The sequence below is a fragment of the Streptomyces fructofermentans genome, assembly GCF_014651055.1.
Classification (GTDB): domain Bacteria; phylum Actinomycetota; class Actinomycetes; order Streptomycetales; family Streptomycetaceae; genus Streptomyces; species Streptomyces fructofermentans.
The window spans coordinates 1-113907 of the sequence record NZ_BMWD01000024.1; the positions used below are offsets into that span (position 1 = coordinate 1).

Sequence of the window (113907 nt, forward strand, 5' to 3'; positions counted from 1 at the left end):
TAGACCTCCTTGATCTGCTCCTTGAGCCCCTCGTCCCGCACGGACCGGGGTGAGGGCGCCACCCGGCGTTTCTTGCAGGCGTAGTAGGTGGAAGGAGCGATCTTGCAGCCGTGCTGGGTGAGCACGCGGCAGATCGGCTCGACAACGCCGAAGCGGTCCCGGTGCTCGTCGATGAACGCTACGAGCGCGTGTGTGGCCGGTCGAGCTCGGCCGCGAAGAAACTCGCCGCCGCCTTCAAGATCTCGTTCGCCCGCCTGAGTTCGGCAATCTCCTTCTTCATCGCCTTGACCTGCGCGGACTCTTCTGTCGTCGTCCCCGCCCGGGCTCCGTTGTCGATCTGGTCCTGGCGAACCCACTTGCGCAGCGTCTCGGTCGTCCCGATCCCCAGCTTGGCGGCGACCGCCTTCATCGCGGACCACTCGGTGTCGTACTCCGGCCGCACCTCGGCGACCATGCGGACCGCACACTTGCGCAGCTCAAGGGGGTAAGGGCAATGCCGCGTAGTTAGCGTGTGACGCGATCTGTCAAATCGTCTGTGGGGGCGGCGTGTTGTGGAGGTATGGAGACGGGACCTCGGGTATGGCAGGTAGTCGACCAAGATCTATCTGCTGTGCGAGGTCCCGTTGCGAGAGCAGTCTGCCATCGTTCTACCCTCCTCTGCTCAAGTCCCGAGAGGCGTTTTCGCGCCGGGGCATCTGGGAGAGCTGGGCCGCTACCTTCCCGTCGAGCTCGTGGACGAGGTCCTGGCCGAGAGCCGGACCGTCCAGCGGCGGCTGCGTCTGCTGCCCTCGCGTGTCGGGGTCTACTTCCTGCTCGCCCTGTCCCTGTTTCCGTCACTCGGGTATGCGCGAGTATGGGACAAGCTGACCGCCGGGCTGCCGGACGGCGGTCATGCACGCCCCAGCGAGAAGGCCCTGCGGGATCTGCGCCGACGGGTGGGGCCGGCTCCTCTCAAGACGCTGTTCGAGATCGTGGCTGGCCCGTTGGGACAGCCACGGACGCCCGGTGTGTGCTACCGCCGGTGGCGGACAGTCGCCTTCGACGGGTGTTCCTCGGTCAAAGCGCCTGACCAGGAGCGGAACCTCAACTGGCTCGGCAAGTCCCGCACCCGGCTGGGCTGGGCCGGCTACCCGATGATCCGCCTGATGGCGCTGTGCGAGACGGGCACTCGCGGCCTGTTGGGGGCCGTGTTCGGCCCCGCCGAACACGGGGAGGGTTTCTACGCACGGCAGCTTCTCCACCTCCTGTCGCCGCGGACACTGCTGCTGGCCGACCGGGGATTCGACGCGAACGACTTCCTCCAGGCGGTGGCCCACACTGGCTCCCAACTGCTCATCCGCCTCAACCCCCGCCGACGGCCCGCCGTTCTCGCGGCTCTGCCCGACGGCTCCTACCTGACGCTCATCGGCCCGCTGAAGATCCGCATCATCGACGCCGAGATCAGCATGACAACCAGCGACGGACGACACGTGTCCGATCACTACCGGCTGGCGACCACCCTGCTGGACCACCGGTCCGACCCCGCAGCGACCCTGGTCCGGCTCTATCACGAACGCTGGGAAATCGAATCGGCCTTCTACGCGCTGCGGCACACACTCGCCGACGGGCAAATACTGCGCTCAGCAGACCCCACCGGTCTCGAACAGGAAGTATGGGCACAGCTCACGCTCTACCAAGTGCTGCGGACCGCCATGGTGGACGCGGTGGAGTCCGTCGCCGGAACCGACCCGGACCGCGCCAGTTTCACCATCGCTCTGGAAGCCGCCCGCGACCATGTCGTCCGCGGCCCCGATCCTCTCCGGGAGGGCGCCATCGGCACCGTGGGCCGGATCGGCCGCGCCGTCCTTGCGGGACTCCTGCCCAAACGGCGCCCGCGCACCTGTAATCGCAAGGTCAAAGCGCCGATGTCCCGTTACTACTCCCGCCTCACCGACCCCCGGCCTCGCAGCAGCTCCACCATCGAGGCCCTTGACTGCAAGATTCACCAGGCGCCGAGCGCACAGCCTCCACCGAAGACCACCGCGCCGGGAGACGGCCGCCGGGCGGGACGCGGACCCGGCCGGACCGGTGAAGGGCAGAGGAACCGCACGCTCCAGCTCATGCGCACCGCCCCCCAAGCGACCTGGAAGTCCTGTGACCTCGCACGATCACTCGGCTACAGCAATATCCATAGCTTCCGGGCATCGATGACGCGCTGGACGGCCGAGGGGCTGATCCGCAAGGTCGGTAGAGGCACGTACATGCTCGAAGAAGGCTGGACCTCCCCCAATTTGACAGATCGCGTCACACGCTAACTACGCGGCATTGGGGTAAGGGGAAGGGCGTGCCATGACTCGATCCTCTCAAATGATCGAGTCCCTATCGAACCCGGAACGGTTCAGACTGCGAATCTTGCGTTCACGAACACGGTTCGAGGATCGCATTCGGAAGCGCATGCAGATGATTTCTTGAACGAACTTGGAATCGATCCGGGATCGGTCAGAGCCATCTATTCGGAGCGGAACTTCTGCACAACGCCACGGCATGACTGCGCGGGCAGGATGAGCAGATTCACCAACGCGTCCCTCTCTTGGAGCTTTGAGAAGGGCCAGAACGCTTGGGCTACAATCATGCGCGTAGCGTACGGAGGCTGATCGGTGATCAGTATGAGTCGATTATGGAGACGAGTTGAACCTTGCTGAGGCACGTGCAGAGATCCTGAGGATCCTCGCTGCTGACCTTGGTGAGCTGATCGAGGGGGAGTCGCCTACAGCGGCTCCCCCGATCGCGCTGACCAGCTGGGAGATTCCTGAAGGCGACAGGGAGGCCCTCGGGGCCTATGGTCTGCCTGGGCAGCGAAGCGATGAGCTAATGGGAGTTGTCGGGGAATTTCAAGATGGGGCAGCGCCCGCCTTGGGGCATGCAACGACGCGCTTCTACCGAATTGGAAGCTTCGGGTCTGCGACCCTTGGCAGTATGACGGGTCGCGGCTCTGTTTTTACCATGCCCACGAAGGCTCCAAGTCACCCTCAACTTGCACATCTCAATGCGAGTGATCAAAAAGAAGCTCTTGTCAATTCAAGTCTTTCAATTTTCGTGGATTGTGCTTGGAGGTGGCATCGGCTTGTGGGCGTGCTCGCCGAGCAGGAGGTAGCAGCCGGGCAGGCTGAGGTGGCGGCGTGGCGGGCTGCGAAGGATGAGTCGGAACGTGTAGCGATTCCAGATTTCCGTGGCGCACGCCTGGAGCTATCTCGAATGGTCCATAAGGATTTTGTACGACGGGACCCAGGGGCAATTTCTCCGGACGATTCGTTCTGGTCAGAGGTAATCCTCGACGTCTCGTAGCCGATCCGGGCCGTGACCTGGCGTGCGCACCGTGTTGCTGATGTGCCCAGAGGTGCACCCCCCTTGCCGTCAGCGTTGCCGTCAAGCCAGAGGGGTGCTTGTAGGGTTCCTACAAGCCTTGTGAGCTGGGCGGTGTAGCGCTGCGGTCGGTCGGGCGTCCGGAGGACCAATCACACCGGCCCGCCGTGCCCAGGCAGAGCGACACGGACCCTGGACGAACCCACACGACCACGGGCGACTCCGCGTCGCCGAGTTGACTGCTCACGGGGTTCCGCCTTCCCCTCCACACGCCGCAGGTGCACAGCGTGTTCGTCAGGCGCTGTAACGACTCCACGTGCCGCACCACCGCGTCCACAGCCCTGAGGTCCCGTCTCAGCAACCGCTACGGCAGCCTCAAGCGCCGGCGCTTCGGCAGTCCGCGACTCAGGCCTTTTCCGCGACGCTGATCGAATTCCGGTCGAAGATCGACGGGGATGTCAATCCCATGAGACGTCACGGAGACTTCACGGTCCGGTCAATGAGCTGGCTGAGCATCGGAGCCTGACCGGCTTCGTTCACCACGGGCGATAAATCGTCCGGACCTTCTGAGAGCCCGCCGGCACTCCACAAGCGCTTCGGGAACCGCCGGGTTCTGATCCAGTACATGGCGGGCAAATATGAAGTCGAACTGGCCGCCCTTGAAGGGAATCCGGTGTATGCCGCCGCGCACCACCGGGATCCCTCGCGCCGCGACGCTCGCCACGGCCGCTTCGGAGATGTCGAGTCCGAGTGTTCGCCTCACCCCGAGCGGGCTCACGAGTCGCGCGAGGAAGGAACCTCTACCGCACCCGATGTCCAGTACAAAATCCGCGACCCGCGGAAGATCGTGCGTTCTGCATTTACCCCGCTACATGGAATTATGACAGATGGTGACTCGGCATAGGCCACGCGGCTCATTCCTGCAGCGCAAGCCATTCGTCAAAGGTAGTGGGAGCGATGCGCGCATCTTCCCCCGGAAGAAGTACGTTTCCTGCCATCTCCACGCCGAGCACAGATGACCACGTAGGCAGCAACCGTATTGACCGGCCCCGAGCGGCGTTAGTGCGCCGTGCCATGTCAACAAGGTCTTGCGGCTCCGGTCCCGCGAGGTCGCGATAGAGTCCCTGCGGCGTCCCCGTAGCAAGTTCGGCGAGAACATCGGCTACGTCCTGAGGGGCGATCGGTTGCACGAGCAGCGGCGGAATAGCCGCGACACCATCCTGCTCGCTCCAATCCACCATCGTCGCAGCAAAATCATGAAACTGGGTGGCGCGAAGAATGGTCCAAGGAACTTGGCCTTTATTGACGATGTCTTCTTGCATCCGCTTGCCGTAGTAGTGGGCGTTACCCTTTACCCTGTCCACCCCTACAATGGAAAGTAGGATGTGATGACGGACGCCAGCTCGATTCTCTGCGGCAAGAAGATTTTCCGTGGCTGTACCAAAGTACTTCTCAGCAGCCTCTCGATCTGCTCCCTCGTAGCTCATGGTGTCGATGACCGCATTCACACCTTCCAGGGCGGCATCCAGGCCATCCGCGGTCACTAGGTCCACGCCGCGTGAACGGCTAATCTCTACGACCTCGTGCTGAACCCGGAGAGCTGCAGCAGCAAGCCTGCCTATGTTCCCTGTCGCGCCTGCCACTGCAACGCGCATAGTCAATGCCCTCTCTCCTTTTCGCTACTGATTGCGCTAGCGAAAGCGGAGTGCAGTACGTTGACATGATACGACCGGCGTCTTCCCCTTACCACAGCGTCAGAACCCGGTGACGCGAGGGACTGCGACGACCAGGAACCATGCGGTCACAACTCTGCCGGTTCATGGCGAACCTTCGGGTGCGTCCGCTCCCCGATCGACCACAGCTCGCGATGACGGTCGGGCTCCCGGTGCGCCAGGGTGCGGTCACCCCGCGGCGGAGGCGGTGGGGTTCGACTCGTCTGTGGCCCGCAACAGCCGCAGGAACGCCTTCACACCGGCGATGATCTCCTGATTGTCCGTCAGTTTGTGCACGGTGGACTCGAACTCCCGCGCCAGCACCGCCACCCTACGGTCCGTCTCGTCGGCCCGTTCGCAGACGCTCATCGCCAACCCGTCGACAGTACGCCGTAGTTCACCGAGGGCCCTGTACTGCTCCTCCGCCTTGTCCTCCAGGACCCGTGCCCCCGTCTCGACGCGGCTCAGCCGGGCCCTGATTTCGACGACGTCGTCCCGCGGGTGTGTGACGTCCTTGAGAAGTCGTCCCAACCGGCGCTGGAGCTGGCCGAAGTAGGCACCTGCCGGCCGGAAGAACGTGCTGAGCAGGCAGAACGCAGCGAACCAGTAGCCCGTGAAGCCTTCCGTCGACCAAGTGACCGCGAAGACGACCGCCGCCGTCAGGAGGTGCCCCGCAACCGCCGTGCAGAGCATCGCCCGGGCGATGCGCGCGGTTTCCGCGTCCCGGACGGAGGAAACCTCGATGCCCTTCTCGCGGCTGACCGCGATCTCGGCAAGCACGGTGTGCGCCCGGAAGTACAGGTTCCAGGGCAGCGTCAGCAGCAACGTCAGCCACAGCAGGCTGAGGACACCTGCCCCGACCGCCAGCACCACGTGGGGTGGCGCCCCCGCCGCGTACGCCACGACGAGCGCCCCGGCAGCAGCAAGAACAGCCAACAGCACACCCAGGACCTTGCCCATGATCGCCCCCCGATCCACGCCCGAGTACCGAGCAAGACCATCGTCCCTGTCGCGGGCCCGCGAAGCATGAGTAGGCATACTCAGCATCAGTCCCGCGCAGGGGGCGCGGTACCGTCGACAGGAAGGGAGCCGATGACGTGACTCGTCTCGGTACCGCAGCCGCTTGGAACTCCTGACGCAACGAGGGAGCGAAGCCACGCGCGGCGCAGCACCGAATTCGGCTCCGGTCTCGGCACTCAATGCTGGGTCTTCGAGCGTGCTTTCGCCCACCTGCACTGGTTTCGCCGCCTGCGGATCTGCTGGGAGATCCGCGACGACAGCCATGAAGCCCTCCACACCCTGCGATGCGCACTCATCTTCTGGCGAGGCCTGTCACAGCCGGCCCGGACCCTCGCCCTCTCGTAGTAGCCATTCCCGGACCGAAGGAGCCCGGTCAAGGAGCAGCCTGACCTGCATCCCCTGCTCGCGTGAGGTCACCTTCGGCAGTGGGGTGAAGTCGTCGGGAATCACAACAAGCAGGCTCAGCACACGGTTCCCCGTACGCAAAGTGATCAGCAGTTCCCATCGCACGTGACGTGGAACGTCGCGGCGGTGGGACAGGTTGTGCCACATGATCGGCCACAGATAGTGGGTGCCGTCGGACGCCGCATTCGCTCGCACCCACGTCGGGTCCAACCGCTGGCTCAGACCGAGGTCACACGCCCGCGCCTCCAACCTGATCAACGAGGCCGAATCGATGGCCTTCACCTCGCGCGGCAGCGGCAGTGCAGACTCCATCGCCCCATGCTGCCCGACAGCACCCCACGCCGGGCAGCCGACCCCAACGTGTCATTCCATCGGGAGAACTTGGCGGGAGCGGTCGTGCGCGAGTGATCAGAGGGCCTGGCTCAGGATGACTTCTGCTCAGGCCGGGGCCAGTGGGCGCCGTTGAGGTCGCGGCCGTCCGCGAACGGGTGGCAGTACTCGTATTCGATCGTGCCGGTGCCGATCGCCCGACTGTTGTCGAGCGTGGTGTCACTTCACCCTTCGGCCCATCCCCTTCCTCGGACTTGCTGCCCGCCGGGTGGGCCGACAGGTCGGGCCTTCCTACCGCTGCAGGCGCTGGAGGCGGTTCGGTGGCCGGGTCAGGCGAGCAGCAGTCGGCACCAGCCGTCGGCCAGCCACCGCTCGAAGCGCTCGGGCGGCCAGCTGCGGTCCTCGACCAGGAGGCAGTAGAACTCCGGTGAGTTGGTGGCCCACATGACGTCGGCCACCTCCTCCAGGTCCAGCCCATCCCGCAACTGCCCTGTCGCGGCCAGGTCCGCGGCGAGCAGCCGCATGTTGCCCGCACGGCGCCGGGCGATGCTCTGCCAGACCTCCGCGACCTCCGGCGGTCCCGCGCGGGCGACGAGCAGCAGGGGTGCCAGTCGGGCATGCATCTCCCGGACGGCCCGCGCGTACCGGCGCAGTTTGCGGGCCGCGTCCGGTTCGGCGCGCATCTCGCGTACGTAGTCGCGCTCGGCTGCCGGAACGGCGTCGTCGGTGCCGGAGATGGCAGACTCCACCAGTTGCAAGAACAGTGCCGGTTTACGGCCCGCCACCGTGTAGACCGTGTCGACTGCGACGCCCGCGCGCTCGGCGAGCTCCGCCATCGTGGTGGCCGCGTAGCCGCGTTCGATGAACAGTCGCCTCGCGGCGTCCAGAATCGCCTGCCGGGTCGCCTGCGCGGCCGCGCGCCGGCGGCTCGTGTCGTACTGCCTCTTGACCTGTCTCTCCACGCGGTCGATGCTAGCCATATTCATCCGAAATGGCTTCGGTTGAATATGAGGGATGTGGTCCCGTGACGTACGCGTTCACCTTCGAGGTGCCGATCGACCCGGCCACCTACGCACGCATCAAGGAAGCACTTGGACCGGAGAAGCCTCCGGGGCTCGTGGCTCATCTCGTCCACCGCACACCCGGCGGGCTGCGGTACACCGACGTCTGGGAGTCCGAGGCCGACTGGAAGAGGTTCGTCGAGGAGCGTCTGCACCCGGTCGTGGACCGGGTGGTCACCGCTTCGCTGGGTTTCCGTCCGCCGGAGCCCGAAGTCGAGCACCTGGAGATGGTCGACGCCTGGATCGGCGACTGATGGACAATTGCGGCCACCGCCGCACCCGTAGCGACATGTGACACTGCTGCGCGAAGCGGTTGTGCGCCTGTCCGGGCGAGGAACTGCCCGCAACGGAAAGGGCACTTGCAGTGCTCCCTACGACACCGTGCGCGCGAAATCGGGTGCTCCCGCGCGCACGGGGTTCAAGGGTTCCTGTCCTTCTCGGACAGCGGCGTTGAAAGCGCGTAGCACGATGTTGGTGAGCGCCCTGACAGGGCGGACTCGAGCCCACTGCAATGCCGCCACCAGATGCCTGCGCCCCCCACCACGCCTCTGATCACCTCGCTGCGGGCGGCTTGGCGACCTTCCTCCTCCGGCCGGGCGTACCGCGACGGCGTCTCACACGGCGGCGGAGCCGGTATGTGCGGGCCGGGCCTCCCACACGCGTTCTGAACCGGCGTCCCGGGTACGCAAGGCGTGCGGCACCTTGCCCGCTCCCGCCGGCCCCTCAGCCGGCGCCTCCGGCACGCCCGGCCCCGGCACCCCGGCCGCCTCCAGCAGCACCCGCGCCCCACGGTCCGGCGCAACATCCAACCGCATCAGAACCGGCGGCGCGGCGATCGACGGCAGCAAATGCTGCAACAACACCGAGACCCGACGCTCCACGTCACCCAGACCCGTCTCCAACTGGGCATACAACTGAACCCCGTTGAACGAGCTGACCACCATCTCCGCCACCTCGCCCGGCACCACATGCGCCAGCGTCTCACCCCGCTGATGCGCCTCCGTCAGGATCTGCGTCACCATCCCCACCCACAACGGCCACGCACTGCCGTAATGCCGACGACCGATCGGATCCGCCGACAACCGCGCACCCGCCCGCAACAACGGCTCATGCACCAACCGATGCGCCACCGCCATCGCCAGATCCACCATCTCCTGGAGCTTGATCGCCTGCGCCGGCAGCAACTGGTCCGTCTGACGATCCAGCACCCCTCTGGCGAGCGCCTCCTTGGAATCGAAGTGGAAGTACAACGCCCCCTTCGTCACCCCGGCCGTCTTCAGGATGTCAGCGACTGTCGCCGCCGTGTAACCGTGCTCCGCGAAGACCACCGCAGCGGCCTCCAACACAGCACGACGGGTCCTGGCCGCACGCTCCTGCTGAACCATCGGACCTCCCTTTCACTGAACCAGACCGGAACCACACACGTGAGTAAAGAGCCGCCCCGTACAACCCCAATAACAAACCGTCCAGGAGGTACCTTATTCGATGCCTCCCCAAAAGGCAGCGCCACGACCCGATCTGCACAACCACCCCACGCCCGCGACCACCGGCCACCTCGGACATCGGGACACCCGGAGCGGCGGCGTGCCGGTCACGAAGCCCGCGGCGACAACCCAACCGCCTTCCCCGCCAATGGCCTTACCGGCCGCCCCGCTGGCGACGACCAGGCGTCCGCAACCCCAGGGCCGGCAGCACGACCCGACACCGCCGTCACGCGGAGCCGTCCGCGCGCCCCGTGCCGGAGGCCGGGCCGCTTGCGGTAGGGGCCGAAGGCCACAGAGTGCCCGAAGCGGCCTCGGCATCGACCGTGCGCAGCAGACGGTCGTCGATCGCCCCCAGCGAATCGACCACGTGCCGCACACCCGCGTCCCGCATGAACTCGCGCTGGAAACCACGGCCCGGATGCCCCACGAACGCTGCCCCCAGCTCACGCGCCCGCTCCGCGACCCGTGCCACGTCGTCGATGAACAGCACCCGCTCCGCAGCCAGACCGAAGACGTCCTCGGCGATCTCCCTCACACCGGGACGGAACCCATCCGTGCAGACATAGCGCGGCCCGTCGAAGTACGACGCCCACGAGCCCAGATGCTCCTCGAAGTGTCGATACTCCAACCCCCCATAACACACCAACTGCACGCCCGTGGCCCGCAATCGCTCCAGCAACGCGAGCGCACCCGGGACGACACGGACCGGCTGTTCCTTCACATACGCGGCGCGCTCCTCGAAGTACGCCGCCACCACTTCCTTCGGCGATCCCGCCACCCCCAATCCCACCAGCACCCCAGCCGCCTCCACCTGCGGCTGGGACAACACCGCGCGCTCCAACGCGGCCGTATAGACCACTCCCCGACGCTCCACGAACCGCCGAATCACCGGAGTGAACGAGTCCTCCAGCAGCACCCCATCAATATTCACCGCAACCAGCCGCAACCAACCCACACCCACCACACCCCTTCATAGCCACCAACACCCGGCAACGGGAAACCAGTTCCCTGTATCCCGCCGGATCGACGGCGGGTTGCAGGGCGGGTCAACTCACCGGAGAATAAACCGGTCATGCGGTTTCCTCAAGGCGCAATCGCACCGCACCAACCCCACTCGGCACCAACCCCGTCACCGCCCCTCCGGGCCGAGGGGCGCCCTTCACGCCCCGCCACGGGAACCCGCGCACCGCACCCTTCAGGACGGCGGATGACACGACGAAGCGGAACCGGAAGCTGCCGCCCCTCAAAGGGCTCCGGACAGGCACACCCGTAAGGACACGGCCACGGAAACGAACACCGACCGAACGCCCGACCTCTCCGGAGCCGTGCCGTCCTCCGGACGCGCCGCCGCCGCGGTCGCCGCGGCCCAGTCGGCCGTCGGCAAGCCGTACGTGTGGGGTGCCAACGGGCCCCCACCGAGGCCATCTCGGAGTACGTACGCGGGATCGTCCGTGCCACCTTCCCCGACGTGGACGCGGACGCCCTGTCGACCACGGTGTGGGCCCTGGTCCACGGCCTGGCGTTCCTGCACCTCGACGGCAAGCTCGACACCTCCACGCCTGAGGTGGTCGCCGCCCAGGTCCGCTCAGCCGTCCAGGCGCTGTTCGACGCCTCCCCCTCAATGTCCCGGACGCCTGCCGCCCCGCCTGCGCGGACGACCGACTAGGCCTTCATCCGATCTCAATGATTCCCAATGACTCCTGTCAACTCAGTGAGCCGTTAGGTGCGGCCCATGGAATCGTTGATGGCCGCCGTCCGCGAGCGGGACGAAGCTGCCCGTTTTCTCGCTTGGCCGGGTGACTTCGACCTCGACCGAGGCGACCATGTCGAGGAAGTCCACCTCGCTTCGGGCGCTGCTCTTGAGGGCTTCGCCGGCGACGGCGCCGGGGGCACGTACTTCTTCTGCGGTGAAGGCGGCGAGGAACGTCCAATCCTCTATGCCGACTCCGAAGGAGGTGCGGCTCTGGTTGCGATTGGCCTGCGCGAGCTCCTGCGGCTGCTGCTGGTCGCCCCGTGGTGGCGTGACTGCCAAGCGTTCACGGAAGAGGAAAGTCTCAAGCGCGCAGCCGAGTACCTGGCAGACATGCCAGACCTCGTGGCCCGACGAGACCGCGCCGCTGCAGCCCTCGGTCTCGACCTTCCGGATCACATGGAGGTCTTGGGCCGCCTGCAGGAGGTCGCTGTCGGGGAGGGAGGGAACTTCGTCCTCATCCTCACGCCGGAGGGTTACCCCTATGAGCCTCTCATCAGCAGCTGAAACGCGTCGCGGCAGCGGGTGCCATGTCGTCGTGGGGCGCGCTGGACGGCCAATCAGTCAAGTCATGGCGCCGGTTGGTCAGGATCTCGGTCGACTTCATCGAGTGCGAGAAGCTGCCGGGAATGTGTCGGTCGTCGTGCTGAACGGCCGGCAGTCCCGTCCTGCGCAAGGTGCCGGGTCGCGGAGTGCGTACCGCCCGGGAGGAGCAAACGCCCAAGTAGCGGCTGCATGAGCCTGCACGGCTTGAACGATCACCATCGGTGGCCTGCTCTTTGACGCGATGGCTGCCAGGCTCCCGTAAGGGCTCGCGTTGATGGACGGCTACGCGATCCAGGCTCATCGCATCGCGCCGCCCGTTGCGCTAGTCGAACGTGACCTCGAAGGTGGACGTGCTGCCGTCCGCAGCGGTCAGGGTGACCGGCCCGAACGTGATGATCGCGACGGAGTTGCCACCCGGGCCCCGATAGAAGCCGGTCGCCCTGGTGATCCGCACGGCCAGAGCCGCGAGGGTTGCCGCCGCCTGCTCGTCGGCATCGACCTTCGGTTGGGCCAGGGCGTGGTGGCCATGGGCTTCTGCCCAGTCCCGCACGCTCCGAGCGTCGCGGCTCATCTCCGGAAGGATGCTCTCGTTTGCCCAGGCCCACAGCCACGAGCCCGACGAAGGGCTGAAGCTGCCCAGAATCTGCGCGGGCGCCGTCGCGGACTTGTCGGGGAAGGTCCACGTGATGATGCCGGTCTTCTGGTCCAGGCCCCAGCGGTCCGCCGAGCCCAGCCCCCAGGACATGTGCGCACGAGCCAACTGGTCGATGCTGTCCTCGCCCTGCAGCAGCAGCGTGCCCAGATCCGTCGGATCCACCCCCTGAGCAGGGCTTTCCGGCTTGCCGGCCCGTTTGAACAATCCCATGGCGCGCAGTCTGCCAGAAGCCGCCGCGCAGCCGACCGCCCCCTCTGCCCGGATGCGGAGCCGGCCGACCGGGTGGGGAATTTCGGGCTCGGGCGAACATCTTGTGGTCGGGCCGCCACTGCCCCCGGCCGATGGGCCGCCGCGGCCTCGGGCATCATGATCGGATGCCGGACACCGCAGCGCGGGCTGCCCTTCTCGACCACCTCCGTCGAAATCTCCCGGGTCGCGTCATCGATGAGGTCCCGGGTGTGGACGGGCCCATCGAGGATCGCGTACCCGGATTCCGCGTGTTCCGGATTCATCCCGCGTATCCAGGTGACTGGTGGCTGTATGTGACCTCGGGCTGCTGGGAGGCAACTCAGCACGACGGCCATGGCACGGAGTTCTTTCTCGCGGCGCCGCGAGACGAATGGATCAACCTGGAGAGCGTCACCGTCAACGCGTACTACCACTGCGGACCGGCGCACCAGCGACTCGACGTCGGGCACACCGTCCCCATCGGCAGACCGTGGCTCGACGAGTCCGACTGCGACCACTACCTGGTGAGCCTGCCGTATCCCTTCGGCCCCGACTTCGAGGTCTGCGAGTGGGAGGGAGGAGCCCATGCCCGGATCCTGTGGCTGTTGCCGATCACCTCAGCGGAGAAGGACTTCCGTCGGGAAATGGGACTCGAAGCACTTGAAGTCCGTTTCGATGAACATGAGATCGACCCTGTCGACCCGAGACGGGCCTCCGTGGTCTGAACGGGCTCGCGGCATCACTCACCCCTGAACCGGCCGGGCCGGTCCGTCCATCCCCTTGGCGACCTCTTACCTTGGTGCCATGGGAGAGACGAACGCGAGGGTGCGGGTCGAGTCGACGCACGAGGACGTCCACGTCGGTGAGCACTGCACCCGCGCGCACTGCACCCGCGCGCGGTGTCTGCCCGAGCCGTGGATGTGCGATGTCTTCCATCTCGACGGCAGCCTGAGGGACGTTCGGGTCCTCGACACGACCCGCGTCGAGTGGATCGCGGTCCTCGAACGCCTGCGTGCCGCAGCCGACGAGACCGAGGTGGAGCACCCCTACCCCCAGCTCGATCCCGCGCATCCCGCCGTCACCGACCTCTTCCGCATCTGGGCAGACGACCCGGAGGGCGAGGGAACGACCTTCTCCTTCCGGGCCCGCTTCGGCACCGTGTGGTTCTTCGCCCTGCCCTACGACGAGGAGGAGATCGAGTTCTCCGTCTGGCCCGAGGACGTCCTCGACGGGGCGGGGGTGGACGCCGTGCTGCGGTTCCTGGTCGAGATCGCGACGGCCAGCCGACGGCGGGCCCTGCTGACCGGCGAGGTCGTCCGCTACGACCCGGGGTTGCCGACGCTGATCTCCCACGACCCCGCCACGGGACTCACTTCCCACATCTGAGTGGCGTTGTCGACGTTCGTATCGTCCGCCGCCTCACGTCAGCCTGGCCTCGGGCGCTCAGTGCGGCAAGGAGTCCTTGGCCTTCTCTTTCGCGCCTCGCATCCTGCCGCGCGCCTCGAGGGCGGCGCCCTTTGCCGCGAGGGTTTCCTTGTGGAGCGCGTGAGCCGTCTTCCGCACGGCCCTTCCCGCAACCTGTTCGGCCTTCGCCTTGGCCTTCTCTCCGGCACTCATCTCAGCACCTCCGCGTAGTCCCACTGCCTGAGTGCCCTGGAGGCGGACGCGCAACCGCGGGAAGGCCACTTCGTCGGGCGCCCGAGCAAGGGTCTGCGCCTCGGGACGGGGCAGCCGTCCGGGCCGTGTGCATCCACATCGCACCGCAGGGCGAGCGCCTTCCCTGTGGCCGACACGCTCGTGCCGCCGAGTGAAGAAGCGCAGGGCAGCAGTGAGCTGCGCTCCAGTCGCCGACGCGGGAGCGATCCGTCGATCCCGGGCGCGGCCGGGCAGCGAGGGTCGACGAGGGGGCCACAAGCGCTCCCCACCGCACCGACAGCGGCGTCGACACTCGCGTCCGCCGCGCCGTGCCTCGTCACGGCATCCCGCGGGACAGCTGCCGCGACCTGCGGTTTCTCCCGGACACCCCGCATAAATCGTCACCTCCTTGACAGGTGACGACAGCTCTGCCACGATACAGTCACCGCTTGAAGAGGTGACGCCCAAGGCGATCCCCCCGCGGAGAGTTCATCGACGCACGGACACCCGTGCACGTCCCATCACGAAGAGGAATCGACATGCCGCACAGCTACACCGCCCACGTGAAGGTCACCGGCGAGGGCCGCAACGGGGGCCGTGCCCAGTCCGACGACGGCCTCCTGGCCACCGACCTCGCCCTGCCCAAGGAACTCGGCGGCGCCGGCACCGCCACCAACCCCGAGCAGCTCTTCGCCGCAGGCTGGGCCGCCTGCTTCCTGGGCGCCGTCCGCATAGCCGCCGGCGAGCGGAAGATCCGACTCACCAGCACCGAGATCGACGTCGACATGGCACTGAAGGGCACAGACGACGGCTTCTCCCTGGCCGCCGTCCTCAACCTCCAGGTCGGCGGCGTCACCCAGGACCAGGCAACCGAGCTCGCCACCGCGGCCCACCAGATCTGCCCGTACTCCAAGGCCGTACGCGGCAACATCCCCGTCACCATCAACGCCGTCGCCGCCTGAACCACACCCGAACCGAACCCGGCCCCTCCCACGGTCACGGGTCCGCGCACGCACCTCCCGCACGGGGATCGTGCGCAGACTCCCGCCCACTCCGGGCCGAAGCGGCCACCGCACGTACCCGACGACCACCACAGACACGACCGCGACAGAAGGGCAGCAGTGAAGATCATGAGTGAGACCGAGCAGAGGGCCTGGCTTGCCGGCGGTTGCTTCTGGGGCATGCAGGATCTGATCCGGAAGCTGCCCGGTGTCCTGAGCACCCGGGTCGGCTACAGCGGTGGCGGCACCCCGCACCCGACCTACGGCGACCACGGCAGTCACGCGGAGGCGATCGAGATCGTCTTCGATCCCGCCGCCACCGACTACCGCACCCTCCTCGAGTACTTCTTCCAGATCCACAACCCCACCACGAAGCACCGGCAGGGCAACGACATCGGCGCCAGCTACCGTTCCGCGATCTTCCACCTGGACGACGAGCAGCGGCGCATCGCCCAGGAGACGATCGCCGACGTCGACGCGTCCGGTCTGTGGCCGGGCAAGGTCGTGACGGAAGTCGTGCCGGCCGACGAGTTCTGGGAGGCCGAGCCGGAGCATCAGGACTACCTCGAGCGCTACCCCGGCGGCTACACCTGCCACTTCCCTCGCTCGGACTGGAAGCTGCCCGCGAGGGCGGGGGCGTAGACGCCTCCGAGCCCCCGTTGCCGGGCGCCTCTCCGCCTCTCCTCCATCGGGCGGAGAGGCGCGCTTCCGCCGCCTGGCAGGGCGGCACCCTGCCAGGCGCCGCAGAGGCGAGGGCGGGGAGTCGCCCGCCCTTACCGGCGCCGGGATCGACCGCATTCCGGGAGGGGCGGCCGGTGATCATCGGCGTCCGGGCCCCCGGGCCTCTCGGGACCGGCCCGGACCCAGCCCGCACCTCGCAGGAGCACATGCTCGGTACGGAGTTCCCGGCCGCCCCCGAACGGCTGAGCAATGCCGCCGCCGGACCACTACGCGGCGTCCGTCCCAGCTCAGTCGTACGGCGGCCCGCCCGTCCCCGCATCCCTCGTAAGGCATCCCCCGCACCAGCACCCCGTCCGTCGACGGGCAGGTGCGGTACCCCGCGGCCACACTGGCCACGTACCTCATCGCAAGGAGCCACGCCATGACCGTCGTGAAAGCCGCCGCGGTACAGATCAGCCCGGTGCTCTACAGCCGCGCCGGCACCGTCGAGAAGGTCGTGAGGAAGATCGACGAACTGGGGAGCATGGGAGTCGAGTTCGCCGTCTTCCCCGAGACCGTCGTGCCCTACTACCCCTACTTCTCCTTCGTGCAGCCGCCCTACCAGCTGGCCACCGAGCATCTGCGCCTGCTGGAGGAGTCGGTGACCGTGCCCTCCGACGAGACGGACGCAATCGGTGAGGCCGCCCGCAGGGCCCACATGGTCGTCTCGATCGGCGTCAACGAACGGGACGGCGGCACCCTCTACAACACCCAGCTCCTGTTCGACGCCGACGGGACCCTCGTCCAGCGCCGCCGCAAGATCACACCGACGTACCACGAGCGGATGATCTGGGGCCAGGGAGACGGATCGGGGCTGCGCGCCGTCGACAGCGCCGTCGGCCGCATCGGCCAACTGGCCTGCTGGGAGCACTACCAGCCGCTCGCCCGCTACGCCCTGATCGCCGACGGCGAGCAGATCCACGCCGCCATGTATCCCGGAGCGTTCGGCGGCGATCTGTTCACCGAGCAGATCGAGGTCAACGTACGCCAGCACGCGCTGGAGTCGGCCAGCTTCGTCGTCAGCGCCACCGCCTGGCTCGACGCCGACCAGCAGGCCCGAATCGCGAAGGACACCGGCGGGCCCGTACAGGCGATCTCCGGCGGCTTCTTCACCGCCGTCATCGACCCCGAGGGCCGCATCATCGGCGAACCGGTCACTTCCGGCGAGGGCCACGCCATCGCCGACCTGGACCTCTCGCTCATCGACCGGCGCAAGCGCCTGATGGATGCCAGCGGCCACTACAGCCGCCCCGAACTGCTCAGCCTGCAGATCGACCGCACGCCGGCACCCGCAGTCCACGACCGTTCCCGCCAGGGGACCGCGGCCCGGAGCATGGACAAGAGTCGCGCGGCCGACGGCAGTTGACACCGCCTCCCGTGCCGGTGGGACTGAGCGGGCACGGTGTCACGACACGGGGTGCGTGCCTGTCGGCCCTGCAAGAAGATGAGGGGCCGCAGGGCCATGGACGCATGGCGTCACTGTCCGCTCTGCTGGTGGCGTCGCCACTCGCGTCCGGCATCGCGCGAGATCCACAGGCCTTCGCCCTTCACCAGGTCGTAGGCCGGCGTCGTCGCATCCGCAATGCCGTAGAGCGTGGTGCCGTCGACGGTGAGCGACGTGAATCTCGCCGGCGTCCTCAGCTCGTGGAAGCGGCTGTTGGTGCGGTCGTCGGCGACCCAGTACCGGCCGCCCTCCTCGCCGACGAGCAGCCGTCCGTCCGTGAACACCTGGATGACGAGCCATTCCGGGCCGCGCTTCAGGGCGCTGAAGGGGATTCCGCCGCCCAGAACCGTCTTCCAGTGCCCGCCGCCGTCCGTCGTCACCAGCAGGCCGCGCGTGCTGTGGCCCACGGTGAGGGACAACGCCGCCGTGCCGCCCCCCGCAGCGAGGGTGCCTCCCCTGTACGGCTTCGGCACCACCGTGCGGCCGAGCGTGCGACCGCCGCGCTGCCGTACGACGCTGAAGGGTTCTTCGGCGACGGGCTGCTCCAGGCTCCAGACCGTGCCCCGCTCGTCGACGGCGAGCCGGATGGCGTTCTCCCAGGCTCCAACCGGTGGCGCCACGGTGCGGGTGGCGGGGCGGTAGATGAGGATCGGCTCCGGCGCGACGAGCAGGGTGTCGCCGGGGCGGGTGCGCAACGCGGCTTCCGTGACCACGACCTTGAGCCGCTTGCCGTGTATGTCGAGGGCTGTCCCTTCCCTGGCTCCCGCCTCGGACGGCACCTGCAGGAAGCCACCGCCTATTCCCTTGTACGCGGCGGGCCCCGCCTCCGCGTCCGCGTGTTCCGCGTGCTCGCTGACCGTGCGGCCGTCGGGATCCACGATGCGCCAGGCGGCGGCTGCCGGGCCTTCGTCGTCCTCGACGTTGCCGATGTAGTACGTCAGGAGCAGCGATCCGTCGTCTGCGCGGCTCACGCCACTGGGTGCGCCGGCCGCCTCGATGACGTCGGCCGGACCCGGGTGAGGGTCCTCGATGACGCGTTTGTACTCTGCCTCGCGACTCCCGGAGTTCTCGTCGCCGGAACCGCTGCAGGCGGTCAGTGCCAGCGCCGCACTCGCTGCCGCCACGAGCCTGACCGGCCGCCTCCCGCACTCCCTCAACCACGTCACGATCGCATCATCACACGGGGTGGCCGTACCTCAGCGCCGGGCACGGAAAGGTCCCCCTTCACGAAGGCTCTTGGCCAGACCGCCGTCGTGGGGGCCGGTCGTTCTGCGGGCTCCTCCTCACCCGTGCGGCGCAGCGATACGGCCGCCCCCGGGTGGGCCGGCTGCGGCCCCGGCAGCCGCTGAGAGCCTTCCCGGCCTCGGGCGTCTCACCTGCGAGCACGGGCCCGGGCCGGCCGTCGGCCGTTCTGCCTTCGGGCCGGCACCGGCACCCGACATGCCGGTTACCCGGTGTGAGGTTACGTTCACGGTGCGAAAGGAGCACTACATGAACCGGTCTTCTGACGAGCCGCCTTCCACGGACGGCTCGGACCCGGGCGCGTCCGAGAACAACGGCCGCAAGCCCACCCGGCGCACCCTCATAGCCGGCTTCGTCGCCACGGCCACGGCCGCCGCGCTGGTCGGCGGATGGGCGCTGTTCTCCGGCGGAGCGCCCTCGGGCCTCGGCGCGTCCGGGCTGGGCGGAGGCCCGCCCGCCGTCCCGAGCGCCGACACCACGTCGTCGGTGTCGAAGTCGGGGCAGTTCGGTTCGGTGACGACGTCCCCCGGCCTCTCGGCGGAGTTCAGGAAGACGTTCACCGACCACTACATCGAGGCGAACGGCCTGCGCCAGCACGCGGTGATCGGTGGCGAGGGCCCGCCCCTCCTGCTCGTGCACGGCTGGCCGGAGAACTGGTACGCGTGGCGGCTGATCATGCCCGCCCTCGCCCGCCATCACACCGTCATCGCGGTGGACCAGCGCGGCATCGGCCTGACCGAGAAGCCCCGCAGCGGGTACGACACCGGCACGATGGCCAAGGACCTGGCCGCGCTGATGGACAAGCTCGGCCACAAGAGGTTCTCCCTGGTCGGGCACGACACCGGAATGATCGTCAGCTACGCGCTCGCCGCCGACTACCAGGACAGGGTCGAGCGGGTGGCGCTGGCCGAGGTCCCCGGCCCGCCCGGAGTGGTCCCCTCGCCGCCCCTGTTCGTGCCCGAGCCGCTCAACAACAGGCTGTGGCACATCCCCTTCAACCGGGCCGACCCCACGCTGGTCGAGGAACTCGTCGCGGACCGGGAAGACTCCTTCTACGGGTACGAGTTCAAGGTGCAGGGCGGCGGAGTACCCCAGGCGGCCATCGACTACTACGTCCGCCTCCTGTCCAACCCCCAGAGCCTGAGCGGCAGTTTCGGCTTCTACCGGGCCTGGGACGCCACCCTCGCACAGAACGAGAAGCGGGCGAAGACGAAGCTGAGGATGCCCGTGCTCGGGATCGGCGGCCAGGACAGCTGGGGCAAGGCCGTCGGCGACGCCATGAAGGGGGCCGCGGTGAACGTCCAGACCGCTGTCATCCCCAACACCGGACACTGGATCGCCGAGCAGTCCCCGGACCAGACGACCGCGGTCCTCACCAAGTTCCTGAACTCCGGCAGCGGCGCGGCAGACCGAACCGCCACGTCACCCACCACCGCTGGGAAGTGACGCGCCGGCCGCGTGCAACCCCCGACAGCCGCCTTCCCCAGGGAGGCGGCTGTCGCATGCGGTCCCCCAGGGAGACCGGGCGCCGTCGACCGGCGCCGCCGACCGTGCGACCCCCGTCCCGGGCCCGCGCGCCGGATCGGGCCGCCGCTCCGCTGGTGCGCAATGGGAGCGCGGAGCACGTCTCGCCGTGCGCCCCCGGACCCGCGCAACTATCGTGGTGTCCCGACTGCCGGAAGCGGGCTTCGAGCTCGCGGCGCGCTGAGGCACCCCGAGTGATGGCGACGGCCGGACGACTGCCGGCGGTGTGCCCGACCGACCTGGCCGGGTCGGGTGCGGATGTGCACCAGTGTGGTGCTGCCGAGCCGACCGCACATGCTTGCCGCAGAGGTTGGAGTCCACATGTCCCATCACCTCGATTCCCCCGCGGCCAGGGCTGATGCTCGGCTGAACATCTCCGACCTCTACGTTTTCCGAGGCGAGCGCGGCACGGTCTTCGTGATGGACGTGTGCTCCGACTCTGCGGGCACGGACGCGCCGAAGGGATTTCATCCTGACGCGCGGTACGAGTTCAAGATCGACAGCACGGGAGACGCCACTGAGGACCTTGCCTACCGCTTCACCTTCGGCGCTCCGGATCCGGACGGTGCGCAGCCACTGGAGCTGCGCAGGCTCGTCGGCGCAGATGCGGCCGACGACGCGAAGGAAGGCGTGGTGCTGCTCACCGGCACGACAGGGCGTGCACTCAGCGGCGCCGACCAGGACCTGCGGGTGTGGACCGGTCGCGCCGGCGACCCGTTCTGGATGAACCCGGGCGTGGTGGAGGCGGTCGGCCAGGCGTTCCAGCATGGGACCGACGTCGACGTACCGGCTCAGGACGGGGCACCGGTGAAGAGTCTCTTCTCGGGGCAGAAGGTGCGCTCGATCGTACTGGAGGTGTCGGACGCGGACCTGATGTCCGCAACCGGGACCAGGGACATTGGCGTTTGGGGGGTCACCGCGCTGGCCACCGACGCGGGTGGCTGGCACCGCATCAACAGGTGCGGACTCCCGATGATCTCGCCGATCTTCGCGCAGTTCGACGAGGAACTCGCCGAACTGCTGAACCAGACCCCTCCTGCCGCCGACATCGACACATTCACCGACGAGATCAGCAAGCGAGTCGCCGCGGTCGTAGGCGTCCGCAACACCGCATCCGATCCACACGCGTACGGTCAGGAGGTCGCCGACCGCGTTCTCCCGAACATCCTGCCTTACACCATCGGTACGTCCGCGGTGTTCGGCTTCGCGGAGTTCAACGGCCGCTCGCTGAACGACAACGCAGGCGAGGTCATGTTCTCCCTCGCAACGGACAGTGCGCTGAGCATCGATCTGACCAAGGACGCCGTCGACGCCCCTGCGACCTCGTCCTTCCCGTACGTGGCGCCCGCCGTCTGACGAAGTGTCCCGGACACCGATCGCGCGGCACGCCGGAGCAGGGGGCGCCGGAGCAGGGGTGCGCCGGGCGCCCAATCCCCAACCACGTTCGCCTCTGGTGCACTTGGGGCCCTGCGCCGGTGCGCTGCGGAACGTCCGCCGCCGCCGTAGCGGGTGTCGTGAGCGACCGAACCCCAGCGGTCGGCCGACCGCATGCCGCCCGGCAGGCACCCGAATCACGAGCCACTGGCCGAACGCGGTCCTTCGTCGGTTGCCCGCGGCCGGGCGCCGATCTCGTGAACACCTCTCCGGCAAGGGCAGCGCCTCCGAAGCACATGCGCCCGACCGAGCATCCATTTAGCCTAAAGAGGGACAAATCACCCAAATGGCTTGAATGGACCGGAGGCGTGAGTGATGGCGAAGATCCTTTTCATTGTGAGCGGAGCGACGTACTGGGTGCTCAAGGACGGCACGAGGTACGCAACCGGCTACTGGGCGGAGGAGTTTGCGAACCCGTACAAGACACTCACGGACGCCGGACACGAAGTTGTGGTCGCGACTCCGGGCGGAGCGATACCGAACGTCGACATGATGAGTTTGCGCCCGTCGATGGCGGGCGGTGAGCAGGGGGCTCTTGATCTGGAGGCGGTCATCCGCGACGCCGAGGTGATGCGGCGGCCGCTCGAGTTGTCGGACGTCCGGCTCGAGGACTACGACGCGGTGTACCTGCCGGGCGGTCACGGTCCCATGTCCGACCTGGCGTACGACGCCGACGCCGGACGGTTGCTGACGGCGCAACTGGCTTCCGGCAACCCTCTCTTCATCGTGTGCCACGCCCCTGCCGCGCTGCTGGCCACGAGGATCCACGGCGTGTCGCCGTTCAAGGGATACAAGGTCACGGGCTTCACCAACGAGGAGGAGGAGGGCGTGGGGCTGGCCTCCAGGGCGACTTGGCTGCTGGAAACCGACCTGAAGGAGAAGGTCGGCGTCGAGTACAGCCGCGGTCCGATCTGGGAGCCGTACATGGTCGAGGACCGAAACCTGGTCACCGGCCAGAACCCGCACTCTGCCGCGGTGCTGGCCGATCGGATGCTGAAGATTCTCGCCTGAAGGCCGGCCGGACGGGCCTTGGCACACTCCCTTCCGGCGGCCCCGCGTGTCTTGACCGGCTCGGCGGGGACCCCACGCAACGTGGGCGTTCCGATCATGAGCAGACAGAGTCGCAGACCGGCATCACACGCCGGTTTCCTGGCCCGCTCGGCCTTTCAAGTCTTCCAGGGCGACTGCACCGGAAGCCTCGGGATCCAGGATGGCGATCCCGTACAGGGTCCCGAGGCGCCGCATGATCGAAAGGACCAGCATGGAAGCCCTGCCCGACGCACTGGTCGTACCGCCCGGCGAGGCGGCCATGACGTCGCTCTCGGACGGCGCGTTCGAACTGCTCGCCGACGGGGGCGCGGTCAGTGCCAGCCGGCTCACCCTCGATACCGGAGTCGACGGAGCGCCCCCGCACCACCACAAGCGCTCCCACGAGGTCTTCTACATCCTGGGCGGGACAATGCTCTTCCGCCTCGGCAACACACTCACCACGCTGGGGAAGGGCGGGTTCGTCATCATCCCGCCCGGCCTGCCGCACGTCTTCGGGGCAGCGGAGGGCGAGGTCGCCGACGTGTACGTCGTACTCAGTCCCGGCCTCGAACGGTTCGGCTACTTCGAACGACTGGCTGCCATCAGTCGGGGCGAAGCGGAGTTCGAGTCGCTCATCCCCCAGCAGGACCTGTACGACGTGCACTTCGAGGACATTCCCGACTGGCGGGTGGCCCCATGAAGGGTTGCCGGCGCGGGTGCGAACCATCCTTCGGGAGCTCAAAGCCGGGTGACGACGCGGCGGGGTCGGCCGTATGACCAACCCCTTTGAGCCGGACACCGTCGACAGCCGCGATGGCGGGGCACCCGGCCCCTGCGACTCGGCTCGTTGATCGACCCTTCCTCCATCGCCCCGGTGGAGTCGCAAACAGTCACAGCTGCTGAAGGGCGGTGCCATGGACACCGATTCCCGGACCAGGGCCATGATCGAGGATCATTGGCGCGCCTCGGAGCGCGGGAACAGCGAGACCGAACACGCCATCTACGCCCCGGACGCGATCCTCGATTACCCGCAGTCGGGTGAGCGGTTCCGGGGTCGAGCGGCAATCTCGGCGCAGCGCGGTGGGCACCCGGCCGACAGGCATTTCACCGTACAGCGCATCACGGGACACATGAACCTGTGGGTGAGCGAATGTCTCATCACCTACGACGGCGTGCCTTCGCATTCGGTGAGCATCATGGAATTCGTGGACGAGAAGGTGACTCACGAGACGCAATACTTCGCGGACCCCTTCGGTGCGCCCGCCTGGCGGGCCGCACTCGCGGAGCCGATGCCGGGACGGAACGTCGCCGGAGCCTGATCCTGACGCGTGACCGACCGCGGTTCGACATGCACTCGGGCCTTCGTCCGGTCGCGGCCGGGGTGACCAGGTGGCGCATAGGGGCCCTTCTTGCCGGTGGGGGCATCGCAGTCCGCGTCGGACCCAGCGTTCGCAGAATCAAGATCATCAGACGCGGACCCGCGCCGGTCGGATCTCCGTCGGCAGAGAACTCAGCCGTCCCTGCCATCGACGACCACGAGCGAGTCGAGGGGAGGGGTCCTGGCACGGAGGCCGTTGAGCAGGAGGTCCGTCATGCGCAGTGCGCGTGCCCGGTCTTCGGCGATCAGGGTGATTCCGCCCAGGGTCATGAGGACGTCGTAGGGATCCGGTCCGGAGCTGACCAGACCCTCCCTGATGCCTGCGTCCATCAGAGTGGCGAGCGCATCACACAGCAGGGCACGTGTCCGCAGCCGGTCGTCCTCGGAGGTCAGGACGCCGCGAAGCGTGTCCTTCATGCCGTGCTTGGCATGCATGAAGTCGACGAACCGTTCCATCCACGCGCTCAGCGCATCCAGCGGCGCCGCCTCGCCGATCAGCTCGTCGGCGGCCCTGCACAGCCCTGCCACCTCGTTCCGATAGACGGCCTCCACGAGGGACTCCCTGGACGGGAACCGGCGATACAGGGTGCCGATGCCAACCCCGGCCTCCTGCGCAATGGCCCTCAGTGACGCCGCGGCCCCGTCGCGGGCGAATGCCTGCGCGGCGACCGTCAGCAACCGGTCGTGGTTGGACTGGGCATCGGCGCGCAACGGCCTGCCCTCCGGCGCCTCGTCAGACATCGGTGATCACATCCCTTCCTTTACAAGCGGAGCGCGCTCCGCTTAGTATTCGTATTAGCGGAGCGTGCTCCGCTTACATGCTACGTTGCCGAAAGGAACCATCGTGAGCGACCTGGCGGACGACATCCCCTTCGGCGCCACCTCGACCGCCGCAGAGGTCATTGCCGGTACCGATCTGCGAGGCCGGAGGGCCGTCGTCACGGGGGGAGCTTCCGGAATCGGCGCCGAGACCGCACGCGCGCTCGCCGGCGCCGGAGCGGAGGTGACCCTTGCCGTCCGCGACACAGAAGCAGGAGCGCGCTTCGCCAAGACCGTCGTCACACCGCCCGACAGCCGGCCCGTGAGCGTTGCAGCCCTCGATCTCGCCGATCAGGCGTCCGTCGCCGCCTTCGTCGACCTGTGGACCGGGCCGTTGCACATCCTCGTGAACAACGCCGGCGTCATGGCGCCGCCCGAGACCCGGACCGCACAAGGCTGGGAGTTGCAGTTCGCCACCAACCACCTCGGGCACTTCGCTCTGAGCACTGGCCTGCACCCGGCACTGAAGGAAGCACGAGGAGCCCGCGTCGTAGCCGTGAGTTCGGTGGGGCACGTGAACAGTGACATCGCCTTCGACGACATCCACTTCGAGCGCAGGCCTTACGACAAGTGGCTCGCGTACGGGCAGTCCAAGACCGCGAACATCCTCTTCGCGGTGGAAGGCGCGAAGCGCTGGGCCGCGGACCGGATCTCGGTGAACGCCCTCAACCCGGGGAGGATCACGGGGACCAACCTCTCCCGGTACATCGGCGACGTCTCCGCGGCGCCTGCCTCGTTCGACCCCACCAGTACCGATGTGTCCTGGAAGAACGCGGAACAGGGTGCGGCCACCTCGGTCCTGCTCGCCGGATCACCGCTGGTCGCCGGGGTCACCGGCCGCTACTTCGAAGACTGCCACGTGGCGCCGCCGTACGTGCCGGGCGTGCGCCGCGGCGTCGCGGACTACGCGCTCGACAGGGACAACGCAGCCCGCTTGTGGCACGTGTCCCTCGACATGCTCGGTCGGGACGACACGGCAATCGCTTGACCTCAAATACGGCCCGGGCCCGGAGCACCTCGAGGAACGCTCCTGGACCATCGGCTGACAACACCGCGTCACCCTGGCCCGCGCCGCCCACGGCGCCCTCACCGAACAGCGCCTGCCCCAGAGGCCGACGCAGCGAGCCCACCCCTCGCCCGACCCTCGACACCCTCCAGGACCTCCTGGCCTCGGTGCGGTGGTGTGCAGTGGACCGATCCGGCGGTGCATCGCCTCAGCGATTGCGGTCAAGTACGACCACGTCGTTCCCCATGCCGATGACGAGGCCTTCACCGACGGCAGTGACGCACTGGGCCCGCGTCGGCAGCGCGACCGTCTCCCGGAGCCGGGCCTGCGCGAGATCCCAGACGTGGACCGTACCGCTGCCGTCCAGGGTGATGGCGTCCGTACGTTCGTCCCGCGTGATGCAGGCCACCCCCAGAACTCCGGACGAATGTCCCGCAAGGGTGGAGCGCTGGGCGCCGTCCGTCAGGTCCCACACCTGGACCGCGGTGTCGTTCGCCCCCACAGTCAGCGCGTGCGGACGGCCGTCCAGGACGGTGCCGGCGAGTGCCGCTATCCAGTGGTGCCCTGTCTGGACGGTTGCCGTGACGCGTCGGCCCTTCCCTGTGAGCCTCCACAGCCGCAGTGCGGCGTCATCACTGCCCGTGAGGAGGTGAGGGCGGCCGTCGACGGTGACGGGCTCCATGGCCCGCACCGCCGACCGGGTGCGGTCGACGAGGAGCGGGTCCTCCACGTCCTCGTCCGGATCCCACACGCGTATGGTGCGGTCCTGGTCGGAAGTGACCACGTGCAGACGCCCGTTGACGTCCGCCCACGACACGGCCTCCACCCTGTGGTCGGGGCCCGGAAGGTCGCGGGGCCCGCTCCCTGCGGCGAGGTCCCAGACCCGGGCGACGCCGCAGCAGCCTCCGACGGCAACGTGGGGGCTGCCGTGGACCGTTGTGCACGCCAGCGCCTCGACCCGGTGCCCGTGCGACAGGGTGCGCCTTTCCGTCCCGTCGGCCAGGTCCCAGACTCGTACCGTGGTGTCGCCTCCGGTGACGGCGTGCGGACGCCCGTCGATCTCCACGGCGTCCACGGCCTGCACGGTCCCGGTGTGGCCCTTGTGTGCCACGGGCGGGAGGGCGTCGCCCAGGTCCCATACGCGCGGGGGCGCGGAATGGCCGCCGCTCACGGCGTACGGGCGCCCGTCGACCTCCGTGCAGGCCAGCGCGTCCACATGGCCCTGGTGTCCGGTCAGGACAGCGCGCTGCGTGTCCTCGGTCAGGTCCCACACGTGGACCGTGCAGTCACCACCGGCGGTCAGCACGTGCGGACGTCCGTCGAGGTCGACACAGCCCACGGCGGACACCCACGAGGTGTGCCCGCCCAGCACCGCGCGCTGCGAGCCGTCGGTCAGGCACCAGACCCGTGCCGTGCGCTCCCCGCCGCCCCCGGTGACGGCGTGGGGGATGCCGTCGATCACCGTGCAGGCCACCGAGTACACGGCCGAGGTGTGGCCGGTGAGCACGTACTGTTCGACACCGTCCTCCAGGTCCCACACCCTCACCGTGTTGTCGTCGCCCCCCGTCACGGCCACCGGGCGGCCGGAGACCTCGGCGAACGCCACCGCTCGTACCTCTTCGGTGTGGCCGGGCATCCGCGCACGTTCCGAACCGTCGACCAGGTCCCACAGTCGGACGAGGCGGTCCTCTCCGACCGTCACCGCGTGCGGCCGGCCCTCGACGACCGTGCAGCCGACCGCGCGTATCCAGCCCTTGTGGCCTCCGAGGGCGAGCCGCTCGGCCCCGCTCCCCAGATCCCACACCCGTAGCCCGCCCGAGCAGGTCCCGGTGACGACATGCGGGCGCCCGTCGATCTCGACGCAGTCCAGTGCGTAGACCCCGTCGTCCTCGGTGATGACAAGGCGCTCGGTACCGTCGACCAGGTCCCACACGCGGACGTTCGAGTCGTAGCAGCCGGTCACCGCGTGCGGCCGGCCGTCGATGACGGTGCACGCGACAGCATCCACGCCCAGTCCCGTCCGGGTGAGGCGCAGCGCCGGATGAACCATCGTCCCGGTCGCCCAGCGCGGCCGCCAAGGACGGTCACGGGACAACTCCCGGGCGAGGCCGGTCTCACCGTGGCGCGCGGCGTCGACGGCCAGGATGTCCCGCCTTTCGGACAGGCTCGCGGTGGCGTGGACGTGCGCGGATGCACGGTAGATACTCCGCCGCAACGCCCCTTGGGACGAGCCGGGGACGTTGAGCGCGCGAAGCAGCCCCTGCGGGGCCGCGTGCACCAGGTACTCGGAGTCCTGGAGTACCTCGTCCAAGGCGCCGGCCGCGACGGCGTGGGCGGCGAGATGGTCGACGATGTACGGGGCGGCGGCCGGCCAGTCGCGACGCCCGTCTTCCCTGTCGAGGGGAACCTCGGCCAACAACGCGCTCGTGATCGCCCGTTGCGTCTGCCGCTCGTCCGACCGGGCTCCCCGGCCACGCAGCCGGTACGCCGCACCCTCCGATGTCCGCGTCTCGACCAGGAGTTCGCCCGCCCGGTCCCGGAAGGCGCTCACCTCCTGATCCGTCCACGCGTGACCCGACAGGGCACGTGCCAGGACCACCCACAGGGCCAGGGGCAGGCCCGCGCCTTCGGCGAACGCCAACGGCCGCAGCAGCACGGCTTCGTCGCCGGAATCCGGCGTCGGACCGACGGCCCTGTTCCCCTTCGCCATCCCCACACACTCCTCGCAGCCCGGTCACGCCCCGTCCCTCCTCACTGCGGGCGGACGGGTCACCAACTGCCACGGATGCTACAGACGGCCACTGACAGCGACGGCGTGCTCCGGGTCGAGGGGGGCCGGGGGGAGAGCCCGTCGCGCCGTCGTGTACCACCGGCGCACTCGGCGCGGGCTTCAGGAGCGGCACGTCGGCCCGGGCCTCGTGGGTAGGGAGGCGGAGAACTGTCCGGGTGTCTGTCCGTCCGGCACGACATCCGGTGCGCGTCGATGCACTCCGGCGACGTCTGCGGCATCTTCCGCGACCGCTGCCCGCTGCTGCAGCATCCGAAGGGGGTTCTTCCCGATACGAGATGGAAAGCGTCGTACCCGCAGCGTCCGCGACCACGAGCACGAGCACGACCGGAACGAGGTCCTGCACGAAATGGAGCACATCCACGTCCCCGCATCCCACCCGAGAAACGCCGTCGCCGTCCTCCGCACGCCCACCCGCGGCCCGTCGTATCGGGCACTGAACCCGCCCACCTCGGGAGGCGCCCGGTGAAGAGGTTCTTCGGACCGGTGAGGATGGCCGAACCCAAGGTCTCCGATGCCGAACAGGAGCTGTTCGGCGGACCGCTGCGCTACGACATGGGCTGGTCCCTCCACGAGCACGCGGGCCTGGACCTGACCATGATGTCGGCGCTGCGGTCCATGCCGGCCCTCGTCGGCGCCGCCCTGCGCATGGCCTGGAGCGCGGACCGGCGGGCGCTCCTCGCCGTGACGGTCAGCGAGATCGGTCAGGGCATCGCCGCGGCCGTGGGCCTGTTCGCCATCAACGCCGTCATGCACGCCCTGCTCGCCGGGAGCGGCGACGCGGCCCAGCGGCTGCACGCGCTGCTGCCCGGCCTGTTGGCCATCGCCGCCGTCGGCGTGGTCAACTCCGCCCTCTCCGCGTGGTCGACCTCTCGTGCCGGGCGCCTGGAGCCGATGGTCGAGCGGATCGCGACCACTCAGTACCTGGCCGCCGCCGCAAGGGTCGAGTTGGAAGCCATCGACGACCCCGACTTCCGGCGGCTCGTCGACGTCGCCCAGCACGGTCCGGGCGCCGCCCGCCGCATGATCGGTGCCTGCGTCGCCGCGCTCAACGGCCTCATCTCGCTGATCACCACCGCCGGCGTCCTCGCCGTCCTCCACCCGGTCCTGCTGCCCATGCTGATCCTCATCGCCGCCCCGCGGGGCTGGGGCGCCATGCGCGTCGCGCAGGAGCGGTACGTGTCGGTGATGAGCTGGATCGAGCATGTGCGGGCCAGCCGGCTCATCGGCAACCTGCTCACCGAGCGCAGTGCCGCCCAGGAGGTCCGGATCCACGCCGTGGGCGCGTTCCTCCTCAGCCGGTACCAGCGCATGGCCGAGAGCGCCGAGGCCGAACAGGAACGCCTCGCCTCCAGCAAGGCCCTGACCGAGTGGGTCGCCTCCGCGCTGTCCGGCGTGGCCATGGCCGCGACGTACGGGGCCATGTTCTGGCTGATCCTGGCAGGTCACATGAGCCTCGCCATCGCCGGTACCGCGGTGATCGCGGTGCGGACGGGATCGGCGAGCCTGGGCGCTCTGGTCATGAACATCAACCAGTTGCACGAGGAGTCCCTGTACGTCCGCGACCACGGTCGGTTCCTGGCCCAGGCGGCACAGCGCACCATCCCCGAGGGCGGCGGTCCGGTCCCCGAGGAGATCGAGGAGATCGTCCTCGACCGCGTCACCTACCGCTACCCGGACCGTGACACGGCTGCCCTGGACCGGGTGTCGCTCACCCTGCCGATGGGCTCGGTCACCGCCGTGGTGGGCGAGAACGGCTCCGGCAAGAGCACACTGATGAAGATCCTGTCGGGCCTGCTGCTGCCCCAGCACGGCTCCCTGCGCTGGGGCGAGGCGGACATCAGCGACCTGGACCGCTCCCAGGTCTTCGAGCGCGTCTCCCTGCTCACCCAGGACTTCCAGCGCTGGCCCTTGACCGCCGCCCTGAACATCCGCCTCGGGCGCCCCGCCCACGCCGCCGCCCCCCAGGACCTGCTGCCCTCCGTCGACTATGCCGGAGCGGGCCCGGTCATCGCCAAACTCCCCAACGGCCTGCGGAGTCTGCTGGCCCGCATGTTCCGCGGCGCCATCGAACTGTCGGGCGGGGAATGGCAGAAGGTGGGTCTTGCCCGGACGCACTGGCGCAGCTCGACATCGCAGGCGGACAGCCTCCTCATCGTGGACGAACCCACCTCCGCCCTGGACCCCGAAGCCGAGATCGAGGCCTTCGACCGTCTCCGGCGGCTCGCCGCTCCGAACAGGGCCGTCGTCCTGGTCACTCACCGCATGTCCGGAGTCCGCCACGCCGATCGCATCTACGTTCTCACTCACGGTCGCCTCGCCGAACACGGCACCCACGAAGAACTCGTCGCCGCGCAGGGGCGGTACGCCGCCATGTTCGACGCGCAGGCGGCCCAGTACGCCCCCGGCGCCGGCATCCCGAAACCCACCTCGCCGACCGCGCCCAGCGCGCCCACCGTCGCGGATCCCGCATGACTCGCCCCGTCGAAAGGCCCGCCGTGCGCGAACCGGAGCGTGCAACGAATGCCGCTGGTGGTCGCTGGATCGCTGCCCGAGCCCGTCGCGGAGTACGTACGCGTCGCGCGGCAGGCCGTCCCCGGCAGCGCGCTCCGTGCCTTCACGGGCCGACCCCGCCATGTCGCACGCGGCCGACCGGCCGGGCGGCCGCCTCGGACTCCACTGCCCCGCAGTCGCCGTACGACCAATGAGAAGGGCGTGCCTCCGCACATGTTCACCTCGCAGGACGAATGGGACCGCGGCTACACCGAAGGCCACCGCTACCGGCCGCTCACCGACGTCGAACGCTCGCTGCTCGCCGCGCATCTGCCGCCGGGCGTCGGCGGACGGGCCCTTGATGTCGGTTGCGGGACCGGCGAACTCGCCGCGCACCTGTCCTCATCCGGCTACGCCGTGGACGCCGTCGACTGGTCCGAGGCCGCGCTCGCCCAGGCATGCACCCACCATGGGCGGGCCGCCCGCTGGCTCCGCATCGACATCGAGCAGGACGCCGGAGCGTCGCTCGACGCCGACGGCTATGACCTGATCACCCTGAGGTTCGTCGCCCCGTTCCTCAGCGCCCGTGACCGCACCCTGGACGCGCTGAGCCGCCGGCTACGCCCGGGCGGTGCCCTCGTCATCATCACACCGCTCGCCGCCGACACCCCGGCCGACCGGCGCGGGATCGCTCTCGACGAGGACGAACTCGCGCGTCTGCAGAGTCGGTGGGCGGTACCTGAGCGCCATGACGCCGACGGGCTGGTCCTCCTCGTCCTGCGCGGGCCGTGCCAGGACAGGGCCGCACCGCACGTCGCAGCACAGCGCACGCCGTCGGGCGGCCATACCGACGAAGAAGGCGGCCTTCCGCGCAGGCATCACTTCCGTCTCTCGGGGCGCCACTACTCGCAGGTGGAGTCGGGCCGCAGGACGATCGAGGTCCGCGTCGCCACCCCCGAGAAGGCGGCCGTCGGCGTCGGGGACGTCATCGTGTTCCACGACCGGGGCGGCAACCGGGAACTCGACATCGTCGTGCGGCGGGTCACCGCATACGCCTCGTTCGAGGACCTGCTCGAAGCGGAGGACCCCGCCCGCATAGACCCGGACGGACCGCTCGAGGAACTGCTGGTAGACCTCCACCACCTCTACCCGCCGGACCGGGAGGCGCTCGGCGTCCTCGCCTTCGAGTTCGACCACAGGCCCGCGTTGCCCGGACGCCCCATGCCGATGACAGCCTCTCAATACGCGCAGACCGTTCCCCACCACACGGTGTACGGCTGCCTGTACGTCCGTGACGAGCACGATCGGCCGGTGCAACTGCGATCGGTCTACGGATCGCGGCTCTGGCAGTTCCCGGGCGGCAACCTCGACACGCAAGGGGAAGGCCCGCTCGACACCGCCCGCCGCGAGGCGATCGAGGAGACCGGACTCGAACTCGGCCTGGGCGCCCCGAGGTTGCTCCTGACGCATTTCCTGCACGCCGGGCCCCGGATGCCTCTGAACAAGGTGGGCCTCATCTTCGACGGAGGCCGGCTCACCGCCGAACAGCTCCGCCGGATCCGCCTCGATCCCGCCGAGCACGACATGTGGGCCGTCCACGACCTGGCCGAGTGGCGGAAGTTGATGGCGCCGCGCGACTTCGCCCGACTCGACGCAGTCGAACGATCCCGGTACGACGAAGGCCCCGCCTACCTCACCACGCACACCTGATCGGCATCACGCCACCCACCGAGGAGACCTCATGCCCGCCGAGGACACCAACACCCGATCCTGGACCCTCTACGGTCGCCGCCAGCTGGCCCACGCCTATGTGCCACCCATCCCCGACCGCCTGTCCTGGACGCCCTGGGAGGGGGTCGGACCAGGTGCTGAAGTTCTCGGCGACGTCACTGGTCGGCGCGTCCTGGACATCGGCTCCGGCGCCGGCCACCACGCCGTGCATCTCGTCCTGGCCCACGGCGCGCACGTCACCGGGATCGAGCTGTCCGCGACCCAGTACGAACGCGCAGCCTCCACCCACGTGGACGTTCCGGGCGTCAGCTTCGCGCAGGGTGATGTCGTCGAATACCTCGCCAAGGCGGAGCCGTTCGATGCCGCGTACGCCATCGGCACCCTGGCCTTCGTCGACCCCCATCGCGTGCTGCCCTCCCTCCGCGACGGTCTGCGTCCCGGCGCACCGCTGGTGCTCTCGCTCCTGCACACCGACCTGCACGGCCGCGGCCCGTCCACGGACGTGGCACCGCGCGAGCAGATGATCCTGCTGCGCGACGACCCGCCCTTGCCGGTCCACATGTGGGTACTTGCACCGCAGTTGTGGGAGGACCTGCTCACCGGGTACGGCTTCCGCGTCGAGGCCGTCGACCTGCTGCACCAACCCGAGGGGAACACTCCTGTCATCCTGCAACTCGTCCGCGCCCGCCGTTGAGCCGACCGGCCGGCACTCATGGCAATCCGAGCCCGCGGCGCCCGGCCGTCGCCGGCGGCGCACGCCGCAGATCGCTGACGGCTGCTGATGCGGTCGGCTTGGCGACCAGTGGCTATCCCACGGCAGTTCGGGCTGCGTCGAGGAACGCCAGTCGGTTGTCCTCGAGGTAGTCGCGGACACTCTCGCCGTCGGGCAGGCCTTCCCACACCGTCCGGTTGAGGTCGAGAAAGTACGCGCGTGCCGCGTCATGCACGGGCAGGGGGAACTGAACACGGATGAGCCGCTCGGCGACCCACAGTCGGTTCATGACGTCCTGGGCCTGCACATGCCAGGGGTGGGTGTCGTCGAACTCGGAGGGCCGACTGAACGCGGAACGTTCGGCCTCGGCCGTCACCTCGATGAACCTCTCCAGCAGCGCCAGCCGTTCAGCGCGCCTCGCCTCCGACAGGGCGCTCCGCTGCCGAGCCTGTTCGGCGCGCTCCGCCGACAGTTGAGTCCTGTGCTGGACGAGGTAGGACAGCGTGCCGCCGAGGACGACACCGCCCAACGATATGAGTGACACCCAGACCTGACCCGACATGGCGGTCATGGTGCCAGAGCACCGCGCGTCCACGGGCACGAGGATGGGCATCGGGTGCGCACGGCCGACCCGGGCGCCGGGCGCTCAGCAACAGGCACCCTCCTCGTCCCCGCGTACTGGCGGACGAACCCTCACGCCCGAGTACCTCTTTCCGGCCACACCTTGGCCTGACGAACCCCGGTCCGATTCCCAACTCGCCTTTATCCGTTGACAGTTGCATGTCATCTTGATCAACTGCTGCTGCTCTTGATCAGTTTGACGTCGGGTCGGTATCGCAGCGCTCGAAGCCGTGGTCATACGGCGTCGTTCGCGTACTCAGAAACTGAGGATTCATGAAGAATCATGTGTTCGCGCCACGATGGCGCGAACAGGCCTGGTTCGGGAGACCCAGCCGGCACGTGGCCGGCTGTGTCGCGCTCGCCCTGGCCGTCACGCTCCTGGACGGGACCGGTTCCGCGTTCGCGGCCGCCGGCCGGAGCGACAAGCCCGCGCCGAAGAAGTACGCGACCCGGGCGGCGGACATCCCGTCGGCCCGGGTCGCCGCCCGGCTCTCGGGCAAGCGTGTCGAAGCGCTGTCGGAGCGGACCGAGACCTCCACCACCTGGGTCAACAGGAACGGCTCGCTCACCAGCGAGATCACCGCTGGGCCGATCCGCTTCAGGGACGAGAGGACAGGCGACTGGCGCTCCGTCGACCTGGACCTGACCACCGACGACTCGGGCACGGTCGTCCCCAAGGCACACCCCCGCGGTCTGCGGATCTCCGGCAAGTCCGGAACCCGCGCGACGTCCCTCCGGACGGCCCAGGACGCCAAGGCCGTCGACCTGGTCACCCTCGGCGACGGCGACAACGGGATCACCCTCCAGTGGAAGGGCGGTCTGCCCAAGCCGAAGCTCGACGGCACCCGGGCCGAGTACAAGGAGGCCGTGCCCGGCGCCGATGTCGTGGTGGAGGCGACCCGTACCGGCTTCGAGCAGTTCGTGGAGATCAAGGAGAGGCCCGACGACGGCGGGTTCTCCTACACGCTGCCACTCAAGGCCAAGGGCCTCAAGGCCAAAGTGCAGGCCGACGGCAGCGTGCTGTTCACCGGCAAGAAGAACAAGAAGACCGCGGTGATGCCTGCCCCGGTCATGTGGGACGCCACCGTGGACCGCGTCTCCGGCGAGCACACCCGCCGCATCGAGGTCGCTATGAAGGTGGTCCGCAAGGGCGGCACGATCGACCTGGTCGTCACCCCGGACGCGAAGTTCCTGGCCGACCCGAAGACCACATACCCCGTGACAGTGGACCCGTCGACGTCCACGCTGTCCAACGTGTTCGACACGTACGTGCAGCAGGGCGAGACGGTCGACTGGTCCTCCGACGTCGAATTGGACGCGGGCAACCCCGGCACGAAGAACGCCGACGGCACGTTCCGTACCGCGCGCTCCTTCATCTCGTGGAACACCGCGCCAATCTCCGACGCCCTGGTCAACAGCGCCACCCTGTCGCTGTGGAACTTCCACTCGGGCAACACCGACTGCAGCGCCTACCCGTGGGAGGTGTGGTCCACCGGCGCCGCGTCGACCTCCTCGCGCTGGGGCTCTCAGCCGGCCTGGACGGAGAAGAAGGCCACCTCCACCGAGACCAAGGGCAACCCGGGCTGCGCCTCGGCCCCCGACGGCTGGGTGAACGCGAACGTGGCCACCCTGGTGCAGGAGTGGGCGTCCGCCAAGACCACCCGCGGCCACATGGGTCTGCGCGCCACCGACGAGTCGGCGAGCCTGCCGTGGAAGCGGTTCAACTCCGGCAACGCCGCGTCGAATCCGCCGAAGCTGACGGTCAACTACAACTACCGTCCGCGCACCGGCACCGACCAGCAGGCCGGCCCGCCGTTCTTCAAGGACACCGCCGGCACGTGGTTCGTCAACACCACGACGCCGACCCTGCAGGACACCTTCGTCGACCCCAACAACGACAAGGTCGACGGAACCTTCCAGATCTTCGACAACACCACCGGCACGCAGGTCGGGGACGTCCTCGTCTCGCCCTTCGTCGCCTCGGGGCAGCCGGCCTCGGTGAAGGTCCCGTCGGGGCTGCTGACGAACGGCAGGACGTACAAGTTCCGCACGTCGCCCTACGACGGCCAGCACTACAACAACGGCTGGTCCGCGTACGCCAACTTCACCGTCGACACCAGCGCCCCCTCCGCGCCGAGTTCGGTGACCTCGACCGACTACCCGACGAACGCCTGGGTCAAGGGCGTGGGCCAGAACGGCGACTTCACCGTCACCCCGCCCTCCGGTGACCAGAACGGCGTCGAGTGGTCGCTGGACGGCGCGATCTGGGAGAAGGTCCCGACCAGCGGCACCACTCCCGTGAAGATCACCATCGCGCCCGAGAAGGCCGGGACCAACGTCCTCCAGGTCCGGGCGACGGACAAGGCGGAGAACAAGTCCGACGCAGTCTCGTACACCTTCCACGTCGGCCCCGGCGGTGTCACGCTGCCCGACGACGGAACCCGTACCGCGGCCCGCGTGCCGCTGGCCGCGGAGGCCGAGTCCCCGAAGTTCAACGCCGTGACGTTCCAGTGGCGCCGCGGCGACGCCGACGCCTGGACGAACATCCCCGCCGGCGACGTCACGTCCGGTGGCGACCCGGTGGCCTCCTGGCCGCTGGCCCTGTCCTCGGGCAGGACTCCGCAGCTCACCTGGAACGCCACCAAAACCGTCGACCCGGACGGCGTGGTCCAGATCCGCGCCGACCTCTCCGGCTCCGGCGGGGCCTCCGGCGCGTCCGACCCGGTCGGCGTGGTCGTGGACCGCAACGCCGACGGCGCGGCCAACGAGAGCATCGGCCCCGGCTCGGTCAACCTGCTGACCGGCGACTACACGCTCTCCGGCGGCGACGCCTCGTTCTTCGGCATGAGCGTCACGCGCAGCGCCTCCTCCCGCTCCCCCGGAGCCGGCGCGGCCGACGAGCAGGCACCGATCTTCGGCAAGGAGTGGCTGTACAGCGCCGCGGCGGACCAGGTGTCCACCCCGTTCGCCTACCTCCACAAGACCTCGGCGACATCGCTGAGCGTCGGCCTCGCCGGAGACGACAGCCAGATCCACTTCACCGCCAACGCGGCACGCACCGGCTGGATCGCTGAACCCGGCTCCGAGGACTACACACTGACGGGCACCTTCAGCGGCAACTTCACCCTGAAGAGCACCGAGGGCGGCACCACGACGTTCGTCCCCGTCGAGGACGGCGGCACCACGTGGCGGGCCGGCACGACCTGGATCGAGGGCGTGGACAACTCCACGACCACCACGGTCTCGGAGACCATCACGGTCGGTGAGACCAAGATCGCCCGACCCAGGAAGATCGTCGCCGGCAACTCGGCGGCGACCAACTCGGCCTGCGCCGCCGACTCCGCCGTCAAGGGCTGCCGTGTGCTGGAGTTCGTCTACGCGACCTCCACCACCGCCACGTCCTCGGCGCTCGGCGACGTGAAGGACCAGGTGTCCTCGGTCAGGCTGTGGGCGACCGCGCCCGGCGGTACGGCGTCCACCGCGACCACCGTCGCGCGCTACACCTACGACGGCGACGGCCGGCTCCGCGAGACCTGGGACCCGCGGATCTCTCCGGCGCTCAAGACCGCGTACGACTACGACTCGGCGGGTCGGGTGATCTCGCTCAAGCCCGCGGGCCAGCTGGCCTGGTCGTTCACCTACGGCGAGGCGGGCTCCAGCCCGGCGTCCGGTCCCGGGATGCTGCTCAAGGTCTCCCGGGCGACGCTCACACCGGGCAGCGCCGACCAGACCAACGGCACCGCGGCCACCAACGTCGTCTACGGAGTGCCGCTGACCGGCACCGCCGCCCCGGAGAACCTGGGCGCCGCCGCCACCGCCTCCTGGGGCCAGTCGGACACCCCGTCCGACGCCACGGCGATCTTCCCCTCCGATCAGGTGCCCTCGTCGAACGACGGTTCCGCGCTCTCCGCGAACGACTACGGACGCGCGGGCATCCACTACCTGGACGCCAGTGGCCGCTCGGTCAACGTGGTCGAACCGGGCCACCGCCTGTCGGTCACCGAGTACGACCGCTTCGGCAACGTGGTCCGCGGCCTGTCCGCCGCCAACCGCGAACTCGCACTCGGTGCCACCGACGCACTCAAGAACGAACTGACGGACCTGGGCATCAGGTCCCTGGCCTCCGCCGAGCGCGCCCAACTGCTGTCCAACACCTCCGTGTTCGACGCAGACGGCGAGCGGGAGACCGACACCTACGGGCCGCTGCACCGCGTCGCGCTGGCGGCGAACCTGACGAGCGGGTCCACCACCCTGGCGGCTGCGGGCACACAGTTGATGGCGCGTCAGCACACGGTCAGGGAGTTCGACTCGGGACGTCCCAGCGACGGCACCGCCGTCGTCCGTGACCAGGTCACCAAGGTCACGGTGGGCGCGCAGCCCCGGTCCTGGCCCACCCTGACGGCGGACCCGCGGGTCACCACGACGACCTACGACTGGGTCAAGGGCCAGCAGACGAGTTCCACCGTCGACCCGGGCGGTCTGGCCATCACCACGTCCGCAGGCTACGACTCCCAGGGACGGGTGAACCGCGAGTCCCAGCCCGCGTCCAGCGGCTCCGACGCGGGTACGACACTCGTCACGTACTACACCGCCGACGGCACCGGAACCTGCGGCGGCAAGCCGGAATGGGCGGACCAGATCTGCCGCCTCGCCCCGGCGGCCGACGTCGCCGGCGGCGGCTCCAACCCGGCGCAACTGCCCACCAAGGTGCTGGAGTACGGGCTGTTCGGCCAGGCCACCAAGATCATCGAGACGGCCAACGGCGTCACCCGCACCACCACGACGGGCTACGACGCGGCCGGCCGCGTCACGACCCTCACCATCTCCGGTGGAGTCGGCACCGCCGTGCCCTCGGGCACCACGGCCTTCGACGACGCCACCGGCCTCCCGGTCAGCCACACCTCGTCGACCGGCGGCACCATCAGCCGGACGTACGACAAGCTCGGCCGGCAGATGACCTACACCGACGCGGACGGAGGCGCCACCACCACCAGGTACGACGCGCTCGACCGGCCGACCACCGTCACCGACAACGTCCCGTCGACCACCACCTACACCTATGACACCGCCGTCGACCCCCTCGGCCGCCTCACCTCCGTGACCGACTCCGTGGCCGGCACGTTCACCGCCCGCTACGACGAGGACGGAGAACTGGCCACCCAAGGACTGCCCGGCGGCTACACCACGAAGGACACCGTCGACCCCGCGGGCACGACCACCAGCCGGATGGTCACCCGCAACAGCGACGACTCCGTGGTGATCGCCGACAGCGTCACCGAGACAGTGCACGGACAGACCGCCACCCACGCCGGAACCCCCGGCGTCACCGCCTCCCAGGCCTACGCCTACGACAAGGCGGGCCGGCTGACGCAGGCGCAGGACACCGCCACCGACGCGATCTGCACCACCCGCGCCTACACCTTCGACAAGAACTCCAACCGCAAGACGCTGGCCACCGCGACAGCCGCGGTGAACGCCGACTGCACCACCTCCGGCGCCACCACGACGTCGTACACCTACGACACCGGTGACCGGCAGACCGGCACCGGCTACGTCTACGACGCGCTGGGCCGCACCACCGCCAAGCCGGGCACCATGCTGGCGTACCACGTCAACGACCTGGTGCAGCAGCAGACGGCGGGCACCGAGCGCCAGACGTGGACTCTGGACTCGGCCCTGCGCCTCCGCTCCACCACCACGGAGTCCAACACCTCCGGCACCTGGACCCAGACCGCGTCCAGGCTCAACCACTACGACTCCGACGGGGACAGCCCCCGCTGGATCGTGGAGAACGCGGGCGGCAGCGCGGTCACCCGCAACGTGCTCGGCCCCGACAGCAAGTTGGCGGCGACCACCACCAAGACCGGTGGCACGGTGCTCCAACTCGCCAACCTGCACGGCGACATCACGCTGCAACTGCCAGCCGACGCCGCCGTCGCCCCGGTGGTGCTGGACGCCGACGAGTTCGGCAACCCCCGCACGGGGCAGTCCGCCGCACGCTACGACTGGCTCGGCGCGCACCAGCGCTCGTCCGAGACCGTCACCGGGCTGACGCTCATGGGCGCTCGCCTGTACGACCCGGCCACCGGGCGCTTCCTTTCCCTCGACCCGGTCCGGGGCGGCAGCGCCAACGCCTACGACTACGCCAACGCCGACCCGGTCAACCAGTTCGACCTGGACGGCCGTGCCTCGGCCTGGCGCAAGAAGTACGAGGAGGCCAAGGCCTGCAACAGCCTGGGGCACGGGGGCTGCGCGTTCGCGATATCCCTGTCGGGCATCCTGCTGTGGAAACTCCCCGGCAGCAAGTCCCGGAACAACGCCCTGCGGCACTTCATCTGGCAGGCCGCGCTGACCTACTTCTTCGGCTGGCGTGCCGCCAAGCGGCTCGGCGACGCCCACGAGTACGGGCAGACGAGCAAGGACAGCCGAAAGGACCAACGCAACAACGCGGTGGCACGCGCCTTCGCCACCCACAGCTATTACCGGTACTGGATGCGCTACTACGCCAACCGCGGCTATCTGTTCCAGTACCTGTACGCCGCCGGCAGCTGGTACTACAGCCACGGGTACCTGGCCAGGTGATCCGGGTCCGGCCGTGGGACGCTTCCGTCCGATGACCGGATGACATCGCAATCCGTGTGCCGGGGTCGGTCCTCAACGGGACCGGCCCCGGCACCGCCGCCTCACCTCTGCCGACTCCCCCACCGCACTGTGCAGCCCGCCCGCCCCACGCACCTCGGGAGACCCCATGCCGCCCCGGACGCACCTCACCCGGTCGACCGCCCTGCCCACCACGCTCCTGGTGGCCACCGCACTGCTCACCGCGGGCCTGACCGGCTGCTCCGCTCTCTCCCCGTTCAACACCTGCGAAGACACCGCGGAACGGGTGAAGCAACTGCGCTCCCAGCCCATCCTGAAGTCCGTCCCGAAGGGGGCCATCGCCCCGAAGGACCCCACCTTGGTGGAATCCGGCTGCATCGACGACAGTGGCGACGCCTGGCTGTACGCCGACCGGATCTACGCGTTCCCCGGCTCCCGGCAGCAGGTCGTCGACCACTACCTCGGCGCCGCGGAGGCGGACGGCTGGCGCCTGCGGCCCGACCCGGTCGATCCGGACATCGCCGACAGCGTGGGCGGACTGTGCTTCACCAAGGGTGGGGACGGTCACGCCCTGCTGCTGACCGTGCAGTTCACCACGGCAGGTCAGCTGAAGGTCGAGCACGAGTACGACGCGGGGCCGGAGTTCGACTCGGGTTCGGGATTCGAGATAGAGGTCGGCTCCGAGACCGACGGGGCGACGACGGGCTGCTTCGACTGAGCCTCCCCGCCCGGTTCCACGTGGCTACGGGCGGGAGCCGAGCGGCGGTCGTGACTACGGGGCCGCGTCACCGCAACGGCCGGTGGGCCCGGACCGTATACCGCGGTCCGGGCCCACCGGCCTCTGTGCAGACGTGACTTCGTCAGGCGGTGGGGAACCCGGCGGGGCTCCGGACCTCGGACAGCGCCTTCTTGATGGTCACCTTGGCGAAGTAGCCGAAGCCGAAGAGGATGCACTGGACGACGTACCAGAACTTCTCGGCCGAGGTCATCTCGACCAGCCCGTACTCGCTCAGCGCCTTCTTGACCGGCACCTTCTGGAAGTAGGCGGCACCGAGGTAGATGCAGCCGAGGATGTACCAGAACTTCTCCCAGGACGTGGTGGTGCCCTGACCGAGGTGCTGTCGTTCTGCCATGACGTTCACTGCCTTCCGATGAGCATGAGGATCCGGGGAACGCGCCGATCCGGACCCTTGCGGGCAGCCTCGGGGCAACAGGTCCTCACGCAGGCGCGGAACGCCTGGCGGCATGCTGAAGCACGAGGTGAGATGGCGTGGGTGATGAGCACGTCTACGGTGCTGGTCGTCACGACGACCAGCCGCCCCCCGATGTGTGCAAGCCGCAGCATAGGGCAAGAGGCCTTGATCGTCACCTCGGATATGTCGAGGTCAGGAGCACTGCGCGGCGCAGGGCCGGCATACGCGGCCCGGGCGCATCGGGACGGCATCCGACTCGCAGCTCGGTTCGCGGCTTCCCACGCGTCGACGGTCATGGGTCCGGCGTCCGGGCGGTGTCGTCGCAACTCGCCGGGCATGCACTCGCCCGCCATGCGGGAGCCCCTTCTTGGACTGCCGAACTCCCATGACGCCAGGACGAGTTCGAGCGCCGCGCCCCTTCGGAGTCACCGTCCGCCCCAGGCGGGTAGGGCGCGGCCATCCGGAGCCCACGGCTCCGACCGGTCTCCTCCAGGCGCGAGTTGCCGCGTCCCGTCAGGCCGTTGTCATTCCCCGATCGGCACGGCGTTGCCTGTGACGCGCACCCGCGCGTCGTCAGGATCCACCTGGACGAGCAGATCGCTCGGCCGTCCCATGTCCTCGCCCTGCCGGATGGCGATCGCGCCGGAAGCGGCCGACGTACCCAGCGTGCGCAGGTATCCGCCGAAGGCCGCCGCCGCCGCTCCGGTGGCCGGGTCCTCGACGACTCCGCCGACCGGGAAGGGGTCCCGCGCGTGGAAGCGCTCTTCGCTCTCGCGCCAGAACAAATGCACCGTCGTCCAGCCGTACCGGCGCATGACGGCGGCCAGAGCCTCGAAGTCGTAGTCCAGGTCGGCCAGTCGGGCTCGGGAGCCGGCCGCGAGCACGAGATGCTCGTTCCCGGCGAAGGCCACGTGCGGCGGCAGCGCCGGGTCGAGGTCGTCCGCCGCCCACCGCAGGGCCTCGAGCGCTTCCGCCACCTCGTCGGCCCGGGCCGGACGGGACCGCGTGGGGACGCTGGTCAACGTCGCCCGCACCCCGCCTCGGTCGTCCCTCACGGTCTCGATCCCGATCTCACCGGCGGCGGTGTCGAAGACGAGTCCGCCGGGGCCCATGCGCTCGGCGAGCGCCACCGACCCCGCGACGGTGGCATGCCCGCAGAAGGCGACCTCGGCGAGAGGGCTGAAGTAGCGCACCGAGAACCGGCGCCGCTCCTCGTCCCGGGCTGTGACGAACATGGTCTCCGAATAGCCGACCTCGGCGGCGATCGCGAGCATCTCGCGCTCGTCGAGTCGTGTGGCGTCGAGGACGACGCCTGCCGGATTTCCGCCGTCGGGGTGCGAGGTGAACGCCGCGTAGCGCAGGACATCGGTGGCCGTCGAGAAGGTCATGCCCTCAGCCTCGCACTTCCTCTTCATTACTTCCAACGATTGCTTTTCATAGAACCCATCGAGCCATTCGATGACTTGTTAGGGTTCCGCCATGGACACACGGCTGCTGCAGACCTTCACCGCCCTCGCCAGGACGGGAAGCTTCACCGCCACCGCCGTCGAGCTCCGGCTGGCGCAATCCACGGTCACCGTCCAGATCAAGACCCTGGAAAAGGCGTTGGGCACCCGGCTCTTCGACCGCCTGTCCAGGGGTGCCCTGCTCACCGAGGCCGGACGCCGGCTGCTCACCCTGGCCGAGGACGTCCTGGAGTCCGAGTCACGGTTGTTCGCGGCCGCCACCGAGGGCGGCCCGGTCGCCGGGACGGTGGTGGTGGGAGCGGGCGAGACCCTCTGCTCGGCGCACATGCCGGCCGTGATCGTCGCACTGCGCAGCCTCCACCCCGAGGTGGAAGTACGCCTGGAGCCGGGCGGCACCGCCGCGGTCGTGGACGGGCTCCAGACCGGCAGGCTCGACTGCGCGCTCCTGCTTGAGGAGCGGGTCGAGTTCCCGGACGTCACGGCTCAGCGCGTCACCGAACTGCCGTTGGTCCTGTTGTGTGCCCCCACCCACCGCCTGGCGGGCCGGGACCGGCCGGCGACCTGGCAGGAACTGGCCGAAGAGGACTTCTTCCTCCACGAACAAGGCTGCTCCTACAGCGACCGGCTGGCCGAACACCTCCTGTCGGTTCCCGGCGCCCGCCCCCGACTCACGCGGTTCGGCAGCATCGAGGCAACCCGCTCCTGCGTCGCGGCCGGACTCGGCCTCACCGTCCTCCCCCACACCAACGTGGCGGAGTCGCTGCGCACGGGCCACCTCAACGCCGTACCCGGTCCCTCACTTCCCGGTGTCTCCGTCCACCTGGCCCGCCACAGCCGGCGCCTGCCCTCCCGCGCGGCACGCGCCGTCGCCGACCAAGTGCTCAGCCACTTCCACACGTGACCGGGTCGAGTGGACCTCCCCCTTCCCGTCCACCGGCCCGCGTCGATTCAGCGGGTGAATCCCGGGCCGGAAGGTTCCACGATCACGGTCCTACGCTGGCGACATGACGGCATATCCAGGCTTCGGCGTACTGCTGGCAAAGTTGTCCGTTCACAGGAAGCTGGACTCGTCGGCCCTGGCCCGGCAGTCCGGAGTCCCCGAGCCGGAGCTCCGCGGGGTGCTCGACGGCGCCGCGCCGAGCCCGTCCCTGCTCCGACAACTCGCCCCCGCACTGGACCTCCACGCCGCGGACGTGTTCGTGATCGCGGGGGCGGCGGTTCCTGACGACCTGGCTCCGCTGGACCCCGAGGCCGGGCCGTGGGTGCCGGGCGTCGTGCGGTGCGCCGGGCGACTGACGCCGGAGAAGAGGGGCGAACTGCGCCACCTCGTCCATTCGTTGCCGCAGGAGAAGCCCTCGCAGAGGCCCCCGCAGGAGCCGTCGTTCCGGCGCCTCGAAGGCACGCCCCCCGGGACGCCCGGAGCCACCCTCGACCGCATGCTCATCCTCCGGAACCTGCATTGGACGGGCATGGCCAAGACCTTCCTCGTCCTGACCGGCCGGTACTGGGCCGCGTCCACGTACGGAATGGTGGGCGCCGGCCGCAAGGAGCTGACACCCGACCTGGTGGCCGACTTCGGGACCGTACTCGACGTCCCCGCCGGCGACCTCGCCACTCTGACCGGCATCGCCCTGCCGGAGATCCTCCAGGCGCGAAGGCCTGCTACGACCGGTATGGCCGAGCTGATCTGGGACCTGCGGCGCCTGACCGCCGACCAGGTACGGCACATCGGCGAAGTGGCCGCGTCCATGGGGCCGGCGTGAGCAAACCCCACGCGTCGATGGTGGGTTGAGGGCGAAGGACACCTCGGAGTGGCTCGCAGTCCGCGGTCCGGTCGACCACCACCGGGATACCGCTGGTGGCCGAGCGGACCGCGGCGCGTCGGTCACTTGCGCCAGAACAGGTGGTGGGTCACCCCGCTCGGACTGGGCACGACATCGAGGTGGAACCGGTCGAGCAGCTCGTCCGGGGACTCCCAGAGCCGTACTCCGGACCCGAGCTTCACGGGCGAGACCGCCACGTGCAGGGTGTCGACGAGGTCGGCGTCGAGGAACTCCCTGATCGTGGTCGTCCCGCCACCGAGCCGGACGTCCTTGCCCTGCGCGGCGTCCCGCGCCTGTTCGAGGACCTTCGCCGGGTCCGCGTCGACGAAGTGGAACGTGGTGTCGGAGAGCGTGAACGAGGGACGGGTGTGGTGGGTCATGACGAACACCGGCGTGTGGAACGGGGGTTCGTCGCCCCACCAGCCCTGCCACTCGTGGTCCTGCCAGGGCCCGCGCTGGGGACCGAACTTGTTGCGCCCCATGATCTCGGCGCCGATGTTGCGCGCGTAGTCCCGCGTGAGGTAGTCGTCCAGGCCCCGACTCCCTCCGGGGTCGGTACGCCTGGGCCAACTCGCCGTGGCGCCGGCCCACGCGAAGAGCCTCTCGGGTTCGACGTGACCGAACGGCCTCTCCAAAGTCTGGTCCTCACCGGCGCCGATCCCGTCACTCGAGACATTGAAGTTCTGGACTCTCAGCAGCTGGGCCACGTGCTCCTCCTGTGTTGTCGACAGCGGTGGTGAGACCTGTCGGACGGTCGAAACTCATCGCCGAGTCCGCGACCGGTTCGCGACTCGGGCCGCGCTCGCCCGCGGGACCTCTCCCCACCTGTTTGATCACGCGAAAGGCTTGAACGACGATTCCGGTCGGAGGAGTGCCGGATGGGGCGGAACGTCGTCTGCCTGCTCAGGAGAGTTCGAACAGCGCTGCCACGCCGGGATTCCGCTCCAGCCAGATCACCGCATCGCGGTTCTCCTTCAGCCAACGGACGCAGACCGCCCACGCGATGTGCTCGCTGGCCGCATCGCGCAGGACGACGTCCGCCACCAGCGGCGTACACCCGGCAGCGGTACCGTGCGCGCTGCACTCCTTCTTGGCGTTGGCGTGCGGCGCTATGCAGACGATCTTCGACAGCGTGACCGGCTCGGCTCCGGTGTGGACGCGGTCGAACCACTCGATGAACTGGTGGACCGTGCCGATCTTGGCGACGCGGTCGTGCAGCGCCTTCTGCTCGTGGCCGGTGAGGAACCAGCCGAGCGTGACGGGGACTCCGCAACCGCAGCCGCACTCACGCGCGGCGTGCGGGGAATCGAAGTAGGTCACCGGGTTGCGGGTCGGCTCGACCGGCTGCGGCTTGCCGACGTACGCGTCGTACACCGGGTGCCCGGCCGACAGGTAGCGCCCCGCCATCGCCCGACGCCCGCCCGACACCGGAAGCAGGCTGTCGATCTCGATCGCCTGACGCACGGTTCCCTGCGCCGACAGCAGGGCGTACTGCTCCCGGTCCGCCCGCTCCCCCAGGACCCAGCAGCCGCGGTTCGCCCGGAACAGCGCCTCGTCATCCATGTTCGCGTCCCAACCGACATGGTCGCGGCCCAGTTGGTCGACTTCGGGGTCGACATACCGCATCGCCCCGAGAGTGATGTGAATCATCAGGTCCCCCATCGACGCCGGAGGTCAGGCTCATCGCCTGCGGCTCCGCACAGCCTCCCGCATCGCATGGATAGTTGCTACCCCTAGGGGCCTATAAGTATCTTCCAGGCGGAGCCGCTACCGGTGGTCCCACACCCCCGGTCCGCCGCCGCGCCACTCGATCCAGTTCGCGGTCCTGACGTCACACGCCTCCACGTCGTCCATCCCCGCCCGCTGAAGGAACTCCGCGACGTCGACCAGCGTGTACGCCATGCCGACGAAACCCTCCGCGACACGGACCCTTCGGCCACCGTCTGCGGCAGGCGCATACACGACCACGGACGCGTCACCGGCCATGCCTTCAGAATGCGGGCACCGTCCACCGCACGCACCCCAGGAAGCCGCCGGCGGCACAGGGGCCGCACGACCAGGGCCAGGAACGTACCGCCGGTCCTCGGCACCGGCGGCCGGAGCGCGGAATAACCGCTGCGCCTACGCCGCGACCGGCAGGAGAGCCGCCTACAGTCCGGACCATGACCACTCACCCGCAGCGCTTCACCGTCCTGCTGGTCCCCGAGCACTTCGAGGACCCCCAACCCGCCACCGTGGAGGCCGGAGCCGTGCGCTCCGCCCTCGTCGAGGCAACCGGCGAGCAGGGCGAGACCGGCTACCCGCGATACGCCGGAGAAGGCGTGATCGCCGACATCGATCCCCGTACGCGCACGGTCGAGGCCGTGCTGGTCGACGGTGCGGAACTCGACTACGGGTTCCAGGCCAAGATCGCCCCCTGACCGAACCCTCGTCCGTGACCTCCTCCGGCGGGAACGCCCCGGCCCTGGAACTGGCCGACCGACCGGCCTGGCCGGCACCCGCCGCCGCGTCCCGGCGACGAATCGGCCTGCTCCTCGCCATGAGCCACGGCTGGGGAACCTGCCGCCGGTCGGGTCGCCGCCTCCTTCTCGCGGGCGTATGGTTCCCGCCGACGCATCCGGGAGGGCGCCCCTCGGGGCCGGCCGCGTCGCGCCACATCCGCAGGTCGTGAGCGGAATGGCGGCCGTACAGACCATGTGCGGCGCCGGGACGTTCGGTCCCGGACCCTCCGGGTGCCACGGGCGCGGAGGCGATTGGCCCAGCGACACCACCCGGCCGGGCGACGGTGCGGCAAGGGTCCGCGAGCACTTCCTACGCTCGCCCCCGAACCCACCGCTCTTGTCGAAAGGGACACCCTGTGATCCGCACCGTCGCCTCCACCACCGCCCTGCTCGCCGCCGCCCTCGTCGGCCTGCCGGGTGCCACGGCCGCCGCAGTCGGCAACGGCGATGGCCCCAGGATCGTCATCACCAGCGTCAACCAGTACGCGGGTGACGACATCTTCACCGCCGGCCGCGACAACACCGTGGGCTCCCACAACGGCAACGATTCCCAGACGCCCGTGACCAGCCTTCCGGGGACCGGTACCGGCGCGGGGGTCCTGCGCATCGTCACCGGACCGTCCCTGCCCTTCTCCGGAGTCCCCCGTGTCTCCCAGGAGGGCAGCGCCGACTTCCCCCGCACACTGCTCCCCAACTACAGCTTCAACGTCCCGGTCGACGCTCCTTCCTCCGCCCTGTACAGCACCGAGGGGGACCAGGGCCGGCTTCGTATCACCGCCGCCGTCGACGCAAGTGGCAACGTCACCCCCGGCTGCTCGACCGAGGGCAACCTGACCTGCGAGGTCCAGCAGGACGCCCAGGGCTCCTTCCTCAAGATCGAAAGCCGCCGCTGAACGGCGCCAGCGACCGGTCGGTGTCCGGGCGCCCGCAGCCCGGACACCGGCCGGTGCCGTGCGGGCCGCCCGCGCGACCCGGGCGCCACTCGGCGCGGTACGGGCGCGTCGGCCCGGGAAGACCAGGGGCCGTACGCTCCCACCGTGCCTGGCGATCGCCTCGCGCGGCTGTCGCGTCGAAGGGCGACGCCACGGCACTCCGGGTTCAGCGGTCGCCGTAGTAGCTGTCGTAGAAGGCAGAGTGCTCCCGAACCGAGAAGTCCTCGAACTCGCCGTCCCGTTCGAGTTCGCGCAGCCGGTGCAGCGCTGCCGCCGCGGAGGGCGCGGAACGGGTCGCGAGGTGAGCCTTCACGGCTTCGAGCCCGCGGCCCAGCAGGAGTTGGATGTCGATGGAGCACGCCGCGTCGAAGCCGGCACTCTTCGCGTCCCATACGAGCAACGCGTCCTCCAGGTCGCCGCAGTTGAACAGTTGCACGCAGAAGAGCTTCATGAGCTCCGTGTCGCCATCGCCCTGGGCGCGTCGCTCGCTCGCCGTCTCCCGCCGGAGCAGCTCCCGGATCTCGTCGAGGTCCGCCGCGGCAGGGTGCAGCCCGTAGCGGCGCAGGGCCTCCTCGTCGTCCAACTGCCGTCCTCTCCATTGCTGTGCGCGGGTCACAGGTTACGGGCAGTGCGTCGTGGACATCCCGGCCGCCCGCTGGATGGCAGGACACTGTCGGCCGACTGACTTCCTACCGGTGCGACAGCCGACGGAACGCTAATTTGAGGGCATGCCAAGAGCAGAGGAGAGCCCCGTGGGCAAGGTGGTCCTGTACGCCTCGGTGTCGGTGGACGGCTTCATCGCGGACGAGAACGACCAGCCCGGACCGCTGTTCGACTGGCTGTCCAGCGGTGACGTCCCGTTGGACGAGAGCGGCGTGGTGAAGGTGTCCCGGACGTCCTTCGACTACATCCGGCCCTACTGGGACCAGATCGGGGCGACGATCGTCGGCCGCCACGTCTTCGACATGACGGACGGCTGGGACGGGACGCCGCCCAGCGGCATCGACCACGTGGTGGTCGTGACGCACCGGCCGGAGCCCGAGGGCTGGAACCCGGAAGCGCCGTTCCACTTCGTCGACAGTGTCGAGGCGGCCGTGGCCAAGGCGCAGGAGCTCGCGGGTGACCGCCTGGTCGAGGTGGCCGCCGGCGATGTCGGCGGCCAGGTGCTTGCCGCGGGCCTGGTCGACGAGGTGCGTATGGACGTCGTGCCCGTCGTGTTCGGAACCGGCAAGCGCTATTTCGGGTCGGTCCACGCGCAGCACCTGCTGGAGGATCCTGACGTGGTGATCCAGGGCAACCGGGTGCTTCACCTGCGCCACCGGGTGCGCCGCTGACCTGTCCGAGCCGTCGAGGGCCCGGCTGCCGTGGCCCCGACGCGCGCCCGGTCCGCAGACCCGCAGTTCACAGGGGGAACCGCGACCCCGGGCGTGCTCGTGTCCTGGTGTGGGCCCAGCACGTCGATCGGGCGATCTCCGCGGGGGAGCCATGCAGATCATAGAAGTGACCGGCTATGCCGTCCGATCCGCTGTGATCACCATGAAGCGGCGTGAGACACCAATGGAGTTCGTGATCTTCCCGATGCTCCATGTGGCTTCGCCGTCGTTCTACGCCGAGGTCCGCAGGCGGCTCGCCGCCTGCGACATCGTCGTCATCGAGGGGGTACGCGGGAAGTCGGCCGCGCTGAGTGCCCTCACCCTCGCCTACCGGTTCACACCGCGTCGGCGGCGCAACGGCCTTCAGGAACAGCGCCAGGAACTGCTGATCCCCGAGGACGCCCAGATCGTCAACCCGGACGTCACCGCGGCGGAGGCCGTCAGCGACCTGAAGTCGCTGCCGCGCTGGCAGTACCTGCTCCTGATAGCCGTCGCTCCCGTCATGGGCCTGGTGTTCGCGCTGCGTGGTCCGAGCGCATTCCTCGACGAGGACCTGGAGGTGGAGGATCTGCCGTCGACGCTGCGGGCCGAGATGCTGGCCGACGACCCCGTCCACTACGCGCTGACCGACCGGCGGGACAAGCTCCTGCTCGACGCGCTCAGCGACATCCACACGGAACGCGGCGGCGAGGCGATCCGGGTGGCCGTCGTCTACGGTGCGGGTCACGTACCGGCCGTCGTGACGGGGCTCGGCCAACGTCATGGGTATCGGCCCCGCGAGGCGGAGTGGCTCACGGTCCTGATCCCGGCCTGACGCCCGCCCTGACGCCTGTCGTCGGCGGGACGGCTCAGGTGATGAGGCGGCCCGTGTGGGAGAGACGTCGGGCCGCGGCCAGCAGGGCGTGGATCTGCGGACCGACGTGGTCGACGTGGCTCACGGGCTTGTGGAAGGGCAGCCGGATGTCCTGGTGGGAACGCGCGTGTTCCAGGCGCAGGGTCAAGCCGTAGCGGTCGATCCCGAGGGGAAGGGCGCGCTGCACGTCGCCGTCGGGGTGTGGGCGGGCCAAGCGCAGGAGCAGCGGGACCAGTTCGGGGTGGTCGTCCACGAGATGGGTCAGCATGCCCGCCTCACACGTCGCCAGCGGGTCGGGCTCGGCCGCCTCCAGTTCCTGGAGGGTCACATGGGAGCGTCCGTTGTCGTCCTCCAGCACGCACTGCCCGATCTCCATGCAGGTGCTCTCGGTGGACTCGGGGTCGTAGGGCGCTGCCAGCAGCCCGGTCAGCGTGACTCGGGCGCGCAGACGGTCGCGTACGGGCGTGGGCGCGACATCGGTGAGTTCCAGCCTGACCGGCACGCGTCCGCCCGGTGGGGTGCCGGATCCTTCGAACGGAGCGTGCAGATGGACCTGGCCCATGACTCCGGCGCCGTCGAGACGCCGCACCTCGCTGTGCCGGCCTTCGCTCACCACGGTCATCGAATGGGCGACGCCCACGATGGAACGGGCGCGCTCGGCGGCTGTCGGCGCGGGGGCGCTCAGTGGAATGCGACGCATCCGGATCTCCCAGAGGTCCAGTGAATTAGGTAAGGCTAACCTAACTTAAGACCCCTTTCGTTGTCAGGCCGCGAGCCGATTCGCGGGCCGCCCGGCGGTGATCCGGTGGCTGGGTGGGACCGGACGGGCCCCGTCCCCTGCCCGACGACCCGCGGCCGGTGGCCCCGGCAGAGGTCACATCGGGGCGGCTGGGGAGACGCGTCTGACGCACCGCCGTGGCCGGCGCCTTCCCGCGGTTCGGAGCGCACGGTCGGACGGCTGGCGCGGCCCTACAGGTCGGCCACGAGAAGCCGGTAGCCGGCATCGAGGGCTTCGCGGTCGAGCAGGTCGGCATGGCGTCGGTGCCACCGGCCGGACGACAGGTCGTCCGACAGCCGGGCCAGGCCCGGCCGGAGGACTTCTTCGCCGGTCTGGGCGAACAGGGAGATGCCTGCTCGCACTTCCGGGTCGAGGTACGCCTCGGGTCGGCGCCAGAAGGCGGCGAGGAATCCGTCGGTGCAGTCGTGCGGGACGGTCACGGTTTCGATGCGGGCGCCTCCCAGCAGCCCGGCCAAGCGGTCGACCGCGACGGCTCGTTCGTCGCCGAACGCGGCTGCCTCGGGCAGGTACTCCTCCAGCAGCCAGAACTTGTGGTTGATGTCGGGGTCGAAGGTGAGGACGACGATCCGCCGCCGGGCGATGCGCAGGAGTTCGCCGATGCCGGCTTCCAGGTCGCTCCAGTGGTGCACGGTGAGGAGGGCCATCACCGCATCGGCGGAGTCGTCGGCGAGAGGGATCGACTCCGCGAAGGCCTCCAGGGCCGGCGCGGATCCCGCCGGGCGCTGGGCGATCATCACTGAGCTGGGTTCAACGGCCGACAGCGTGTGGGGCGGTTCGTAGGAGCCTGTGCCGGCTCCTACATTGATCACGGTGGCGGCATCGCCGAGGGCTTGATGGATCCTGGCGGCGATTCGCGGGTCCGGCCGCCGGGTGCCGGCGTAGGTCGCTCCGATGCTGTCGTAGATCGCCACACCGCACAGTATGCGCTTCCCGCCAACACCGCGCGGTGGTCGCAGCGTTGTCAGTTCTCATCGAGATCCCGGAGCTGTCCGATCACCGGGTCCCGTCCCGTTGGCGCGGCCGACGCGCCCGGTGTCCGCCCCGCCCTGTCGGTCCGGGACCGAGCAGTCCAGGATCCGCCCGTCCACCGTCCCCACGACCAGGCGCTGCTGGTCGGCCCGGTACGCGGCGGACACCGGCGTGACCGGGTGCCCGTGGGCGCGCAGGGTGTGCCGGGCCCGCACCTCACCCGTCGCCGTGTCCAAGGTCTCCACCTCGCCGGTGAGGTACACGACGTACAACTTCCCCTCGTCGCCGTCGAGGTCGGCGAGCGGCTTGTCGGTGCGGTGCACCCAGCGCGCCTCTCCGCCCGGAAGCCGACGGCTCACGACATACGTGCCCTCGCGCGCTTTCGCGTAGGTGGCGCCCCGCTCGTACGACCGGCCCGCGTGGACGAGGGTGTCCGCCAGCTCGACCGCGGGGCCGTACCAGGGTTGCAGAGCGGACTCAGGGTCCCACCGGAGAGGAAAGAGAGCGCGAACCGTGGCGGGGCCGTGGGCGCCCGGAGGATCGATCGCGTTGACCCACGGAGAGTCGCCGTCCGGGCCGGGGCCGTCCACGTACAGGAGACGGGTGCTGCGTCTGACGCGCAGAGCAGGGGAGTTGGAGCGGCTGGGCGCGAGGTCGAGGTGACCCGCCGGCTGGTGCGTGGGGGCGAGCAGCAGCGCGGCGTGGGCGTCGCGGCCTCGCGGGCGCAGCGCGAGCCAGCCCTCGTCCGTGGCGCACAGTGCGGGCGGTGACGGCATGTCGACGCTGTCCATCGCGCCGCCGTCCGCGGTCGAGATCCGCCGGACCGTGGTCGCGCGGTCGACCTGACGTCCTGTCGCATCGTCCCGCCGGTAGCCCCGGTACGTCACCCACGCCGACTCGCCGTCGGGGGCCGCCTCGACCTGGACGCTCCCCTCTCCGACCCCCGGTAGAGCCCAGCTCAACCCGCCGGACGGGGACCAGCGTTCGAGGTCCGTGTGGCGGCCGGTGGCGAGCACACTTCCGTCGGCCAGCACCGCCAGGTCCCGCACCTCCGCCCGCCGCCGCCATCGACCGTCCGTCAACCGCGCGAGGGTGTCCTCCACCTGCGGGTCGTAGAGGAGTCCGCTCTCCACCATCGGATGGCGTACGGCGTCGGGGTCGACCAGACCGGCCGGAGCGGACAGCCAGTCCTCCACTCCTACGGCCAGCTCGAAACCCTTGCCGAAGCCGCCGTCCTTGTCCTCCGGTGACAGCAGCATCGCGAGCCTGCCGTCCTCCAGCCAGCGCAGATGGCGTACTTGGCGACTCTTGCTGAGCAGATTCGTCACGCGCCCGGTGTCCAGGTGCAGCAGCAGCAGTTGCCCCTGGAAGTCCCACGAGCCGTCGTAGCGGCCGGTGCCGACGGCGACGAGCGGCAGCTCGGGATGGGGCTCGATGGCACACACGGGGTAGCGCGAGGCGACGACGTGGCGGGGGCGGAGGGTGCCCGCCTCGTACACGCCGATCCGGTGGGCGAGCCAGTGGCCGCTGCCGCGCCACATGACGTGCCCGAGGTCGCCGGCGGCGATGACGCAGCCGTGGCGCTCGTCGGTCACCGCCCATACGGGCCGGCCGATCTCGGCGAACGGCTGGTCACCGAGTATCCGGCGGACGGTCAGCTCTTGCGGCACGACTTGTCTCCCCCCAGGGTGGCGCACAGTCTGCCAGGCGGACCCCGATCCTGTGGAGGCGTCGACCGTCTCCTCGCCGCACGGCTGGGCCCGACGGCGGACCCGGCGACGCCGGCCGGCCGCGGCATCGCGGTTCGTCAGAGGGCTTCCACGGCCCGCAGGACGAGTACGGCGATGTCGTCGGTGGGGTGGCCGCGGGGCCAGGAGTGGTGGACGAGGTCGTCGATGAGGCGGTCCGGCTCCGGTTCGCCCGCGAGGTACTGGGCGAGTTCGCCCGCCACCCTGTCGATGTCGGAGCCGGGGATCTCGACGAGTCCGTCGGTGTAGAGGGCGAGGGTCGTCCCCAGGGGCATCGGGGCCGTGGTGATCGGGTACGGCAGGTCGACGCCGACGCCGAGCAGCGGGCCCGGCTCGATGTCGAGCACGGTGGGCGGCCGTCCGGGATGGTGCAGCAGCGGGGCGACGTGGCCCGCGCTGGCCAGGCTGACCTGCCGGCGTGCCAGGTCGACGTGGGCGTACAGGCAGGAGACGAGGAGGTCGGGTTCCAGGTCGGCGAGGACGCGGTTGGTACGGGCCAGGACCTCGTCCGGCCGGGAGCCCGCCGTGGCGTGGACGGCGGTGCGGACCTGTCCCATGAGGGCGGCGGCCGCGACGTTGTGGCCCTGGACGTCACCGATGACGGCGGCCGCCGTGTCCTCGTCGAGGCGGATCAAGTCGTAGAAGTCGCCGCCGATGTCCATGCCGTGCCCGGCCGGGAGGTAGCGCGCGGCCACTTCCAGGCCGGGGAGGGCGGGCAGGCTGCGCGGGAGGAGTGCCTGCTGGAGGGTGTGGGCGAGTCCGTGCTTGGCGTCGTAGAGCCTCGCCCGGTCCAGGGCCTGGGCGATGAGGCCGGCGAGTGAGGTGAGGACGGCCCGTTCGTCGGCCGTGAACGTATGGGGTCGCTGATAGGTCAGGATGCAGCAGCCGACGGGACGGCCGCTGCTGACGAGCGGGAGGAAGGCCCATGCCTGCTTGCCGCTGATCCGGGGCGCGTCCGGGTAGTGGCGGGCGAGTTCGCCGGGGTCGGCGAAGAACGAGGGGGTGCCGCTGACCAGTGCCTCGCCGGCCGGGGTGAGGCGGGTGTCCAGGCGAAGGCCGTCGAGGCGTTCGATGGTCCGCTGGTCGTAGCCGTAGTGGCCGGTGATCTTGAGGCGGCCGGCGTCGGCGGCCGACAGGACCATGCTGTCGGCTCCGAACGCGGGGAGGATCTGGACGGCGATCAGGTCGACGACGTCCTGCACGCCGACGACCTCCGTGAGGGCGGCGGCCAGGTGCACCAGTTGGTACAGCCGGCCGACGGATGCCGCGGGCACCGACGGAGCGGCCGTGGCCCGCGTCGACTCCGCCTGGGGGCTGCGAGGTGTGATCCGGACGCTGATGCCGCTGGAATCGGGGTGGAGTTCCACGTCGAGCCAGTTGGCGGGGGGCCGCAGGACGGGGAAGGAGACGACCTCTCGGCTGATGACCGCGGCGCGGTAGTGGTCCTCCACCTGGATCTGGTCCATCCAGGGCAGGGACTGCCACGGCTGCGTGCCCAGGAGCCGGTCCGGATCGAGGCCGAGCATGTCCGCGGCCCTGCTGGTGAGAAAGGTGATGCGGCCCTGCAGGTCCAGCGCCACGAAGCCCTCCGGCAGCCGTTCCGCGCAGTCCACGGCGGCCTGCGCCGCGGTTGCGCGCCGCTCGGAGGCGGCCGACACCGGAATGACGCGGGGCTGGTCCGGCGGCACGACCGTTCCGCCCGCGTCCTCGATCACCCTCGCCACACGCCGGCCGAGCGAGACGAAGTGCCCTCGCTCGCGTGGCGACACCCGCCCGGAGTGGTTGGCGGGCCAGACCAGGAACAGCACGCCCCAGTTGCGGTTCCTGCCGGCGAGGGGTACCGCGGCGAACGCGAACCGGTAGGGCATCGCCGCCGCGGTGTGCGGATACGAGCGGGCCATCTCCTCCGGCGAGCCCACCCACACGAGACGGTCCTCGCGGAACGCCTCGCCGATCGGGACGGGGGAGGTCACGGCCACGCGCCGCCAGGACACCGCCACGTCGACGGGCAACCCGCAGGCCACCGTCAGGCACAGCAGCCGCCTGGTCTCGTCCAGCAGGAAGATCCCGCCGGCCGACGCACCGGTGCGTCGCACGGCGCCCACGAGTGCCTCGTCCAGCGGCTCCGTGTCACCGGGTGCCCCGGAGCCTTCCGTCACGGGACCGTTCGGATCGGCCGGCATAGCCGTTGAGCCCCTTTCGGCCGGATCACCCCACAGCCCAGACCACGCGCACGCATATCATGACAATACGCCGCGAAAACGATCCTGCTGAGCCGCGGTGCGGTGCTGGAGCCCGGCGTGCGGCTTCGCAGCCGCCCTCCCCGCTGCTCCTCCCCCATCGTCGGCGGCCACCGCCACCCGGTGACCTCGGCGAGCCCCGGCGACCTCGGCCGCCCCTGGCCCTGCCGGGCTGCCGGACCGCCGGGCCACCGGACTGCCGAACCGTTCGGTCGCCGGGCGCGGGCCGCCGGACCGATGGGCTGCTCGGTCGCCGGGCGCGGGCCGCCGGGCCGGCGCTGCGCCTCTACGTCAGCGAGCCGCCGACCCGGAGCCTCGCCCGCCCCCGGCGACGGCGCCGCCTCGCACCCAGGCGCGAAGTGTGCCGCCCATCGCACACATGACCGCCGCGAGGCGGGAAAACCGGACAGGTGATGACCCTGGCATCCGGCCCAGGGGCCCCGGGAGGAGATCGGGCTCGTGGAGAGGTCACCGCTGTCGGAGAACGAGCGCCGAGTGCTCGCACAGATGGAACACGCGCTGCGGCAGGACAGGCACTTCGCCCTGCGGATGGGCGACCAGGTCCCCGTCCAGCGGCCTCGCCGCCGGGGTCTTCCGGAGGCCATGGGTTCGGGGCGCGGCCTGGTCCTGCTCTGCCTGCTGTCACTCGCGCTGATGATCACGGGAATCGCCACCGCCCACACACCGGTCACCGTCGCGTTCGCCGCGGTCTGGACCGCGACCCTGGCGCTGGCGGCCGTGTGGCTGTTCGCCCGCTCCGCGCGACGTCGCCGCCGGTGACCGGCGGCCCGCCGTTCCGCCGGCTCCGGGAGAGCCGTCTCGCTCCGGTGCCGTTCGCCCGGTCCGGACCGCTGAAGACGTAACACCAACGCGCCTCCGCGTTTGACGGTCGCCGTGCCCCCGGCGACCGTGGGAGGAGGAACCGCACGGCGAAGGGACCCCCGCGCCACGTGCCTGCGAGCGGTCTCGGCAGGCCCGACGGTCTCGTCGGCGGTCGGCGGTGCGTGGGATCGCCGCACGGCCTCCCCGCCGCCCCGCGACATGACTTCCCTCCCCCAGTGCAAGGGAGCACAGCCCATGACCGACGCTCGGCCCGAGCACACCGGAGCGGACCGGACTTCCACCGCCGGCCCGTCGGCCCTCCCCCCGCACCGTCTGGACGGCCGCGTGGCCGCGCTCCCCGGCCCGGTCACGGACCTCCGGCGGGTGGGCATCTCCCCGGACCACTGGTACCCGGTGGCGACCTCCCGGAAGGTGCGCCGGAACCGGACCTTCGCTGCGGTGTTCGCAGGCGAGCGGATCGCCCTCTACAGGGGGCGCAGCGGCACGGTCCACGCCCTCGAGGACCGCTGCGCGCACCGTCAGGTACCGCTGAGCATGGGCGTGGTGGAGGGCGACATCCTGCGCTGCTGCTACCACGCGTGGGCCTATCGCGGTGACGGCCGCATCTCGCAGATCCCCTATCTCCCGAAGGGGTGCGAACGCCCGCCGCGCGGTGTGCGCTCCTTCCCGGTCCGCGAGGCTTACGGGCTGGTGTTCGTCTTCCCCGGCGATCCCGCCCTGGCCGAAGAGGCGCCGTTCCCGTTCCTGCCGGAGTACGAGTCGGCGGCCCACCGCACGATGACCTTCTCGCGCACGGTGCGCTGCCACTACTCGTTCATGCACGAGAACCTGCTCGACATGAACCACCAGTTCCTGCACCGGAGCGTGCTCGGCAGGATCAAGCCCGAACTGCTCGGTTACGAGTCCGGCCCGAGGCATGTCGAGGCGCGATACCTGTTCGTGCCGGCGGGAGGCCGCAAGGACCGCGGCGCGGGTCTGCTCTCCGCGGAGGGTGTCGGCGGCCGGGACAGGCCGGACGTCATCACCATCCGTACCGAGTACCCGTACCAGACGCTGCGCGGTGTCCCCGAGGGCAACGACCTGCCGGCGTTCTCGCTCTGGGCCGCCTATGTGCCGGAGGACGCCGAGCAGCGCGTCTGCCATGCCTACGGTCTGCTGACGATCGCGAAGCCGTCCGTGCCCGGGGCGCTGGAGCTCGCGTGGCCGCTGATCCGTCGCTTCACCGAGCGCGTGTTCGCCCAGGACCGGATGGCGGTCGAGGCCGAGCAGCGTGCCTGGGACGAGCAGGACGAGGACCGCAACCACGAGGTGTTCCCGCTGATTCTCGACGTCCGTGACGTCCTGCGCGCCAACGGGGTGCCGTTGCGGGCGGAGCCGTCGCCCGGATGCGGTCCGTGCGGTCTCGCCGGACCGCAGCGTGCCGAGGTCCCCGACCGGGTCGGGGCGGTGCGGTCCTCGGACCTGGCAACGGAGGGCGCCGCCGAGGCCGAGTAGGCGCCTCGTCGCGCGTGTCGGACGCCTCGGCCCGTCGGACACGGCCGAACCGGCGCCCGAGGATGCGACGCCGGATCCGCCGGCCCGGCGGCGCGTCGCCCCGCAACTGACGTGGTCCATGGGTCCGCCCGGCCCATGTGAGCCACGTGATCGAGCGGCGTTCCGGCCCGAACCCGCCGTCCCGTCGACGCCTCACCTGCCGACGGCACATGTCCGGACGTGCTCGGGCGCAATGCCGACAGTGTCCGGACCGGCGCCGACTCGGCATGGCAGGGCCACGGTTGCAGCATGACGACGGGCGCGGCCGGCAACGCGAGGGCGGCTGCGCGGGGTTGGCGGGCGGAGCCCTGTGGTGCAGTTCCGGCCGCGCCTGTTCGCCGGGGGGCTCGACCGGCTACGCTCGCCTCGGCATGAGCGGGCGACCAGGGAGATCCATCGGTGACGGACGCGTATGAGCCCTCACTCGCCGAGACGCTGCGCCGCATCGCCGAGGCCGCCGACCACGTGCCCGGTCCTGTCACCGACCCGCTCGACGGGTGCGGACACCTGCGCGGAGCGGGCGTTTCGCGCGACGAGGCGACGACCGTGCCTGCCGATGCCGGAGGGCCCCGGACGGACCGCCCGGCAACGCCCGCCCGCCGCGCGCGGCACACCACCGGGATCACTTGCCCGCTCGCGCACCCGGTGCCGCAGGCCCCCCGGGCCGGGGGGTCGAGGCGAAGAGGACCAGGTGGCAGGGATCGGGTGGCGGTCACAGCTCGTAACGACGTCCCGCAGGGAGCATGGTGAGTAGGGGCACGACGCACAAGGCGATGCGCCGGCTCGCGGAGAGTTTCACCGCGAGCCTCGACACCCTGGACCTGCAACGACCCGTCGACCCCGAGATCCTGCTCGACGAGCTGGTACGGATCGCCGCCGCCAAGCGCGGTCGCAACGTGGTGCTGCGCCGCGAGATCTTCCCCCCGGACACCGCCACGGGCCTGTGGATGGAGCTGGAGGAGTTCGACATCATCGCCGTCGACCGGCGGGCCGCGGTCTGGCACCAGGTCGTCATCGTCGGCCACGAGATCTGGCACATGCTCAAGGGCAACTGCGGCGTCCATCTCGGTGAACAGGGCCAGGCCGCACGCCTGTTGAGTCCGGACGGCGATCTCGGCGACGCGGTGGCCCTCGCCACCCGCACGACGTTCCACGAGGAGGCCGAGCGGGAGGCCGAGAAGTTCGGGCTGCTGCTGAGCCGAACGCTGACTTCGTGGATGGAGGCATCGCAGGAGGTGGGCACGAGCAGTCTCGCCGACCGTATCGGGGCCTCGCTGGGACACCGTGGCCGCTAGCGTCCTCCGAGCCCGACCACCGCAATCCGCTCGGGCCCGCCGACCGGCAGGCCCGGTCCCCCGCGCACCCGGACCGCACCCCACAGCCCCGGCGTCCGGCGCCGCGTCCGAGCATCCTTCGCTCCCCCACGGCCAGAAGGAGTCCCCGCGCGTGAAGCCCACGTCCATGTACCTGGCTCCGGTTCTCCTCCTGTGCCTCGCCTTCGTCGTCCACCTGCCCGGACGCAGGAAGTGGCGCATCCCGGTGGTGCGTTCCGGATACGCGGTGCTGCTCATCGGAGCCGTGACCCTCTTCCACGCGCAGCCTCCCGTCATCGCGGAGGTGAACGCGTTCACCGGCACAGCCAACTTCTCCGCCCCGCTGGTCTACGCCCTCAACACGGCGTTCTCCGGAGCAGTTCTGGGCCTGGTCATCAACTGGCGGGGCGGCGACCCCGTCAGGGCGCACCGCGTATGGCTGCACTGTGTGAGCGTCTACAGCGCCTGCGCGGTCCTGATCGTGGTCCTGTTCGTGCTCGGAGACGCTCCGGTGGAGCGCCTGACCGACTTCGACAGCTACTACGCCAACACCCCGTACATCCGCGAGATGATCCTGCTCTATCTGGCCGCGCACAGCTTCGCCATGATCACCATGCTGCGGCTGTGCGTGTCGTGGCAGCGCGAGGTCAGCGGCATGCTCCGGGCCGGCCTGCTCCTCGTCGTGATCGGCGCGTTCCTCGACATCGTGGGCTTCCAGGCCACCAAGTACATCTCGGTCGTGGCCCGGTGGGCCGGACACGACCTCGACTTCCTCTCGACCTCCGTCGCCCCGGTCGCGGTGAGCGTCGCAGGGCTGTTCGTCGCCCTCGGATTCATCGTGCCGCGCGCCAGCGGCCAGTGGGAGGCTCTGATCGACCACCGGGCTCTCGGCGTTCTGTGGGCCGCGGTGCGCCACGTCACGCCGCCGCTGCAACCGGCCTCCCCGTGGTGGCAGTTGCCCGCGGAACGGCTCGCCTGCAGGCAGACCGCCATCCACGACGCGCTGCTGCGGCTGCACCCCCACTTCTCCGAGGAGGTGCTCGGCCGGGCGCGTGCGTGCGCTCTCGCCGAGGGCCGCGGCCCTCGGGAGGCCGAGACGCTCGCGGAGGCCGCGGTCGTACGGGACGCCCTCGCCTCCCACGCCGCTGAGCTGGCGCCGACGAACGCGGCCGGAACCTGTGAACTGCGGGCGACCCGGGAGTCCGTGTACGCCCTGGTGTCGCTGTCCCGGTCCCTGTCCCACGACTTCGCCGACCCGAGCCTGCACACTCCTGCGCAGTCACCGAGCCAGGCATGATGGAGGAGAGAGGAAGATGAGCGGCCTCATCAACTACCTCAGTTGCGGCGCGTTGTTGCTCGGGCTGGCCGCCCGGCTGCCCGACCTGTCCCGCGACTGGCGCAATCCGTTCCTGCGGACCATCTGCTCACTCCTGGGCCTGGCGAGTCTGTGCTTCCTGCTGGGCGCGCCGCCCACCGTGGGGGCGATCAACTCCCTGAGCGGTGTCCCCAACCTCGCCGCGCCGCTCACCTATGCGGCGATCACCGCGTACGGTGCCGCGTCCCTGGTGCTCATCGTCCACTGGAGGGGCGGGCCGAACGTCCGTCGGACCGCGCGCAGTTGGGTGCTCGCCTACACGTTCGTGCTCGTCGGCATCGCGACGCTGTTCGCCCTGGGAGACGCCTCGCGGGAGCGTCGCGCGGACTTCGACACCTACTACGCCGACACCGCGTACATACGCGAGATGATCGTGCTCTACCTGGCCGCTCATCTCACGGCCGTTTGCGTCACGTCGGCGTGGTGCCTGAGCTGGGCGCGGGAGGTGGACGGCTGGCTGCGCGCCGGACTGCTGACCATGGGCGTCGGCACGGTGATCAACGCTGGATACAGCATCTCCAAGATCGCCGCCCTGGTCGCCGGCTGGTCCGGCCGGGACTGGTCGCGCCTCAGCACCGAGGTCAGCCCTGGACTGGCAGGCCTGGGCGCCCTGCTGACCGTCACCGGAGTCGTGGTCCCGCTGCTGGGCCCCACGTTGAGCGCGTGGCGGCGCAACCGGCGCTCGTACGTACGCTTGGCGCCCCTGGAACGAGAGCTGGACGACGTCCTCACCCGCCACAGCCTCAGGCTCCGCCGTCCCTACCTGTCCATCCCCGGCATGCTGCTGACCTGGCGTCAGACGAGCATCCACAACGCTCTGTTCCATCTCGACGGATACTTCGACCGCACCCTGTACGAGGACACGCTCGCGGCCTCGCTCGAGGCGACGGGCGACGCGGAGCGGGCAGAAGCCGAGGCCTGGGCCGTGATCATCGTGGCGGCCGTTCGACGTGAGCGTGACGGCCACACACCCGACGACTCCGGTCGCATGGCGAACCAGACACCGGAAGCCTCCACGCTGGAGGGCATCGCCGACGCGCTGGCCACGTCCCCACTCGTCCTGCGGGCCCGCGGTTCCGCAGGCGACCGCGACCGGGCGGTGGCGACCCCGCACAAGTCCTCGCGACTCGGCCCTTCTTCACGGTCCGCCTCCTAGATCGAGGACGGGCCGTCCCAGACGGCGTCCGACCGGCCGACGATCCTTCGGAGTTCGCGTGCGCTCCGCAGCGACATGGCCCCCAGCACGGTGTCGAGAAGGGCGCGGGCTTCGAGCGGGCTGCCGCAGCAGTACCAGTGCGCGTTGCCCCACTCGTGGTCGTGCCACAGCTCGCGTTCGGGACGGCGGACGTAGTCCTTCCACAGGTCCACAGCCGTACTGATGTCGCCTGGGCGCAGATAGTTGCGGGTGCGTTCGAGGCGGACGATCTCGGACTGCGCGTGCGAGGAGAGGCCGTCGACCACTGACCTGGCACCCCGTGTCCGGTGTGCGACGGGGGCGTCGGCACGAATCCGACCCGGCCGTCTACGCGGCATGGACCCTTCGGTTCGTCGTCATGCGGCACATCGTGCCACGATCGCCGACGGCGTCTCGAGCGAATCGGCCGGCACAGGACTGCCGACAACCGTTGCCGCCGCGTTCAGGGCGGGTGCCCGAACGGCGGCCGCCGTCATCGAGGAGGGCAGGACCGCTGCTCCTCCTCGATGACGGCAACACCGCCGACGCCGCCTACAGGCTGCCGGGCGCCGGTCGGCCCGGCCTCACTTCAGGTGCCGGTCCAGGAACCGGCACCCGTCCTCCAACTCGAACCACGGGGTGCCGGTGTGGCCGCCGAGATTGGCGTGCAGCGTCTTCTCCTTGCTGCCGAACGCGTCGAACAGGTCCAGGGCCCGCTGCCGGGGGTTGCCCTCGTCGTCCCACTGCAGCAGGAACAGCAGCGGAATGGTCACCTGTCGGGCTTCCTCCCGCTGCGCGCGGGGTACGTACCCTCCGGCGAAGAAGCCCGCGGCGGTGATGCGTGGCTCGACCACCGCCAGCCGGATACCGAGGGCGGTCCACCCACCGGAGTACCCGACGGGGCCGCCGATCTCGGGGAGTTCGAGGAGGGCGTCCAGTGTGGTCCGCCAATCCGGGACCGCGCGCTCGACCATCGGGCCGATGAACGACTCGAAGATCTCGTCGACCGGCTCCCCGGCCCGCATCGCCCGCCGGAGGTCGGTGCGGGCCTGCTCGTCCGAGGCGGAACGGGGACGATCACCGCAGCCGACGGCGTCGATGGTGGCGACCGCGTAGCCGCGCGCCGCCGTGTACCGGGCCCTCGCAACCAGCCGGGGCTCGGCCTTGGGCAGGCCGTTGTTGTGGGCCATGAGGACCAGGGGGGCAGGTCCGGATCCGGGAGTCCAGAGGGTGCCGGGGATCTCGCCGAGGGTGAACTCGCGCTCGAGGACGCCGTCGTCGAGGCGTTGTTCAGAAGTGAATTGCACGGTCGTGCCTTTCGGGAGGGCTCATGAAAGGCGCTCCCGGACGATCTACCGCCCGACCGTGACTCCGGAGGAGAGCACCCATGTCGATACAGCGTTCACGGGTACCACCTCCTCGTTCTCTCGCACGGCCTCCGGAAGGGTAGCAACGCCGCTGCGGCACCGCCAGCAGGTTTTGCCGAGCCTCGGCGGCCGCGCGCCGCCATGCCGCACCGCGACGACGGCGCACGCGGCGACGGCTCACCGTGTGCAGGCGGCATGCCAGGCACCTTCGCGCGGCACGCCTGGTGCGCGACATCGTCGATCACGCGCAAGGCCGCGACAGGCACGGGAGCACTGCACGGGGATCGTGTCGGTACCCGGCGTCGGGGGACTCACCTGCAGATCGAGCCCGACAGACGTGACCGTATCGTTGAGCCATGTCGCCATGCCGGGATTCGAACCCCCATGCCCTCAGGGGCGGTTCAGCCGTCCACTCCCGTCGCGGGCACTTGGTCCTTCCGCCCCGGTGAGTGCAGTTGAACGGGGAGGGCTGGAGGTCCGGCTGCCGGTGCACCGCTTCCGAGAAGTGACGGCCACTCGGAGCGGCGGGCGGCGCGAAGGATTTCCGGCCCGCATCCGTAAATAGCTGTGGAGTGTTCAACTTCTGGTGCCTTTCGTGCTTCACCGCCTCGTGCGGCGGAGCATGATTGGAGATCGTCAACGAAGACATCGGCAACCAGAAGCGGCCCCACCAAGCACCGGAACAGACCCGCGGGCACCCACGGGTCGGAGCGATCCGCAGATGCGCCGCCTCCCGGACACGAATGCCGGGTTCCGCGCCAGATCAAACTGAACCAAGGAGTGCCATGCGTACAGCTGTCGTCATCGGAGCCGGACTCGGCGGGGTCCTGGCGGCGGCCGCGCTGTCCCCGGCACACGACGAAGTGATCGTCGTGGAGAACGACGAGCTGCCCGACAGACCCGACCACCGCCGAGGTCTGCCGCAGGGGCGCCACGCCCATCTCCTGATGCCGGGCGGCCTCGACGCCATGGAGGAGCTGCTGCCCCGGCAGGATGTGCGCGAGCACCTGCTGGCCGCCGGGGCCCACGAGATCTCCCTCAGTGCGGGCATGCTCGCCCTGTCCAGCGAGGGCTGGTTCCGTCGTTGGACCCACGACGAGCATCACATGATCACGTGCAGCCGGGCGCTGCTGGACTGGGCCGTGCGCGGACTGGTCCTCGACGGTCTCGACAACGTCACCGTCCGCCGGGCCAAGGTCACCGACCTGTTGGGCAGTCGGCACAGGGTCACCGGAGTCCGCCTCGACGGCCCGGCGGGCGGGCCGGAGGAGCTGCCCGCCGAGCTGGTCGTCGACGTGAGCGGCCGCGGCTCGCGGATCGTCACGTGGCTCGCCGGAATCGGCGTCTCCGGCATCGAGGAGCGGAGCGTCGACTCCGGTCTCGTCAACGCCACCCGGATCTATCGGCGACCGCCCGGAGCCGAATCGTTCCCTCTGACGGTGATACAGGCCGACCCCTACGCCGGCCTGCCGGGGCGCAGCGCGGTGATCGTCCCCATCGAGGACGGGCGCTGGATGGTCAGTCTCGCGGGAACCCGTGGAGGTGAGCCGCCCGCCGACCCCGACGGATTCCTGCGGTACACGCTCGATCTCCCGCACGGCATCGTGGGCAGGCTCATCGCGAACGCCGAGCCGCTCACCGACGTCTTCGTCAGCCGCAGCACCAGCAACTCCCGCCGCTACCTGGAGAAGACGCCGTCCTGGCCGGACGGCCTCGTCGTGCTCGGCGACGCGCTGGCCACCTTCAACCCCGCCTACGGACAGGGAATGTCGGTGGTGGCGCTCGAAGCGCTCACGCTCAGACGGGAGTCGACACGCACCGATCCGCGGTCGCCCGGGTACGCGCGGGCCGTCCAGCGGGCGGCCGCGAAGCATGTCGACGCGGCGTGGAACATGGCGGTGGGGCAGGACATCCTCTATCCGGAGGTCCGCGGCGCCGCGCCCACCACGACGGATCGCCTCGCCGGCCGGTACACGCGCCGACTCGTCCGAGCCGCCACCCGGTCCTACCCGGCGGCGTCCGCGCTGTGGGACGTCACCGGACTCAAGGCCGGTCCGACGCGGCTGCTGCGACCCGGCGTGGTTCTGGCGACCCTGAACGGCCCTTCGCTGCCGCCGCTCACCGAGCCGCCGCTGACACCGGCGGAGCGGAAGATCCTGGGTGGGCTTCAGCCCTGACGGGGCGGGACGGCCTGCCGATCGCGATGCCGGGCAGGCCGCGGAGGCGAACCGCCACCGCGATCGGGGGACGCGCAGCCCAGCAGTGCGTGGCGCCGGGGTCCCGCGCCGTGCCCACGGCCGTCGGCGTCAGGTGGCCTGCGGCCAGCCGCGCAGCAGCGTGGCGATCCTTGCCGCGGTGCAGGCGGGTTCCCGCAGGAGGTCGCGCAGGGCGACGGCATCCTCCCGTGTGGGCTTGACGGTGATTCCTGAGGCCTCCAGGTACATCACGCCCGTGGCCGCGGCCACGGCCAGGTTGGAGCGCTCCAGCCAACGGCAGCGGCCGAGGATGTGCACGAGGGCGGCGGCACGGGCGTACGGACCGTCGTAGACCGGCTGTTCCAGGAGCGCTGCGCGGTGACAGGCGACCGCGGCCACCGGTACCCCGTAGTCGTCGGGGGCCGGATCTCCCGCTCCCGCGAGCTCCGCCACTTGCAGGATCCAGGGGACGTCGATGTGCAGGTCCATCAGGCGGCGTGTGCTCCGGGGAGGCGGCGGTCGGCGTCTTCCGCTTCGTCGAAGACGCCCTGGTGCTCACCGAGGAAGCGCTCCGCCGCGTCGAGGCCGCGCTGCCGCAGTCCTTCGGTGTCCTCCTGCACGAGCACGGCGATGTAGTCGCCGAGGCTCAGTCCGCGATCCCTGGCCCGGGCTTCCGCGAGCTGTTTGATCTCGCTGTCGACGCGCGCACCCAACTGTGTCTTCGCCATAGCCGGATGGTAACAGCTGTTACCAACCTTGGGGGCGCGTTCCCGGATCGATCGGCGGCACGCGGACCCGCATGGGCGACAAGAGGCCGGCTCCTGATCCGCGAGCCGAGGCCGGCGCGGCGCAAAAAAGGGGCCTCGAGGAAGAAAAAGGTCGCTCACGCACCGTAATCGAGCATGTATCGCTCACGCCAGGTCACAACTCGGATACACACCGAACACAGGTCCCACACACGGCCCATGATGCCCACACAACACCTCAACGCCCTTGGGGAGAACCATGCGCGCCCGCACCACCACGATCACCGCAACACTGCTCGGCCTCGCCGCCCTCACGGCCGGCTGCGGCGGCAGTGACAACACCTCCGACGCGGCGGCCAACGCCGCTGCCGAGAGATCGACCAGCCCGGAGACCGCGCCGAGATCCGGTTCGGCCGACCCCCGCGACTTCGGAGAGGTCCTCACCTTCACCGACCCCGTGGAAGGCGGGACCCTCGAACTGACAGTCCTCGAGTACGAACAGGGCGTCGGAGCCCGGACGACCGCCGACAACGAGTTCGGGACGGCGGGCTACATATGGGCCGCGCTGGAGATCAAGGCGTGCGCCAAGGAGGGGCCGGCCGAAGTCACGCGTTTCCCGTGGACGCTGTCCTACGCCGACGGCGCGCGCATCGAGCCCAGCAGCGTGACGTACGACGACTTCCCCAAGCCCGAATACCCCTACGAGGCGACATTGAAGACCGGCGACTGCGTCCGGGGCAAGACCGTCTTCGCCGTGCCGGGAACCCAGCGTCCGGAGCGCGTGCTGTACAGCCCGGAGTCACTGCCCGAGCCCGCCGAATGGGTGGTCCCGGAAGCCTGAGAGAGGCGTCCGCGACCCGCGCATCGGGCGCCACCACCGCCGCCTCGCCGACAGGCCCCGGCACGCGCCCCGCACGGCTCCGCGGTCACTCGATCGGACACCGGCCCGACCCCGCCACCCCTCCCCCGGCTCCGACCCTGCCCACCAGGCATTCGGCCGCCGACTCCCGACCCGCGCAGCGCCGACGCGACAGCGTCGAAAGCGACAGGACCGCGCCACCCGCAGCGTCCTCGCGAGGGCCGGCCCCGCCCGACCCCCACGCGCCCGCCGTACCGACCCGGTCCAGCCCGGGGCCACTATTCAACCAATCGGTTGACAATGCCACGGGACGCGCCTTACCGTTTATTCAACCAACTGGTTGAAGAATGCGAGGTGCGAGATGGCCGACGACCGGCTGTCCCGGGTGTTCTCCGCCCTGGCCGACCCGACCAGGCGCGACATCGTGGCCAGGCTCGCTTCCGGTGACGCCACGGTGAATGAGCTGGCCGAGCCGTACGACGTGACCGTGCAGGCGGTCTCGAAGCACATCAAGGTCTTGGAGGACGCGGGTCTGGTCAGTCGTGGCCGGGACGCCCAGCGGCGGCCCTGCCGTCTGGAGGCGGACGTCCTCGACCTGATGACGAAGTGGATCGAACGCTACCGACGCGAGGCCGAGGACCGTTTCCGTCGGCTCGACGCCGTCCTCGAGCGGACGGCGGAACAGTCGGCGGCGGACGCCCCGGCGAAGGAGGCGGCATCATGAGCGGCGCAAAGGCGAACCACCGGCACGAGACGGAGATCGTGGCCGACCCGGCCCTTCCCACCATCGTGATCACCCGCGAGTTCGAGGCTTCACCGGATCGCGTGTTCCGCGCCTACACGGACCCCGACCTGGTCGTCCAGTGGCTGGGACCGCGTCGGCTCACCATGCGGATCGACACGTACGACGCGAGCAGCGGCGGGTCGTACCGCTATGTGCATCGTGAGGACGACGGCACGGAGTACGGGTTCCACGGCGTGTTCCACGAGGTGCGGCCGGACGAACGCATCGTGCAGACCTTCGCGTTCGACGGCCATCCGGACGGCGTCAGCCTCGAGACAACCACCTTCCAGGCCCTCGGCTCTCGCACCCGGGTCACCACCAAGTCCCTCATGGACTCCGTCGAGGCCCGCGACTCGATGATCAGGAGCGGCATGCAACGCGGCGTCCGGGAAGGCCACGAGCGGCTCGACGAGCTGCTCGGCCTTGACCGGAGCGATGCCGACCGACAGACCGGAACGGAAGGCTTGGCATCATGACGAAGGCAGCCGATGAACACCGCGCCGTCGCGGGGGCATTCACGGAGCGCGTGCGCGGGACGAGCCCTTCCGCCTGGGACGATCCCGCACCGTGCGAGGGGTGGGCCGCCCGGGACGTGGTGCGCCACCTCGTCGAGTGGTTCCCGGACTTCCTGAAGGCCGGCGCGGGAGTCGAGCTGCCGAAGGGACCTTCGGTGGACGACGATCCGGTGGCGGCCTGGACCGTGCACAGTGACGGCGTGCAGGCCGTCCTCGACGATCCGGCCACGGCGCAGCGGACGCTGTCGAACCCCCACATCGGAGAGGTGCCGCTGGACCAGGCGATCGACCGCTTCTACACCTCCGACGTCTTCATGCACACCTGGGACCTGGCTCGGGCGACCGGCCAGGAGGAGCGCCTCGATCCCGGCAAGTGCGCCCAGTTGCTGGAGGGCATGCTGCCGCTCGACGACGTGCTCCGGGGCAGCGGGCAGTACGGTCCGCGGGTCGAGGTGGCCGAAGGCGCCGACGTGCAGACCCAGTTGCTCGCCTTCATCGGCCGCAGGCCCTGAGTCCGGTCGCGCCGACGATCCGTCCGCGCACTCCGGCCCGAGGTCACGTGCGGGCGGGTGCCGGCACCTCGTGAGGCCCTCCGGTGCCGGGGCGACGTCGTCGCCCCGGCACCGGAGTTCGCGTCACTGCTCGTCGCGCAGCCGGCCCGCCAGGGCGGTCAGCGGCTCGGCCTCGGCGGTGTGGCCCAGGGCGGTCAGGCGGGAGATCGCCGAGTCGAGGCGGGCCAGGGCGGGAGCGGGGCGCTCCAGGTAGATGCCCTGGACGGCACCCGCGAGTCGGACGCACTCGGCCCACTCGCCCGCGCGGTCCTCGTCCGTGCCCGGCTCTCCCAGCAGGGCGAGCGCCCTGTCCAGGGACGCCAGGGCGTCGTCGTACGCCCCGGCGTAGGCGTTGACCCGTCCGTGCTCGTAGGCCAGGGCGGTGTCAAGGGACCGGTCACGGGACTCGTAGCCGGCGGCACGCGCCTCGTCCGCGACCTTCCCCGCCTCGGCGAGGAAGGCGCGGGCGCCGGGCAGGCCGTCGGCGCCCTGCTGCTGGGCCTGGGTGCGGGCGAGTTCGCGCAGGCAACTGCTGATCTGCTCGAATCGCGGGTCCTGGGCATGGGCGGCGAGGGCCTGGTCCGCGACCTTCCGGGCCTGGTCGAACTCGCCCGACTCGCCCAGGAGTACAGCCGTCTCCGCGGCGATCATGGCGTGGCTCCCCGGGTCGTCGTCCCAGCCGGCCGACTCGGCCGCGAGGGCGACGAACTCCGCCGTGGCGGCCTTGAGGTCCTCCCCGGCGTACAGTGCGCGGGCGCGGGTCAGACGGAGCTGGGCGACCAGCCGGTCGTCCACCTCGCCTGCCACGAGGTCGGGTTCGGCCAGTACGGAGTCGAGGAGGGCGATGCACGCCTCGACGCGCCCCAGGTCGAGGCTGAGCTGGGCCGCGTTGCTGTAGGTGCAGAACGCCTCCGTCCTGCTGCCGCGGCGGAGGTCCTGTTCCGCCGAGCGCGTCAGGTGCCGCAGCGCCTCGTCGTGGCGGCCCATGTGCATGCAGGCGCCGGCGAGGTCGGCGTGGAGGCGCGCGGTGTCGACCGTGCCGAGGGGCCATTCTGCGGCCAGGCGCACCGCCTCGGACAGGCTCGCGTGCGCGGACTGCGGCTCCTGGAGGCCGAGTTGGAGCCGGCCGCGCAGACCGAGCGTGCGGGGCACGTGCCACGCGGGGCCGTGCGCCTTGAGCCGGTCGAGGAGGCCGTCGATCTCGGCCACCGCGCCGGGCAGGTCGCCGGAGATCGCGTACGTGCTTGCGCGCAGCAGCAGGGCGCCGGAGACCTGCCCGTCGTTGTCGTGCCGGGCGGCGAACTCGTGCAGCAGTGCCACCTCGGCCAGGACGGACGCGGCGTGCTCCTCGCTCCCCGAAGCCTGCAGGCGCAGGCCGAGGGCGGTGGCCCGCAGCCGCAGCAGGCGGGCCTCCAGCTCCGGAACGAGCCCAGGCGTCTCCTCGCACAGGCGGACCATCGACGCGTGGGCCGCGGTCAGTTCGGCGGCCTTCGCCTCGGCGGCGCCGTCGCCCTCCGCGGGGATCTCGGCGGTGGCGAGCAGGGCACAGGCACGGGAGAGCGCCGCGTGGGCCGGTGCCCCCGCGTCCTCGTACAGGCCCGCCGCCTCCTCGTGGAGGTCGGCGGCGTCCGTGTACTCGTCCCTCTCGCCGGCCCTGTTGGCCTCGTCGGCCAGCAGGTCCGCGCGCAGCAGGAGGAGCGGGCCCACGGCCGGGTCGTCGGGGTGGGTGTAGCCGCGGGCGGTGTGGAGTGTGCGGAGCCGTTCCCAGCACGCCCGCGCGTCCGGATGCCCCTGATGGTCCAACTCCCTCGCACCCAGTATGAGTTCGGGCAGCGAGTCGGGGACGGGGGCGGTCGTACGGGGGGTGGGCGCGGCACTTGGGGTCGTTGCGGGGGCGGCTGCGGCCACGTCGTCGAGGCTGCGGACGCGCAGGGTCAGCTCCAGGGCGTCCAGGAGCGGGGCACGGTCGAGGCGGGTCCGGCGGACGTCGCTGCGGGCCGTGGTCCCGTTGCGGGTGTCGAAGCGGCCGGCGAGGTCGTCGGCGCGGCCTCGCACCTCGGCACGCAGGTCGGCCACCGTCCAGGTGCGGCCCGAGTATCCGGCGGCTGGCAGGTCGCCGTGGCCCAGGTGCTCGACGCGCTGGAGGAGGACCTCCACGCCGGTGAGGAAGTCGAGCTGGTCCAGAGGCGAATCCACCTCGTCGAACAGGTTCCGGTTCTCGGCGAGGAGCTCCAGGCCGCGGGCCTCGTTGCCGGTCAACGCGCAGAACTCCAGGTGCCGGCCGACCTCTCCGGCCATGGAGGGGTTGCGCCGGCAGCTGCGGTAGCCGGACAGGTGCATGTCGACGGCCTGCTCGACGCTGCCGGTGCGCAGCAGGGGCAGCAGCGCGTGCGACACGGAACGGGCGGGCTCCTCCTGGCAGGACTCCTTCCCGGCGAGCACGGGCTCCCAGGCGCGCAGCGCCCGCTTGTCGTCGCCCGCCGCGAGGTGGAAGAGGGCACGCTCACATATCTCGCAGGCCTCGCAGTCGCTGAGCTGAGTGCGGGTGCGGGCCGCCCACAGTTCGTATGCGACCGCGGTGTTCTCGCCCGTGTGGGCGGCGAGTTGGTAGGCCTGTCCGTAGTAGGGCTGGAGGCCGAGGCCCGCCTTCTCGTAGCGGCTGCGCATTTCCGTGAGCCACTGGCGCTGGCTGGTGAGCGGCATCTCGGGCAGCGCGCGCAGGGCGCCGGCGACCCACTTGAAGCGCCAGAACAGCAGGTGGCGCATGCGTGCGTCGAAGACGTCCGGCTGCTCGTCGAAGAGGGTGAGCAGGCGGGCGAAGACGACCGGTGACTTCCGCGGTTCGGAGCCGTAGGTGTACGCCTCCTGGAGTTCGAGGAGCGCGTTGATGAGCGGCACGGGCTCGGCGAACTGCTCGGCTGCCTCGACGAGTTCCTCGGCGGTGACGGTGCGCGTGCGGCCGTACGGGCGCCGGTCGTTCTCCTCCAGGGCCTGGTTCAGCTCGTCGGTCGTCTGGGGTCGGGGTGCGGTCGGCATCGTCAGCTGTCCTTGCGGAGGGCGTGGGCGAGGAGGTCGAGGAAGGAGCGGTTGATCAGGCTGGACTCGGCGGGCCTGAGCGGACGGCGGGACAGCATCGCGGCCTGCCCGTACAGGGCTTCGGCACTGGTGCGGGCCAGTTCGGGCTCGTCGATGGTGACGGCGGTGCGGACCAGCGGGTTGAGCTGGTTCAGGATCAGCTGGGCACGGGGAGCCTCCTGTCGCAGGGCGCCCAGGATGTCGCCCCACAGGCCGCCCTCCTGCTCCCGCGCGAGGTGGGAGCGGGTGCGCTCGTGCCGGGCCTCCCGGCTGTCGACGAGGAGGGCCGGGGCGGAGGCGGGCTGGAAGGCGCGCAGCGCGACGTCGCAGTCGAAGACGGCGAGGGCGTCGCGGGCCAGGGCGAGGTAGGCGGCGGCGCCCAGTTCCGTCTCCCGGTCGACGGGGTCGAGATGGGCGGTGAGGGTCGCGGGGTCCAGGTCGGCGACGCTGGCCTCGGGCCTGATCTCCGGCAACCGGTGCACCAGTTCGCGGTCGTACGTGTAGCCGCCGTTGACCACACCGAGGCCGGCGGCCGAGGCGATCGCGGCGACCTGCCGGAACTCCTCCACGCTGGACGTGACGAGCACGGTGCGGTGGGTGCGCGCGAACTCGTCGAGGGTGGCGTGCCCGTCGGTGGTCTCGAACGGCAGCCAGGGCAGCAGCATCCGCAGGATCTCGTCGTCGTGCACCGCGAGGGACTTCACGGCCAGGTGGTGCACCTGGAGGAAGCGGGCCAGCAGGTCCGGGTCGCTGGCGGCGGCCCGGGCGATCCACTCGCGCAGCCGCTCGGCGAGGGCGTCCCGGACGGCGGAGAGGGTGTCGTCCTCGTACAGGGCTTCGCGGGACGCGGTCGGGCGCAGGTTCTCGGCGTCGACCACGCAGCGGACGAAGAACGCCCACTCGGGCAGGATCTCCTCGGCGCGCTCGGACAGCAGCATGCCCTTGACGTGCACGCGGTGGCCGTGGCGCCGTCCGGCCGGCACCGTCTCGGGCAGCACGCAGGCGATGCCCTTCAGGCCCACGGCCGGGAGGTCCAGCTCGATGGTGTCCAGCGGTGTGAAGCCGAGGACGTCCTCGCCGTAGGCGGCCAGCGCGCGGGAGCGGGCGCCCGGCGTCGGATACGTACGTGCCCAGGGGGCGGGCTCCGGGTTGACCGGTGCGGCCGGGCCGGCGGTGCCGTCGTCGAAGGTCACCGGGTGGCGGAGCAGGGAGCCGAACTGCCGTGCCAGCGCGTGCACCTGGGTCGGCCGGGTCCACTCTGCGGCGTCGGCGCGGGGCGTCAGGGTGACGGTGGTGCCGGGCCGGGGACGGGCCGAGGAGGGCAGCACGCGGACGGTGTAGCTGCCGTCGCCGCGCCCCCGCCACTCCACGGCGGGTGCGTCGGGGGTGCGGGCCGAGCGGCTGATGACGTGGATCTCGTCGGCGACCAGGAAGCAGGAGAGCAGGCCGATGCCGAACTGGCCGATGAAGTCGCCGCGTTGCTCGGCGATCTTCCCCCAGCCGGGGATTGGCTCGTCCGCGGCGGCTCCCGCGGCGCGCTTGCTGCTGCGGCCGATGGTGGCGAGGAAGGTGTGCACGTCCGCCTCGGTGAGGCCGACGCCGTCGTCCTCGACCCGGACGACGGAGCCGTTGGCGTGCAGGCGGATGCCGAAGGCCTCGGCGGGGGCGTCCGGTTCGAGTCGGTGCCGGGCGGTCAGCGCGTCCACGGCGTTCTGCATGAGCTCACGCAGGTAGACGCGGGGGCTGGAGTAGAGGTGGTGGGAGAGGAGGTCGACGAGGCCGCGCAGGTCCACCTGGAAGGTGCGGTCGGCGTCGCTCGGGTTCGGGGAGGCGTCGGGCAGAGTCATGGGGCAGTCCGGAGGTGAAGGGGCGACGGGTGACGGGCGGAACAGGGGCGGGTGTCCCGGTCGAACGATGCAGTGGCGGGAACGGCCGGTGACGGCGTCCCGCTCCGGAACCGCGGCCGGGACCGGAGGACCCGGTCGGACGCCGCGGCGGGGCCGGGCAACGACCCGCTAGGCGCGGCGGTGGCGGCGGGCGAACTGCTTCTCGGGTTCCGCGAAGTAGACCCAGGGCCACCGGGTGTACGCGCCGTCGAGCGCCTGGAAGACACGCCGCACCGTATGGCGCTCCTCGGCCAGCGACAGCGCCATGGCGAACATGTTGAAATCGTGCTGCCAGCCCGGGCGGCGCACGTAGGCGGGGTGGAGGATGCTGTGGTCCGCGGCCTCCCGCAGCTGCGCCCGGATCTCCGAGGTCTCCAGGTAGTCGCCGCGCTCCGACTCCACCCACTCCTCGATGTACGCCATGGCGACCACACAGCCCAGACGATGCCCCGGCGGCGCGCCGGCGGCGGCCTCCTGGGCGAAGGCCAGCGCCTGTCCCGGCTCGCCGCCCCAGCGCGGCTGCAACTGCGACAGCCGCTCGACGTGGATGTCCAGGTCCAACGGGTCACGGCGCATGCCGGCGTCGAACCGGGCCTGGTTGACCGCGTCACCCAGGGACATGCCGCGGCCGGAGGTGAGCAGCTGACGCCACGGGGTGACCCATTCCGGCCGCAGCTCCGCGGCCTCCAGCAGCTGCTCCTCCGCGATCTTGAGCCGCTCGCGGAAGAGCCGCCACTGGTCCTGCGTGACATGTACGGCGCGCGCGTCGGTGCGTGCCTCCCAGCCCCAGCTGATGTGCCGCGTGCCGGATATCAGCAGGGCCGTCGCACGGTGCTCCTTGTCCTCGTCGGCAGCCGCGCCGATCCAGTCCTGCAGACCGTCCAACTCGGAGAGTTCGCCCAGGACTTGGTGGTCGCTGCCGAGGTCGAAGGGGGCCAGCGCCGCCTTGACCGCCGGCCAGTCACCCGCGTCGGCCGCCTCGATCAGCGCGAGGACCCGTGTGTCCCCGAGAGCACGCAGCTTGTGCATCCCGTTCTTCTGCCTGCTCGGGACAGGAAGGGCGTACGGACCCGCCTCCGGTCTCTCCGTGGCCCCACCGAACAGCTTGCCGAACATGCTGCGCCCTCCCCTGGTCCCGCGTGATCGTTCGGTGCAGCATAAGCGGCACCGGTGACACCGCTTCCACGGGATTTCCACCATGATCGCGAAGAGCCTGCGTCGGGGGTCGGGACCAGGTCAGGGCAGGGTGAGGATGCGGGGGCCGTCCTCGGTGACGGCGATGGTGTGCTCGATGTGCGCGGCGCGGCTGCCGTCGATCGTGCGCATGGTCCAGCCGTCGGAGTCGGTGTAGTAGTCGTCCCGGCCTCCTGCCATCAGCATGGGCTCGATGGCGAGGGTCAGACCGTGGCGCAGGGGAAAGCCTCGGCCCGGCCGTCCGTGGTTCGGGACGTGCGGGTCCTCGTGCATCTGGCGGCCGATGCCGTGGCCGCCGAAGTCGGCGGGCATGCCGCAGCCGGCCTTGCGGGCGACGGCGTTGACCGCGTGGGAGATGTCGCCGATGCGGTGGCCCACGGTTGCGGCTGCGATGCCCGCGTCCAGCGCCTGCTGGGTGGCGGCGATCAGTTCCAGGTCGGCGGGACGGGGGGTGCCGACGGTGAAGCTGATCGCGGCGTCGCCGGTCCAGCCGTCGAGCTCGGCCCCGCAGTCCACGCTGACCAGGTCGCCGTCGCGCAGCCGGTAGTCGTCCGGGATGCCGTGCACGAGGGCATCGTTCACGGAGGCGCAGATCACGGCGGGGAAGGGGACGGGGGCGAAGGAGGGCTGGTAGCCCAGGAACGGGGAGCGTGCCCCGGCTTCGGCCAGGACGGCTCGGGCGGCTTCGTCGAGGTCGCGCAGGCCGACGCCCACGGCTGCTGTTCGGCGGGCGGCCGCGAGGGCCTGCGCCACTACGCGTCCGGCCTCACGCATGGCCTCCAGTGCCGTGTCGGACTTGATCTCCACCATGTGCCATGACTCCCTGCGATGCGATGCAACCCAATACTTATACCGGTATTAGTATCACGGGTATGGTCAGAGTTCCTTTGAGTCCGGAAGAGCGGCAGCGCGGAGAGCGGTTCGGCGCCCTGCTCCGCGAGGCCCGCGGCGAACGCAGCATGGTGGACGTGGCGGCGGCGGCCGGAGTGTCCGCGGAGACGCTGCGCAAGATCGAGACCGGCCGCGCCCCGACCCCCGCCTTCTTCACCGTCGCGGCACTGGCCCACGCGCTGAACCTGTCACTGGACGACCTGGCCACGGCCTGCGCGGCGGACGCCGATGCCGACGCGGACGGTCAGGCCCTTTCGGCGTGAACGCCAGGGTGCCGCGCAGTCCACCCGGCACCCCGTCCGCGACGACACCGATCCGAGGCTTGGGCGGACATCGCGCCCGCGCAGGGTCCAGGAGAGAGCACTTTCGGTGCGGATCGCAGCCGCCGGCCGCCCCGCGACTCACCCACAGAGCCCCTCCCTCGGAACCTGCGCCCGAGCCCTCGGACCTACCCGCGCACGCGCCATGGGAAGATCCAGTTCGACCAACGGGAGTGGATCGCATGGGACTTGACTACAGTTACGAAATCCTGCTGCCGACCGAGAACGTCGCCGGGGCACTCCTCGAACTCACCAAACTGGCGCCCCCGACCCGTGCCGTACCACCGCTCACTGTCACCCTGCCCGGCGGTGACGAGCTCGTCCTGCCCTTCACGTCCCACTTCGAGAGCGAGCCGGTGGACTGCTCCACGACCGGCAGACTCCAACTCGACACCTCGATCATGTTCGCCGTCGACGACGTGGTGGACAAGTTCGACAGTGGCGCCGCACGCGACGAGCTCGGCAGAATCCAGATCGGATACATCTACCTCACGGTCCGGTTCGCGCCTGCGCCGCACCCGCGCTTCGCATCCATGGGGTTCATGGCCGCCACGACCGGGATGAGTCTGCTGTTCGAGCAGTCCGAGAGCGTCAGGACCGTCTTCACCGACCTCGCCGCCGCCAGTGGCGGCGTGTGCTGCCTGCTCGACACCGAGAGCGACGTCCTCCAGGTCTGCTGGCTGAACGGTCGGCCGGTCCGGGACACGGTGCCAGGCCCCCGGTTCGCCCACTACCGCGACCTCGTGGCGTCCTGGCCCGGCCAGGACGAGTGAGGAGGCGTCCCACCAGGGCGAGCGGTGTTTGCCGACCGACATCCTCGGACTTCCGCCGCCCGCCGCCCCCAGGAGCGCATCCGGGCTCTCCCGCACGCTCCTCGGTGAGCCGCCCATCACTGATTCCGACCCGCCTCTCGGCCCGCATGCCGCTCGTCACCGTTCACTGCACACGCGGCCCGGTGACGAGGCGGCCGTCCTTGTCGTAGGGCCAGGCGTTGGCGACGCATCCGTGCAGGCCCTTGATCTGCTGCATCATCACGGGAGCCAGTTGGCCCGGGCCGGCGCAGGTCCTGTGCGTGTGGCCGAGGAAGTGCCCCATCTCGTGGTTGATGATCAGCGCACGGTAGTCGTGGATCGGACCGTCGAAGGTGGGCGAGCCCGAGACCCAGCGCTTGAGGTTCACCACCACCCCGCCGGGGACCTCGCAGTTGTACACACCTTGCGTGTCCTGCTGGATGCCCTCCCAGCACAGGGCGTCCGCCGTCCCCGGTGTCGCGATCGTCACCGTGAGGTCGTGGGGCTCTCCCGCGCCCACCAACTGAAACGAGTGGGCGGGGTTCTCGGTCCAGCCCCGGGGGGCCGCGAGGATGTCGGCGATCTCGTCCGCCGCTCGGGCCGGCGGGATGTCGAGGCCGGACTCGACCTTCACCACGTACCGGAGCGGACGCGGACCGCGCCCCACCTTAGCTCCGCCGGACCGCGCGGTGACGAACGTTCCTGAGCCCTTCAAGGGGACATCGATCTCGGTGGACGTGGGGGTCGGGGTGGACTTCGGGGTCGGAGTGGGCGTGGACGGCGGGGTGGGCGTGGCGGTGGCCGTGCCGCGCCGGTGCGGCGCGGCACTCGGCGTGCCGCTGCGCTCGTCGTCCAGGAAGAACGCGGCGGAGCCGAGCAGGGCCGCGACGGCCAGCGCGCCGACCAGGTACCGCCGGCCCCGACTGCGCGGCCGGCCCCGGCGGTGCGAGGACCGGCGACGGACACCGTGGCGAGGGGCCACGGCGCTGCGGGCCGTCGATGCGTGTTCCTGCTGTCGTGCCGATTGCATGGCACCCGAAAGTGGTCATCGCACGTGATCGTGACGAGTTCGAACGGTCACGAAACGATAACGAGCGGCCGCCCGGGCGTCTCGTCACCCGCCGTGCGCGCACCGATGTGACCCTTCTGCAACAACACCCGGGAAGGGCTTCTTCGCAGGCCAGTGGCCTGACGCGTTCTGCTTAGACTGTCGACGTGCCACGAGTCCTTGTCGTCGAAGACGACCCAGATGTCCGCATGGCTGTCCAGTTGGGACTACGACACCAAGGTCATGACGTCTTTGCCGCCGAGACGGGTGAGGAGGGGTTGGAGCAGCTCCATCCCTTCCACCCGGACGTCGTCGTGCTCGACCTCATGCTGCCCGGCACGTCCGGCCTCGATGTGTGCCGGCGGATCAGGGACCGCGACCAGGTGCCGATCATCATGGTGACCGCCAAGGGCGATGACATCGACGTGGTCGTGGGGCTGGAGGCCGGCGCGGACGACTACGTGGTGAAGCCCGTGCGGGCCCGGGTGCTGGACGCGCGAATACGGGCCGTACTGCGCAGGCAGGACGCCTCGGTGTCCGACTCCGTCCGGCCCAGGGCGGAGTCTCATGGCGAGCTGGTCATCGACAGGGCCGGGCTCACGGTCACACACCGTGGCGAAGCGGTCGCACTCGCTCCCTCCGAGCTTCGGCTGCTGCTCACCCTGTCGGCCTCGCCGGGACAGGTGTTCAGCCGCCAGCAGCTGCTGGAAGCGGTCTGGGAGCACAGCTACTACGGCGACATACGCCTCGTCGACGCGTGTGTGAAGCGACTGCGCGGCAAGCTCGGTGAGCTCGGCGGAGATCCCCGCTACGTCCAGACCGTACGCGGCTTCGGCTATCGCTTCGGTTCCCCGTGAGCAGCCGCCAGTCTGCGTGGGTGCGCAGGCGTGAAACCGTCGCGGCCGGACGGTGCCACTGGTGGGCACAAGTCCGGCGGGCACCCCTGGCGAAGATCCCGCTCGCGCTGCGGGGCCTGCGCGCACGCTTGGTGGTGGCCTTCGTCCTGGTGGCCATGGCCAGTGCCCTGAGCGCGGGAGCGGTGGCCTTCCGGGAGGCGCGCACGGGCGTGCTGCAGCAGAGCCAGGACTCCGTGATCCGGCAGTTCCGGACCAGTGTCGACGCCGCGGTGGTCGCCATTCCCCGGGCTCCGAGCCAGAGCCATCTGCAGAAGGTGGTGAACCAGGTACTGCACGCCAACCAATCACAGGGATGGCGGGTTCTGGCCACCTACGGCAGCATCCGTGCCTCTGCCCCGAACGCCGACTTCGGCAAGCTCAGCCCGCAACTGCGCGAGTCCGTGGACACCAAACGTGCCGCGGTGTTCCAACGGGTGAACGACGACGGGCACCCCTACCTCGTCGTCGGAATGCCGGTCACATACAGCAGCGGCGAGGGCACGGAGTCGAGGCTCTCGGGGATGGCGATGTACCTGGTGGTGCCGCAGGACACCGAACAGGCCTACGTCGAAGCCATGGTCAGCGCCATCGAGCACGCCACTCTGGTGGCACTGGGGCTGGCCGTCGTCCTGGCGCTGCTGGCCGCGCGCGGCGTGCTCCGCCCCGTACGGGCGCTGCGGGAGGCTACACGCCGGATGGCCGAGGGGCACCTCGACGTCCGGCTGTCCGCCGATGGTTCCGACGAACTGGCCGACCTCTCGCGGTCCTTCAACCACACGGCGGCCGCTTTGGAGCATTCGGTCACGGAGTTGCGCCGCCTGGAAGCCCAGGCGCGCCGCTTCGTCGCGGACGTCTCCCACGAGTTGAGGACACCCTTGGCGGCGATGTCCGCGGTCACCGACGTGCTCGACGAGAACGCACCGCACCTGAATCGGGACACCGGCGAGGCGCTGCGGCTCATCAGTGAGGGGACCAGTCGGCTGAGCGGACTGGTGAACGACCTCGTGACTCCTCCCCCTCGTGAACGAGGGGGCTTCTCGCTAGGCCGGGTTGGCGTTGCGGCGGACCAGCCCGGCCCGTAGAACGTTGATCGCACCCACGGTGTCGGCGTGCGCGGTGTGGCCGCACGCCTGGCAGTGGAACTTTTCCTGTGTGGGCCGGTTTTCCTTGGCGGTGTGCCCGCATTCGGGGCACTCGCGTGAGGTGTTGCGGGGGTCCACGGCGATCACTTCCCGTCCGGCGCTTTCAGCCTTGGCGTGCAGGATCGTCAAAAACACCCCCCATCCGGCATCGTTGATCGACCTGTTGAGTCCGGCCTTGGCGGCGCCACCGTTGGGCAGGAACGCGCCTGCCTGGCCGGGGTCGGGTTTCGGCGCGGGCGACCTGGCCATGTTGCGGATCCTGAGGTCCTCGTGCGCGATGAAACCGTGTCGGCGCACCAGGTCCAGAGCGGTCTTGTGCGCGTGGTCCAGGCGCCGGCGGCGCACCGTGCCGTGCAGAGCGGCGACGCGCTCCACGGCCCGCTGATGGTTCTTGGTGCGGTCCTTCGCCTTGCGGCGCGGATACCGGGACAGCGCCCGCTGTGCGGTCTCCAGCTTGGCGGCGGCCGTGTGGGCGTGGCGCGGGTTGGCGATGTGCTCGCCGTGAGAGGTGGTGAGGAACGAGGCGATGCCGAGGTCGATGCCGACCACGCTGCCGGTCCCGGGAAGAGGCTCGGGCCGGGGCTGCTCCGCGGTGAGAACGACATGCCACTTGCGGCGCTCGCGCTTGACGGACACGGTCCTGACCCTGCCGACCACCGGCCGGTGCCGGTTGACCTTGACATGACCGACGCCCTGGAAGCGGACGCGGGTCACGGGGTCGTGCGGGGTGGAGTCCCACCGGCAGCCGTCCCCGTCCTTGGGGAAGTCCACCGTGTCGAACCAGTTCACCCCACGAAAGCGCGGGTAACCGGGCGTCTCGCCGGACGTGACGCGACGAAAGAACGCCTGCATCGCCTTGTCGAGACGGCGCAGGGTGGCCTGCTGCGAGGAGAACGACCAGCGGCCCTGCCGCTGCGGGTCGAACGCCCGGATCTCCTTGAGCTGCCCGGACTGGATCCCGTACGTGACGCTCGTCCTCGAGCCGTGCCGGTAGGCATCGCGGCGTTCCTGCAGTGCCCCGTTGTAGAGGGAGCAGTGATCCCGCAGCATCTCGCCCAGCGCCTGCTCCTGACGCACGGTGGGCCGCATGAGGAACTTGTACGCCCGGATCATTTCAGCCCACCCCCTCCAATCGAGTTCCCTTGATCCTACTTCGCCGGGTCCTGTGGCGGAGCGCCGCTGACTGTGATCCGTCAATACATCGAGAGCCAGAAGCGGCCTGTCTGACCACCACCACGAAGACGAAGAGCACTCCGGCGCTTCGCGCCTCCGCGTCGAGGATGCGTTTCCCTCCCCGACTGAACCCGGGGATACCCACGCAAGATCAGGGATGGAGATCTCCCGGTTCGACGCGGGCGCCGCCGAACTCACCCTGGACGACGTCGACCTGGGCGAGTTCGTCCGGCGCACCCTCGTCGCACGGGGGTGGCAGGACCGGGTGGAAGCCCACCTGCCCCCACCGGGCACCCTTCGAGCGCGTGTGGATCCGCGCCGCCTCGACGTGGTGACAGCCAACCTGGTCGGCAACGCACTGCGTCACGGAGCGCCGCCCGTGCGGTTGACCCTGGAGGTCAGACAGGAGCAGGCGGACACATGGGCCGTCATCGAGGTGTGCGACAAGGGCCCCGGCATCGTCGAGGAGGCCATGCCCCATATCTTCGAGCGCTTCTACAAGGCGAGCACGACACGGACCAGAAGTGAGAGCAGCGGACTGGGCCTGGCCATCACCTCGGAGAACGTGCACCTGCACGGAGGACGCATCAGGGCCGCGAACCTTGCCGGCGGCGGAGCGGCGTTCACGGTCGAACTCCCCCTGAACCGCGACATGGCAGCCGACGACGACTCCGCCGCGGGTGCCCGGTGAAGGGCTCGCCCGGGGCGGCGCTGTTGGTCGGACTCGCAGCCGCGATCACGCTGACAGGGTGCGGGGTCCCTCCGTCCGACGTCATCCAGGCCGGAGAGCCGGCCGGCGGCATGCTCGCCCCCGACCCGAGGGCCTCAGCGTTCGTCTCCGTCCCCCTCTACTTCCTGGACGAAGGGGTCCTGACGGCCTACCCCCGCGAGTTCCGCGATCCCGTGGATCTCGGGACCGTCGTACGGCAGTTGTTCGGTGGACCGACTACGAGCGAGGCCGCGACGGCCACCACGGAGCTTCCCCGCCTCACGGACGCACCGGACGTGCAGGCCGGCAGCGGCAAGAGCGTCGGCATCGGTCTCCCCCGCGGTGTCGCCCCCCTCAGCCGACCGGCCATGCTGCAGTTGGCGTGCACGGTGGCGTACGTGGGCGGCGCGGTTGCCGCACAGCCCTCGGAGACACGGGAGGGCACAGCCCCTGCGGCTCCTCCGGTCCAAGCACGACGCTCCCCCGCGCACACCAGCGTCCAGGTGTTCGGCGACGGATGGACGCTGACCCAGTCGGCAAAGCCGTGTCCCGACCTTCCGCAGCCGTGAGGCGCGGGACCACCCGGCGTCCCGGCGCCGCCACAGGCGAGGGGGGCGCCTCGATGATCGGACCCCGCGGACTCAGATGAATTCCTTCAGGTCCTCAAGCAGGGCTGCCTTGGGTTTGGCACCCAGGATCTGCTTGACGACCTCGCCGCCGGAGAACACGTGCAGCGCCGGAATTCCCGAGATTCCGGCCTTCGCAGGTGTCACCGGATTCTCATCGACGTTCATCTTGACGATCTCGAGCTTGTCCCCGTGCTCGGCAGAGATCTCCTCCAGAACCGGTGCGATCAGCCTGCACGGCGCGCACCACTCGGCCCAGTAGTCGACCAGGACTGGCTTGCTGCTCTTGAGGACGACCTCGTCGAAATCGGCGTCGCTTACGGCCCTCATCGGTACCTCGCATGCTCGAGTATCCCGCCGCGGTACGTCGTGGGATCCCTACTCCCAATCACCTGCGCCGCTTCTCGGACCGCTGAACCGCGCCGCACAGATTCTCCGTGACGAGAAGTGCGGCAGTGCCTGACAGCGACTCGCGCCGGCGGTCGAAACGGCCGCGCGTTTATCAGAAACAGGTACTACCGAAGGTACCGCACAGGGCCCGCGTCGGCCCGTGCTGGCCGACCTCACGAGCAGCCGGGTGCGAAGCATTGCGGCCCTGGAATGGTCCCCCGGGGACCCGGGGGACCATTCCAGGGCCGCTTCCCAGGGGTTCCCCTGGGGCGACACCCACTGCCCCTGCACAAGGCTTGTGCAGTCACCGGCAAAACGTGTCTGGGACACCACCGGCAGTAGGGAGATCTCCACATGTCTGTCACAGCCGAAAGGACCAGCGTCCTACCGTTCACCGTCGAGTTCGCCGAGGCGGACATGGCTGATCTGCGCAGGCGGATCGCCTCGTCGCGCTTTTCCGAGAAGGAGACCGTCTCCGACCTGTCGCAAGGCAGCCCGTTCGACACCTTGCGGGAAATCGCCCGCTACTGGGGCAACGACTACGACTTCGGAAGGGTCCAGGCAACGCTCTCGGCCTTCCCGAACTTCATCACCGAGATCGACGGACTGGACATCCACTTCATCCACGTGCGTTCCCCGCACGAGGATGCTCTGCCGCTCATCGTCACTCACGGCTGGCCGGGCTCCGTCATCGAGCAGGCGAAGATCATCGAGCCGCTCACCAACCCCACGAAATTCGGCGGGGACGCCTCGGACGCCTTCCACCTGGTCGTCCCGTCGATGCCCGGCTACGGCTTCTCGGGCAAGCCGACAGAGACCGGATGGGGCCCCGAGCGCATGGCGCGGGCCTGGCCGGAACTGATGAAGCGCCTGGGATACACCCGCTGGGCGGCACAGGGCGGCGACTGGGGCGCGATCGTCACGGACATCATGGCCGCTCAGGAACCCGAGGGCCTGGTCGGCATCCACACCAACATGGCCAAGACCGTTCCGGCGGAACTCGACGCAGCGCTCATCACCTTCCAGCCCGTCCCGGAAGACACCCCTCCGCTCAACGAAGAGGAGCAGGCCGCGGTCGAGCAGCTGAAGTTCGCGTACTCGCACGTCTACTACGCGTACCTGATGGGATCCCGACCGCAGTCGCTGGCGAGCTTGGCGGACTCTCCCATCGGCCTGGCCGCCTTCATGATCGACCACGACCACAAGAGCCTGCAGCTCATCACCCGGGCCTTCGCCGGGGAGCCCACCGGCCTGACGCGTGACGACGTCCTCGACAACATCACGCTCTTCTGGCTGACGAACACGTCGGTCTCCGCGGCCCGCCTCTACTGGGAGAACACGAAGCCGTTCTTCGGCCGCAGCGGCGTCAAGCTGCCGGTCGCGGTCAGCGTCTTCCCCGACGAGATGTACCTGCCGCCCAGGACCTGGGCAGAGCAGGCGTACCCCAACCTCATCCACTACAACAGGGTGGCTGCGGGTGGGCACTTCGCCGCTTGGGAACAGCCGGAGATCTTCGTCGACGAGGTCCGCAACGGCCTCCGGTCCCTGCGCAAGTGACGGCATTCGCCGGCCCGTGCACGCCGAGGCCTGCGCGGCTGCCGGGCGGAGAGGGCGGGCTGCTCGGTCGCCCACCTCGACCGGAGCTTCTCGCCCTCTTCGACCCCGTTGACGGTCTCGGGTTCCGGCACGGGAGCGGAGTCGGGCAGGCCGGATGAAACGGAAACAGACCATGAACTCCACCGAGGAAAAGGCCCTGCTGGCGGGTGGCTGCTTCTGGGGCATGCAGAACCTGCTCCGGATGGCACCGGGCGTCCTGGACACCCGGGTGGGGTACAGCGGCGGAACCCTGCCCAACGCCACCTACCACGATCACGAAGGCCACGCAGAGTCGATCGAGATCACCTTCGATCCGGCCAAGACGGACTACCGCACGATCCTGGAGTACTTCTTCCAGATCCACGACCCGACGACGAGGGACCGGCAGGGAGGTGACATCGGCTCCAGTTACCGCTCCGCCATCTTCTATCTCGACGACAAGCAGCGAGCCGTCGCGGAGGAAACCATCGCCGATGTCGACGCCTCGGGGTTGTGGCCGGGGAAGGTGGTCACCGAGGTCGTGCCCGCCGGCGCGTTCTGGGAAGCCGAGCCGGAGCACCAGGACTACCTGCAGAAATTCCCCGAGGGCTACACCTGCCACTTCCCGCGACCGCACTGGAAGCTGCCGAAACGCGCAGCAGCGTAGCGCGACTCGACCTGCGTGAAGGACTGAGTTGCATGTCGTATCAGGTCGAGAAGTCGGATGAGGAATGGCGCGCGGAGCTGTCCCCCGTCGAGTACAGGGTTCTGCGCAAGGCTGCCACAGAGCCTGCGTTCACCGGCGAATACACCGACACCAAGACGAAGGGTGTCTACTCCTGCCGCGCTTGTGGCGCCGAACTGTTCACGTCCGAGGAGAAGTTCGACTCCCGCTCAGGTTGGCCCTCCTTCTACGACCCGAAGGACTCCGACGCGGTCGAACTGGTCGAGGACCGGTCGCTGGGCACGGTGCAGACCGAGGTCAGGGCGCCCGGTGCGGTTCGCACCTCGGCCATGTGTTCGCCGGCGAGGGGTTTCCGACCCCTACGAACCAGCGGTATTGCATCAACAGCATTTCCATGCGGCTGACACCGGACGAGAGCTGACGCGAAACGCCGCCGTTGCACCCGTGGTCTCCGTGCGCCGGTGCCGCCGACTTCTCGGCCCAGTGACCACTCCGGTGCGTGCGGCCGGCTGTCGTCACGACACAGCAGAGGGCCGGTCCCCCGCCCCATCCTCAGCGGCTGAGGGCGCGGAGGTGGTGGTAGAGCTTCCGGTGTCCTTCGGGTGTGGGGTGCAGACCGTCGTCAAGCAGTGCCGGATCGCCTCGCAACGGCTCCCACATGTCCAAGCGGTCGACGTGATTGTCGTCGCACCAGACCTGGAGGAGTTCGCGCAGGACCGTGACCCGGGCCTCGGTGTATCGCGCGCCCTCGTGGTCAAGGGTGCGCGTCTCGTCGATCCAGGTGGGGCCCATGACGACGAGTCGCGCACCGTGGCCCTCGATCGAGGCCGCGATCACGTCGAGGTGCTCCGCCATGTGTTGCAGCCCGTCGCGGCGGTTGGCAGCAAGCGGCAGGGAGGAGTCATTCATGCCGGCCGCCACAAGGACGGTGTCAGGTCGACGGGGAGCCAACAACGTCGACACCTGCTCGGCGACTCCCCTGAGCGTGCTGCCAGGAACGGCAAGGTTGAAGACGCGGTGCTCGTTCTCGTTCCTGGCGATGTGGTCAGCCGCCAGGCGGGCCGCCCATCCCCCGTGCGGGTCGCACCGCCCGTAGGCGATTCCGTCGCCCAGGATGGCGATGCGTGCTGCCGGGCGCAGCGGCTTCGCATCCACATAGGCCCAGGCGGGCTCCCCGGAGGAGAGGCGCACCCGCCTGCGGACGTAGTCGTCGACTTCGTAGGCATCGGCCGCAGCCAGATCCTGGTCGGTGAGGCGCAGGAGAGCGCCGTCGACCGTGCCGCCGAGCCTGCACTCCAGCGTCATATGGACATCGAGGCCGCTGGCAGCGATCACGAAGGGATCAGTGATGGTGAGCGGCCTGGTCCTGTAGCCGGCCAGCGACGCCGGTGAACTGGGTACGGCGCGGCCGAAGAGTGCGGCCTGGACCGGTGCATGCGTCAGCGTTCCGAAGGAGAAGAGTGCATGGGGACGAAGCTCGTTCACGGTGAGCCATGGCCCCATTTTTTGAGTATTGACCCGAATACTGCCGATGGTACGGGCTGTCGTGCAGGACCGCGGCCCCGAGTCTCGCGGCCACCTGCCCGCCCGGGGAGCCGCGAGGCACGCGGAAGCCTCGGCGGCGATCCTCCCAGCCGGTCGTCGCCCTACTGCTTGAGGCTCGACATCACGTCACGCATGTCGTTGATCATGGCTGCCTGATAGGACGACAGATCCAGGGTGTCATCCGGCCTGTCGTCGATGTCGTCAGCCGCTCCGCTCGCGTAGTAGGTAATCACGGAGAGCGCGAGAGTGAGAACTGCTGCGCCGTCCAGCACTCGCAGTTCGGTGCTGTCAGCGCCCCGGGCGATCATGTAGGCACGGTCGCCGAGGTAGGGAACGGTCTTCACATTGGACTCGGAGACCACACCCATGCCGGTCACCCGACGCAGCGCCTCGAACTCGGCGCCGGGGTCGTCCTTCGAGTGCAGTGCCACCGTGACATGGACGGTGTAGTTCGTGAATCGGCCCGACTCCTCCTGCTTCTTGGCGTCCGCCTCAAGCCGAAGAGGTATGGAGCACTGGATCTGGTCCAGTGCGGGATGCGCCAACAGCCCTGAATCGATCACGTTGGCGGGGTCTCTCGGTGCGATCGACGCGCCCAGGGACGTCAGCCGCACTGACCGGCAGGAGTCCTTGGTGATCCGGTATCCACGTGCATCCGGCCTCATGTCGCCCAGCCCGAACTGAAACACCGCCGCCGCCCAGAGCACTGAAGCCGCGAGCGCCCCTCCCAGTGCCCACATCCATGGCTGACGTGCTTCAGTGGGCTCCCGGTCGATGCCGCCCACGATCTCGCGGGTCTCGATCGCGTCGAACTCCCCGGCCAACTCCGGCTCGGAAATCATTCTGTGCCTCCAGCGTGCCCTTCACCTGCGGCATGATCATCGCAGAGCTGAGCGGGCTCTCGGACCAGGCCGGCCCGGTGTGCCCTGTGGCCACACCAGTGCCCAGTCGCCATCGGCCGCCGCCTCGAGCGATGGGGTCTTCGCGGGCAGCGATGACGGCAGGCCGGGCGGGAGCAGGGCCCACCGGGCCAATAGCGGCAGTCAGCGTCAGGGACCATGGCGGGCGCGGCCCCGGCCGTAGGAGGTCGGCGCGTGAGGGGGTTGCCGCGCCGTCGAGGGCCGCTCGAAACACCGAAGCTGCGATTCCCGCCGCTGGACTATTTCGCTCCGCGTGCAGGCAGGGCTCCTTGCAGGTGTCTGCGGGACTTGACCCCGAGCTTCGCGAAGACGTTGCCGAGGTGCCACTCGACCGTGCGGGGGCTGATGAACAACTGCTCGGCGATCTCCCCGTTGGTGTGCCCGTCCGCGGCCATCCTGGCGATCTGAGCTTCCTGGCCGGTGAGTTCGACGTCGGAGCCGACGGTCCGCTTGCGTGCGGTCGCGCCTGTCGCAGTCAGCTCCCGAAGAGCGCGCTCGGCGAAACTGGCGGCTCCCATGGCGCTGAATGTCTCGTAGGCGAAGCCCAGTTGGCCTCGGCTCTCCTGGCGGCGGTTCTCGCGCCGCAGCCACTCGCCGTAGAGCAGTCGGGCCCGGGCAAGGTGGATGGCGATCTCGCTGCGCTCGAGATGCGCGATCGCCTTCCGATGGAGGTCTTCGGCATCCGCGCCATCGCTCAGCAGCGCACGGCAGCATGCTTCAGTGCCGAGGGCCCATGCGGTGCCGCTGGCGCGCGTACGTTCGGTGAGCCTCTCCAGGGCCGCGGCGGCGGCGTCCCTGTGACCGCTGCGGGCCGCCGCTTCGATCAGCTCGACCAGGGCCCACCCGAAGAATCCGAAGTCCTCGTACTCGCAGGCACACGTGGCGGCCGCGAGTGCTTCCTCGTGGTGGCCAAGGCCGTTGCAGAGCACCGCGGTCGCATACTCTGCCAGCCCGAGGGCGCGCCCTTCCCCACGAGCACTCCCTTCCTTGATGCCACGCTCGATGGTCTCCAGCGCCTTGGTCTCCTCGTCCCTCCAGGCACTGAGCAGGAGCGACGTATGGCTGATGGGCAGGCTGCCCGTTGCCTCCGAGATCGCTGTCGCCTCGTCGATCAGGTCGGCTGCCGTCGAGAATTCACCGGCATAGACGTGGAAGCATGCCTGGTAGTTCAGTGCGATGGGCAGGACGGCAAGTGCCCCCGCCTCGCGGGCGATCCGGACGGCGCCGATCCCCAACTCGTGCCATGCCTCGTCGTCCCACAGCTCCGGTGCCAGTGGACCGGGCGCAACCGGACAGGCCAGCCACAGCCAGCGCTTGTCCTTCGTCACACCGGATTTCATCTGTTCCCGCACGGCGTCCAGCGCGTACTTGAGGGCGTCGGCGCCGGCAGCGAAGCCGTCGATGACCAGAGTGGCGATGCCGTCCAGGAGCACGTCGACGGTTCGCACCATCCTCGCCGGGCGTCCGGCGCGAGCTTCCTCCGCGATCTTGCGCTGAATGGGGCCCTCACTCAACCGGCCTGCGAAGACCGCTGCTCCGAGAGCTTCCAGCAGGGTGTCCCGGGCCAGGTCGGTGTCGAGGGGCGCCAGGCGTTCAGCGGCTTCCAGGAGGAGACGCGGCGCTTCGGCCCCGCGCACGCGGACGAAGACCAGGCGAGCCCGCAGTCGTTCGAGTCGAGCCTGCTGCAGTGGGTCGAGAGGGCAGGCTTCCGCGACGGCGAGCATGCTGTAGGCCTGTTCGGCGCCGCCTGCTTCGATCTCGGTCTGTGCGGCGGCCAGCGCGCGTGGGGCGCGCAGTGAGGGGTCGGGCGTCAGCTCTGCCGCCCTGCGCAAGAAGGAGGCTGCCGCAGCGATTCCTCCCCTGCTTCGGACTCGGTCGGCCGAGCGTTCCAGATCGGAGGCGACGCTCTCGTCGGGACGTGCAGCGGCGTGGGCGCGGTGCCATGCCCTGCGGTCGGGGTCGCGGAGGGAATCCGTGGCCCTTGCCAGTGCTCTGTGGGCCGTGCGCCGTTCGAGCGCGGTCGCCTTCCGGTAGATGGCGGAACGTACCAGGGGGTGGTGGAACTTCACCCTGATCCCGAACTCGACCAGCCCGGCGGCCTCGGCCGGTGCTGCGGCTTCAGCTGTGATGTCCTGCAAGGTGGCAGCCCGGTACAACAGGTTGATGTCACCTGTGGGTTCGGCCGCGGCGGTCAGCAGGAGTTGCCGGCTGCTTTGAGGAAGTACTCGGAACTGCTGGTGGAAGGATTCCTCGATGTAGCTTTCCAGGGGATGGCTTCCCGGAAGCCAGAAACCGCCGGCCAGCTCCGCGGGGGTGAGGGCATTCGGCAGGTGCAGCAGGGCCATGGGATTGCCGCGGGCCTCGGCGACGATGCGGTCCCGTACGAGAGGGTCGAACGGCACGCGGACGGCCAACGCCAGCAGGGCACATGCGTCGGGTTCGGTGAGTCCATCGACGACCAGCCCCGGCAGACCGGTCAGTTGCCGGCCGGTGGACTCCCGCAGGGCGAAGATCAGGGCTACTGGTTCCGCGAGCAGTCGTCTGGCGACGAACGCCAGCACGTGCATGGATTCGTCATCGAGCCACTGCGCGTCGTCGACGAGGCACAGCAGCGGCTGGTCTTCGGCGGTGTCGGCCAGCAGGCCGAGTACGGCAAGCCCGACCAGGAACCGGTTGGGCTGTGCACCTGCCTGGAGTCCGAATGCGACCGACAGTGCTTCGCGCTGCGGTTCGGGCAGCCGTTGGATCCGGCCCAGCATCGGTGCGCAGAACTGCTGGAGGCTCGCGAACGGGAGCCCCATCTCGGACTCGATGCCGGAGACGGCGGCGATACGGAACCCGTCGGCCCGGGCCACTGCGGAGTCCAGCAGGGCGGTCTTGCCGATGCCTGCCTCGCCGCGGAGAACGAGGACCTCGCTCTTCCCCTCTCTCACTTCGTCCAGTACCTGGTCCAGCAGGGCTAGCTGACTGCTTCGACCCAGCAGCTGGATCTGTGATCTGGCCCCAAAATCACCCATGGTCCGTTCTTCCCTGTCCGCAGCGTGAGCCACCCCGATCAGGTGAAGACACCGAGCAACGCCTCGCGTGAACCCGCTGGTCGATGGCCTGCGACAGGTTCAGAGATCAACAGATCCTCGAGAGGCCGATCAAAAAGGCACATTAGCATGATTCAGGACTTTAGTCCTTTTTGGATGCATCAACTACCAATCGCCACAACGCGATCACTTACTGTGTCCCCGGGTCCGGACCGCCGCGACAGGATGCTTCGGGTCGTCGTTGGTTCAGTCCGGGGACTGTCCCTGGGGCGACGCGGGGACCGACGGGAGCAAGCTGGGCTGACCAGTTCCGGACTCGGCGCCCCGGCGCAGCCGGTCTCGGGCTGACCGAGTATCGCGATGTGCATCCGCCGGCTTGGCACCGCCCGGAACCAGGAGCCGCAGGGAGGAACCGTGGGAGACATGACAGTGACTGAGGAGCTGCGGCTCGGGGACGCGTTCGCCGTCCTGGGCTGTGCCCCGCTCGTGGACGCAATGGGCAGGGTGCACAACCATCGTGCGCACGTCCTGCCGTTGGCAAGCCCTGAGCCCGGCAGGCATCTGTTCGGCCAAGCCGCCACCATCGCCTACATGCCGTGGAGGGACGATGTGGAGCAGTGCTCGCAGACCTTCGCCGACTTCTTCTGTCGCGCCGCGGGGGAATCTCCCGGCGGGAAGGTTCTCGTCCTGTCCAGCGGTGGATACCCGGAGGCCTCCCACGGCGGTGGCACCAAGCTGTCCAGAGTGGCTCGTCACGGGCTTGCGGGTGTCCTGGCGGACGGGCGACTGAGGGATTTCGGCGAGCTTCGGGAGCACGGGTTCTCGACGTGGTGCCGGGGTGAGGCCACCCGGTGGGGCGGCGACACGGTCACGCCGTACGCGGCCGATGTCGCCGTCGAGTTCGCGGGCGTGTGCATCGTGCCCGGCGACTACGTTTTCGCCGACACGTCCGGTGCCGTTGTCGTCCCGGCGCGCAGCCTGGGCCGCGTCCTGGCCGTGGCGCAGGAGATCGAAGCCGAGGATGCCCGGTCCGTGCAGGAGATCCGTTCCGAGCGGTACCCCCGGCAGGAACCATCCTGAGGTCAGGCCCTGCCGAGGCATGGTCAGAAACGCTGGCGGACTGCAGTCCGGGGCCGATCCGGCCTCTTGGTACTCGCGGGCGGTCACCGCGGCGACGTGCGGTATGGGCGGCGGCTGAGGCGGCGAGTGGGTGCGCCGCGGCCCGGTGAGCCGTTGGGACCAGAACCGCAAGGCCGTCCCGGACGGGCCGTCCATGCTCTGGACCCCATTCCCTCGCCGGGTTGGGCGGGTGTGGAGCCAATAATGGCGACTACCTGGCCGAGGCATCCGCCTATGCTCGGCTCGTGCAGCCACTTTCCGACCGCAGCAATCCGTTGATCACGGCGTTCCCGGCCGAGCTCGCAGTCGACGCCGAAGCAGTCCTGGCGGTGATGCCTGATCCTCGGCACCAGCCGCAGGCCTCGTTCTCCGTCGTTGTCGAGCGCCAACAGGTCCTGATCCCCGGACGTCTCTACGACGACGAGCCGCCGGCTGACAGGGTGGCGTCGCTTTCTTCGCGCCAACAACAGCTTCTGCACTGCCTGTACTCAAGGCACTGCGACGGCAGGGTCAGGCAGCGTCACCTGGAGAAGGTCGCTGGTTCCACGGACCCGTGGGTCGTCCCCTTCGTCGTGCAGTTGGTCGGCGAGTACGTCCTGGAGATCCTGGTCGTCATCCGCGACGAGCTCCGTGATCTCGCCGTGCCCGGCACTCGCGGCCATCTCGCCTACGGGCAGTTCCTCGTGGACAACCCTGCCTTCTTCGCGCGCACTCAACGGCGGGTCGTCAGCTATTGGAGCTGCTACTACCGGGGCCTCCACGCGAGTTTTCGGGGCTACCCGGGGTGCACGGTTCTCGACCTCCTGCGGTCCGCTGCCTCCGACAGGGCAGGACATCCCTGGCCCGACCTCACTCCGACCGGCGCCCGAGTGGACGGCTACTGCTAGACCAGGCCGGGCAAGATCGACCCGACGACCGACCCGGCGAACAACCGGGTCAGAGCACTATTCGTCGAGCAAGTCGGCCAGATGCGCCCCGAACCGGTTCTCCAGGTCGCCTGGCTGCCGCATTCCACGTTCGAACAAGTCAGCCACACACTGCCGGGTCTCGGGCCAGGTGGGTCCTGCCCGATTGGCAGTTGGCCATCTCGTTCGACAGTTGGCCGGCCTCCTCGATGAGGCGGTCACAGAGACCGGGCGCTGCACCTGGCGAGCAAGTAGCCGAGCTGACGGGCTGAATGCGGTTTCGGCGAGCCAGGCGTTGCACAGGGGTGGCGGGTGCCCCATCCACCGTGGATGCCGGTGAGCGGCAATCAGGCTGTCAGTGGCTGTCTCTAGTGTCAGCACATGAGAAATGACCTGGTCCAGGAATCATGGGACCGCATCGACGCTTGGCTGCGTGAGCACGCGCCGCGGACCTTCGCCACGCTGAGGCCGCCCGCCGAGCATGAGGAAATCGCGGCAGCGGAGGAGGAACTGGGCGTCATCTTCCCTCCCGACCTGGTCGCGTCGCTGCTCCGGCACAACGGGGCTCTGGACGGGGCGGAAGCCTTCCGGTTCAGCACGCACGACCGGCTACTCGGAACAAGTGAGATCGTCGAGGACACCCGGTGGATGCGCGACATCGCCGAAGATCTGGATGACCTGGACGAGGAGGAGGCCGCGACCTACTGGATCGACGGCTACCTGAAGTTCGGCTCCTACGAGGTGACGGCTGACGGTCTCACGATCGACTGCCGCCGCGGGAGGGACTCCTACGGCGCCATCGGACGGTTCTTCGACGAGACCGGCACCGACTTCGGACGGGCCGACTCACTGGGTGGGTATCTAAAAGAGCTGGCCGACCAGCTGGAGAGCGGCCAGGCCGGGGGCGCCGTCACGTTCAACGGCCGACTGTTCTGGGAGTGGGTCATGCCTCCCGGCCCGGACTGGGGCAGTGACGACGATCCCCTTCCCGGGCCGGCTGAGCAGTTGCCGGAGCTGGACCTGTCCTGCAGCCCCGCCGATGTCCTCCCTGTCGGAAGCCTGGACAGCCTGGAGGAACTCGGGGCGCTCCTCGCGCTCCTGCCCCGTGAGCAGGTGGCCGAAGCCGCACGGAAGCAGCTGCGCAGAGTCGCCGTCGAGACGGGCCTGAACAAGTACCCGGAGGTCAAGTCGGCCTTGGACGCGCTGGAACGGGGCGAAGCCCCGCCACATCCGGAACAGGCCGGCCCGCTCGCCCTGCGACTGCGCTCCGTCATCGTCCAGGCGGACACTCATCGGGACTCTCCTCGCCGGTGGGCTGCGGAGAAGATGGTGCACGGGATCTGGGGCTCGCCCTACAGGTCCGTGTGCGAGAGCGCGAGCATCCGCGGCCGCCTCATCGTCCAATGGCGTGCGGATCTGCACGCGGACCTGGGCAACCCGCCACTGCCACCGATACCTGACGATCACTTCTGGGGGACCCTGCGCAACCCCGCCATCGACTCCAGCCGGCACGCAGCTCAATACGGCCAAGGTCAGGGCTGACCCAAGGAGGTTCTGGTTCCACATGAGCGCCAAGCACCGACTGCTGGCCCAGTACTTCCGCGAGGCTTTCCCGGACTTCCCGACCAGGTCCCTGGCTACAGCACCCTGGCCACCGTCTGGGAGGAGTGGCGTCCCTGCAGGGGCAGGCTGAACCGCTCCTGCCGATGTGCCCCGATCCGCGGACAGGTCGGTCGCCATCCCTCCCGTGTCGTAGGCCCGCAGAAGTCGTAGCAGGGGCTCCCACGCGCCCTGAGTACGATCGCCCATGCCGGACCGAGTACGAAAGCGGTTGCCCGCCGTGCGCGGCGGCGGAAGACTTCCCGAATGCGTCGACTACTGCTGCTCGCACCGCTGTTGCTGTTCACCGCGGGCTGCGGCGTGCTGCAGTCCTCCGAGGGTGAGGCGACGGACGCCGCACGCGAGGTGGCCGAGAAGGCCGCGCAGCGGCTCTACGGGCAGCGACCTCGCACGGCGCAGGACGTCGGACGCTCAGCCGCCGGCATCGACGGGGTCGACGTGCTCCGGGTCACGGGTACCTCGACACACGACGGGGACGGCATAGACGTCGTCGTCCGCACCTCCGGCACCGCACCGGACGGATGGAGCAACCCTCAGGGCCTCACCGTTCTGCGCTGCTTCTCGATACGGGTGTCTCCCAGGTCGGAGTGGAACCAGACACCCCGTGACGTGGACTGCCCTGAAGGTCCTCGCCTCGTCTTCGCCCCGCTGCCCGAGCCGCCCCGACTCCCGTACGAGCAACTTCGCGCGAAGCTCCCCCGCGTACCGGAGGACGGCCGCGTGGACGAGGCCGAGGTTCGCCGTACGCTCGCCGCCCTGGACCTGGGCGCGGAGATCCGTACCGAGGTGAGGGCCGAGGACGGCCGGGTCGGCGTTCTGCTGTTGGTCGGAGGCAACGGCTTCGACGCGCAGGACTGCCTGCTTGCCCGCGTGGCCCCCGGCGCCACGGAGGTGTGGGTGCCGTCCCGGGTCCAGCGCATGCCCGGAGAGGGCGGATGCACCGTCGGCAATGCCCTGGACCCGCAACCGCCGCCGCACTGAACCGGGTGCGTGACTCGGGCGATGGACCGTCCGCGCTTCCTCACGACCTCGTCAAGGACAGCCGTCCGTGTCGACGCGGTCCGTCCCGGGAGCCGTACGAAGTCCCCGGGGTTGTCGTAGCCGTCGGACGCGTCAGCGCGACGCTCCGAGGCCGTGCCGTGCCGTGCCGTGCGGGAAGGGTGCAATCCGCCATTGAGGACGCGATGGCCGGTTGCGACCCGCCCCGCCCGGACAGCGGCGGTCCCGGCAGCGCGCGAAGGGCGGCTGCCGGGACCGGTCGAACAGGCTTACTTGGGCTTGAACGCGTCCTTGGCCTTCTCCTTGGCCGTGCGCAGGTCGCCCTTGGACTCCTCGGCGTGGCCCTCGGCCTTCAGGGACTCGTTCCCGACCGCGTCGCCGGCGATCCTCTTCATCTTGCCCTTGGCCTGCTCGCGCTTGGCCTGAGCCTTCTCGTCCGCAGCCACAACAACTCACATCCTGCCCGACTCGACAAATGAGCCTTTTCAGCGGTGCCGCTCCAGGGTGAGGATGGCCTTGGCGATTGACGTCATTCGATTCGGGCTGCAGCGGGCGTGACGGAAGATCCGCCAGGTCTTCAGCCGGGCGACGCCTCGCTCGACCGGGACTCGTGTCCGGGCGATCGCGCGGTTGACGGTCTTCTGGGTCTCGGTGAGTTCTTGATGGGGTCGTCGTTTGACGGCTGTGGTCAGCCAGGGGCCAGCGCCCAGGTAGGCAAGGTCGGCCACGAGTGGGACGCCCTGGCGCTCGCAGATCCTGATGATCTGGTGGGTGCGGGCGGCGGTCAGATCGTGGGTGCGGCCCGGCAGTGCGGGCGAGAGCCACAGGAGCCGGCCCGTCGGATCGGTCACGACCTGCACGTTCACTCCGTGGCGCTTGTACTTGGCGGAGTAGTCCGTCTGGCCGTCGCCGACGCGGTCGCACTCGACCAGGGTCCCGTCGAGCAGGGCGAAGTCGGGATCTGTCTCCCGCAGCACCTTCAGCAGACCTGGTGCGCGGGCGGCGAGAAGATCGATGACGGCACTGACGTAAGTGTGCGCGGTCCCGACGGAGATCCCGAACCCGGCCGAGAGCTGCGTGAGGGTGTCGTGGCGGCGCAGGTACACCAGACCGACCAGGGCACGCTGGTGCGGCGGCAGCTTGCAGCGGCGGTCACCCTCGCGGGTGACGATGAGCATCGTGACCCACTCGACCACGGCATGCGGCAGGTCGAGTGCGGCAGGATAGGGAACCAACGAGGCACCTGCGCTGATGAGTTGAGACTTCGAACACCTCCCTCAACGGCACGGGTGCCTCGTGCGTTTCGTCCTCGCCACCGTCACCCATCGGTGACCACTCTGAAAACGCTCAATGATCAAGCGGCGGACTCGGACGTCAGCGTAGACCCTGCTCGCTGGCAGGAGTCCTTCGAGGGCCTGATGAGTCAAGTCGCGGGCAGGTTCAAGAGGCTCGAACCCCGGCGTCGGATGCGGCGGCTGGTGTTCGGGCTCCTTTCGGACCTGCCGCGCAAGAACTGCCGGACGATCGCCGAATGGGCCGGGGACACTACCCCGGAAGGGATGCAGCACCTGCTCGGGCGGGCCAAGTGGGACGCCGACGCCGTCCGCGACGACGTGCGCGGCTACGTGGTGGAGCACCTGCGCGACGACCAGGCGGTGCTGGTGGTCGACGAGACCGGTGACGTGAAGAAGGGCACCGACACGGTCGGCGTCCAGCGCCAATACACCGGAACTGCGGGCAGGATCGAGAATGCCCAAGTCGCTGTCTACCTGGTCTACGCAGGTCAGCGAGGGCACGCCGCAGTGGACCGGGAACTGTACGTGCCGCGCTCTTGGACTGCCGACCCTGACCGCTGCCTCGCTGCCGGCCTGGTCGAGAAGGCCTCCTTTGCCACCAAACCGGAACTGGCCGCCCGGTCGCCCGGTTCCTGGACGCCGGCCACCGTGCTGCATGGGTCGCGGGCGACGAGGTTTATGGCGGCAACCCCAAGCTGCGGATGGTGCTGGAGGAACGCGGCACCGGCTACGTTCTCGCCGTGGCCTGCTCGCAAGAGGCCGTCACCAAGGCCGGGAAATTCCGCGCGGACACTTTGGCCAAGAAGGTGCCCAGGCGGGCGTGGCAGAAGCTGTCCGCCGGGGCCGGAGCCAAGGGGCACCGCTTCTACTACTGGGCCGTTATCGACCTCGCCGACCGCCGCCCCGGCAATCGCCAGCTGCTGATCCGCCGCAACCGCAGCACCGGCGAACTCGCTTACTACCGCTGCTACTCGCCAGAGCCGATGCCGCTGACCGAGCTGGTGCGGGTCGCTGGATCAAGATGGCGAGTAGAGGAGTTCTTTCAGGCCGGAAAGGGCCTGGCCGCTTTGGACGAGCATCAGGTCCGCCGCCATGCGTCCTGGTCCCGATGGGTCACCCTGGCCATGCTCGCGCACGCGTTCCTCGCTGTCGCCCGAGCCGACGAACACGCCCGCCGCCCCGCACCCGAAGACCTCATACCGCTCACCTGCAACGAGGTCCAGCGCCTGTTCATCACGCTCGTCGTCCGACCCGTCCACGACGTCGACCACCGGCTCGGCTGGTCCAATTGGCGACGTCGCCACCAAGCCCGATCGCAGGCCAGCCACTACCGACAACAAGCCGCCCAGGCGTGAAGATCACGATCTACGGCTGGAGGACTAGATGCACTGTACCCTCGCCCACACCGCCACGCGGAGGCCGGCGCGCAGATGCTCTGGAATGACCGAGGAGTCTTGCCGTGCCGCCGTCAGGTTGCCGGCGCACCCGCCCACAGGGCGACTGTTCCCCATCACTCCCGCCGCCGTCGACTTGTAAGCCGTCGGTGTGCACTGGGCATTGGGAGACGCCGGTGCCGCTTTGGAGGCGGGGAAAGACCTTCGTCCTGCGGACTTCCCGACCGCGGAACGCAATGCCCGTCTGGGTACCGATATGGCGCTGGCGCCCCGAACATCAAAGGGCCGGGCAAGTTCTGCTCGTCGTGCACAGGACCTCGCCCGGCTCCACCAGTTCAGACACCTCGCCGCCCGATGGGGACGACGCCTCGAACTCCCCGACGCCTCCCTCTCATTGTCCTGCGGACTGATGTGCTGGAGGCACCTCATGAAGGCCCCCTCATGATCCCGTTACGAGCTCCCTGCACCCGATTTCAATCGGTTCGAGGGGCATCTGGTCGGTGTTGCGACGCATCACCGCAGCCAACCGCGCCGTCGCCGACCCGGAGGGCTGATCACCGCCGTCCGATGCGACTTACGCCCGCTCCAGTACCGACACGATGCCCTCGACGGCTGCCGGCCTGCGCCAGCCCGCCCAAACTGTCGTGACGACACCACGCGTTCAGGGTTCGTGCGAGTTCTAGAAGTCCGCCCCGTGGTGCGCCAACAACGCCGAATATGCGGCTTCAGGAGCCCTGGCTGCGTCGAATCCTGTCGGAGCGTGTGACAGGAAGGAGCGTGTCGGACCATCGTGAATCATGGACCCGTCATTCAGGACGGTGACGTGATCGGCCTCTTCTGCCAGGTCAGCGACGTCGTGAGTGGAGAGAAGAATCCTCACTCCATCCGCACCAAGATTCCCGACAATGTCACGGAAGACCCGACGTTGGTGCGGGTCCAGACCTGCGGTGGGTTCATCCAACAGAAGTATGCGCGCGCTGTGCACAAGAGCCCCGGCCAATCCTACGCGTCGCATTTGGCCACCGGACAGCGAAGAAGTCTTCATGTCAAGTCGATCTGAAAGTTCAACGCGCGCCAGGGAACTTTGCGCATTCTGCCAGGCTTCTGCCTTGCTGAGTCCTTTCAACCAGCCTACGTATGCCACCCACTCCCGCACGGTGAGTGAGGGAAGGCTGGCTATCTCTTGTGGCATCCATGCCACAGCCTTCCGGAACTCACGTGTACGAGAGCCGAGGGAATCAAGCGTGACACTGCCGGATTTCGGGTGGAGCACGGACGCGGCAAGCTTGAGCAGTGTAGATTTTCCTGCACCATTGGGGCCCAACAGAATGGACAACCCGCCTGCCAACTCGTAGGTCAAATCCGCAATCACGGGGGGCCGTCGGCGCCGGTACGCGTAGGTACAGGAAGTGATTCGAAGTGTCACGAAATACTCCTTGAAGTGCGCAGCTGTACGAGCAACCCGGCAAGAAAAGCGAGCAGGGAAATCGTTGCACTCACCCAACTTTCGGTCGACTGGAGATTTATCGCCCATGCTTGCGGCTCGCGATTTTTCTTGAACCCCAGGAAAACAATGGAAAGCAGCCACGTGACGGGAATCATTACGGCATAGTCTTTGCAAAATGGGCGCGCACACAGCATGACGCCCACGAGAAAGAAGGTGTTGCGGCCTACGGCCACAGCATCAGGGAAATGGACGAGCATCCCAATGGCGGCGCTCAGGACGAGAGCTCCAACTGCTGCTGTCGCCGACAATGCGGCATCGCGCGCGCCCACGTTCCGGACTCCGGATATCTCGGCGAAGCGAAGTCTTGATTCGAGGCAGTACATGAGAAGTGCCAGTACCGGAACAGGCACAAACAGGGAGAGGACTACGTCAGCCGCGCCGATGACGGACGGAAGAATAACGACGCTGTCTTGCACGGCTAGAAGCAGCCCAGCATAGATCACCCAGGCGATTGGAAGCATCACGGGGCCTCGGCGCGCTTTGAGCCACCACATCAGGTTTCCTTACCGCACGCCGCGCCTATTGTTTCGCTGAACCATTCCGCCTGCTGGCGGTTCGGCTTCTTGAGCACGTCACCGACAATTACACGAACCTGACGCTCGATGCGACGAGTTTCGACTGTTTCTTCTTCTTGCCTGATGCGGGCCTCATAGGCTTTGCGTTCTCCAGCCACCGATGCAGCCCAGTACCAGGCAGCATGCCCGCGCAAAAGGTCAACATTTGCGCAGGGGAATCGCGCCGTGGCAGTGGCTACTTGAAAGCGCACTCCGCCGCTCCTGGAGGTCGCGGTGAGGTTGAGATGCCAGGTCTGCTTGGTGGAGGGAAGCGGGAATCGCCCCTCTGCGTAACTATCGGTAATAACAGAAGGCAGAGGCGCGACGCCCCGCGATCTGAAAGACGCGAGAACTGCGGAAGCATCTCGTTGGACCGAAACCGCTCCGCTCGCCGTTGCTTCAGGCATGCAGACGCGTGGCGCTTCACCAACGCAGCGCATCTCCACCCGGCCTACCAGTAGCGGTGGGTCATGGGGCCATTCGTGCGAAATGGCGTAGGCGCCGCCAGCACCGCCAACCACGGTAAGGAGAGCCACTGCGCCTCGAATGAAAGTGCGCGTAATGGGCAGCCAGAGAACAACAAGGCCCAAGGAGATGCCACCTGCGAGCAGGAGCGGAGGCGTCAAGGCCAACAGGCTCGGAACCTCACCGAAGACCAGGTCGCTGAAGAGTCCAGACACATGCCTAATCCAGTACGGCTGGACTGATCTCGTAAATGCGATCACAATCCATACGGCTACCGCCGCGATGGGGGCTGCGATGACCGGTTTCATTTTCAAGCCGATAGCAAAACCGATGACCGCGTAGGCCAGGCATACGAGCAAAGCCATGACAGGCAGGCGCATGCTGTCCAGGCTGGGAATTACGCCGGCCCGGAGCAAGGAGAGAATTGATGGCGTCACAATCACTAGCCAGCCGGCACCGATTACGGGAATCAACGCGTTCAGTGCCACACGGTAACGTGAGCGTCCTGGGGCTAGATCCCAAACTCCGGCTTGCCGCAGACGGCCACTTTCCCAGATCGCCAAACCGGCAGTAATCGCGTACGCCAGCGGGTAGAGCGTCATCAGCGGATAAGCAACGATGGCGGGAGAAAATTCGTCGAAACTTGACGGCGGGCGAGTTTCATCTATGAAATAGTAGAAAAGTATCAAGAGTAGCGCGACCGGAGCCGCCCGGAGGGCGCTGCCCGACCGCAGGGCTGTAGTAAATTTCATATGAAGGCACCCACTGATCGCCGAAGGTCCAAAGAAGTCGGGGCAGCCAACAAGGAGGCGCCCCGACGGATCGCCTCCTTTGGCTGATGTCCGCCCCTAGTCGGCCTTTGTCGTGTCGCCGTAGACCTTGCCTACGTGGGCCGTTGGTCCAGCGCCGCGCTCCATGCCGCCGACATCCATGAAGTGAAGCAGTGGCCCCCCGTGCCGGTCGGGATCTCGGACCATGCTCCGCCCCTCGTTTCAGGCACATAGACCCAACGTGAAAGTCGCCGCCGCACGAATACCGCGCGAACAAAAGATGATCTTACGGCGAAGGGGGCTGCGGCAGACCCTTCGACGGTAACGATTTGATCAACGGCTTTACCCGTATCTCAGGTGGAGAGAGTATTAATGAGTCGCTTTCATCCGAAAATTTCCTTAAGCGGTCCAATGCGCCCACTTGGCATATCGGGGAAATTCTGCACATGTTCAGGCGACCGCTCGGCTCCACAACGGCTCTGCTTGCTCGTGGAGCTCGCTGGGCCGCGAAGTGTCCACGGCCAACGGCTCGCTGCAGCAGCATTGCCCAAACAGGCATGTGCAACCAGGTGGCGCCGCCCCGACGCCCGAAATAGTGGGGGTTCAGGCAGGAGTGGACCGACGGCACAGGGACGACGGACCGCATGCCGTCGACCGAGGCCAGCCCGCCACCCCACGCCTGCGCGAGGCCGTTGGACGCGCCTAGTGCTCGATGACGTGGTGTGCCGCAGCGGGATCGCTGCCATGTCAGACTCTTGCTTTCGTGTCCTGTACCGTTCCGCGCGACAGAATCTCATTCACGGAGAGCGTTCCGGGAACCGCGATCCTCAGGGCCAGGGGATCACCGAGCAATGCTTCCTCGCTACCGACCCGGTCCCCAGTCGTCGGATCGATGAGCAACGAGTCCCGGAACGTAGCGGCTCTGTGCCTGGTTTCCTGGGTGATCGCAAGGACCTGGTGTCCCAGCCATGTGGTTGTCCTCGAGACCCTCACATCGGTTCGCTTGGCCAGGACGACGAGCGCTGCGGCGCGCAGTTGGGGCGCGACGACGCCGCGCGAGGCTCTCCGCGTGGCGTCCAGCATGGCGGAGACACCCCAGATCACGCGCCCGCCCTCCCAGTTGACCTGCTTCAGCTGTACGAGCAGTCGATCAGGCTCGGTCGAGAAAGGAAGGAGTGCCTGCCACTCTGGGTCCGGCGCGAAGTGGCCCGAACCGTAGGTCTTGTCGCGGATGCCCTTGCCGTCGATCAGTCCTGCTTTACGGGCATCCCGTTCCTGATCCGGGTCGGGGAAGTACGGCCTGCCGTGCATCTGACGTTCGCGGCCCGCGCCATCGGATGCTCTGATCCACTGCTCCGTCACCGTCGGTACGGCAGCATTGGCGACGCCGCCCGGAACGTCGCCGGCCGAGTTGAGTGCCCATCCCCAGCTCTTGCTGTAGAGGTACGGGCCTTGCACTGATTCCGGAGCCAACTGCCTAACTTTGTCTGCCAATTGGGTCAGTACCTCCTCCGACGACCTTCCACCGATCGGATCAAGGGCCAGGACAGGAGGCGTGGCCCTGGCCTGCGCCTCGCCACCATCGGATCCCGACAGCCTCCCCAGCTCGCCGGACGCAGCCAACGCAGTGACCGATGCCACCACTCCGCCGGCCAACAGAACCCGTCGACGGGACATTCCCGCTCGCACGCGCGGAGTTGTCGACTCCGCGGTACCCAGCAGTGCCGTCAGTTCCCGCTCGGCACGGTCCGGGAGTGTCCCGTCCCGCCCGAAACCCGCTTGCGGATCTGGCGGCATCAACTCCCTCACGCGCTTGACGCCTCCTTTCACCGTGTCCTCCCGTCCACTGGCAGACCTACCTCGGATATCTGCATCTCGTCTGCGGCCACCGCCGCTTCGAGCATGCGGCGCGCGCGGTGCATGCGGACCCGGAAAGCCCCGGCGCTGCAGCCCAGGACCCGGGCTGCGTCACGCACGGAGAGCCCGTCCCAGGCCACCAGGAGCAGCACTTCCTGCTCCTGTGCCGGAAGCCGGTCCAACACGCCTTGGGCTCCCAGTCGGTACAGGACCGCGTCCTCCGCTGCGGGTGCGGTTCCGCCATCGTGGTGGGCCCGAATACTGTCCAGACGACCGGCGCGATCACTCGACCGGACGGTGTTGGCCGCGACGCGTCGGGCAATTCCGTACAGCCAGGGCAATTCCTTGCCACGCAGTTCGTGGCGGTTCCGCCACGCGACCAAGAACACCTCCGCCGCCGCGTCCTCGGCCGCGGTCGACGGCAGGCGCCTACGCAAGAACCGCAGGACGGGCAGGTAAGTGCGCCGGTAGACATCCTCAAATCCTTGTGAGTTGTCCATCGGTCTGCTCACGCCCGCCCTCCCTGCACGCTGACCACACCCTGTTTGTGTCCGGCACGACGCTGGAGTTACTCGAACATCCCGCCGTCTCGCCGATCGGCAGCGGGCTCACTCTGGAGCGTCACGTCTGCGGATCAGCGGTCGAGTCGTCGTGAGACGCCGGGGCGGCCGGGTGAGTGAAGAATTGAGGGCAACCGCTCAGCCAGACGAAGACTCTCCGCCGGCAGGGCCCGGCCGCAGCGGGCGGGCCGCTCGGGGCCGGCAGTCAGCACGGTTTCCGCTTCGCCACGCAGGCCTGTGACAGCGGCGCGCGGCATTCGATGCCCTCGGCAGGCAAGACAGTCCGGTCCGTGTTGGAGGCGGCACTCGCGGTGGTGCGGAACCGAACGGGAAGAAGTCCGGAACGAACGCCGAGACGGGGTGGACGGTGGTGTGGTCGTCGGCGCGTAGGCGGGGTGATCGCGTGGAAGTGCCGCACGAACTCACCGCAGGGGGAGCTGCCCTTCGAGGGCGGCATCGCACTTCTCCAGTTGAGTCGTCTTCTCCCGCGGTCCGCCCTCGGCGTCCCGCTGAAACGTGAAGGAGTAGCAGCGATGGGCCCGGGAGTGGTGCACCCCGTACATGCTGGTGTCCTCGAACTCTGCGAAGAAGCGCACTGTGGTGGTCAGTGAATCGCCCGACCGCGCGTAGGAGACGAGCCTGCCGTCGTGCCGTTCGGCGACGCCCCGCACAGCCTCCTGGCCGGGATAGTCGTCAGAGATCTGCGCCAGTACGTCACGCCCGTACGACCGGGCCTGGGTAACCGTCCTCGCAAGAGCCTCCTCCTCGTTGCGGACGTTCGCACTCTCCTGGCGGTGGCTCATGACCATGAGGACCGAGGCCACGAGCAGAGCCACGAGGATCGGCGCCATGACGGCGACGAGGCACCCTGGGGACGGCACGGTGACGCGGACCTGCCGCGCCACCGTGCCACGATCGGACATACTCCTGGTCACTGATCCTTTGGTTGGACGGCGGCGGTGGGGCCGACACTCGTAAACGCCTGGGCGTAGGCACCCGTGCCGGCCTTGTTCGGGTGGTAGCTCTCACGGCTGAGGCAAGCATCCCCTTCATTGCTCGGGGTGTTCGCCCATCCCGACGACGAGAACGGTCAGCTGGGCATGCTCGGCATGCGCTGTCATGCCAGAAGCGATACCCACGTACCGGCCAGTTGTCCCCTGTGTCGCGCACCCGCCCAAGTCCGTAGCGTCAATCCGGTCACGGCAAGGAACGAGGCTTCCCCTTGGCGACATCTGCTTCCACAGCCGGGTCCGGCCCTCCCGCTCGCCGGCGGCGTACTCGCCCAGCAGGCCGCCTCCGGCGCCCGCACGGCCATCGTCACCACGACCTGGGCCCACGACACCACGCGAGCCGCCGAGCTCGCCGCAGGTCTGGCGATCCTGGGCGCGGGCGAACCGCGCCTCCTCGGATACCGCGACGCCCGCAACCCGTCCGCAGCGCCCGGCAGGCCCGTTGGTGCGAGGTGAACCTGGACGACGCTGTCGCGCAGATCGTGGCGCACATCCAGCAGTTCCGCCCCGACATCGTCGTCACACACGACGCACTCGGCCAGCTCACAGGCCACCTGGATCACCGCCGAACCCACCAGGTCGTTCGGGACGCCGTGGAACCTGTCCTTACGACCGCGCGATCGTAGACCAGCACCTGGTCGGCAGGTTCAGCGACCGCGATGTCGTTGTCGAGTGCGCTGGAGAAACGGATGTCGCCGCGTCTCGCTCCGCAGCCTCTCGTTCTGTACAGCAATGCTCCTCTTGCCTGGCGGCTTGCCGGCGACGGGCGAAGGAGGCGCCGCCGCTATGGCGCCTACCGCTCCTCCTCCCGTCCCTGCATGTGTCCTGTACCGAGCCAGGCGCCGAACAACCCGCCCATGGCGAGGGCAACGATCGCCAAGGACTCCGGCGGGACGCCGATGAGAAGCAGGACAATGACGGTCGCCATTACGGCGGCGAAAGCACTTGCGGGGCCTGCCAGCGAGTACGTCCGCCCGACACCGGATCCGGCAGTGCGTGCCCCCGATGGCATAGATGCGCTCGGCCAGCATGCGCTGCTCTCCACGCGAGCCGGGGTAAACCGAAGCACGACGGCACGTGGCCAGCGAGCCCGCCGTCTCCCGCGCGAGCGGAGGTGAGCCGATGGGGAGGGAGGGAACCGAGGCGGGCTGTGCTGCTCTCCGCAGCGCATACGGGTCCGCAAGAATGCCGCTGTTGTCCGTCGGCTGCCCGCCCCGTTGCGAGAGACGAGGCTTGGGGATGCCCGATCATGCCGGTCCGGACGCAGGAGGTGGGAGTCATGGCCGAGGGAGCACCGAGCCCAGTGGCGTCCTCGCGCTGGGCTCCGGCCGCGGACCAGCTTCCCCGTGATCTTGCGGAGCTCGCCGGACCGGTACACGGTGCGGTGACGTTGCCGCTGCACCTGGCGTGGTCGGGGCTGCGGACATTCGACCTGGGGGACGAGAAGCTGCTGCTGGGGATGTACCGGATCGTGCTGCTCAACGGCCGACACGCGGATTACACCCACTACCTTGACGCCAACCTGCTGGTGAGCCGGTGGCCCGTGCTGCGCGAAATGCTCGGCCGCGGGGTCCGCACCGTGTGGGAGCAGCGTTTCCCCCGACTGCGGCGTGTGGCGGACGCGTGAGTCTGCACGGCCTGCCCGAGCATCATCGGCGGTTGCTCGCCGACGCTCTCGCCGCCCGGCGCCCCGACGAATTCGACCTTCGCGAACTCCACGACCGGCTGGAGAGCCTGGAGTGGATCAGTGAGCTTCTTCAGCGTCGCAACTCCAGTGTGAGGACGGCCTTGGCGATTGACGTCATGCGGTTGGGACTGCATCGGGACCTGCGGAAGATCCGCCAGGACTTCAGGCGGGCGACTCCGCGTTCGACGGGTGCGCGCGCCGCGGCCAGGGCACGGTTGCGAGTCTTCTCGGTGGGAGTCAGTTTCTTCAGGGGCCTGCGTTTGATGCCCGTGGTCAGCCACGGACCGGCGCCCTGGTAGGCGAGATCGGCCACGATCGGAACGCCCTGGCGCTCGCAGATCCGGATGATCCGGTGGGCGCGGGCAGCGGTCAGGTCATGGGCGCGGCCCGGCAGGGCGGGCGAGAGCCACAACAGCCGGCCGCTGGGATCGCTGACGACCTGCACGTTCACGCCGTGACGCCGGTGCTTGTGGGAGTAGTCGGCCCGGCCGTCGCCGACCCGATCGCACTCGGCGAGAGTGCCGTCGAGCAGGACGAAGTCGGGATCATGCTCGCGCAGCGTCTTCAGCAGACCCGGTGCACGGGCGGCGAGCAGGTCGACGACTGCACTGGTGTAGGCATGCACGGTGGACTCGCTGATCCCGAACCCGGCAGCGATCTTCGCCAGAGTGATGTGCTCGCGCAGGTACACCAGTGCCACCATCGCTCGCTGGGACGGACGGAGCTTGCAGCGCCGGTCGCCCTCACGGGTGACGATCAACGTGGTGACCCACTCCACGAGTGCATGCGGCAGGTCAAGTGCGGCAGGATGGACGACCAACGAGGCCCCCGAGCAACGTGATTGAGACGTCAGACATCTCGATCAACAGCCCGGGGGCCTCGCTCGTTGCGCTGCACGGGCCGTCACCGATCGGTGGCCGCATCGAAGAAGCTCAGTGGTTGTAGCCTCGGGCAGGGTGCTACCACCTGTGACTAGATCTTGCTCTGCACCCAAAGGGCGCTCTGCCTCATACCGCATGGACAGATCATCCCCGAGTGACCCGGAACTGATCCGTCAGGCACCGTTAACGGGAGGGAATGGGTCGCCGACATGGGGCGCCACGACGACGATGCCGCCGGTCTCGTGGACCAGACCGACGACATCAAGGAGGTGGTCCGGCGAGCTCGGCAGTGCTGCGCTCAGCAGTGCCGCAGACCGCGCGCGCTCGGATCGGCGTCGAAGGAGGACGGTGTGTTGACCCAGTCCGCCGGGACGTAGCCCCACCCGTCGTAGCCAGGAGCGGTCCAGTCACCCTTGGTGTGGTACCAGGTGGTGTTGCCGCCGCCGTGCAGTCCACCATAGGTCCAGCAGTCGAACCAGCTGAAGGTGGAATAGAGCTGCCCCGTTATGTTCGCTTCGTGATAGGCGCCCGAGCGCAGAATGGCGGGGGCTCCGTTCCCGCACCACAGCCGGCCGTCGCTCGCCCGAACTCCGCACTCGGCGCTGGCAGCGGCACTGGCCGAAGGGGCGGCGATCACACCGCCCGCCGTCAGGGCGAGGGCTGCCATCCAGAGGGAGAGATACTTCCTGGTCCTGGTCATCCACTGTCCTTTTCTCACTGGTTTTCGAGTTCGACCGAAAGGTGCCGGGTGCCTGCCCGGCTCTTCCCGCAGGCCCTTCGCAGCACCGTGATGCACTGCTCAGCACTGCGCGACGCCGGGCAGTTGGTTGTCCGGACTGCTTATGTAGATGCTGCTGACATAGCCCCCGTACTGAGGCAGGTAGGCCCACCACTCGTTGGTGTAGGGCGGGACCGAGACGGTCTCCCCTCGCGTCTGGCAGCCGACCAGCACCTCGACCCCGGCGGGGAGCTGGAGGAACGGGTCGCGGGTGGTGTCGGGCTCGGGGCGGACGTTGACACCGGAGCTCCAGGTGCCGAACCACGTGCCCGCCGGTCGTACACCACCGGGAACGTTCAGCGAACGGGTCAGCCTGCCCAGGTCGGTGTAACCCCGAGCAGCGTGATTGAGACGTCAGACATCTCGATCAACAGCCCGGGGGCTTCGCTCGTTGCGCTTCACGGACCGTCACCGGATCGGTGGCCACATCGATGAAGCTCAGTGGTCCTTGGGCCTGGACCTGCTCCGGTTTGCCGGCGATGGGTGCCGGCGCACTGTTGACGCGGAGCAGAGAGGTGGGTGGTCTACCACCAAGAGGTGCACTGGATGCCGCTGTTGCTGCCCTGGCTCAGCAGCCGCGCGCAGACGCGGAAGGCCCGGCTCGACGAGCTGCTGGTCGGGTAGGCCGGCGTCGTCATCCTCTTGCCGCCCGTCATCGTGTCGAAAGAACCGCACTGGATCCAGGTCTGCCTGTTGTCGTTGCTGACGTCCATCCAGACCTGTGCCAGGACCCCGGAGCCCCAGTTGCTGCCCGATCCGGTGGTCAGGACGCCCCACGCGGCCTGTCGGCCTCCGACGTTGCCGGCCTGCATCGAGTACGAGGCGACAGCGTGGGGAAAGTCAATCACCATCGCACCCGCACCCCCCACACCCTGGCCACTGAGACTGTCCGGGATGTCGGTGAAGCCATTCACACCTCCCTCGCAGTCCGACCGTGCTGCCTGAGCCGCGCCGGCGGATCCGGCCACCACGCCTGCCGCCAACATGATCGCGGCTGCTCCTACGCTGAAGATCCGTCTGAGGCTGTGCATGTGTTTCTCCCTGGGTCCAGGTGCTGATGGCTTCCGAAGAGGGGCGCTGTGCCGTGGCGCCCGTGCTGTGACCTGACCGAAGCGCTAACGGCCCCCGCTTCAGCCGCCGGAGCGGCGCAGGGGACGCCCAGCAGGCGCCTCGAACTGTAGGGCGGACCCGGGACGTTGCGACCCTGACAGATGTCAGGGTCACGATCAGCTGCTGGCGCGCGCCGTGGTCCCGCCGGGCCGCCTGGCCTGGGTCACTTAAGGGCTGATCAACTGGCTGCACGTGCTGCTGCCCTGTACCCGAACGGCAGGATCGGCGAGAAGCTGCTCTGAACTTTGACCCGGCCGGATCTCCTCGCGCCAGCGGCAGTCTCATCGTCCTCCAGGTCGCCCGCCTGAAGTCCTGGCGGATCTTCCGCAGGTCCCGCTGCAGCCCCAACCGCATGACGTCAATCGCCAAGGCCGTCCTCACCCTGGAGCTGCAATGCTGAAGAAGCTCAGTGACGCCGAGTTCGGGGCCCATGGCATGGGCACGGTCCCCATCACACACCTGCGCCGGTGGGCCCAGCAGTGGCTGGACGATCTCGCTCAGCGCCTCGCCGAACCCCCACGACGAAACCGCCGACACGTAACCGCACGCAAGCGCCATAGGGCGGCCCGCCCGGCGGCGCGACGCCGTCCGCAGGACTCGTCGGCGGACGTACGCTTCAAGGATGCGGATAGGCGAACTGGCGCAGCGCACGGGCGTGAGTCCGCGCTCACTGCGCTACTACGAAGATCAGGGCCTGCTGACCAGCTCTCGCTCCGAGGCGGGGCAGCGCCACTATTCCGAGACTGCGGTCCAGCGCGTGTCGCTCATCCGGCAGTTGTTCGACGCGGGGATGACCAGCCGGGTGATCGCGACTGTGCTGCCGTGCGTGGACATCCCGGGTGACCTGGGCGTCGCCGAGGAGACGTTCACGGCGATGATGCGCGAGCGCGACCGGATCGACGCCGACATCGCGCACCTGATCGAGACCCGGGACGCACTCGACGTGCTGATTGGGGCCAACAGCCGGCACCGGGCGGAGCTGTCCATGGCCCCGGAACCGACGGTGGAGTCGACCTGATGCTGTGATCTGCATCTCAGCCGGTTGCCCCTGACATCAATGTCAGAGGTGAGGATGGCGACAACGCCCGGAATCACCGGGTCGGTTGTACGGGAGGCAGCGGAAAATGGGGCAGGCATGGGGTTTCAGCAGGCATGGCGGGCCCGAGGTGCAGGAGTTCTTCGACCGTCCCGATCCCGAACCCGGTCGCGGTGAGGTGCTGATCCGGGTCGACGTCGCCGGCGTGAATCCCCTCGACCACCTTCTGCGCTCAGGTCTGGTCGACGGGCTCGACGGCGGGCGTCCGTTTCCCCGTGTCCTGGGCATGGAGGCAGCCGGAACCGTTCTCGCCCGGGGCGAGGACGTCAACGGACTCGAGGTGGGCGACGCGGTCTTCGGCTTCGCACTCACCGGTGGCGGCACGTACGCCGAGATGACGGTGCTGTCCGCGCCGAACACCGCACGCATCCCGGAGGGTCTGTCCGCGACCGTGGCGGCAACGCTGCCAGTGGCCGGGACGACCGCGATCGACGTGCTCGACCAGCTCGGCCTCCCGACCGGTGCCACGGTTCTGGTCAACGGAGTCGGAGGCGGGGTGGGCCTCGCCGTAGCCCAGCTGTCTGTCGGACACGGGCTGCGTGTGATCGGCACCGGGAGTACTGCCAAACGCAAGCACGCCGAGGCCGTCGGGGTGCGGTTCATCGACTACACCGCCGAGGACGTCGCCGCCGCGGCACGCGAGTTGGCTCCGGACGGCTTCGACGGGATCGTCGACATGGTCGGAGGCGCCTCACTACGGAGGGTCGCTCCGCTGGCCCGGCATCCCCGCAACGTCATCGCTGTGGGCGATATGTCCGTGTCCGATCTCGGTGGGCGTTTCGTCGAGCGTCGCGTCGACCGCGAGAACCTGGAGCGGTCGGCCCGGCTGGCCCTCGACGGCGTCCTCGCACCGGTGATCACCGCAGTCCATCCGCTCTCCGACGCCCCGGCCGCTCTCGCCGCGGTCGAGAACGGTCACACCTCGGGCAAGGTTGTCATCAAGGTGACGTGAGAGGTGCCCGGCCTCCTGATGCCTTCGAGGTCCGCCCGCGGACTGACGGCTCCCACGCCCCGCGAGGCTGTTCCTGCTCACGAACCGGTGGACGAGTGCCGACGGGACCGTAGCCATGCCGCAGGACGGGTCGGTGCCAGGGGTTCAGTCCGCCGCGGAGGTGAGGGCTATGAGGGCGGTGCAGGCAGGTCCCCCGGCTCTCAAATCGCGTAATAGGGCCTTCTTCGTCCGGTGAGCAGCGATGAACCGGGCGTAGCGCTCCGCGAATGCGCCGGTCGTGGCGTCCCGGTCGGCGAGGGCGGCCAGGTCTCCCAGGAGGCGGACGATCTCCGGGTAATGGCGGGTTCCTCGCTGTGAGATGAGTTCTCCCACGCGGTGCCAGGCCGTCTCTGGATCGTGCTGCAGGTCGGCAAGCCGCCGGTCCTGGGCCTCGAGCGCCTGCCGCACCGCTCTTTCGCGTTCTTCGGCCTCCCGTTGGTCCTGGCGGGCGATACGCAGCCGCTTCCGGACAGGGACCGCGGCGAAGAGTTCGGCAACGGTGCGGAGAGCGGGGCGGCTGGGCGGTCGGCTTTCCAGGAAGCGGCGGCGCGGCCCGGAGAGGAGGTGAGGATCGCCGTCGTGGCCGAGCTGGGCGAGGACGGTGTCCTTCTGCTGCGTGCCGAGGGCGGCGGTCCATGCCTGGTGGTCGGCGAGTGTGGGGCGGGCCGGCGGGGGTGCGTGCTCGGCAGCGGCCGTGATGAGGTCTTCGTCGATGCGCAGGAACGTGGCGAGGTCGGCCAGGGGCTCGGGCAGGTCGGCCAGTCCTGGTGGCACGGCGGGTTCCAGGTCGTCGTCGTCGAGTTCGCCGTGGTGTGCGCGCAGCAGCCACGCGAGGTAGAGCAGACGCAGGTCTCCCTCGGCGACCTGCCGACGGGCGCGGGCGATGGAGGGCAGCCACTGCTCGTCCCGATCCCCGTCCTCGTGCAGGTCATCCTCGTCGGTGCCGAAGAGGTCGTTGAAGTCCTCGATGTCGTCCTCGGGATCGGACTCCAGGGCGAGAACGACGTATCCATTGCTCTCCCAAGCCTCCGCCGAGCCGGCGGCGCAGTACGTCCGGGCAGTGTCCAGGGACAGGACGGTGGCGGGCCAGCGCAGGATCAGCCGCCGGGTGCCCCAGTTCGCGAAGTGGAGATGCGCGTCGTAGTGGGTCTCCACCAGCAGCCGGGGGTCGCCCTTGAAGTCGCCCCAGCTGTAGGTGTTCACGAAACTGTGCCGGGTCAGGCTCGCGCGTGTCGTCAGTGCGCGGATCTGCGCGAGCTGCTCGTCGGTCAGCGGGGTGTCGGCCTCGAACTGGTAGTGCTGGTACTCCGACATGGCCCTCCTCCACCGTTCCCAGTCACGTCATGGCAGGCCGGCGGCCCGCAGCGCGCGCCGCACCTGGGAGGGCCGGCACCACCACGTCACTCTCGTCGCCGCCTCGTTCGGTATGGCCCCGGGGACACCATCATCTCTCTCGCCGGCCGCGTCGATGAGAGCTGTTTGCCGGAGCGGTGAGTACCAGGCATTGATGGTTGCTGAATCAGCAGGACACCAGGGCACGATCGTC

The 113907-nt window shown here is 69.2% G+C and carries 100 protein-coding genes and 11 pseudogenes; 58 read left to right on the top strand and 53 right to left on the bottom strand.

Annotation, left to right across the window (positions count from 1 at the left end; translation table 11 throughout):
• Positions 1–454 (bottom strand): annotated as a pseudogene (locus IE265_RS39505) (transposase); the annotation flags it as partial.
• 169 nt (positions 455–623) lie between these two features.
• On the opposite strand from IE265_RS39505, the gene IE265_RS27905 reads away from it, so the two are divergent.
• The 3 genes from IE265_RS27905 to IE265_RS39380 all read left to right on the top strand — a co-directional run bounded on the left by IE265_RS27905 (position 624) and on the right by IE265_RS39380 (position 3324).
• Positions 624–2294, top strand: a complete 1671-nt coding sequence (locus IE265_RS27905; protein WP_268255849.1) for an IS4 family transposase — start codon at positions 624–626, stop codon at positions 2292–2294.
• Positions 2295–2360: 66 nt separating this feature from the next.
• Positions 2361–2633 carry a nucleic acid/nucleotide deaminase domain-containing protein gene (locus IE265_RS39375; protein WP_373303043.1) on the top strand — a complete coding sequence of 91 codons (273 nt, stop codon included), beginning with the start codon at positions 2361–2363 and terminating at the stop codon, positions 2631–2633.
• Positions 2634–2667: 34 nt separating this feature from the next.
• The gene (locus IE265_RS39380) at positions 2668–3324 is read left to right on the top strand and encodes an SUKH-4 family immunity protein (RefSeq protein ID WP_190038479.1); all 657 of its coding nucleotides are present in this window, start codon (positions 2668–2670) and stop codon (positions 3322–3324) included.
• A 514-nt stretch (positions 3325–3838) separates the two neighbouring features.
• Here IE265_RS39380 and IE265_RS39385 read toward each other — a convergent pair.
• From IE265_RS39385 to IE265_RS27940, 5 genes are all read right to left on the bottom strand, one after another.
• On the bottom strand, positions 3839–4162 hold the full coding sequence (locus IE265_RS39385; protein WP_190038594.1) for a class I SAM-dependent methyltransferase: 324 nt from the start codon (positions 4160–4162) through the stop codon (positions 3839–3841).
• Positions 4163–4256: 94 nt separating this feature from the next.
• Complete coding sequence (locus IE265_RS27925) at positions 4257–4997, bottom strand: SDR family oxidoreductase (protein WP_190038480.1); 741 nt, start codon at positions 4995–4997, stop codon at positions 4257–4259.
• Positions 4998–5243: 246 nt separating this feature from the next.
• A complete protein-coding gene (locus IE265_RS27930; RefSeq protein WP_190038481.1) occupies positions 5244–6014 on the bottom strand; it encodes a hypothetical protein in 771 nt (256 codons plus the stop codon).
• 372 nt (positions 6015–6386) lie between these two features.
• A complete protein-coding gene (locus tag IE265_RS27935; protein ID WP_190038482.1) occupies positions 6387–6791 on the bottom strand; it encodes a hypothetical protein in 405 nt (134 codons plus the stop codon).
• A 347-nt stretch (positions 6792–7138) separates the two neighbouring features.
• Positions 7139–7771, bottom strand: a complete 633-nt coding sequence (locus tag IE265_RS27940; RefSeq protein WP_229916638.1) for a TetR/AcrR family transcriptional regulator — start codon at positions 7769–7771, stop codon at positions 7139–7141.
• Positions 7772–7833: 62 nt separating this feature from the next.
• On the opposite strand from IE265_RS27940, the gene IE265_RS27945 reads away from it, so the two are divergent.
• Positions 7834–8124 carry a hypothetical protein gene (locus tag IE265_RS27945; protein ID WP_190038484.1) on the top strand — a complete coding sequence of 97 codons (291 nt, stop codon included), beginning with the start codon at positions 7834–7836 and terminating at the stop codon, positions 8122–8124.
• A 360-nt stretch (positions 8125–8484) separates the two neighbouring features.
• Here IE265_RS27945 and IE265_RS27950 read toward each other — a convergent pair whose 3' ends face one another.
• Together IE265_RS27950 and IE265_RS27955 are read right to left on the bottom strand one after the other, a co-directional pair.
• Entirely contained in the window at positions 8485–9255 is a 771-nt protein-coding gene (locus tag IE265_RS27950; protein ID WP_190038485.1) for a ScbR family autoregulator-binding transcription factor, read from the bottom strand.
• 325 nt (positions 9256–9580) lie between these two features.
• A complete protein-coding gene (locus IE265_RS27955; RefSeq protein ID WP_308434822.1) occupies positions 9581–10270 on the bottom strand; it encodes an HAD family hydrolase in 690 nt (229 codons plus the stop codon).
• Positions 10271–10762: 492 nt separating this feature from the next.
• On the opposite strand from IE265_RS27955, the pseudogene IE265_RS27960 reads away from it, so the two are divergent.
• Both IE265_RS27960 and IE265_RS27965 read left to right on the top strand, forming a co-directional pair.
• Positions 10763–11020 (top strand): annotated as a pseudogene (locus tag IE265_RS27960) (WHG domain-containing protein); the annotation flags it as partial.
• Between the two features lie 66 nt (positions 11021–11086).
• Positions 11087–11611, top strand: coding sequence for a hypothetical protein (locus tag IE265_RS27965; protein WP_190038486.1), 525 nt, complete (start codon positions 11087–11089; stop codon positions 11609–11611).
• Between the two features lie 361 nt (positions 11612–11972).
• On the opposite strand, the gene IE265_RS27970 is transcribed toward IE265_RS27965, so the two are convergent.
• Entirely contained in the window at positions 11973–12515 is a 543-nt protein-coding gene (locus tag IE265_RS27970; protein WP_190038487.1) for a DUF6882 domain-containing protein, read from the bottom strand.
• A gap of 164 nt (positions 12516–12679) precedes the next feature.
• On the opposite strand from IE265_RS27970, the gene IE265_RS27975 reads away from it, so the two are divergent.
• Positions 12680–13258, top strand: coding sequence for a suppressor of fused domain protein (locus IE265_RS27975; protein ID WP_190038488.1), 579 nt, complete (start codon positions 12680–12682; stop codon positions 13256–13258).
• 79 nt (positions 13259–13337) lie between these two features.
• Positions 13338–13919, top strand: coding sequence for a hypothetical protein (locus IE265_RS27980; RefSeq protein WP_190038489.1), 582 nt, complete (start codon positions 13338–13340; stop codon positions 13917–13919).
• Positions 13920–13976: 57 nt separating this feature from the next.
• Here the strand turns inward: IE265_RS27980 and IE265_RS27985 are convergent, their stop codons facing one another.
• Complete coding sequence (locus IE265_RS27985; RefSeq protein ID WP_190038490.1) at positions 13977–14150, bottom strand: hypothetical protein; 174 nt, start codon at positions 14148–14150, stop codon at positions 13977–13979.
• A 557-nt stretch (positions 14151–14707) separates the two neighbouring features.
• Here IE265_RS27985 and IE265_RS27990 point away from each other — a divergent pair.
• The 3 genes from IE265_RS27990 to IE265_RS28000 all read left to right on the top strand — a co-directional run bounded on the left by IE265_RS27990 (position 14708) and on the right by IE265_RS28000 (position 17255).
• The gene (locus IE265_RS27990; protein WP_190038491.1) at positions 14708–15130 is read left to right on the top strand and encodes an organic hydroperoxide resistance protein; all 423 of its coding nucleotides are present in this window, start codon (positions 14708–14710) and stop codon (positions 15128–15130) included.
• Between the two features lie 168 nt (positions 15131–15298).
• Positions 15299–15811 carry a peptide-methionine (S)-S-oxide reductase MsrA gene (gene msrA, locus IE265_RS27995; RefSeq protein WP_190038596.1) on the top strand — a complete coding sequence of 171 codons (513 nt, stop codon included), beginning with the start codon at positions 15299–15301 and terminating at the stop codon, positions 15809–15811.
• Positions 15812–16271: 460 nt separating this feature from the next.
• A complete protein-coding gene (locus tag IE265_RS28000; protein ID WP_190038492.1) occupies positions 16272–17255 on the top strand; it encodes a nitrilase-related carbon-nitrogen hydrolase in 984 nt (327 codons plus the stop codon).
• A gap of 110 nt (positions 17256–17365) precedes the next feature.
• Here IE265_RS28000 and IE265_RS28005 read toward each other — a convergent pair whose 3' ends face one another.
• Positions 17366–18499, bottom strand: a complete 1134-nt coding sequence (locus tag IE265_RS28005) for a hypothetical protein (RefSeq protein WP_190038493.1) — start codon at positions 18497–18499, stop codon at positions 17366–17368.
• Positions 18500–18824: 325 nt separating this feature from the next.
• Between IE265_RS28005 and IE265_RS28010 the strand changes: the two genes are divergently transcribed.
• The 5 genes from IE265_RS28010 to IE265_RS28030 all read left to right on the top strand — a co-directional run bounded on the left by IE265_RS28010 (position 18825) and on the right by IE265_RS28030 (position 23881).
• Entirely contained in the window at positions 18825–20021 is a 1197-nt protein-coding gene (locus tag IE265_RS28010) for an alpha/beta fold hydrolase (RefSeq protein ID WP_190038494.1), read from the top strand.
• Positions 20022–20369: 348 nt separating this feature from the next.
• Positions 20370–21455, top strand: a complete 1086-nt coding sequence (locus tag IE265_RS28015; RefSeq protein ID WP_229916640.1) for a DUF4331 family protein — start codon at positions 20370–20372, stop codon at positions 21453–21455.
• Between the two features lie 393 nt (positions 21456–21848).
• Positions 21849–22544 (top strand): type 1 glutamine amidotransferase domain-containing protein, encoded by a 696-nt coding sequence (locus IE265_RS28020; protein WP_190038495.1) that lies wholly within the window; start codon positions 21849–21851, stop codon positions 22542–22544.
• 232 nt (positions 22545–22776) lie between these two features.
• Positions 22777–23262, top strand: a complete 486-nt coding sequence (locus tag IE265_RS28025; RefSeq protein ID WP_229916642.1) for a cupin domain-containing protein — start codon at positions 22777–22779, stop codon at positions 23260–23262.
• A gap of 214 nt (positions 23263–23476) precedes the next feature.
• Positions 23477–23881, top strand: coding sequence for a nuclear transport factor 2 family protein (locus IE265_RS28030; protein WP_190038496.1), 405 nt, complete (start codon positions 23477–23479; stop codon positions 23879–23881).
• 191 nt (positions 23882–24072) lie between these two features.
• Here the strand turns inward: IE265_RS28030 and IE265_RS28035 are convergent, their stop codons facing one another.
• On the bottom strand, positions 24073–24681 hold the full coding sequence (locus IE265_RS28035; RefSeq protein ID WP_190038497.1) for a TetR/AcrR family transcriptional regulator: 609 nt from the start codon (positions 24679–24681) through the stop codon (positions 24073–24075).
• A 103-nt stretch (positions 24682–24784) separates the two neighbouring features.
• On the opposite strand from IE265_RS28035, the gene IE265_RS28040 reads away from it, so the two are divergent.
• Entirely contained in the window at positions 24785–25747 is a 963-nt protein-coding gene (locus IE265_RS28040; protein ID WP_229916644.1) for an SDR family NAD(P)-dependent oxidoreductase, read from the top strand.
• Between the two features lie 226 nt (positions 25748–25973).
• On the opposite strand, the gene IE265_RS28045 is transcribed toward IE265_RS28040, so the two are convergent.
• On the bottom strand, positions 25974–28475 hold the full coding sequence (locus IE265_RS28045; protein WP_190038498.1) for a WD40 repeat domain-containing protein: 2502 nt from the start codon (positions 28473–28475) through the stop codon (positions 25974–25976).
• A 543-nt stretch (positions 28476–29018) separates the two neighbouring features.
• On the opposite strand from IE265_RS28045, the gene IE265_RS28050 reads away from it, so the two are divergent.
• The 3 genes from IE265_RS28050 (at position 29019) to IE265_RS28065 (ending at position 33471) form a co-directional block, all read left to right on the top strand.
• The gene (locus tag IE265_RS28050) at positions 29019–31028 is read left to right on the top strand and encodes an ABC transporter ATP-binding protein (protein ID WP_229916645.1); all 2010 of its coding nucleotides are present in this window, start codon (positions 29019–29021) and stop codon (positions 31026–31028) included.
• 240 nt (positions 31029–31268) lie between these two features.
• Complete coding sequence (locus tag IE265_RS38650) at positions 31269–32756, top strand: methyltransferase domain-containing protein (protein ID WP_229916647.1); 1488 nt, start codon at positions 31269–31271, stop codon at positions 32754–32756.
• A 31-nt stretch (positions 32757–32787) separates the two neighbouring features.
• The gene (locus IE265_RS28065) at positions 32788–33471 is read left to right on the top strand and encodes a class I SAM-dependent methyltransferase (protein WP_190038499.1); all 684 of its coding nucleotides are present in this window, start codon (positions 32788–32790) and stop codon (positions 33469–33471) included.
• A 112-nt stretch (positions 33472–33583) separates the two neighbouring features.
• Here IE265_RS28065 and IE265_RS28070 read toward each other — a convergent pair whose 3' ends face one another.
• Positions 33584–34060 carry a hypothetical protein gene (locus IE265_RS28070; protein WP_190038500.1) on the bottom strand — a complete coding sequence of 159 codons (477 nt, stop codon included), beginning with the start codon at positions 34058–34060 and terminating at the stop codon, positions 33584–33586.
• Between the two features lie 323 nt (positions 34061–34383).
• Here IE265_RS28070 and IE265_RS28075 point away from each other — a divergent pair, with 323 nt between their 5' ends.
• On the top strand, positions 34384–40692 hold the full coding sequence (locus tag IE265_RS28075) for an RHS repeat-associated core domain-containing protein (RefSeq protein WP_190038501.1): 6309 nt from the start codon (positions 34384–34386) through the stop codon (positions 40690–40692).
• A gap of 166 nt (positions 40693–40858) precedes the next feature.
• Positions 40859–41428 (top strand): hypothetical protein, encoded by a 570-nt coding sequence (locus tag IE265_RS28080; RefSeq protein ID WP_190038502.1) that lies wholly within the window; start codon positions 40859–40861, stop codon positions 41426–41428.
• Positions 41429–41570: 142 nt separating this feature from the next.
• Here the strand turns inward: IE265_RS28080 and IE265_RS28085 are convergent, their stop codons facing one another.
• Both IE265_RS28085 and IE265_RS28090 read right to left on the bottom strand, forming a co-directional pair.
• Positions 41571–41843: a hypothetical protein gene (locus IE265_RS28085; protein WP_190038503.1), complete on the bottom strand. Its 273-nt coding sequence runs from the start codon at positions 41841–41843 to the stop codon at positions 41571–41573.
• Positions 41844–42427: 584 nt separating this feature from the next.
• Complete coding sequence (locus IE265_RS28090; RefSeq protein ID WP_190038504.1) at positions 42428–43291, bottom strand: PhzF family phenazine biosynthesis isomerase; 864 nt, start codon at positions 43289–43291, stop codon at positions 42428–42430.
• A 91-nt stretch (positions 43292–43382) separates the two neighbouring features.
• Here IE265_RS28090 and IE265_RS28095 point away from each other — a divergent pair, with 91 nt between their 5' ends.
• Together IE265_RS28095 and IE265_RS28100 are read left to right on the top strand one after the other, a co-directional pair.
• Positions 43383–44270, top strand: coding sequence for a LysR family transcriptional regulator (locus tag IE265_RS28095; protein WP_190038505.1), 888 nt, complete (start codon positions 43383–43385; stop codon positions 44268–44270).
• 103 nt (positions 44271–44373) lie between these two features.
• Positions 44374–45132: a hypothetical protein gene (locus IE265_RS28100; protein WP_190038506.1), complete on the top strand. Its 759-nt coding sequence runs from the start codon at positions 44374–44376 to the stop codon at positions 45130–45132.
• Positions 45133–45254: 122 nt separating this feature from the next.
• On the opposite strand, the gene IE265_RS28105 is transcribed toward IE265_RS28100, so the two are convergent.
• From IE265_RS28105 to IE265_RS39150, 3 genes are all read right to left on the bottom strand, one after another.
• The gene (locus IE265_RS28105; protein WP_190038507.1) at positions 45255–45899 is read right to left on the bottom strand and encodes a dihydrofolate reductase family protein; all 645 of its coding nucleotides are present in this window, start codon (positions 45897–45899) and stop codon (positions 45255–45257) included.
• A gap of 196 nt (positions 45900–46095) precedes the next feature.
• Positions 46096–46842, bottom strand: coding sequence for a hypothetical protein (locus IE265_RS28110; protein ID WP_190038508.1), 747 nt, complete (start codon positions 46840–46842; stop codon positions 46096–46098).
• A gap of 117 nt (positions 46843–46959) precedes the next feature.
• The gene (locus IE265_RS39150) at positions 46960–47094 is read right to left on the bottom strand and encodes a hypothetical protein (protein ID WP_308434823.1); all 135 of its coding nucleotides are present in this window, start codon (positions 47092–47094) and stop codon (positions 46960–46962) included.
• Between the two features lie 260 nt (positions 47095–47354).
• Between IE265_RS39150 and IE265_RS28120 the strand changes: the two genes are divergently transcribed.
• Positions 47355–47612, top strand: a complete 258-nt coding sequence (locus tag IE265_RS28120; RefSeq protein ID WP_190038510.1) for a hypothetical protein — start codon at positions 47355–47357, stop codon at positions 47610–47612.
• A 437-nt stretch (positions 47613–48049) separates the two neighbouring features.
• Positions 48050–48586, top strand: coding sequence for a hypothetical protein (locus IE265_RS28125; RefSeq protein ID WP_190038511.1), 537 nt, complete (start codon positions 48050–48052; stop codon positions 48584–48586).
• A 205-nt stretch (positions 48587–48791) separates the two neighbouring features.
• Here the strand turns inward: IE265_RS28125 and IE265_RS28130 are convergent, their stop codons facing one another.
• Entirely contained in the window at positions 48792–49208 is a 417-nt protein-coding gene (locus tag IE265_RS28130; RefSeq protein ID WP_190038512.1) for a hypothetical protein, read from the bottom strand.
• A 169-nt stretch (positions 49209–49377) separates the two neighbouring features.
• Here IE265_RS28130 and IE265_RS28135 point away from each other — a divergent pair, with 169 nt between their 5' ends.
• Both IE265_RS28135 and IE265_RS28140 read left to right on the top strand, forming a co-directional pair.
• Positions 49378–49959 carry a dihydrofolate reductase family protein gene (locus IE265_RS28135; RefSeq protein WP_190038602.1) on the top strand — a complete coding sequence of 194 codons (582 nt, stop codon included), beginning with the start codon at positions 49378–49380 and terminating at the stop codon, positions 49957–49959.
• Positions 49960–50110: 151 nt separating this feature from the next.
• Positions 50111–50812: a hypothetical protein gene (locus IE265_RS28140; protein ID WP_190038513.1), complete on the top strand. Its 702-nt coding sequence runs from the start codon at positions 50111–50113 to the stop codon at positions 50810–50812.
• Positions 50813–50846: 34 nt separating this feature from the next.
• On the opposite strand, the gene IE265_RS28145 is transcribed toward IE265_RS28140, so the two are convergent.
• The 4 genes from IE265_RS28145 to IE265_RS28160 all read right to left on the bottom strand — a co-directional run bounded on the left by IE265_RS28145 (position 50847) and on the right by IE265_RS28160 (position 56550).
• Positions 50847–51551 carry a DUF2470 domain-containing protein gene (locus tag IE265_RS28145; RefSeq protein WP_190038514.1) on the bottom strand — a complete coding sequence of 235 codons (705 nt, stop codon included), beginning with the start codon at positions 51549–51551 and terminating at the stop codon, positions 50847–50849.
• 269 nt (positions 51552–51820) lie between these two features.
• Positions 51821–52561 carry a class I SAM-dependent methyltransferase gene (locus IE265_RS28150; RefSeq protein WP_190038515.1) on the bottom strand — a complete coding sequence of 247 codons (741 nt, stop codon included), beginning with the start codon at positions 52559–52561 and terminating at the stop codon, positions 51821–51823.
• Positions 52562–52618: 57 nt separating this feature from the next.
• Positions 52619–54289 carry a hypothetical protein gene (locus IE265_RS28155; protein WP_190038516.1) on the bottom strand — a complete coding sequence of 557 codons (1671 nt, stop codon included), beginning with the start codon at positions 54287–54289 and terminating at the stop codon, positions 52619–52621.
• Positions 54290–54426: 137 nt separating this feature from the next.
• Positions 54427–56550: a SpoIIE family protein phosphatase gene (locus IE265_RS28160; RefSeq protein WP_190038517.1), complete on the bottom strand. Its 2124-nt coding sequence runs from the start codon at positions 56548–56550 to the stop codon at positions 54427–54429.
• Positions 56551–57066: 516 nt separating this feature from the next.
• Between IE265_RS28160 and IE265_RS28165 the strand changes: the two genes are divergently transcribed.
• The 5 genes from IE265_RS28165 (at position 57067) to IE265_RS28185 (ending at position 62827) form a co-directional block, all read left to right on the top strand.
• Complete coding sequence (locus IE265_RS28165) at positions 57067–57387, top strand: DUF3040 domain-containing protein (protein WP_190038518.1); 321 nt, start codon at positions 57067–57069, stop codon at positions 57385–57387.
• Between the two features lie 297 nt (positions 57388–57684).
• Complete coding sequence (locus IE265_RS28170) at positions 57685–58944, top strand: Rieske 2Fe-2S domain-containing protein (protein ID WP_190038519.1); 1260 nt, start codon at positions 57685–57687, stop codon at positions 58942–58944.
• 782 nt (positions 58945–59726) lie between these two features.
• A complete protein-coding gene (locus IE265_RS28175; RefSeq protein ID WP_190038520.1) occupies positions 59727–60278 on the top strand; it encodes a hypothetical protein in 552 nt (183 codons plus the stop codon).
• A 151-nt stretch (positions 60279–60429) separates the two neighbouring features.
• Positions 60430–61593, top strand: a complete 1164-nt coding sequence (locus IE265_RS28180; RefSeq protein WP_190038521.1) for a DUF6545 domain-containing protein — start codon at positions 60430–60432, stop codon at positions 61591–61593.
• Positions 61594–61609: 16 nt separating this feature from the next.
• Positions 61610–62827 (top strand): MAB_1171c family putative transporter, encoded by a 1218-nt coding sequence (locus tag IE265_RS28185; protein ID WP_190038522.1) that lies wholly within the window; start codon positions 61610–61612, stop codon positions 62825–62827.
• On the opposite strand, the gene IE265_RS28190 is transcribed toward IE265_RS28185, so the two are convergent.
• Together IE265_RS28190 and IE265_RS28195 are read right to left on the bottom strand one after the other, a co-directional pair.
• Positions 62824–63132 carry a hypothetical protein gene (locus tag IE265_RS28190; RefSeq protein WP_229916651.1) on the bottom strand — a complete coding sequence of 103 codons (309 nt, stop codon included), beginning with the start codon at positions 63130–63132 and terminating at the stop codon, positions 62824–62826. The two genes, IE265_RS28185 and IE265_RS28190, sit on opposite strands and share 4 nt — an antisense overlap.
• Before the next feature lie 297 nt (positions 63133–63429).
• Entirely contained in the window at positions 63430–64152 is a 723-nt protein-coding gene (locus IE265_RS28195; protein WP_190038524.1) for a dienelactone hydrolase family protein, read from the bottom strand.
• A gap of 845 nt (positions 64153–64997) precedes the next feature.
• Here IE265_RS28195 and IE265_RS28200 point away from each other — a divergent pair.
• Positions 64998–66389 carry an FAD-dependent oxidoreductase gene (locus IE265_RS28200; protein WP_190038525.1) on the top strand — a complete coding sequence of 464 codons (1392 nt, stop codon included), beginning with the start codon at positions 64998–65000 and terminating at the stop codon, positions 66387–66389.
• Between the two features lie 129 nt (positions 66390–66518).
• Here the strand turns inward: IE265_RS28200 and IE265_RS28205 are convergent, their stop codons facing one another.
• Entirely contained in the window at positions 66519–66896 is a 378-nt protein-coding gene (locus tag IE265_RS28205; RefSeq protein WP_190038526.1) for a fic family toxin-antitoxin system, toxin component, read from the bottom strand.
• Positions 66896–67135, bottom strand: a complete 240-nt coding sequence (locus tag IE265_RS28210) for a hypothetical protein (protein WP_190038527.1) — start codon at positions 67133–67135, stop codon at positions 66896–66898. The genes IE265_RS28205 and IE265_RS28210 overlap by 1 nt, the downstream gene beginning before the upstream one ends.
• 277 nt (positions 67136–67412) lie before the next feature.
• On the opposite strand from IE265_RS28210, the gene IE265_RS28215 reads away from it, so the two are divergent.
• From IE265_RS28215 to IE265_RS28230, 4 genes are all read left to right on the top strand, one after another.
• Positions 67413–67994 (top strand): hypothetical protein, encoded by a 582-nt coding sequence (locus tag IE265_RS28215; RefSeq protein ID WP_190038528.1) that lies wholly within the window; start codon positions 67413–67415, stop codon positions 67992–67994.
• 379 nt (positions 67995–68373) lie between these two features.
• Positions 68374–68736: an ArsR/SmtB family transcription factor gene (locus tag IE265_RS28220; RefSeq protein WP_190038529.1), complete on the top strand. Its 363-nt coding sequence runs from the start codon at positions 68374–68376 to the stop codon at positions 68734–68736.
• Positions 68733–69272 carry an SRPBCC family protein gene (locus tag IE265_RS28225; RefSeq protein WP_190038530.1) on the top strand — a complete coding sequence of 180 codons (540 nt, stop codon included), beginning with the start codon at positions 68733–68735 and terminating at the stop codon, positions 69270–69272. The genes IE265_RS28220 and IE265_RS28225 overlap by 4 nt, the downstream gene beginning before the upstream one ends.
• The gene (locus tag IE265_RS28230; protein ID WP_190038531.1) at positions 69269–69823 is read left to right on the top strand and encodes a TIGR03086 family metal-binding protein; all 555 of its coding nucleotides are present in this window, start codon (positions 69269–69271) and stop codon (positions 69821–69823) included. Before IE265_RS28225 ends, IE265_RS28230 begins: the two co-directional genes overlap by 4 nt.
• A 123-nt stretch (positions 69824–69946) precedes the next feature.
• Here IE265_RS28230 and IE265_RS28235 read toward each other — a convergent pair whose 3' ends face one another.
• The 4 genes from IE265_RS28235 to map form a co-directional block, all read right to left on the bottom strand.
• Positions 69947–72898, bottom strand: coding sequence for a hypothetical protein (locus IE265_RS28235; RefSeq protein WP_190038532.1), 2952 nt, complete (start codon positions 72896–72898; stop codon positions 69947–69949).
• 2 nt (positions 72899–72900) lie between these two features.
• Positions 72901–74784: an HSP90 family protein gene (locus tag IE265_RS28240; protein ID WP_190038533.1), complete on the bottom strand. Its 1884-nt coding sequence runs from the start codon at positions 74782–74784 to the stop codon at positions 72901–72903.
• 168 nt (positions 74785–74952) lie between these two features.
• Positions 74953–75939 carry a hypothetical protein gene (locus IE265_RS28245; RefSeq protein ID WP_190038534.1) on the bottom strand — a complete coding sequence of 329 codons (987 nt, stop codon included), beginning with the start codon at positions 75937–75939 and terminating at the stop codon, positions 74953–74955.
• A gap of 120 nt (positions 75940–76059) precedes the next feature.
• Positions 76060–76827 (bottom strand): type I methionyl aminopeptidase, encoded by a 768-nt coding sequence (gene map / locus IE265_RS28250; RefSeq protein ID WP_190038535.1) that lies wholly within the window; start codon positions 76825–76827, stop codon positions 76060–76062.
• A 62-nt stretch (positions 76828–76889) separates the two neighbouring features.
• Here map and IE265_RS28255 point away from each other — a divergent pair, with 62 nt between their 5' ends.
• Entirely contained in the window at positions 76890–77171 is a 282-nt protein-coding gene (locus IE265_RS28255; RefSeq protein ID WP_190038536.1) for a helix-turn-helix domain-containing protein, read from the top strand.
• 239 nt (positions 77172–77410) lie between these two features.
• On the top strand, positions 77411–78001 hold the full coding sequence (locus IE265_RS28260; RefSeq protein ID WP_190038537.1) for a hypothetical protein: 591 nt from the start codon (positions 77411–77413) through the stop codon (positions 77999–78001).
• 163 nt (positions 78002–78164) lie between these two features.
• Here the strand turns inward: IE265_RS28260 and IE265_RS28265 are convergent, their stop codons facing one another.
• Entirely contained in the window at positions 78165–79049 is an 885-nt protein-coding gene (locus IE265_RS28265; protein ID WP_190038538.1) for a DUF3152 domain-containing protein, read from the bottom strand.
• Between the two features lie 185 nt (positions 79050–79234).
• On the opposite strand from IE265_RS28265, the gene IE265_RS28270 reads away from it, so the two are divergent.
• Positions 79235–79924 (top strand): response regulator, encoded by a 690-nt coding sequence (locus tag IE265_RS28270; protein ID WP_190038539.1) that lies wholly within the window; start codon positions 79235–79237, stop codon positions 79922–79924.
• A pseudogene (locus tag IE265_RS28275) lies at positions 79921–80970 on the top strand (HAMP domain-containing protein); the annotation flags it as partial. The gene IE265_RS28270 and the pseudogene IE265_RS28275, both read left to right, overlap by 4 nt.
• A gap of 33 nt (positions 80971–81003) precedes the next feature.
• Here IE265_RS28275 and IE265_RS28280 read toward each other — a convergent pair.
• Positions 81004–82218 carry an RNA-guided endonuclease InsQ/TnpB family protein gene (locus IE265_RS28280; RefSeq protein WP_190038540.1) on the bottom strand — a complete coding sequence of 405 codons (1215 nt, stop codon included), beginning with the start codon at positions 82216–82218 and terminating at the stop codon, positions 81004–81006.
• A 33-nt stretch (positions 82219–82251) separates the two neighbouring features.
• Between IE265_RS28280 and IE265_RS39510 the strand changes: the two are divergent.
• From IE265_RS39510 to IE265_RS28290, 3 genes and pseudogenes are all read left to right on the top strand, one after another.
• Positions 82252–82332 (top strand): annotated as a pseudogene (locus IE265_RS39510) (IS200/IS605 family transposase); the annotation flags it as partial.
• 103 nt (positions 82333–82435) lie between these two features.
• Positions 82436–82969: pseudogene (locus IE265_RS28285) on the top strand (sensor histidine kinase); the annotation flags it as partial.
• The gene (locus IE265_RS28290; protein WP_190038542.1) at positions 82966–83556 is read left to right on the top strand and encodes a hypothetical protein; all 591 of its coding nucleotides are present in this window, start codon (positions 82966–82968) and stop codon (positions 83554–83556) included. The pseudogene IE265_RS28285 and the gene IE265_RS28290, both read left to right, overlap by 4 nt.
• A gap of 72 nt (positions 83557–83628) precedes the next feature.
• Here the strand turns inward: IE265_RS28290 and trxA are convergent, their stop codons facing one another.
• Positions 83629–83943, bottom strand: coding sequence for a thioredoxin (gene trxA / locus IE265_RS28295; RefSeq protein WP_190038543.1), 315 nt, complete (start codon positions 83941–83943; stop codon positions 83629–83631).
• Positions 83944–84357: 414 nt separating this feature from the next.
• Between trxA and IE265_RS28300 the strand changes: the two genes are divergently transcribed.
• The 3 genes and pseudogenes from IE265_RS28300 to msrB all read left to right on the top strand — a co-directional run bounded on the left by IE265_RS28300 (position 84358) and on the right by msrB (position 86684).
• Positions 84358–85560: an epoxide hydrolase family protein gene (locus IE265_RS28300; protein ID WP_190038544.1), complete on the top strand. Its 1203-nt coding sequence runs from the start codon at positions 84358–84360 to the stop codon at positions 85558–85560.
• Between the two features lie 172 nt (positions 85561–85732).
• Positions 85733–86245, top strand: a complete 513-nt coding sequence (gene msrA / locus IE265_RS28305) for a peptide-methionine (S)-S-oxide reductase MsrA (RefSeq protein ID WP_190038545.1) — start codon at positions 85733–85735, stop codon at positions 86243–86245.
• Positions 86246–86277: 32 nt separating this feature from the next.
• Positions 86278–86684: pseudogene (msrB, locus tag IE265_RS28310) on the top strand (peptide-methionine (R)-S-oxide reductase MsrB).
• A gap of 131 nt (positions 86685–86815) precedes the next feature.
• Here the strand turns inward: msrB and IE265_RS28315 are convergent.
• The 3 genes from IE265_RS28315 to IE265_RS28325 all read right to left on the bottom strand — a co-directional run bounded on the left by IE265_RS28315 (position 86816) and on the right by IE265_RS28325 (position 91745).
• On the bottom strand, positions 86816–87766 hold the full coding sequence (locus IE265_RS28315; RefSeq protein WP_190038546.1) for a GDSL-type esterase/lipase family protein: 951 nt from the start codon (positions 87764–87766) through the stop codon (positions 86816–86818).
• Positions 87767–87909: 143 nt separating this feature from the next.
• Positions 87910–88650 (bottom strand): hypothetical protein, encoded by a 741-nt coding sequence (locus IE265_RS28320; protein ID WP_190038547.1) that lies wholly within the window; start codon positions 88648–88650, stop codon positions 87910–87912.
• 317 nt (positions 88651–88967) lie between these two features.
• A complete protein-coding gene (locus IE265_RS28325) occupies positions 88968–91745 on the bottom strand; it encodes a helix-turn-helix transcriptional regulator (RefSeq protein ID WP_190038548.1) in 2778 nt (925 codons plus the stop codon).
• 441 nt (positions 91746–92186) lie between these two features.
• Between IE265_RS28325 and IE265_RS28330 the strand changes: the two genes are divergently transcribed.
• From IE265_RS28330 to IE265_RS28345, 4 genes are all read left to right on the top strand, one after another.
• Entirely contained in the window at positions 92187–92843 is a 657-nt protein-coding gene (locus tag IE265_RS28330; RefSeq protein ID WP_190038549.1) for an RraA family protein, read from the top strand.
• A gap of 284 nt (positions 92844–93127) precedes the next feature.
• Positions 93128–93769, top strand: coding sequence for a hypothetical protein (locus tag IE265_RS28335; protein ID WP_190038550.1), 642 nt, complete (start codon positions 93128–93130; stop codon positions 93767–93769).
• A 399-nt stretch (positions 93770–94168) separates the two neighbouring features.
• Positions 94169–95329: an SMI1/KNR4 family protein gene (locus tag IE265_RS28340; protein WP_190038551.1), complete on the top strand. Its 1161-nt coding sequence runs from the start codon at positions 94169–94171 to the stop codon at positions 95327–95329.
• A 324-nt stretch (positions 95330–95653) separates the two neighbouring features.
• Entirely contained in the window at positions 95654–96388 is a 735-nt protein-coding gene (locus IE265_RS28345) for a translation initiation factor IF-2 (protein WP_190038552.1), read from the top strand.
• Positions 96389–96675: 287 nt separating this feature from the next.
• Here the strand turns inward: IE265_RS28345 and IE265_RS28350 are convergent, their stop codons facing one another.
• Both IE265_RS28350 and IE265_RS28355 read right to left on the bottom strand, forming a co-directional pair.
• Positions 96676–96852 carry a CsbD family protein gene (locus tag IE265_RS28350; RefSeq protein ID WP_190038553.1) on the bottom strand — a complete coding sequence of 59 codons (177 nt, stop codon included), beginning with the start codon at positions 96850–96852 and terminating at the stop codon, positions 96676–96678.
• Between the two features lie 39 nt (positions 96853–96891).
• A complete protein-coding gene (locus IE265_RS28355; RefSeq protein ID WP_190038554.1) occupies positions 96892–97641 on the bottom strand; it encodes a transposase family protein in 750 nt (249 codons plus the stop codon).
• 183 nt (positions 97642–97824) lie between these two features.
• Here IE265_RS28355 and IE265_RS28360 point away from each other — a divergent pair.
• Positions 97825–99056: pseudogene (locus IE265_RS28360) on the top strand (IS701 family transposase).
• Between the two features lie 718 nt (positions 99057–99774).
• On the opposite strand, the gene IE265_RS28365 reads toward IE265_RS28360, so the two are convergent.
• The 7 genes and pseudogenes from IE265_RS28365 to IE265_RS28395 all read right to left on the bottom strand — a co-directional run bounded on the left by IE265_RS28365 (position 99775) and on the right by IE265_RS28395 (position 105731).
• On the bottom strand, positions 99775–100629 hold the full coding sequence (locus IE265_RS28365; RefSeq protein WP_308434825.1) for an ABC transporter ATP-binding protein: 855 nt from the start codon (positions 100627–100629) through the stop codon (positions 99775–99777).
• Positions 100518–101096: a hypothetical protein gene (locus IE265_RS28370; protein WP_190038556.1), complete on the bottom strand. Its 579-nt coding sequence runs from the start codon at positions 101094–101096 to the stop codon at positions 100518–100520. The genes IE265_RS28365 and IE265_RS28370 overlap by 112 nt, the downstream gene beginning before the upstream one ends.
• Positions 101096–102373 carry a hypothetical protein gene (locus tag IE265_RS28375; protein ID WP_190038557.1) on the bottom strand — a complete coding sequence of 426 codons (1278 nt, stop codon included), beginning with the start codon at positions 102371–102373 and terminating at the stop codon, positions 101096–101098. The genes IE265_RS28370 and IE265_RS28375 overlap by 1 nt, the downstream gene beginning before the upstream one ends.
• A 484-nt stretch (positions 102374–102857) precedes the next feature.
• Positions 102858–103091 (bottom strand): annotated as a pseudogene (locus tag IE265_RS39390) (Tn3 family transposase); the annotation flags it as partial.
• 47 nt (positions 103092–103138) lie between these two features.
• Complete coding sequence (locus tag IE265_RS28385; protein WP_190038558.1) at positions 103139–104200, bottom strand: hypothetical protein; 1062 nt, start codon at positions 104198–104200, stop codon at positions 103139–103141.
• Positions 104201–104217: 17 nt separating this feature from the next.
• On the bottom strand, positions 104218–104760 hold the full coding sequence (locus IE265_RS28390) for an RNA polymerase sigma factor (RefSeq protein ID WP_190038559.1): 543 nt from the start codon (positions 104758–104760) through the stop codon (positions 104218–104220).
• A 470-nt stretch (positions 104761–105230) separates the two neighbouring features.
• Positions 105231–105731 carry a hypothetical protein gene (locus IE265_RS28395; protein WP_190038560.1) on the bottom strand — a complete coding sequence of 167 codons (501 nt, stop codon included), beginning with the start codon at positions 105729–105731 and terminating at the stop codon, positions 105231–105233.
• Between the two features lie 309 nt (positions 105732–106040).
• Here IE265_RS28395 and IE265_RS28400 point away from each other — a divergent pair.
• Positions 106041–106414: pseudogene (locus IE265_RS28400) on the top strand (PIG-L deacetylase family protein); the annotation flags it as partial.
• Positions 106415–106611: 197 nt separating this feature from the next.
• Here IE265_RS28400 and IE265_RS39020 read toward each other — a convergent pair.
• Positions 106612–106746 carry a hypothetical protein gene (locus tag IE265_RS39020; protein WP_268255854.1) on the bottom strand — a complete coding sequence of 45 codons (135 nt, stop codon included), beginning with the start codon at positions 106744–106746 and terminating at the stop codon, positions 106612–106614.
• Positions 106747–107097: 351 nt separating this feature from the next.
• Here IE265_RS39020 and IE265_RS28405 point away from each other — a divergent pair, with 351 nt between their 5' ends.
• Complete coding sequence (locus tag IE265_RS28405) at positions 107098–107445, top strand: hypothetical protein (RefSeq protein WP_190038561.1); 348 nt, start codon at positions 107098–107100, stop codon at positions 107443–107445.
• A gap of 130 nt (positions 107446–107575) precedes the next feature.
• Here the strand turns inward: IE265_RS28405 and IE265_RS28410 are convergent, their stop codons facing one another.
• From IE265_RS28410 to IE265_RS28425, 4 genes and pseudogenes are all read right to left on the bottom strand, one after another.
• A complete protein-coding gene (locus tag IE265_RS28410; RefSeq protein WP_190038562.1) occupies positions 107576–108325 on the bottom strand; it encodes a transposase family protein in 750 nt (249 codons plus the stop codon).
• A gap of 359 nt (positions 108326–108684) precedes the next feature.
• Positions 108685–109086 carry a hypothetical protein gene (locus tag IE265_RS28415; protein ID WP_225890818.1) on the bottom strand — a complete coding sequence of 134 codons (402 nt, stop codon included), beginning with the start codon at positions 109084–109086 and terminating at the stop codon, positions 108685–108687.
• Positions 109087–109185: 99 nt separating this feature from the next.
• Positions 109186–109500, bottom strand: a pseudogene (locus tag IE265_RS28420) (hypothetical protein); the annotation flags it as partial.
• A 188-nt stretch (positions 109501–109688) separates the two neighbouring features.
• Positions 109689–110015 (bottom strand): hypothetical protein, encoded by a 327-nt coding sequence (locus IE265_RS28425; RefSeq protein ID WP_159074135.1) that lies wholly within the window; start codon positions 110013–110015, stop codon positions 109689–109691.
• A 554-nt stretch (positions 110016–110569) separates the two neighbouring features.
• On the opposite strand from IE265_RS28425, the pseudogene IE265_RS28430 reads away from it, so the two are divergent.
• The 3 genes and pseudogenes from IE265_RS28430 to IE265_RS28440 form a co-directional block, all read left to right on the top strand.
• Positions 110570–110674: pseudogene (locus IE265_RS28430) on the top strand (IS5/IS1182 family transposase); the annotation flags it as partial.
• Between the two features lie 222 nt (positions 110675–110896).
• Positions 110897–111292, top strand: a complete 396-nt coding sequence (locus tag IE265_RS28435) for a MerR family transcriptional regulator (protein WP_190038563.1) — start codon at positions 110897–110899, stop codon at positions 111290–111292.
• A 106-nt stretch (positions 111293–111398) separates the two neighbouring features.
• Positions 111399–112322 carry a quinone oxidoreductase family protein gene (locus IE265_RS28440; RefSeq protein WP_190038564.1) on the top strand — a complete coding sequence of 308 codons (924 nt, stop codon included), beginning with the start codon at positions 111399–111401 and terminating at the stop codon, positions 112320–112322.
• 144 nt (positions 112323–112466) lie between these two features.
• Here IE265_RS28440 and IE265_RS28445 read toward each other — a convergent pair whose 3' ends face one another.
• A complete protein-coding gene (locus IE265_RS28445) occupies positions 112467–113675 on the bottom strand; it encodes a hypothetical protein (RefSeq protein WP_190038565.1) in 1209 nt (402 codons plus the stop codon).
• Between the last annotated feature and the right edge of the window lie 232 nt (positions 113676–113907).

Excerpts from the sequence above, each read along its gene's own strand:
- IE265_RS27925 (WP_190038480.1), bottom strand. The coding sequence starts at position 4,997 with ATGCGCGTTGCAGTGGCAGGCGCGACAGGGAACATAGGCAGGCTTGCT.
- IE265_RS27930 (WP_190038481.1), bottom strand. The coding sequence starts at position 6,014 with ATGGGCAAGGTCCTGGGTGTGCTGTTGGCTGTTCTTGCTGCTGCCGGG.
- IE265_RS27935 (WP_190038482.1), bottom strand. The coding sequence starts at position 6,791 with ATGGAGTCTGCACTGCCGCTGCCGCGCGAGGTGAAGGCCATCGATTCG.
- IE265_RS27950 (WP_190038485.1), bottom strand. The coding sequence starts at position 9,255 with ATGGTTCAGCAGGAGCGTGCGGCCAGGACCCGTCGTGCTGTGTTGGAG.
- IE265_RS27965 (WP_190038486.1), top strand. The coding sequence starts at position 11,087 with ATGGAATCGTTGATGGCCGCCGTCCGCGAGCGGGACGAAGCTGCCCGT.
- IE265_RS27970 (WP_190038487.1), bottom strand. The coding sequence starts at position 12,515 with ATGGGATTGTTCAAACGGGCCGGCAAGCCGGAAAGCCCTGCTCAGGGG.
- IE265_RS27975 (WP_190038488.1), top strand. The coding sequence starts at position 12,680 with ATGCCGGACACCGCAGCGCGGGCTGCCCTTCTCGACCACCTCCGTCGA.
- IE265_RS27980 (WP_190038489.1), top strand. The coding sequence starts at position 13,338 with ATGGGAGAGACGAACGCGAGGGTGCGGGTCGAGTCGACGCACGAGGAC.
- IE265_RS27985 (WP_190038490.1), bottom strand. The coding sequence starts at position 14,150 with ATGAGTGCCGGAGAGAAGGCCAAGGCGAAGGCCGAACAGGTTGCGGGA.
- IE265_RS27990 (WP_190038491.1), top strand. The coding sequence starts at position 14,708 with ATGCCGCACAGCTACACCGCCCACGTGAAGGTCACCGGCGAGGGCCGC.
- msrA (WP_190038596.1), top strand. The coding sequence starts at position 15,299 with ATGAGTGAGACCGAGCAGAGGGCCTGGCTTGCCGGCGGTTGCTTCTGG.
- IE265_RS28000 (WP_190038492.1), top strand. The coding sequence starts at position 16,272 with ATGACCGTCGTGAAAGCCGCCGCGGTACAGATCAGCCCGGTGCTCTAC.
- IE265_RS28010 (WP_190038494.1), top strand. The coding sequence starts at position 18,825 with ATGAACCGGTCTTCTGACGAGCCGCCTTCCACGGACGGCTCGGACCCG.
- IE265_RS28020 (WP_190038495.1), top strand. The coding sequence starts at position 21,849 with ATGGCGAAGATCCTTTTCATTGTGAGCGGAGCGACGTACTGGGTGCTC.
- IE265_RS28025 (WP_229916642.1), top strand. The coding sequence starts at position 22,777 with ATGATCGAAAGGACCAGCATGGAAGCCCTGCCCGACGCACTGGTCGTA.
- IE265_RS28030 (WP_190038496.1), top strand. The coding sequence starts at position 23,477 with ATGGACACCGATTCCCGGACCAGGGCCATGATCGAGGATCATTGGCGC.
- IE265_RS28035 (WP_190038497.1), bottom strand. The coding sequence starts at position 24,681 with ATGTCTGACGAGGCGCCGGAGGGCAGGCCGTTGCGCGCCGATGCCCAG.
- IE265_RS28045 (WP_190038498.1), bottom strand. The coding sequence starts at position 28,475 with ATGGCGAAGGGGAACAGGGCCGTCGGTCCGACGCCGGATTCCGGCGAC.
- IE265_RS28065 (WP_190038499.1), top strand. The coding sequence starts at position 32,788 with ATGCCCGCCGAGGACACCAACACCCGATCCTGGACCCTCTACGGTCGC.
- IE265_RS28070 (WP_190038500.1), bottom strand. The coding sequence starts at position 34,060 with ATGACCGCCATGTCGGGTCAGGTCTGGGTGTCACTCATATCGTTGGGC.
- IE265_RS28075 (WP_190038501.1), top strand. The coding sequence starts at position 34,384 with ATGAAGAATCATGTGTTCGCGCCACGATGGCGCGAACAGGCCTGGTTC.
- IE265_RS28080 (WP_190038502.1), top strand. The coding sequence starts at position 40,859 with ATGCCGCCCCGGACGCACCTCACCCGGTCGACCGCCCTGCCCACCACG.
- IE265_RS28085 (WP_190038503.1), bottom strand. The coding sequence starts at position 41,843 with ATGGCAGAACGACAGCACCTCGGTCAGGGCACCACCACGTCCTGGGAG.
- IE265_RS28090 (WP_190038504.1), bottom strand. The coding sequence starts at position 43,291 with ATGACCTTCTCGACGGCCACCGATGTCCTGCGCTACGCGGCGTTCACC.
- IE265_RS28095 (WP_190038505.1), top strand. The coding sequence starts at position 43,383 with ATGGACACACGGCTGCTGCAGACCTTCACCGCCCTCGCCAGGACGGGA.
- IE265_RS28100 (WP_190038506.1), top strand. The coding sequence starts at position 44,374 with ATGACGGCATATCCAGGCTTCGGCGTACTGCTGGCAAAGTTGTCCGTT.
- IE265_RS28110 (WP_190038508.1), bottom strand. The coding sequence starts at position 46,842 with ATGATTCACATCACTCTCGGGGCGATGCGGTATGTCGACCCCGAAGTC.
- IE265_RS39150 (WP_308434823.1), bottom strand. The coding sequence starts at position 47,094 with ATGGCGTACACGCTGGTCGACGTCGCGGAGTTCCTTCAGCGGGCGGGG.
- IE265_RS28120 (WP_190038510.1), top strand. The coding sequence starts at position 47,355 with ATGACCACTCACCCGCAGCGCTTCACCGTCCTGCTGGTCCCCGAGCAC.
- IE265_RS28140 (WP_190038513.1), top strand. The coding sequence starts at position 50,111 with ATGCAGATCATAGAAGTGACCGGCTATGCCGTCCGATCCGCTGTGATC.
- IE265_RS28145 (WP_190038514.1), bottom strand. The coding sequence starts at position 51,551 with ATGCGTCGCATTCCACTGAGCGCCCCCGCGCCGACAGCCGCCGAGCGC.
- IE265_RS28160 (WP_190038517.1), bottom strand. The coding sequence starts at position 56,550 with ATGCCGGCCGATCCGAACGGTCCCGTGACGGAAGGCTCCGGGGCACCC.
- IE265_RS28170 (WP_190038519.1), top strand. The coding sequence starts at position 57,685 with ATGACCGACGCTCGGCCCGAGCACACCGGAGCGGACCGGACTTCCACC.
- IE265_RS28175 (WP_190038520.1), top strand. The coding sequence starts at position 59,727 with ATGGTGAGTAGGGGCACGACGCACAAGGCGATGCGCCGGCTCGCGGAG.
- IE265_RS28185 (WP_190038522.1), top strand. The coding sequence starts at position 61,610 with ATGAGCGGCCTCATCAACTACCTCAGTTGCGGCGCGTTGTTGCTCGGG.
- IE265_RS28200 (WP_190038525.1), top strand. The coding sequence starts at position 64,998 with ATGCGTACAGCTGTCGTCATCGGAGCCGGACTCGGCGGGGTCCTGGCG.
- IE265_RS28205 (WP_190038526.1), bottom strand. The coding sequence starts at position 66,896 with ATGGACCTGCACATCGACGTCCCCTGGATCCTGCAAGTGGCGGAGCTC.
- IE265_RS28210 (WP_190038527.1), bottom strand. The coding sequence starts at position 67,135 with ATGGCGAAGACACAGTTGGGTGCGCGCGTCGACAGCGAGATCAAACAG.
- IE265_RS28215 (WP_190038528.1), top strand. The coding sequence starts at position 67,413 with ATGCGCGCCCGCACCACCACGATCACCGCAACACTGCTCGGCCTCGCC.
- IE265_RS28220 (WP_190038529.1), top strand. The coding sequence starts at position 68,374 with ATGGCCGACGACCGGCTGTCCCGGGTGTTCTCCGCCCTGGCCGACCCG.
- IE265_RS28225 (WP_190038530.1), top strand. The coding sequence starts at position 68,733 with ATGAGCGGCGCAAAGGCGAACCACCGGCACGAGACGGAGATCGTGGCC.
- IE265_RS28230 (WP_190038531.1), top strand. The coding sequence starts at position 69,269 with ATGACGAAGGCAGCCGATGAACACCGCGCCGTCGCGGGGGCATTCACG.
- IE265_RS28235 (WP_190038532.1), bottom strand. The coding sequence starts at position 72,898 with ATGCCGACCGCACCCCGACCCCAGACGACCGACGAGCTGAACCAGGCC.
- IE265_RS28240 (WP_190038533.1), bottom strand. The coding sequence starts at position 74,784 with ATGACTCTGCCCGACGCCTCCCCGAACCCGAGCGACGCCGACCGCACC.
- IE265_RS28245 (WP_190038534.1), bottom strand. The coding sequence starts at position 75,939 with ATGTTCGGCAAGCTGTTCGGTGGGGCCACGGAGAGACCGGAGGCGGGT.
- map (WP_190038535.1), bottom strand. The coding sequence starts at position 76,827 with ATGGTGGAGATCAAGTCCGACACGGCACTGGAGGCCATGCGTGAGGCC.
- IE265_RS28255 (WP_190038536.1), top strand. The coding sequence starts at position 76,890 with ATGGTCAGAGTTCCTTTGAGTCCGGAAGAGCGGCAGCGCGGAGAGCGG.
- IE265_RS28260 (WP_190038537.1), top strand. The coding sequence starts at position 77,411 with ATGGGACTTGACTACAGTTACGAAATCCTGCTGCCGACCGAGAACGTC.
- IE265_RS28265 (WP_190038538.1), bottom strand. The coding sequence starts at position 79,049 with ATGCAATCGGCACGACAGCAGGAACACGCATCGACGGCCCGCAGCGCC.
- IE265_RS28280 (WP_190038540.1), bottom strand. The coding sequence starts at position 82,218 with ATGATCCGGGCGTACAAGTTCCTCATGCGGCCCACCGTGCGTCAGGAG.
- trxA (WP_190038543.1), bottom strand. The coding sequence starts at position 83,943 with ATGAGGGCCGTAAGCGACGCCGATTTCGACGAGGTCGTCCTCAAGAGC.
- IE265_RS28300 (WP_190038544.1), top strand. The coding sequence starts at position 84,358 with ATGTCTGTCACAGCCGAAAGGACCAGCGTCCTACCGTTCACCGTCGAG.
- msrA (WP_190038545.1), top strand. The coding sequence starts at position 85,733 with ATGAACTCCACCGAGGAAAAGGCCCTGCTGGCGGGTGGCTGCTTCTGG.
- IE265_RS28315 (WP_190038546.1), bottom strand. The coding sequence starts at position 87,766 with ATGGGGCCATGGCTCACCGTGAACGAGCTTCGTCCCCATGCACTCTTC.
- IE265_RS28320 (WP_190038547.1), bottom strand. The coding sequence starts at position 88,650 with ATGATTTCCGAGCCGGAGTTGGCCGGGGAGTTCGACGCGATCGAGACC.
- IE265_RS28325 (WP_190038548.1), bottom strand. The coding sequence starts at position 91,745 with ATGGGTGATTTTGGGGCCAGATCACAGATCCAGCTGCTGGGTCGAAGC.
- IE265_RS28330 (WP_190038549.1), top strand. The coding sequence starts at position 92,187 with ATGACAGTGACTGAGGAGCTGCGGCTCGGGGACGCGTTCGCCGTCCTG.
- IE265_RS28340 (WP_190038551.1), top strand. The coding sequence starts at position 94,169 with ATGAGAAATGACCTGGTCCAGGAATCATGGGACCGCATCGACGCTTGG.
- IE265_RS28345 (WP_190038552.1), top strand. The coding sequence starts at position 95,654 with ATGCGTCGACTACTGCTGCTCGCACCGCTGTTGCTGTTCACCGCGGGC.
- IE265_RS28365 (WP_308434825.1), bottom strand. The coding sequence starts at position 100,629 with ATGGGCGATAAATCTCCAGTCGACCGAAAGTTGGGTGAGTGCAACGAT.
- IE265_RS28370 (WP_190038556.1), bottom strand. The coding sequence starts at position 101,096 with ATGTGGTGGCTCAAAGCGCGCCGAGGCCCCGTGATGCTTCCAATCGCC.
- IE265_RS28375 (WP_190038557.1), bottom strand. The coding sequence starts at position 102,373 with ATGAAATTTACTACAGCCCTGCGGTCGGGCAGCGCCCTCCGGGCGGCT.
- IE265_RS28395 (WP_190038560.1), bottom strand. The coding sequence starts at position 105,731 with ATGTCCGATCGTGGCACGGTGGCGCGGCAGGTCCGCGTCACCGTGCCG.
- IE265_RS39020 (WP_268255854.1), bottom strand. The coding sequence starts at position 106,746 with ATGGCGACCGTCATTGTCCTGCTTCTCATCGGCGTCCCGCCGGAGTCC.
- IE265_RS28405 (WP_190038561.1), top strand. The coding sequence starts at position 107,098 with ATGGCCGAGGGAGCACCGAGCCCAGTGGCGTCCTCGCGCTGGGCTCCG.
- IE265_RS28415 (WP_225890818.1), bottom strand. The coding sequence starts at position 109,086 with ATGACCAGGACCAGGAAGTATCTCTCCCTCTGGATGGCAGCCCTCGCC.
- IE265_RS28425 (WP_159074135.1), bottom strand. The coding sequence starts at position 110,015 with ATGGTGATTGACTTTCCCCACGCTGTCGCCTCGTACTCGATGCAGGCC.
- IE265_RS28435 (WP_190038563.1), top strand. The coding sequence starts at position 110,897 with ATGCGGATAGGCGAACTGGCGCAGCGCACGGGCGTGAGTCCGCGCTCA.
- IE265_RS28440 (WP_190038564.1), top strand. The coding sequence starts at position 111,399 with ATGGGGCAGGCATGGGGTTTCAGCAGGCATGGCGGGCCCGAGGTGCAG.
- IE265_RS28445 (WP_190038565.1), bottom strand. The coding sequence starts at position 113,675 with ATGTCGGAGTACCAGCACTACCAGTTCGAGGCCGACACCCCGCTGACC.